Origin of the sequence: Bacteroides sp. AN502(2024), from assembly GCF_041227145.1 — a bacterium.
Classification (GTDB): Bacteria; Bacteroidota; Bacteroidia; order Bacteroidales; family Bacteroidaceae; genus Bacteroides.
Genome location: NZ_JBGFSP010000003.1, coordinates 2306860 through 2422202 on the forward strand (window position 1 = coordinate 2306860; position 115343 = coordinate 2422202).

At 40.8% G+C, this 115343-nt stretch carries 106 protein-coding genes, 8 tRNA genes and 5 pseudogenes (2 of these 119 only partly in view); 83 read left to right on the forward strand and 36 right to left on the reverse strand.

Features of this window, described 5'->3' with window-relative positions; genetic code table 11:
• Window positions 1-461, forward strand: the 3' portion of a protein-coding gene (locus AB9N12_RS08735) for a ComF family protein (protein WP_369891463.1). Its footprint begins 247 nt before the window's first position; the window shows 461 of its 708 coding nt (coding positions 248-708); its start codon lies beyond the left edge, outside the window; the stop codon is at window positions 459-461.
• Window positions 462-1831: 1370 nt separating this feature from the next.
• Here the strand turns inward: AB9N12_RS08735 and AB9N12_RS08740 are convergent.
• Window positions 1832-1915, reverse strand: a tRNA-Leu gene (locus tag AB9N12_RS08740).
• A 185-nt stretch (window positions 1916-2100) separates the two neighbouring features.
• Between AB9N12_RS08740 and AB9N12_RS08745 the strand changes: the two genes are divergently transcribed.
• Together AB9N12_RS08745 and AB9N12_RS08750 are read left to right on the forward strand one after the other, a co-directional pair.
• Window positions 2101-3252, forward strand: a complete 1152-nt coding sequence (locus tag AB9N12_RS08745; protein WP_369888970.1) for an IS4 family transposase — start codon at window positions 2101-2103, stop codon at window positions 3250-3252.
• Between the two features lie 172 nt (window positions 3253-3424).
• A complete protein-coding gene (locus AB9N12_RS08750) occupies window positions 3425-4507 on the forward strand; it encodes a mannose-1-phosphate guanylyltransferase (RefSeq protein ID WP_369891465.1) in 1083 nt (360 codons plus the stop codon).
• A 158-nt stretch (window positions 4508-4665) separates the two neighbouring features.
• Here the strand turns inward: AB9N12_RS08750 and AB9N12_RS08755 are convergent, their stop codons facing one another.
• Both AB9N12_RS08755 and rpsO read right to left on the reverse strand, forming a co-directional pair.
• The gene (locus tag AB9N12_RS08755) at window positions 4666-5241 is read right to left on the reverse strand and encodes a helix-turn-helix domain-containing protein (protein WP_369891466.1); all 576 of its coding nucleotides are present in this window, start codon (window positions 5239-5241) and stop codon (window positions 4666-4668) included.
• 188 nt (window positions 5242-5429) lie between these two features.
• Entirely contained in the window at window positions 5430-5699 is a 270-nt protein-coding gene (rpsO, locus tag AB9N12_RS08760) for a 30S ribosomal protein S15 (RefSeq protein ID WP_004296393.1), read from the reverse strand.
• Between the two features lie 155 nt (window positions 5700-5854).
• Between rpsO and typA the strand changes: the two genes are divergently transcribed.
• Window positions 5855-7654: a translational GTPase TypA gene (typA, locus tag AB9N12_RS08765; RefSeq protein WP_369891469.1), complete on the forward strand. Its 1800-nt coding sequence runs from the start codon at window positions 5855-5857 to the stop codon at window positions 7652-7654.
• 311 nt (window positions 7655-7965) lie between these two features.
• Here typA and AB9N12_RS08770 read toward each other — a convergent pair whose 3' ends face one another.
• The 6 genes and pseudogenes from AB9N12_RS08770 to pckA all read right to left on the reverse strand — a co-directional run bounded on the left by AB9N12_RS08770 (window position 7966) and on the right by pckA (window position 19997).
• Window positions 7966-9993, reverse strand: a complete 2028-nt coding sequence (locus AB9N12_RS08770) for a RagB/SusD family nutrient uptake outer membrane protein (RefSeq protein ID WP_369891471.1) — start codon at window positions 9991-9993, stop codon at window positions 7966-7968.
• Window positions 9994-10007: 14 nt separating this feature from the next.
• The gene (locus tag AB9N12_RS08775; RefSeq protein ID WP_369891473.1) at window positions 10008-13268 is read right to left on the reverse strand and encodes a SusC/RagA family TonB-linked outer membrane protein; all 3261 of its coding nucleotides are present in this window, start codon (window positions 13266-13268) and stop codon (window positions 10008-10010) included.
• Between the two features lie 1051 nt (window positions 13269-14319).
• Window positions 14320-14601: pseudogene (locus tag AB9N12_RS08780) on the reverse strand (IS982 family transposase); the annotation flags it as partial.
• A 286-nt stretch (window positions 14602-14887) separates the two neighbouring features.
• Entirely contained in the window at window positions 14888-17374 is a 2487-nt protein-coding gene (locus AB9N12_RS08785; RefSeq protein WP_369891475.1) for a glycoside hydrolase N-terminal domain-containing protein, read from the reverse strand.
• Window positions 17375-17687: 313 nt separating this feature from the next.
• A pseudogene (locus tag AB9N12_RS08790) lies at window positions 17688-18238 on the reverse strand (hypothetical protein).
• A 151-nt stretch (window positions 18239-18389) separates the two neighbouring features.
• Entirely contained in the window at window positions 18390-19997 is a 1608-nt protein-coding gene (gene pckA, locus AB9N12_RS08795; protein ID WP_369891477.1) for a phosphoenolpyruvate carboxykinase (ATP), read from the reverse strand.
• 279 nt (window positions 19998-20276) lie between these two features.
• Here pckA and upp point away from each other — a divergent pair, with 279 nt between their 5' ends.
• The gene (upp, locus tag AB9N12_RS08800) at window positions 20277-20930 is read left to right on the forward strand and encodes a uracil phosphoribosyltransferase (protein ID WP_369891479.1); all 654 of its coding nucleotides are present in this window, start codon (window positions 20277-20279) and stop codon (window positions 20928-20930) included.
• A gap of 131 nt (window positions 20931-21061) precedes the next feature.
• Here upp and AB9N12_RS08805 read toward each other — a convergent pair whose 3' ends face one another.
• The 4 genes from AB9N12_RS08805 to AB9N12_RS08820 all read right to left on the reverse strand — a co-directional run bounded on the left by AB9N12_RS08805 (window position 21062) and on the right by AB9N12_RS08820 (window position 28009).
• Window positions 21062-23584, reverse strand: coding sequence for a YfhO family protein (locus AB9N12_RS08805; RefSeq protein WP_369891481.1), 2523 nt, complete (start codon window positions 23582-23584; stop codon window positions 21062-21064).
• 150 nt (window positions 23585-23734) lie between these two features.
• Window positions 23735-25153, reverse strand: a complete 1419-nt coding sequence (gene ahcY / locus AB9N12_RS08810; RefSeq protein WP_369891483.1) for an adenosylhomocysteinase — start codon at window positions 25151-25153, stop codon at window positions 23735-23737.
• A gap of 131 nt (window positions 25154-25284) precedes the next feature.
• On the reverse strand, window positions 25285-26973 hold the full coding sequence (locus tag AB9N12_RS08815; protein WP_369891485.1) for a S41 family peptidase: 1689 nt from the start codon (window positions 26971-26973) through the stop codon (window positions 25285-25287).
• Between the two features lie 46 nt (window positions 26974-27019).
• Window positions 27020-28009: an adenosine kinase gene (locus AB9N12_RS08820; RefSeq protein WP_369891486.1), complete on the reverse strand. Its 990-nt coding sequence runs from the start codon at window positions 28007-28009 to the stop codon at window positions 27020-27022.
• A 77-nt stretch (window positions 28010-28086) separates the two neighbouring features.
• Between AB9N12_RS08820 and AB9N12_RS08825 the strand changes: the two genes are divergently transcribed.
• Both AB9N12_RS08825 and AB9N12_RS08830 read left to right on the forward strand, forming a co-directional pair.
• Window positions 28087-28160 (forward strand) — tRNA-Asn (locus tag AB9N12_RS08825).
• A gap of 28 nt (window positions 28161-28188) precedes the next feature.
• Window positions 28189-28262: transfer RNA gene (locus tag AB9N12_RS08830), tRNA-Asn, on the forward strand.
• A 118-nt stretch (window positions 28263-28380) separates the two neighbouring features.
• On the opposite strand, the gene AB9N12_RS08835 is transcribed toward AB9N12_RS08830, so the two are convergent.
• From AB9N12_RS08835 to AB9N12_RS08910, 16 genes and pseudogenes are all read right to left on the reverse strand, one after another.
• Entirely contained in the window at window positions 28381-29364 is a 984-nt protein-coding gene (locus AB9N12_RS08835; protein ID WP_369891488.1) for a transposase, read from the reverse strand.
• A complete protein-coding gene (locus AB9N12_RS08840; RefSeq protein ID WP_369888972.1) occupies window positions 29330-29716 on the reverse strand; it encodes a hypothetical protein in 387 nt (128 codons plus the stop codon). The genes AB9N12_RS08835 and AB9N12_RS08840 overlap by 35 nt, the downstream gene beginning before the upstream one ends.
• A gap of 53 nt (window positions 29717-29769) precedes the next feature.
• Window positions 29770-30837, reverse strand: a complete 1068-nt coding sequence (locus tag AB9N12_RS08845; protein ID WP_369891490.1) for a recombinase family protein — start codon at window positions 30835-30837, stop codon at window positions 29770-29772.
• Between the two features lie 143 nt (window positions 30838-30980).
• Window positions 30981-32339 (reverse strand): hypothetical protein, encoded by a 1359-nt coding sequence (locus AB9N12_RS08850; RefSeq protein WP_369891492.1) that lies wholly within the window; start codon window positions 32337-32339, stop codon window positions 30981-30983.
• A 214-nt stretch (window positions 32340-32553) separates the two neighbouring features.
• The gene (locus AB9N12_RS08855; RefSeq protein ID WP_369891494.1) at window positions 32554-33051 is read right to left on the reverse strand and encodes a hypothetical protein; all 498 of its coding nucleotides are present in this window, start codon (window positions 33049-33051) and stop codon (window positions 32554-32556) included.
• A 308-nt stretch (window positions 33052-33359) separates the two neighbouring features.
• Window positions 33360-34442 (reverse strand): efflux RND transporter periplasmic adaptor subunit, encoded by a 1083-nt coding sequence (locus AB9N12_RS08860; RefSeq protein ID WP_369891495.1) that lies wholly within the window; start codon window positions 34440-34442, stop codon window positions 33360-33362.
• A gap of 2 nt (window positions 34443-34444) precedes the next feature.
• A complete protein-coding gene (locus AB9N12_RS08865) occupies window positions 34445-35695 on the reverse strand; it encodes an ABC transporter permease (RefSeq protein WP_369891497.1) in 1251 nt (416 codons plus the stop codon).
• A complete protein-coding gene (locus tag AB9N12_RS08870; protein ID WP_369891499.1) occupies window positions 35695-36201 on the reverse strand; it encodes a hypothetical protein in 507 nt (168 codons plus the stop codon). Before AB9N12_RS08870 ends, AB9N12_RS08865 begins: the two co-directional genes overlap by 1 nt.
• A 33-nt stretch (window positions 36202-36234) precedes the next feature.
• Complete coding sequence (locus AB9N12_RS08875) at window positions 36235-36687, reverse strand: hypothetical protein (RefSeq protein ID WP_369891501.1); 453 nt, start codon at window positions 36685-36687, stop codon at window positions 36235-36237.
• A 116-nt stretch (window positions 36688-36803) separates the two neighbouring features.
• Window positions 36804-37115 carry a stage II sporulation protein M gene (locus tag AB9N12_RS08880; RefSeq protein ID WP_369892847.1) on the reverse strand — a complete coding sequence of 104 codons (312 nt, stop codon included), beginning with the start codon at window positions 37113-37115 and terminating at the stop codon, window positions 36804-36806.
• Between the two features lie 316 nt (window positions 37116-37431).
• On the reverse strand, window positions 37432-37713 hold the full coding sequence (locus tag AB9N12_RS08885; RefSeq protein WP_369891503.1) for a hypothetical protein: 282 nt from the start codon (window positions 37711-37713) through the stop codon (window positions 37432-37434).
• A gap of 56 nt (window positions 37714-37769) precedes the next feature.
• On the reverse strand, window positions 37770-38105 hold the full coding sequence (locus AB9N12_RS08890) for a hypothetical protein (protein WP_369891505.1): 336 nt from the start codon (window positions 38103-38105) through the stop codon (window positions 37770-37772).
• 12 nt (window positions 38106-38117) lie between these two features.
• Complete coding sequence (locus AB9N12_RS08895; protein ID WP_369891507.1) at window positions 38118-38816, reverse strand: tetratricopeptide repeat protein; 699 nt, start codon at window positions 38814-38816, stop codon at window positions 38118-38120.
• The gene (locus AB9N12_RS08900) at window positions 38813-40039 is read right to left on the reverse strand and encodes an O-antigen ligase family protein (RefSeq protein WP_369891509.1); all 1227 of its coding nucleotides are present in this window, start codon (window positions 40037-40039) and stop codon (window positions 38813-38815) included. The genes AB9N12_RS08895 and AB9N12_RS08900 overlap by 4 nt, the downstream gene beginning before the upstream one ends.
• Before the next feature lie 77 nt (window positions 40040-40116).
• Window positions 40117-41280: pseudogene (locus AB9N12_RS08905) on the reverse strand (IS4 family transposase).
• A gap of 625 nt (window positions 41281-41905) precedes the next feature.
• A pseudogene (locus AB9N12_RS08910) lies at window positions 41906-42624 on the reverse strand (hypothetical protein).
• 443 nt (window positions 42625-43067) lie between these two features.
• Between AB9N12_RS08910 and AB9N12_RS08915 the strand changes: the two are divergent.
• The 11 genes from AB9N12_RS08915 (at window position 43068) to AB9N12_RS08965 (ending at window position 55138) form a co-directional block, all read left to right on the forward strand.
• A complete protein-coding gene (locus tag AB9N12_RS08915) occupies window positions 43068-43445 on the forward strand; it encodes a hypothetical protein (RefSeq protein ID WP_369889012.1) in 378 nt (125 codons plus the stop codon).
• Between the two features lie 35 nt (window positions 43446-43480).
• Window positions 43481-44323, forward strand: coding sequence for an IS3 family transposase (locus AB9N12_RS08920; protein WP_369889013.1), 843 nt, complete (start codon window positions 43481-43483; stop codon window positions 44321-44323).
• A gap of 1166 nt (window positions 44324-45489) precedes the next feature.
• Window positions 45490-46173: an energy transducer TonB gene (locus tag AB9N12_RS08925; RefSeq protein WP_369891511.1), complete on the forward strand. Its 684-nt coding sequence runs from the start codon at window positions 45490-45492 to the stop codon at window positions 46171-46173.
• Between the two features lie 167 nt (window positions 46174-46340).
• A complete protein-coding gene (locus tag AB9N12_RS08930) occupies window positions 46341-47492 on the forward strand; it encodes an IS4 family transposase (RefSeq protein WP_369888970.1) in 1152 nt (383 codons plus the stop codon).
• A 129-nt stretch (window positions 47493-47621) separates the two neighbouring features.
• Window positions 47622-48245: a hypothetical protein gene (locus AB9N12_RS08935; RefSeq protein WP_369891513.1), complete on the forward strand. Its 624-nt coding sequence runs from the start codon at window positions 47622-47624 to the stop codon at window positions 48243-48245.
• A gap of 45 nt (window positions 48246-48290) precedes the next feature.
• Window positions 48291-48854 (forward strand): cob(I)yrinic acid a,c-diamide adenosyltransferase, encoded by a 564-nt coding sequence (locus tag AB9N12_RS08940; RefSeq protein ID WP_369891515.1) that lies wholly within the window; start codon window positions 48291-48293, stop codon window positions 48852-48854.
• 73 nt (window positions 48855-48927) lie between these two features.
• On the forward strand, window positions 48928-49149 hold the full coding sequence (locus AB9N12_RS08945; RefSeq protein WP_002558131.1) for a DUF2795 domain-containing protein: 222 nt from the start codon (window positions 48928-48930) through the stop codon (window positions 49147-49149).
• A 216-nt stretch (window positions 49150-49365) separates the two neighbouring features.
• On the forward strand, window positions 49366-49941 hold the full coding sequence (locus tag AB9N12_RS08950) for a porin family protein (RefSeq protein ID WP_369891517.1): 576 nt from the start codon (window positions 49366-49368) through the stop codon (window positions 49939-49941).
• A 192-nt stretch (window positions 49942-50133) separates the two neighbouring features.
• Window positions 50134-52590 (forward strand): primosomal protein N', encoded by a 2457-nt coding sequence (gene priA / locus AB9N12_RS08955; protein ID WP_369891519.1) that lies wholly within the window; start codon window positions 50134-50136, stop codon window positions 52588-52590.
• 52 nt (window positions 52591-52642) lie between these two features.
• Window positions 52643-54439, forward strand: a complete 1797-nt coding sequence (locus AB9N12_RS08960; RefSeq protein ID WP_369891521.1) for a glycoside hydrolase domain-containing protein — start codon at window positions 52643-52645, stop codon at window positions 54437-54439.
• Window positions 54440-54667: 228 nt separating this feature from the next.
• Window positions 54668-55138 carry a low molecular weight protein-tyrosine-phosphatase gene (locus AB9N12_RS08965; RefSeq protein WP_369891523.1) on the forward strand — a complete coding sequence of 157 codons (471 nt, stop codon included), beginning with the start codon at window positions 54668-54670 and terminating at the stop codon, window positions 55136-55138.
• Here the strand turns inward: AB9N12_RS08965 and AB9N12_RS08970 are convergent.
• The gene (locus AB9N12_RS08970; RefSeq protein ID WP_369891525.1) at window positions 55113-57185 is read right to left on the reverse strand and encodes an HD family phosphohydrolase; all 2073 of its coding nucleotides are present in this window, start codon (window positions 57183-57185) and stop codon (window positions 55113-55115) included. The two genes, AB9N12_RS08965 and AB9N12_RS08970, sit on opposite strands and share 26 nt — an antisense overlap.
• 94 nt (window positions 57186-57279) lie before the next feature.
• On the opposite strand from AB9N12_RS08970, the gene gltX reads away from it, so the two are divergent.
• Both gltX and AB9N12_RS08980 read left to right on the forward strand, forming a co-directional pair.
• A complete protein-coding gene (gltX, locus tag AB9N12_RS08975) occupies window positions 57280-58797 on the forward strand; it encodes a glutamate--tRNA ligase (RefSeq protein ID WP_369891527.1) in 1518 nt (505 codons plus the stop codon).
• 12 nt (window positions 58798-58809) lie between these two features.
• Entirely contained in the window at window positions 58810-60033 is a 1224-nt protein-coding gene (locus AB9N12_RS08980) for a 3-deoxy-D-manno-octulosonic acid transferase (RefSeq protein WP_369891529.1), read from the forward strand.
• 359 nt (window positions 60034-60392) lie between these two features.
• Here the strand turns inward: AB9N12_RS08980 and AB9N12_RS08985 are convergent, their stop codons facing one another.
• Window positions 60393-60923, reverse strand: coding sequence for a gamma carbonic anhydrase family protein (locus tag AB9N12_RS08985; protein ID WP_369891531.1), 531 nt, complete (start codon window positions 60921-60923; stop codon window positions 60393-60395).
• Window positions 60924-60979: 56 nt separating this feature from the next.
• Window positions 60980-62761 (reverse strand): aminopeptidase P family protein, encoded by a 1782-nt coding sequence (locus AB9N12_RS08990; RefSeq protein ID WP_369891533.1) that lies wholly within the window; start codon window positions 62759-62761, stop codon window positions 60980-60982.
• A 184-nt stretch (window positions 62762-62945) separates the two neighbouring features.
• On the opposite strand from AB9N12_RS08990, the gene rpsU reads away from it, so the two are divergent.
• From rpsU to AB9N12_RS09255, 53 genes and pseudogenes are all read left to right on the forward strand, one after another.
• Window positions 62946-63137, forward strand: a complete 192-nt coding sequence (rpsU, locus tag AB9N12_RS08995; RefSeq protein WP_018667902.1) for a 30S ribosomal protein S21 — start codon at window positions 62946-62948, stop codon at window positions 63135-63137.
• 73 nt (window positions 63138-63210) lie between these two features.
• Window positions 63211-64092: a tyrosine recombinase XerC gene (gene xerC / locus AB9N12_RS09000; protein WP_369891536.1), complete on the forward strand. Its 882-nt coding sequence runs from the start codon at window positions 63211-63213 to the stop codon at window positions 64090-64092.
• 15 nt (window positions 64093-64107) lie between these two features.
• A complete protein-coding gene (gene hpf, locus AB9N12_RS09005; RefSeq protein WP_369891538.1) occupies window positions 64108-64407 on the forward strand; it encodes a ribosome hibernation-promoting factor, HPF/YfiA family in 300 nt (99 codons plus the stop codon).
• 95 nt (window positions 64408-64502) lie between these two features.
• Window positions 64503-64576: transfer RNA gene (locus AB9N12_RS09010), tRNA-Thr, on the forward strand.
• An 85-nt stretch (window positions 64577-64661) separates the two neighbouring features.
• Window positions 64662-64744, forward strand: a tRNA-Tyr gene (locus AB9N12_RS09015).
• Between the two features lie 28 nt (window positions 64745-64772).
• A tRNA-Gly gene (locus AB9N12_RS09020) sits at window positions 64773-64845 on the forward strand.
• Window positions 64846-64853: 8 nt separating this feature from the next.
• Window positions 64854-64925: transfer RNA gene (locus AB9N12_RS09025), tRNA-Thr, on the forward strand.
• A 51-nt stretch (window positions 64926-64976) separates the two neighbouring features.
• Window positions 64977-66161 carry an elongation factor Tu gene (gene tuf / locus AB9N12_RS09030; RefSeq protein ID WP_369891540.1) on the forward strand — a complete coding sequence of 395 codons (1185 nt, stop codon included), beginning with the start codon at window positions 64977-64979 and terminating at the stop codon, window positions 66159-66161.
• Window positions 66162-66214: 53 nt separating this feature from the next.
• Window positions 66215-66287, forward strand: a tRNA-Trp gene (locus AB9N12_RS09035).
• Between the two features lie 14 nt (window positions 66288-66301).
• Window positions 66302-66493, forward strand: a complete 192-nt coding sequence (secE, locus tag AB9N12_RS09040) for a preprotein translocase subunit SecE (protein ID WP_004296363.1) — start codon at window positions 66302-66304, stop codon at window positions 66491-66493.
• Window positions 66494-66508: 15 nt separating this feature from the next.
• On the forward strand, window positions 66509-67051 hold the full coding sequence (gene nusG, locus AB9N12_RS09045; RefSeq protein WP_369891542.1) for a transcription termination/antitermination protein NusG: 543 nt from the start codon (window positions 66509-66511) through the stop codon (window positions 67049-67051).
• Between the two features lie 60 nt (window positions 67052-67111).
• On the forward strand, window positions 67112-67555 hold the full coding sequence (gene rplK / locus AB9N12_RS09050; RefSeq protein ID WP_004307548.1) for a 50S ribosomal protein L11: 444 nt from the start codon (window positions 67112-67114) through the stop codon (window positions 67553-67555).
• Window positions 67556-67570: 15 nt separating this feature from the next.
• Entirely contained in the window at window positions 67571-68269 is a 699-nt protein-coding gene (gene rplA, locus AB9N12_RS09055) for a 50S ribosomal protein L1 (protein ID WP_369891544.1), read from the forward strand.
• A 15-nt stretch (window positions 68270-68284) separates the two neighbouring features.
• A complete protein-coding gene (rplJ, locus tag AB9N12_RS09060) occupies window positions 68285-68806 on the forward strand; it encodes a 50S ribosomal protein L10 (protein ID WP_369891546.1) in 522 nt (173 codons plus the stop codon).
• A 91-nt stretch (window positions 68807-68897) separates the two neighbouring features.
• Window positions 68898-69272 (forward strand): 50S ribosomal protein L7/L12, encoded by a 375-nt coding sequence (gene rplL / locus AB9N12_RS09065; protein ID WP_004296358.1) that lies wholly within the window; start codon window positions 68898-68900, stop codon window positions 69270-69272.
• Window positions 69273-69376: 104 nt separating this feature from the next.
• Window positions 69377-73190: pseudogene (gene rpoB, locus AB9N12_RS09070) on the forward strand (DNA-directed RNA polymerase subunit beta).
• A gap of 104 nt (window positions 73191-73294) precedes the next feature.
• Window positions 73295-77578 carry a DNA-directed RNA polymerase subunit beta' gene (rpoC, locus tag AB9N12_RS09075; protein ID WP_369891548.1) on the forward strand — a complete coding sequence of 1428 codons (4284 nt, stop codon included), beginning with the start codon at window positions 73295-73297 and terminating at the stop codon, window positions 77576-77578.
• A gap of 144 nt (window positions 77579-77722) precedes the next feature.
• Window positions 77723-78031 (forward strand): DUF3467 domain-containing protein, encoded by a 309-nt coding sequence (locus AB9N12_RS09080; RefSeq protein ID WP_369891550.1) that lies wholly within the window; start codon window positions 77723-77725, stop codon window positions 78029-78031.
• A 136-nt stretch (window positions 78032-78167) separates the two neighbouring features.
• Window positions 78168-78578, forward strand: coding sequence for a 30S ribosomal protein S12 (rpsL, locus tag AB9N12_RS09085; protein ID WP_002558078.1), 411 nt, complete (start codon window positions 78168-78170; stop codon window positions 78576-78578).
• A gap of 143 nt (window positions 78579-78721) precedes the next feature.
• Complete coding sequence (rpsG, locus tag AB9N12_RS09090) at window positions 78722-79198, forward strand: 30S ribosomal protein S7 (protein WP_369891552.1); 477 nt, start codon at window positions 78722-78724, stop codon at window positions 79196-79198.
• Between the two features lie 45 nt (window positions 79199-79243).
• On the forward strand, window positions 79244-81361 hold the full coding sequence (gene fusA / locus AB9N12_RS09095) for an elongation factor G (protein WP_369891554.1): 2118 nt from the start codon (window positions 79244-79246) through the stop codon (window positions 81359-81361).
• Window positions 81362-81441: 80 nt separating this feature from the next.
• The gene (gene rpsJ / locus AB9N12_RS09100) at window positions 81442-81747 is read left to right on the forward strand and encodes a 30S ribosomal protein S10 (RefSeq protein WP_002558075.1); all 306 of its coding nucleotides are present in this window, start codon (window positions 81442-81444) and stop codon (window positions 81745-81747) included.
• An 18-nt stretch (window positions 81748-81765) separates the two neighbouring features.
• Window positions 81766-82383 (forward strand): 50S ribosomal protein L3, encoded by a 618-nt coding sequence (gene rplC, locus AB9N12_RS09105; RefSeq protein WP_369891556.1) that lies wholly within the window; start codon window positions 81766-81768, stop codon window positions 82381-82383.
• On the forward strand, window positions 82383-83009 hold the full coding sequence (rplD, locus tag AB9N12_RS09110; RefSeq protein WP_369891558.1) for a 50S ribosomal protein L4: 627 nt from the start codon (window positions 82383-82385) through the stop codon (window positions 83007-83009). Before rplC ends, rplD begins: the two co-directional genes overlap by 1 nt.
• Window positions 83010-83025: 16 nt before the next feature.
• On the forward strand, window positions 83026-83316 hold the full coding sequence (gene rplW, locus AB9N12_RS09115) for a 50S ribosomal protein L23 (protein WP_004296347.1): 291 nt from the start codon (window positions 83026-83028) through the stop codon (window positions 83314-83316).
• Between the two features lie 5 nt (window positions 83317-83321).
• Entirely contained in the window at window positions 83322-84146 is an 825-nt protein-coding gene (gene rplB / locus AB9N12_RS09120; protein ID WP_117936385.1) for a 50S ribosomal protein L2, read from the forward strand.
• A gap of 20 nt (window positions 84147-84166) precedes the next feature.
• The gene (rpsS, locus tag AB9N12_RS09125; protein ID WP_249053856.1) at window positions 84167-84436 is read left to right on the forward strand and encodes a 30S ribosomal protein S19; all 270 of its coding nucleotides are present in this window, start codon (window positions 84167-84169) and stop codon (window positions 84434-84436) included.
• Between the two features lie 36 nt (window positions 84437-84472).
• The gene (gene rplV, locus AB9N12_RS09130; protein ID WP_004296344.1) at window positions 84473-84883 is read left to right on the forward strand and encodes a 50S ribosomal protein L22; all 411 of its coding nucleotides are present in this window, start codon (window positions 84473-84475) and stop codon (window positions 84881-84883) included.
• Between the two features lie 5 nt (window positions 84884-84888).
• On the forward strand, window positions 84889-85620 hold the full coding sequence (gene rpsC, locus AB9N12_RS09135) for a 30S ribosomal protein S3 (protein WP_004296343.1): 732 nt from the start codon (window positions 84889-84891) through the stop codon (window positions 85618-85620).
• 23 nt (window positions 85621-85643) lie between these two features.
• The gene (rplP, locus tag AB9N12_RS09140; RefSeq protein WP_004291234.1) at window positions 85644-86078 is read left to right on the forward strand and encodes a 50S ribosomal protein L16; all 435 of its coding nucleotides are present in this window, start codon (window positions 85644-85646) and stop codon (window positions 86076-86078) included.
• 5 nt (window positions 86079-86083) lie between these two features.
• Entirely contained in the window at window positions 86084-86281 is a 198-nt protein-coding gene (rpmC, locus tag AB9N12_RS09145) for a 50S ribosomal protein L29 (protein ID WP_004296342.1), read from the forward strand.
• Window positions 86278-86547, forward strand: a complete 270-nt coding sequence (rpsQ, locus tag AB9N12_RS09150) for a 30S ribosomal protein S17 (protein ID WP_004296341.1) — start codon at window positions 86278-86280, stop codon at window positions 86545-86547. Before rpmC ends, rpsQ begins: the two co-directional genes overlap by 4 nt.
• 2 nt (window positions 86548-86549) lie before the next feature.
• Window positions 86550-86915: a 50S ribosomal protein L14 gene (rplN, locus tag AB9N12_RS09155; protein ID WP_004296340.1), complete on the forward strand. Its 366-nt coding sequence runs from the start codon at window positions 86550-86552 to the stop codon at window positions 86913-86915.
• Window positions 86916-86934: 19 nt separating this feature from the next.
• On the forward strand, window positions 86935-87255 hold the full coding sequence (rplX, locus tag AB9N12_RS09160) for a 50S ribosomal protein L24 (RefSeq protein ID WP_004296339.1): 321 nt from the start codon (window positions 86935-86937) through the stop codon (window positions 87253-87255).
• A complete protein-coding gene (rplE, locus tag AB9N12_RS09165) occupies window positions 87255-87812 on the forward strand; it encodes a 50S ribosomal protein L5 (RefSeq protein WP_369891563.1) in 558 nt (185 codons plus the stop codon). Before rplX ends, rplE begins: the two co-directional genes overlap by 1 nt.
• 5 nt (window positions 87813-87817) lie before the next feature.
• Window positions 87818-88117 carry a 30S ribosomal protein S14 gene (rpsN, locus tag AB9N12_RS09170; RefSeq protein WP_004310885.1) on the forward strand — a complete coding sequence of 100 codons (300 nt, stop codon included), beginning with the start codon at window positions 87818-87820 and terminating at the stop codon, window positions 88115-88117.
• Window positions 88118-88169: 52 nt separating this feature from the next.
• Window positions 88170-88565, forward strand: coding sequence for a 30S ribosomal protein S8 (gene rpsH, locus AB9N12_RS09175; RefSeq protein ID WP_294627867.1), 396 nt, complete (start codon window positions 88170-88172; stop codon window positions 88563-88565).
• A gap of 15 nt (window positions 88566-88580) precedes the next feature.
• The gene (gene rplF / locus AB9N12_RS09180; protein ID WP_369891565.1) at window positions 88581-89150 is read left to right on the forward strand and encodes a 50S ribosomal protein L6; all 570 of its coding nucleotides are present in this window, start codon (window positions 88581-88583) and stop codon (window positions 89148-89150) included.
• Between the two features lie 21 nt (window positions 89151-89171).
• A complete protein-coding gene (rplR, locus tag AB9N12_RS09185; RefSeq protein WP_369891567.1) occupies window positions 89172-89516 on the forward strand; it encodes a 50S ribosomal protein L18 in 345 nt (114 codons plus the stop codon).
• A 5-nt stretch (window positions 89517-89521) separates the two neighbouring features.
• Window positions 89522-90040: a 30S ribosomal protein S5 gene (gene rpsE, locus AB9N12_RS09190; protein ID WP_289765824.1), complete on the forward strand. Its 519-nt coding sequence runs from the start codon at window positions 89522-89524 to the stop codon at window positions 90038-90040.
• Between the two features lie 9 nt (window positions 90041-90049).
• On the forward strand, window positions 90050-90226 hold the full coding sequence (gene rpmD, locus AB9N12_RS09195) for a 50S ribosomal protein L30 (protein WP_004296332.1): 177 nt from the start codon (window positions 90050-90052) through the stop codon (window positions 90224-90226).
• Window positions 90227-90258: 32 nt separating this feature from the next.
• Complete coding sequence (rplO, locus tag AB9N12_RS09200) at window positions 90259-90705, forward strand: 50S ribosomal protein L15 (protein ID WP_369891570.1); 447 nt, start codon at window positions 90259-90261, stop codon at window positions 90703-90705.
• Between the two features lie 4 nt (window positions 90706-90709).
• Window positions 90710-92050 (forward strand): preprotein translocase subunit SecY, encoded by a 1341-nt coding sequence (gene secY, locus AB9N12_RS09205; protein ID WP_369891572.1) that lies wholly within the window; start codon window positions 90710-90712, stop codon window positions 92048-92050.
• A 15-nt stretch (window positions 92051-92065) separates the two neighbouring features.
• Window positions 92066-92863 carry a type I methionyl aminopeptidase gene (gene map / locus AB9N12_RS09210; RefSeq protein ID WP_369891574.1) on the forward strand — a complete coding sequence of 266 codons (798 nt, stop codon included), beginning with the start codon at window positions 92066-92068 and terminating at the stop codon, window positions 92861-92863.
• A 1-nt stretch (window position 92864) separates the two neighbouring features.
• A complete protein-coding gene (gene infA / locus AB9N12_RS09215; protein WP_002558052.1) occupies window positions 92865-93083 on the forward strand; it encodes a translation initiation factor IF-1 in 219 nt (72 codons plus the stop codon).
• Between the two features lie 8 nt (window positions 93084-93091).
• The gene (gene ykgO, locus AB9N12_RS09220; protein ID WP_002558051.1) at window positions 93092-93208 is read left to right on the forward strand and encodes a type B 50S ribosomal protein L36; all 117 of its coding nucleotides are present in this window, start codon (window positions 93092-93094) and stop codon (window positions 93206-93208) included.
• A 34-nt stretch (window positions 93209-93242) separates the two neighbouring features.
• Window positions 93243-93623, forward strand: a complete 381-nt coding sequence (gene rpsM, locus AB9N12_RS09225) for a 30S ribosomal protein S13 (protein ID WP_004296328.1) — start codon at window positions 93243-93245, stop codon at window positions 93621-93623.
• Between the two features lie 11 nt (window positions 93624-93634).
• Window positions 93635-94024 (forward strand): 30S ribosomal protein S11, encoded by a 390-nt coding sequence (gene rpsK / locus AB9N12_RS09230; protein WP_369891576.1) that lies wholly within the window; start codon window positions 93635-93637, stop codon window positions 94022-94024.
• Between the two features lie 116 nt (window positions 94025-94140).
• A complete protein-coding gene (rpsD, locus tag AB9N12_RS09235; protein WP_369891578.1) occupies window positions 94141-94746 on the forward strand; it encodes a 30S ribosomal protein S4 in 606 nt (201 codons plus the stop codon).
• A gap of 11 nt (window positions 94747-94757) precedes the next feature.
• Window positions 94758-95750, forward strand: coding sequence for a DNA-directed RNA polymerase subunit alpha (locus AB9N12_RS09240; RefSeq protein ID WP_369891580.1), 993 nt, complete (start codon window positions 94758-94760; stop codon window positions 95748-95750).
• 3 nt (window positions 95751-95753) lie between these two features.
• Window positions 95754-96257 carry a 50S ribosomal protein L17 gene (rplQ, locus tag AB9N12_RS09245; protein ID WP_369891582.1) on the forward strand — a complete coding sequence of 168 codons (504 nt, stop codon included), beginning with the start codon at window positions 95754-95756 and terminating at the stop codon, window positions 96255-96257.
• A gap of 322 nt (window positions 96258-96579) precedes the next feature.
• The gene (locus tag AB9N12_RS09250) at window positions 96580-96975 is read left to right on the forward strand and encodes a hypothetical protein (protein WP_369891584.1); all 396 of its coding nucleotides are present in this window, start codon (window positions 96580-96582) and stop codon (window positions 96973-96975) included.
• Window positions 96976-97088: 113 nt separating this feature from the next.
• Complete coding sequence (locus AB9N12_RS09255) at window positions 97089-97631, forward strand: hypothetical protein (protein WP_369891585.1); 543 nt, start codon at window positions 97089-97091, stop codon at window positions 97629-97631.
• A gap of 108 nt (window positions 97632-97739) precedes the next feature.
• Here AB9N12_RS09255 and AB9N12_RS09260 read toward each other — a convergent pair whose 3' ends face one another.
• From AB9N12_RS09260 to AB9N12_RS09275, 4 genes are all read right to left on the reverse strand, one after another.
• Window positions 97740-99305, reverse strand: a complete 1566-nt coding sequence (locus AB9N12_RS09260) for an IS66 family transposase (protein WP_369891586.1) — start codon at window positions 99303-99305, stop codon at window positions 97740-97742.
• Between the two features lie 78 nt (window positions 99306-99383).
• Window positions 99384-99752 (reverse strand): IS66 family insertion sequence element accessory protein TnpB, encoded by a 369-nt coding sequence (gene tnpB / locus AB9N12_RS09265; RefSeq protein ID WP_072542649.1) that lies wholly within the window; start codon window positions 99750-99752, stop codon window positions 99384-99386.
• Entirely contained in the window at window positions 99739-100116 is a 378-nt protein-coding gene (locus tag AB9N12_RS09270) for a hypothetical protein (protein WP_369891588.1), read from the reverse strand. Before AB9N12_RS09270 ends, tnpB begins: the two co-directional genes overlap by 14 nt.
• A 203-nt stretch (window positions 100117-100319) precedes the next feature.
• The gene (locus AB9N12_RS09275) at window positions 100320-102134 is read right to left on the reverse strand and encodes a hypothetical protein (protein WP_369891590.1); all 1815 of its coding nucleotides are present in this window, start codon (window positions 102132-102134) and stop codon (window positions 100320-100322) included.
• Window positions 102135-102411: 277 nt separating this feature from the next.
• Between AB9N12_RS09275 and AB9N12_RS09280 the strand changes: the two genes are divergently transcribed.
• The 10 genes from AB9N12_RS09280 to AB9N12_RS09325 all read left to right on the forward strand — a co-directional run.
• A complete protein-coding gene (locus AB9N12_RS09280; protein WP_369891592.1) occupies window positions 102412-103056 on the forward strand; it encodes a DUF6563 family protein in 645 nt (214 codons plus the stop codon).
• A gap of 287 nt (window positions 103057-103343) precedes the next feature.
• Window positions 103344-103994, forward strand: a complete 651-nt coding sequence (locus AB9N12_RS09285) for a TetR/AcrR family transcriptional regulator (RefSeq protein WP_369891593.1) — start codon at window positions 103344-103346, stop codon at window positions 103992-103994.
• Window positions 103995-104049: 55 nt separating this feature from the next.
• Window positions 104050-105396: a TolC family protein gene (locus tag AB9N12_RS09290; RefSeq protein WP_369891595.1), complete on the forward strand. Its 1347-nt coding sequence runs from the start codon at window positions 104050-104052 to the stop codon at window positions 105394-105396.
• 33 nt (window positions 105397-105429) lie between these two features.
• Window positions 105430-106446 (forward strand): efflux RND transporter periplasmic adaptor subunit, encoded by a 1017-nt coding sequence (locus tag AB9N12_RS09295; protein WP_369891596.1) that lies wholly within the window; start codon window positions 105430-105432, stop codon window positions 106444-106446.
• Between the two features lie 30 nt (window positions 106447-106476).
• Window positions 106477-109635, forward strand: a complete 3159-nt coding sequence (locus tag AB9N12_RS09300) for an efflux RND transporter permease subunit (protein ID WP_369891598.1) — start codon at window positions 106477-106479, stop codon at window positions 109633-109635.
• A gap of 21 nt (window positions 109636-109656) precedes the next feature.
• On the forward strand, window positions 109657-109950 hold the full coding sequence (locus AB9N12_RS09305) for a PG0541 family transporter-associated protein (protein WP_369891599.1): 294 nt from the start codon (window positions 109657-109659) through the stop codon (window positions 109948-109950).
• A 900-nt stretch (window positions 109951-110850) separates the two neighbouring features.
• Complete coding sequence (locus AB9N12_RS09310) at window positions 110851-112248, forward strand: SGNH/GDSL hydrolase family protein (RefSeq protein ID WP_369891601.1); 1398 nt, start codon at window positions 110851-110853, stop codon at window positions 112246-112248.
• Window positions 112235-113152: an SGNH/GDSL hydrolase family protein gene (locus AB9N12_RS09315; protein ID WP_369891603.1), complete on the forward strand. Its 918-nt coding sequence runs from the start codon at window positions 112235-112237 to the stop codon at window positions 113150-113152. Before AB9N12_RS09310 ends, AB9N12_RS09315 begins: the two co-directional genes overlap by 14 nt.
• Window positions 113139-114626 (forward strand): MBOAT family protein, encoded by a 1488-nt coding sequence (locus AB9N12_RS09320; protein WP_369892848.1) that lies wholly within the window; start codon window positions 113139-113141, stop codon window positions 114624-114626. The genes AB9N12_RS09315 and AB9N12_RS09320 overlap by 14 nt, the downstream gene beginning before the upstream one ends.
• A gap of 436 nt (window positions 114627-115062) precedes the next feature.
• Window positions 115063-115343 carry the start of an aldo/keto reductase gene (locus AB9N12_RS09325; RefSeq protein WP_369892849.1) on the forward strand. Its footprint extends 730 nt past the window's final position, so 281 of the gene's 1011 nt are visible here — the first part of the coding sequence; its start codon is at window positions 115063-115065; its stop codon lies off the right edge, out of view.

The following is a 115343-nucleotide window of genomic DNA, read 5'->3' on the forward strand; positions in this document are numbered from 1 at the left end:
TTCGGCTGATTCTTCATCGTTTGAAATATGGTGGACAGAAGGAAATCGGTGCAATTATGGGGCGGTATATGGCAGCAGAACTTTTATCTTCCCACTTTTTTCAAGGAATTGATGTCATAATCCCTATACCGCTTCACAAGAAAAAACTGCAAATTCGCGGTTATAATCAGAGCGAATGGATTGCCCGTGGAATCACTGCTGTAACAGGAATCCCCATAGATACAGAATCCATATTGCGTAAGAAAAATACGGAAACACAAACACACAAATCCATACTTGAACGTCGGGATAATGTGGAAGGTATCTTTGAACTTCAACGTCCCGGAGCACTTGTAGGGAAACACATACTGATCGTTGACGATGTATTGACCACCGGTTCTACTACGCTGGCATGTGCTTCTTGTCTGGTGAATGTGGAGGGAATACGGATTAGTATATTGACGTTGGCGACAGTGGAATAAATATGAAGGCAATGAATAAATAATATAGGAGGTTATTAATATGATTCATGATCCCAGAATTCCGGGATCAGTAGAAACTTAGTGGGTATACGTTATCAAGAGATGAAGTTATTTTGAATCGTGAACGTGAACAAGGCAGGCTACATACAATATTCCGTATTCGCAAAATTCTCTGACATCCGCAAGCAAATGTCAGAGAATTCAGTCAATGAGTACACGGCTCTCTCATACATAAAAACGAAAATCCTCTTTCATCCTATCACCATCTTTCTGAAACTCCCTATTCATCGTATTTACAGAGCGGTGATAGGTTGTCACTAACCTGTCACCTCATCTATCACCTATCACCGCCTATTTTCCTATTGTAAACAGTCATTTTAAAAATTTCACGCCTTGAAACAAAGTGTTTCAAGCAAATGAAACATCTTGAAACAAATCGTACTATTTTTCTACTGACCCCGAATTCCGATATAATGGCACAGTAGAAATTTAGTGGGGATAGAGCCAACTCTTCGCAATCCTGCAAAGAAAGAATTTTCTGTCCGCCATTCCATGTATAGTCCTAAACAATTTAATTCCGGCATTAATATAGACCTAATCATATATCTTATTGAATTTTCATACCATAATCTGCTTTCAGCCGTTTCAGTTTTACCCGCAAACGCTTTGCAGGAAGGAGATAGCGGCTGAAACCGGAACATATTGACCCTTGCAGGAAGGTATTGTAGGCAAGGGGTAGTGCTTTCAGCGCTTTCAGTTTTTTTCAGACTTGCCGGTAGAACTATCTATTGTGAGATGAAATGTAGGCTCTGTTTGGTTATAACAGAGGCTCTGTTACCATGAAATGCAGGCTTTGTTTTGCTATAATAGAGCCTCTGTTGGAAGTAAGTAAGGAGCCGGAGTTATACACATTCGCTTTCAGGAGTGCTTTCAGGCCCAAACGTCGATGAACAGGGACTTTGGTGAAGAACTGAAGGCTGAAGGCGATTTTTCTTTTTAATAGTTAGTGGGAGATTTGACTGTAATTAGTAGGAGAATTGCCTGTAACAAATACTACACTCAATGAAATAATGCAGGAGACTTGGGCAACTCAAGTACATGATTCGGATTGCTTCAGTACCGGATCGAACAATTCATATACATATTATTTTGTGCCTTACCGTATGGAAACGAACTATTTGGGGGATAGGCTACCTTGAAGCACATTACTCAAATTTTTAAACTCTTCTCCGATTTTTCAGATTAAGACAAAATTTATCCCACTATTTTTCTTACAACAAGGTGCTTGAGCTTATCTATGAGCAGACCAATGAGCTACGAGGCGGCAAGGCACAAAAAAGGGAGAAGATAACTCCTCTCCCCCGTTTCAGTACCCAGACCCGGGGTCGAACCGGGATGGAAGTGAATCCACTGGTGTTTGAGACCAGCGCGTCTACCGATTCCGCCATCTGGGCGCATACTTGATTTCTCAATTGCGGTGCAAATATACGACATTATTTTGATTCCACAATAGTTCGGCAAAAAAAAGGGGAAAAAAATCAATATTGTCCTAAATAAATTGGGGGGAACAAATAAAAAGGAAGTAGAACTAAGGTAAAATGACTACCTTAGTAGCAAGCTACCAACTCATCTACTTCCTATGGCAAATATAACACTTTTCGCACAGGTAATATCACATCTCCCGAAAGAAAATATCAGGAAAATCATAAAATCTTCGGGGTCAGACAAGCATTGCAAGGGCTACAATACATGGAGTCAGTTTGTTAGCATGATTTTCAGCCAATTCTCAGGATGTGATTCAGTCAGAGATATCTCAAACGGGCTGAAATCAGCCACCGGCAACCTCAATCATTTGGGAATCAACCGTGCACCATCCAAGTCAACGGTAGCATATCAGAACGCCAACCGAGACAGTTCGGTTTTTCGCGGCATATTCTACTCGTTGTTTCAGTATTTCGGACAGCAAGCCCTATGGCAACGAAGAAAGTTCCGTTTCAAGATGCCGATAAAACTGCTCGACTCCACATTGGTGTCATTGACTCTGTCAATATATGACTGGGCACATTACACTACCACCAAGGGGGCGGTCAAGATGCACACGCTATTGGACTATGACAGTCTTTTGCCGGAGTTCGTGAATATCACCGATGGCAAAACCACCGACAACAAAGCTGCTTTTGATATTGAGTTACATCCGTATAGTATTGTAGTAGCCGACCGAGGCTACTGTGACTACTCATTGCTGAATAATTGGGACAGCAGCAACGTGTTCTTTGTAGTGCGTCATAAAGACAATATCCGGTACAAAGCCATAGAGGAGTTGCCTTTGCCTGAAAAACACGCTCAGAATGTACTTATTGACGAAATAATCGAGTTCGAACTCTCGGCGGCCAAATCCAAATATCCCAAACGTTTACGTCGCATCGCAGTATGGAACGATGAACACGGTTTTGAAATTGAGTTACTCACAAACAACTTCACATTGGCAGCATCAAGCATAGCGGCTCTGTACAAGGCTCGGTGGAACATAGAAATCTTCTTTCGCAACCTCAAGCAACTGCTACGCATCAAGAGCTTTATCGGCACATCCCGCAATGCCGTAGAGACCCAAATATGGACTGCTATGACTACAATGCTGATTCTGACATGGCTAAAGCACATCGCAAGATACAAATGGGCATTGGCTAACCTTGTGGTCACGCTCCGGCTGAACACATTTACCAAAATCGACCTCCAAAAATGGCTTGATCAACCATTTACACCACCTCCCGAAACCATCGAAAACGATTAGGGGGGATTGATTTTGAACTCTCGAGGCTATACTTAACAGTATAGTCAGTTAGCTCATGCTCAAAATTTATTTAGGACAATATTGGAAAAAAATAATAAAACATACCTTAAACACTTCTCTATTCAGAGAATAAACCGTACATTAGCAAAAACTTTAAAACAGAGTCACTATCATGACAAATCAGGATAATTATTGCGTGATTATGAGTGGCGGTATTGGAAGCCGCTTTTGGCCGTTTAGCCGCAAAACATTGCCCAAACAATTCTTAGATTTCTTTGGAACGGGTCGTTCACTTTTACAGCAGACTTTCGACCGGTTCCAAAAGATTATCCCCACAGGAAACATTTTCATCGTCACCAATACAATATATGCAGACTTGGTGAAGGAACAATTGCCTGAAGTAAATGAAAGCCAAATCCTGCTGGAACCTGCTAGACGGAACACCGCTCCATGTATAGCATGGGCTTCTTACCACATCCGAGCACTGAATCCAAATGCCAATATCGTAGTCGCACCTTCAGACCATTTAATTTTAAAAGAGGATGAGTTTCTTGCCGCTATCGAAAAAGGACTTGATTTTGTTTCACGCTCTGAAAAGCTATTAACATTAGGCATTAAACCCAATCGTCCGGAAACTGGATATGGATATATACAAATAGACGAACCCGCAGGAGACAACTTCTACAAAGTAAAAACATTCACCGAAAAACCGGAACAGGAATTAGCCAAAGTGTTTGTAGAAAGCGGAGAATTTTACTGGAATTCCGGTCTATTTATGTGGAATGTAAATACAATCATCAAAGCGAATGAAGACTTATTGCCTGAATTAGCCTCCAAACTAGCACCGGGAAAAAACATTTATGCCACCGATAAAGAGAAAGCATTTATTCAAGAGAATTTCCCTGCATGTCCAAATGTGTCCATCGATTTCGGTATTATGGAAAAAGCGGATAACGTATATGTATCATTAGGAGATTTCGGTTGGTCTGACCTTGGGACTTGGGGATCACTTTATGATTTATCGGAAAGAGACCCGGAAGGTAACGTTACCCTGAAATGTCATTCACTCATTTATAACAGCAAAGATAATATGGTAGTACTTCCAAAAGGAAAACTGGCCGTAATCGATGGACTGGAAGGATTTCTAATAGCAGAATCGGATAACGTTCTTTTAATTTGCCGCAAAGATGAAGAACATGCCATCCGTAAATATGTGAATGACGCCCAAATACAACTGGGTGATGATTTTATTTAGCAGCGTGTGAAAAACGGTAGTTCCCGATGTATATTGCATATTTATCACATCGGGACAATCTACCTTACTTTTGAATTATATTCCTTATCGGGAGTCTCTCCAGCCCAGTGCTCGGGTCACTGCCCCCACGTACGATCAAATGTTCCCGACTTATTTCATTAAATCGGCGTGTAAATTACTGCCAATATTTTTGCAGCCTGTCCCTCATAAGCATGTACATGATGAGGGACAATGGAATCATAATAAATACTATCACCTTCTTCCAGTAAATAGACATTCTTACCGTAGCTGATTTCCATAATTCCCTCCATAACCATGATAAATTCCTCCCCTTCATGAGAAGAAAGCACGAAGTCAGTATCTTCCGTTGGCATCACATCAATAATAAACGGCTCCATGTGGCGATCTGCTTTTGACTTGGACAACGAATGATATTCCATGTGTTTGCGAGAGCGAATTGCATTATTGGAAAAACTAATCGCGTCTTTAGCCTCTTTCTTACGACATACCACCGGCCCGACTTCATCCTGATCATCAAGGAAAGTACCCAGACGTACCCCCAACACACGTGCAATTTTAATCAGTGGCGCAAGAGAAGGTATATCAATGTTATTCTCAATACGCTCAACCTGTTCGATAGCCAAACCCGAACGTTGCGCCAACTCTTCTATGGTTATTGATTTATCTTCGCGAAGGGCTTTAATTTTTTCGCCAACAATCTTACTTGTATCCATTTTGAAAGAATTTTAGTGATCAAAGGTGACAAATCATAATAATTAAAATACAAAAATAGTAAAATCTTTAGATAAACACAATTATAGCCAAAGAAAATACGACTATCGGGAAGAAAAAGAAAAAAACAAAAAAGCCGCTCCTCTTCTTATCATGAGGAACGGCTCTTAATCTTTTTGCGACAAGTAGATTACTTACGCAAACCGAGCTCTTTAACAATAGCGCGATATCTTTCGATATCTCTTGCCTTCAGGTAATCGAGCAAGCGACGACGCTTACCTACCAACATTGTTAACGCTCTTTCAGTACTATAATCTTTTCTGTTGAGCTTCATATGCTCAGTCAGGTGAGAAATACGGTAGGAAAACAAAGCCACCTGAGCCTCAGCTGAGCCGGTGTCAGTGTTAGACTTTCCGTACTTTCCAAAGATTTCTTGCTTTTTAGCAGCGTCTAAATACATAATTCTTAGAATTTTAATTGATAATTTATTCTTTTGAGCGTGCAAAGATAGACATTATCTTTATATCACACAACGATTTACAAGAAAAAATTGCTACCATTGCATATATTTCTAATCCTATTTTCGTACCTTTGCGGCCAAATAATAGGTATTATATGCAAAATATTCGAAATATTGCAATCATTGCCCATGTTGACCATGGGAAAACAACGCTGGTTGACAAGATGTTATTGGCTGGAAATTTATTCCGCAGCAACCAAAATAGTGGTGAACTTATTCTGGATAACAACGATTTGGAACGTGAACGTGGTATAACGATTCTCTCCAAAAACGTATCCATCAATTACAACGGTACAAAAATTAATATTATTGATACTCCGGGACACAGTGACTTCGGTGGTGAGGTAGAGCGTGTATTGAATATGGCCGACGGCTGTATTCTGCTGGTGGACGCCTTTGAAGGTCCGATGCCCCAAACTCGTTTCGTGTTACAAAAAGCACTGGAGATAGGTTTGAAACCTATCGTGGTAGTTAATAAGGTAGATAAACCTAACTGCCGTCCGGAAGAAGTTTACGAAATGGTCTTTGATTTGATGTTCAGCCTGAACGCAACAGAAGAGCAACTGGACTTTCCCGTGATCTACGGTTCCGCCAAAAACAATTGGATGAGCACTGACTGGAAGCAACAGACTGACAGCATTACTCCGTTACTGGACTGTATCATCGAAAACATTCCGGCACCGCAACAGTTGGAGGGTACTCCCCAGCTGTTGATCACTTCTCTAGATTATTCTTCTTATACCGGTCGTATCGCTGTAGGTCGTGTACATCGCGGTACATTAAAAGAAGGTATGAATATAACGCTCGCGAAACGTAACGGTGATATGTTCAAGAGCAAAATCAAAGAACTCCATGTTTTCGAAGGTTTAGGCCGCGTGAAAACAAACGAAGTTTCTTCCGGTGACATCTGCGCACTAGTAGGTATCGACGGATTCGAAATTGGAGATACAGTTTGTGATTTTGAAAATCCGGAAGCATTGCCGCCAATCGCTATTGATGAGCCGACCATGAGTATGTTGTTTACCATCAATGATTCTCCTTTCTTCGGAAAGGACGGTAAGTTTGTGACTTCACGACACATCCATGACCGCTTGATGAAAGAACTCGATAAGAATCTGGCTCTTCGCGTGAAGAAGAGTGAAGAAGACGGTAAATGGATTGTTTCCGGCCGTGGTGTACTCCACCTTTCCGTATTAATCGAAACAATGCGTCGCGAGGGGTACGAATTGCAGGTAGGTCAGCCGCAGGTTATCTTCAAAGAAATCGACGAAGTGAAATGCGAGCCGATTGAAGAGTTGACCATCAATGTACCGGAAGAATATTCCAGCAAGATTATTGATATGGTCACCCGTCGTAAAGGTGAGATGGTGAAGATGGAAAATACGGGCGAACGCATCAACCTTGAGTTCAACATGCCTTCACGCGGTATCATCGGTTTGCGTACGAATGTACTGACAGCTTCTGCCGGTGAAGCCATTATGGCGCACCGTTTCAAAGAATATCAGCCGTACAAAGGAGAAATCGAACGCCGTACCAACGGTTCTATGATTGCTATGGAAAGCGGAACAGCTTTCGCTTATGCCATCGACAAATTACAGGATCGTGGTAAATTCTTTATTTTCCCGCAAGACGAAGTTTATGCAGGACAAGTAGTAGGCGAACACTCTCATGACAACGATCTGGTTATCAACGTAACTAAATCGAAGAAATTGACGAATATGCGTGCTTCCGGTTCAGATGAAAAAGCACGTCTGATTCCGCCCATTCAGTTCTCACTTGAAGAAGCACTGGAATATATTAAGGAAGACGAATATGTAGAAGTTACTCCCAAAGCAATGCGTATACGTAAAGTGATTTTGGATGAAATCGAACGTAAACGTGCAAACAAGAACTGATATTTGCGGATATCTATATAACGAGAGAGGGTGTGCCATAATGCCTAAATATAAAGATTTACCCCTGTCACAGATAGCTATAGCAGGGGTAAATTCCTCAAAAAGGGAATTTTGACACACCCTCTTTTCTGTCTATATATGTTTTTCCTGTATACTACTATATTATTTAAAAGAGGGTGTCCAAAAAGGTACCCTCTTCCCAATTTACCTCTTTCAAATTTGTGTAACTGCTATAAATCTCTTACCACAACAACTTTATTGTATACTAAAAATCAATACTTTTTTATATTTTAGTTCCTATTGAAAAACTATTATTCGATAGCAGGTTCGCTTGTTTTGCTTGGCCAATATGGATTTTGGTAAAGCACAGAACTGTCGACTGAACGGTCCGGAGACAGAAGCTCCATTTGCCGTATCGGCACTGGATACAAGTAGTATGCCTTAGCGAATGTGTAACCGTCAAATGCAGCGTTATTTGCTTTTACGATTGAGTACGGACGTACATACTTACCCAATTCTTTGGCTGACATATTGGCCGTTGAGCTACCGTCTGATACAATTTTGTATTTGGGATCGCCTTTGTCATTCTTCATTGCCACATAGTCATCATAAGCCTCATCCCAAAAATTGAATCCTTCCGGAATATATTTGGTTGTGAGCAACTGATCCATGGCTCTCCAACGCATCAGGTCGTCCCAACGCATACCTTCACCGATGAATTCGCAACGACGTTCGCGGCGGATATTGAATAAAGTTTCGTTTATCAATGTAGAACCGGAGTATTTAGCCCAGTCTACTTCCTTGCTCATATCCGTATTGTGGATGGTCTTTTCGTAATCTGTGTCCACTCCGCCACGTTTGCGGATAGCGGTCCAGTATTGGGCTGCCTTTCCATCGATCTTACCGTTTCTCAGGTAATATGCTTCCAGATAGTTAAGGTAAGCCTCCACACCACGATAGATGATGCATCCTGTGGTCGACTGGTCGGAACCGGAAATGATCTGGTCTTTCTTATAAGTCAGGCACTTACGGATGCGATATCCTGTCAAGTCTCTGACTTCCTGCAATTCAAAGAGGGCAGGTTCGCCGAACTCGGGCATAACGCCGTCACCATCGGCTCTCGGGGCTTGCTTGTCTTTCTCACCGAATAAGAAAAGTTGCAGGCGCTGGTCACGTCCCTCCTTTTCTTTCTGAATTCTGCTGTCACCTTTAAACCCGCTGTTGCTGGCATACCAAGGCAATCCGTTCTCCATCAGGAAAGTCTGTACATAACTCCTCAACATTCCATTGTTTCCACCTGAATAAATATAGTTGGGAGCACCGTGGCTAATGTTGATACTTCCCGAACGAAGATAGTCTTTCCAGAAAAGAACTTCGGAATAACCACTCATATCTTCGGCAGAAAACATTTCAAAGTAAGGATTCCAACCGGAATATTCGCTGTCGCTGGGCGGATTGAATACTCCTGTGTTTTCAGTCAGTGTGATAGCGTCCGCTACTTGTGAAGCTGCATCCATACACTGGTCGAGGAAGAAGTTGATTTCAGCCGCTACATCAAGTGAGAAATTCGGATGTACTCTCTTTCCCGGCCATGTTTCGTCACCCGGCACGCGGCCTGTCCCCTGATGATATTTCTCAAATGTGGCTTCGTATAATGCCACACGTGATTTGAGCAGCAATGCACATTGCTTATTCAGGCGATTATTGTTCATGAAGCCTTGGTTCTTCATTGCTCCGATGGCTTTGTCGAGATCTTCGAGAATGAAGCGGGCCACTTTATTGCGTGGCTGACGTACACTCTTTTCAATCAGTATCGCTTCATCATCCGGAAGCACCTCGGTAATGATAGGATAATCCCCGTATTTACGTAGCTGGTTGTAATATATCAAGGCACGCATGAAATACATTTCACCGATGTAGTGTTTGATTTCATCTTCTGCCCCCGAAATCTTTCCAGCTTCGTATTTAGGCAGCACCTGTTCGAAAAAGTAGTTGCAATAACGGGCCAGTGACAATCCGTTGGACCAGTTGTTATTATTTGAAGGAACTTTCCAGATTCCTTTTTCATAGTAAGTAGAGTTATAGCCACCCACTACCATGTTGTCTGTACCGCCATCATTGTTTACCGTACCGGCATTCCATCCGCCATGTGTTGAGAACATAGAGTTGTATTTTGAAATGGTATATGCCGCCAGGTGGTCTACAGTCTGGAAATACTCTTGCGGGGTGACCTGATCCAGCGGCTCTCTGTCCAAAAAGTCGTTGCACGAAGTCAGAGCTATGGATACTCCCGCTACGAGGCTAGCCTGCGCCACGATATATTTCATTTTAATTTTCATAATCTTGGTGTTTTTTAGAAGTTAACATTTAAACCGACTGAAATGACTCTCTGCAACGGATACAGTTTACCGTTATTCGCATCATATGTACTTCCGATTGCTTCCGGGTCGAAGATGCCTGTGATATCAGAGAAAGTAAGCAGGTTGTCTCCGGATACATAGACACGTACAGACGACATACCTGCTTTTTCTGTCCATGTTTTAGGCAAAGTATAGCCTATCTGGATATTTTTCAGACGACAATAAGCTGCGTTTTGCAAATAACGGCTCTGTACATTCGTATTCTTACCACCGTTTCTTGCTACACGTGGGTAGTAAGCGTTGGTGTTTGCTCCCAAAGGATCACCTTCCGGACGCCAGAAATCCCAATGTTCCTTGAAACCGGTAGCCTGCCATTGTCCAAGACCGGTTGACCCCCAGAAGTACGGACCCTGCAGCCAATAGTCACGTTTGCCGATACCCTGGAAGAATGCACGGAAGTCGATTCCTTTCCAGCTTGCATCAATAGTCAGACCGTAGTTAAAGCGCGGTGTACTGTTCCCCAGAATAACGCGGTCACCTGTATCTCCCAGCTTATTGCTTCCTGTGCTGATCTTGCCATCACCATTGAGGTCGGCGTACATAATGTCACCTGCTCCCCATTTATTACCCAAGGCCGATTGGTCTACTTTTGCCAGATGAGCGTCCATTTCTTCCTGGCTTTGTGCGATACCGATTGTTTTGTATCCCCAGATATTATTGAGTTTCTGACCTTTGTAATAAGTACCGATGTTGTAGTCTTCATTCGGATATTTCAGAATTTTCTGCTGAGAATCAGACAGAACGAATTTCACGCCATAAGAAAAATCCCGGATACGGTCTCTCCAACCCAGTTCAAGTTCAAAGCCGTAGGATTTCATATCCGCATTATTGATCTTTGGCACTCCGGTACCCAGAGATGCAGCCAATTCAGGGGCCGGCCCGATCATATCGTAAGTATAACGAACGAAGTAGTCGAACGAACCGGTCAAGCGGTTGTTAAATAATCCCCAGTCCAAACCGACATCCCATGTTTCGATGGTTTCCCATGTTTTCTTCATGCTGACAATGCCCGGATTGTTGGCATAGTTAGGTAATCCTCCGTTCAGCAACCAGCCATAGTTGGAGCCTGTCGGCATAGTCTGATAGAAAGGATACCATGCGTCTTTGGTATCTGTATTACCTAATTGTCCCCAAGAGGCGCGGAGTTTCAATGTACCGATGCTACATTTTTCGGCGATTCTTTCAAAGAATGGTTCTTGTGCAACGTTCCATCCGGCAGAGAACGAAGGGAAGAATCCCCAGCGTTTGTCACCTATAAAACGTGACGAACCGTCGTAACGTCCGTTAGCTTCCACCATGTATCGGTCTTTATAATTGTAGTTGATACGTCCGAAGAAACCGGCTACGGCATTGTGGGCATATCCTCCCCATGCTTTCGGATCTTCAGTGGCTGTGCTGATGGTAGGCACTGAACTTGAAATCAGTGTACTCTTTTGAGCCTGGACAGAACGGGTTTTATAAAGCTCACTGTTGAAACCGGCCATAACTTTGAAGTAGTGTCCGCTGTCAAACTGTTTAAAGTAATCCGAGTAGATGTTGGTCGTATAGTAATTTTCTTTATATGAATACTCGTTTACCTGAGAGAGGCCGAGTGCGCCTCCGTTCCATGAAATCAGGTACGGTTCGTTATCTGCGTTGTATGCATATACCGGCAATACATCCCAGTGTTCGTTCGTGTTCATTGTGCGTAAACTACCTTCCACGTTGATTCTCCAGTTTTTGATGGGCTCGAAAATGAACTGTAGCTGTTGAGTGTTCAGATCTTTCTGATTGATCTGTTTTCCACCGTTTTCCAACTGTTCGATTTCCATGCCTTCTAGCGGATGTCCGTTCGGGTCGTAAGCCGGGTTGGTCGGCCAGCGACGGGCGATGTTGTGAAAGAAGAGACCTGTCAGGTATGACGGGCGGTCAAAGTCTTCGCGTGTCCATTTGGTTGAGTAAGTGACAGTGAACCAATCAGCAATCTGGCTTGTGATTTTACCGTTCATCGTATAACGTTGGAAATTATCGCTGCCATGGCGAAGCAGACCGTTCTGGTCAAGGAAGCTTCCGCTGATGGTATACTGCGTTTTCTCCGAACCTCCACTGATGCTCAGGCTGTGCTCTTGTGACGGAACCCAGTCATTATAGAACTCTTTGAACCAGTCGGTGTTGGCATTAGCACCGCCATAAGCCTGCCATTTACGGGTTCGTTCGTCCATGGTCGTTGTTTCTTTCCGGGTTCCGGCTTGATAGGCAAGAATACGGTCGAGTGCTTCTTGGCTGAATGGACCTGAGTCACCGGCATTTTCAGCTGCACGATTAAAGTAGAGTGCGAATTGATAGGAGTCCATCATTTCCGGAACACAAAGCGCATCGGAGAAACGTACGTTACCGTTATAGCTAACTTTTGTTTTGCCGCTCTTACCACTCTTCGTTGCAACGAGGATTACACCGAATGCGGCACGGGCACCATAGATAGAAGCAGAAGCTGCATCCTTCAGTACGGATACGTTTTCTATGTCGTTCGGATTAACCGAGTTCAGGTCACCTTCGATGCCATCGATCAAAATAAGAGGAGAAGATCCGGAGCCGTCGCCAATAGTACCGGCACCACGGATATTGATACTCATTGAGCTATCCAGCGCACCGCCGGAGTTGCCCACCGAGAGGTTCAGACCCGGCACTACACCCTGTAATGCCTGTGATACATTTTGCACCGGACGGGCTTCGAGTACTTCAGAGTTTACCATACCGACAGCACCGGTTACGTTCACCTTCTTTTGTGAACCATAGCCCACGATAACAACTTCATCCAGTACTTCGGTGTCTTCTTTCATCGTAATGTGGAGAGTTGCGCCTTCAGCTTTGACTGTAACGGTTTGATAGCCAATGTAGGAGATCTCGAGCGTAGCGCCTTTAGGTGCATCGATAGAGAATTTTCCCTCCATATCAGTGATGGTACCCATAGTGTCATTGTCTTTCACTTTGACGGATACACCAATCATGGCTTCTCCGTTCTGGTCCAGTACCGTACCTGTTGTTTTCACTTTCTGCTGCTGTACGGAGGTGATTTCGTGTTTTTCGTAAGTATCGGCTGCCGCTTGCTGAGGTGTAGCACACCATAGCATGATAGAAGCTGCGATTGCCATTTTCAGGCAAATTGTTTCTCGAAACCGGATTAGGTTCGGAAACAGGTTAATTTTTTCTGCCATACGCTAAATTGTTCGGTTAAATATTAATTTGATTGTTTGTTTTGAGATTCCGGATTTATTCTATTTCCGGAATAAGGTTTGTAAAAGATTTGTTTCTCTACTTCATAAGCATAATTATTGGAGGTTAATGTATGTATGTCATTCTTTTCTTACTTCTTTCTGAACCATGCTGATTTGTTTTGTTAATTTGTTTATTAAAAAGTAATTAAGTCCTAACAGTACTTGGCAAGATGTTGAATGACTCCTTGAAAAAAAACATATTTCTGTTGCTTTATGCAAAAAAAATACATACTTTTGTCCCATCATAGTATTACATAATGAAATAAACGGCAAATATTCATAGAAATATGAAACAGTTCATGGGTGATATGCCATAGGTTTCTTTCTTTAATAAAAGACTATGAAAATAGTTACTAAGTTCTGTTAGAACTTATCCCATTTTTATTCCATTCATAATGCATGGTGAGCATTATTTAATATTAATAATGAGAACCTCTTTCCCGAGAAAAATTTTCTCTCTTTTTGTTTTGAGACTTTACATTAAGATTTTGTCTTTTCATTCCGGCTTTCTATCCGGTTCTGTCTAATAGTATTTAACGTAAGTTTGATATAAAATCAGGAAATGAAAAGTTACCCGTCATTGATAAAATTCATATCAATGGCGGGTTGCATCACACATTGCCACATACGCATAAGTAAATCGGTTCTCCGGATTTATTCAATCCGGTTTCCTTTGATTGCCTAATCGGATTCACCGCTTTGCCTATTCCGACTTCGTATGACTATAGTTTCCCTTGCGCATGACTATAGTCTCCCTTGCGTATAACTATAGTCATACGCAAAGTATACTATAGTTATACGAAATAAAATTGCCTAACGGACAGCATCCTGGCAGGCTATTGTCCCAATTAGAGATGCATGTGGAAATCATCTTCTATAGAACTGTCTCAACGGGCCCTCATCATGCAATTCTCAATCAGAGAGGCTCCATTGCCATGGCTCATAATTATAGAAAGTCTTGTGAATGAGTATGCGTTGGTTACGCCATACCCTTCTCCAACTCCACGAAACGGTTGTAGGAGACAAGTTTAGGGGACAGGTGGGGCAGATGTTTACTCACATACTCCTTGTAATAATGATTGAAGCATCTGAAACCGCCGGAATGAAACAAGATAAGAATAACCATGATTTCCGTATCACTCAACCGGTTAGCCTTATTACGATGCTTATGATTCTTCTCCGCAACCATATATTTTGCCTGTTGCAATGCAAATTCTTTGCAGAAATCATCTGCCATACAATAAACATCTGTGACTTTATCCTCTGAGAACATAGTGGTAATCGTTTAAATGTTATTTTGGGGACACTATAAATTGAATACTTTTATTGCTATGTTCTTATTATTCAATTTTAATCTGTTATATCGAACTCACGTTATTTATATTTAGGAATGTTGGAGTCAAGAAATACCAACATGTTAAATTGGATACTTTTTGAATTTTACAATAAAGATAGTAGAAAATTAGTAGTAAGATCCGGATGACGGTAAGATTAGGTTTGGCTATCTCTATATGATGAATATACTTCTCCGGATAGAGCGAACTCCGTGTAATAAAGCATTATTTGATGATCAGTCGGTCTGCATCTAAAGCCAATTTATAAACTTTTCCTTTACTTGTTTTGAAAGAGAGAGTTTTATCTCCGTATCTCACCATACAAGGTTCACCTGCTTTCGAGAAGATGGTTGCTTCTGCAAGCTGTCCGTTTTTCCATGACAAGTCCACCTCAAAGTTTCCTTTGGCGCAGAGACCACTGACAGAACCATCTTTCCATGCATCCGGCAAAGCCGGTAATAATTGAATACCCCCCATGTGACTTTGGAGGAGCATTTCGGTGATTCCTGCTGTTCCACCTAAGTTTCCGTCAATCTGGAAAGGCGGATGTGTATCCCACAAATTATCCATGGTTCCGTTCTTCAATAAATTGCCGAATAAAGTATAAGCGTGATTACCATCCTGCAAACGTGCCCACAGATTCAACTTCCAACCCATACTCCAACCGGTAGCCCCATCACCACGATGCACCAATACTACTTTAGCAGCTTTCGCCAGTTCGGGAGTAGTGACCGGAGAAACAGTATGTCCCGGATGCAGGCCAAACAAATGATTCACATGACGATGTTCATCTTTCGGATCATCCATATCCACCGACCATTCCATCAACTGTCCATAACGACCTATTTGATAGGGAACGAGATTAGCAAGCACATGCTCCCATTGCTTACGTGCTTTCCTATCTACACCCAATACTTTGCTTGCTTCAATCGCACCCATCAGAATTTCACGCACTACAGCATGCACAAAAGTAGCTCCCTGATCAATAGGGCCATGTTCGGGCGAAGTGGACGGAGCCGCCGTATAAGTTCCATCCGGTTTATGCCACAGGTAATCAACTGCAAAATCAGCACTACTCTTAATCAGTTCATAACCAGTTTCTTTCAGAAAATTCAAATCTCTTGTATAGTCGTAATACTCCCATATATGAGTAGCCAGCCAAGGACCTGCCATCGGATTGAAATTCCAAGACATATCCTGACTTTCCAACGGAGTGGTAAAACCGAAAATATTGCCGGAAATAGATGCCGTCCATCCTCTTGCCCCGAAATAAGCTTGCGCAGTCCTCTCGCCCGGCTTCACGAGCGTACGGATAAAGTCAATCAACGGAAGCACACACTCATTCAAGTTGGTAGAACAAGCCGGCCAATAATTCATCTGGATATTGATATTATTATGATAATCTACACGCCACGGCCCGTCAACATTATTGTGCCAGATTCCCTGCAGATTAGCAGGCATATTGCCCGGACGGGAACTGGCAATCAGAAGATAACGCCCAAATTGATAATACAACTCTTCCAAATAATAATCCGGCTGTCCTTTCCGATAATTTTTCAACCGTTGAGAAGTAGGCAGGTTCGCTCCTTTCACCGCTGGATTCAGCTTCAAATGGACCCGGTTGAACAGAGTAGCATAATCATTATAGTGCTGATTGAATAAAGCAGTATATCCCTGTACCATTGCATTACTTATCCACTGCCTGGTGGTTTCTTCGGGGTTGACACCTATATAAGTTTTCGGATCTTTGAAATCCGGATCAAAGTTAATCTTATAATCAGTATCCGCTGTGATATAAAATACAACCTCGTCCGCATCCTTCACCGTTAACCTTCCATCTGTATTAGAAAGTATTCCTCCTTTTGTTTCTGCCTGGATACGAACAACATATTTCATTCCATTGTTATCCAAAGAAGCTGTGTAAACCAGTCCTTTATTCCCATCAGAAACCATACTACCGGTAGACAGGGGGTTAGGCGCATAGCTGAAAACCAAATTTTGTTTTCCTGATTGATTCGCGCTGAAACGTATCACCATTACATTGGCAGGATAAGAGATAAAAAAGTTACGTTGGTAAGTCACACGATCCTTTTTGAATTGCACGACTGCCATAGCGGAATCCAAAGAGAGAATACGCTTATAATCGCTCATCCCTATTAAATTCAGTCCGGTTTCCACATAAAATTCCCCCATTGTAGTAAAACTGCCGAAACGGAAAGGATTTTCTCCGTCAGCTTCATACGATACTTCACTATTGAAGTTCTGTCGAGTCAGCATTTCAGCCTTTTTCTGATCTCCTTCTGTAAATGCTTTGCGTATTTCACCTAAAAGATGAGCCGATTGTTTATTGACATTCCAGTAATAGTCCGCACCTTTCGCAGTGTTCGGACCACCGCGCCAAAGCGTTTTTTCATTGAAAGTGATACGTTCGGCCTCTACCGATCCCATAATATTTGCACCGAGGCTACCGTTACCAATAGGCAATGACTGTGACTCCCAACTAGTATCCGGATTATGTCCGCTTCCTGCTGTTATCAGTTTATTTTCACCTTGCCACAAATCCGGTCTTCCGCCATACCAAGCAGCATATCCCCGCAAAGTATTTGGTGTATCAAACCAAATAGAGAGTCCTTGAGTATAATCTGTTGCTCCCGCATAAAGCGTGGAAGTAAAGAATAAGGAACTGATAAGAAGGGAATAAAAATTCTTCATGGTCATCACGTCGTTATTTAAGATTATTAGTTTTATAGTCCGCACAAAAGTAATCAAAATATGTTTCTATTAAAAAATAAAGTACCGTCTTATATTTTCAAAAACATTCCATGTTTATACATCATTCGTTATATCAGAAATACAATCAAATAGTTGTCAAAGCTAAACTACACTGCATAGTAGTTTCCCATATACTGTTCAACCCATAACTGACAGATGCAATCAGATATCCGGTCGCTATAGTTTGCAAGGCAAGGTATCGGAATAGCATTAGTATAATTAGAAATCCTAATAAAGATACAACAAATTGAAGCTATATCAAACCCGACAGTATTTTTTTCACGACCCAATACCCGACTCTGGCTTCTGAAATCCCCGACAGCAACCGATGAGGACAGACAAACGAATCATCAATAATTTCTGCTTCCATATAATAAAAGCAACAGGAAGAATCCTTTTCAAAGGCTTTCGCATATTCCAGAATATGTGTCGATATCAAAAAATGACAATGAGAGAAGCCTTTCAATAATTCATTGACAGCAACGGAAGCCTCGAACGCATCTTTAGCATTCGTCTCGCGAAACATCTCATCCAATACCACCAAACAGTGTTTTCCGGTTAAAGCTGTTTGCAGCTCTTCTTCATTCAAAAGAAGTTCGGGCAAAGCATCCCATGCAATAGCCTCCTGTCTTTTATGGATTGTCTCCAAATCACTTAGTGGATAATAATCCAGTTCAACATCAGGGCTCTTCCTTCTTTTGTCTCCGTTTGGGAAAACAAAGAGAAAAGAAATTGCTCATTACTAGCAGTCTCTGTAATGCTTAGATCCGCATAGGTCTGTTTGTCAGTAGCTAGATATACCATAACTGCCTTTAAAGGTTAGTACTCCTGTTTTGGCAAATATAGGGAAAAGTTTTAAACAGGCAGCATTTATTCCCATAAAAAGGCATAGGCATAAACAAAAAAAGGCGATTCGAAAATCGAACCGCCTTCCATATTATATCTGATTCTCCAATTAGAGTTTCGGACCAGCAGCAACCAAAGCTTTACCAGCTTCATTACCAGTAAATTTAGCGAAGTTCTTGATGAAACGTCCAGCCAAATCTTTTGCTTTTTCTTCCCATTTGCAAGCACATTCATAAGTGTCGCGCGGATCAAGGATCTTCGGATCAACACCCGGAAGTTCTGTAGGAACAACAAAATCGAAGAAAGGAATTACCTTAGTAGGAGCTTTGTCAATCGAACCATCAAGGATAGCATCGATGATGCCACGAGTATCTTTGATAGAGATACGTTTACCTGAACCATTCCATCCAGTATTAACCAAGTATGCTTTAGCACCAGTCATCTCCATCTTCTTAACCAATTCTTCTGCATATTTAGTCGGGTGCAATGACAAGAAAGCAGCACCAAAGCAAGCAGAGAATGTCGGAGTCGGTTCAGTGATACCACGTTCTGTACCAGCTAATTTAGCTGTAAATCCTGACAAGAAGTAGTATTGAGCCTGTTCCGGATTCAGGATAGATACCGGAGGCAATACACCGAATGCATCAGCAGACAAGAAGATCACTTGTTTTGCGTGAGGACCTTTAGAAATCGGTTTAACGATGTTTTCGATATGATAAATAGGATAAGAAACACGAGTGTTTTCAGTCACACTCTTATCAGTGAAATCAATCTTACCGTTAGCATCAACAGTTACGTTTTCAAGTAAAGCGTCACGTTTGATAGCATTGTAGATATCCGGTTCACTTTCCTTATCCAGATTGATAACCTTAGCGTAACAACCACCTTCGTAGTTGAATACACCTTCATTATCCCATCCATGTTCGTCATCACCGATCAATTTACGTTTCGGGTCAGTAGACAAAGTAGTCTTACCTGTACCAGACAATCCGAAGAAGATAGCAGAGCTAGTTCCTTCCATATCAGTGTTAGCAGAGCAGTGCATAGAAGCAATACCACGAAGCGGGTTCATGTAGTTCATGATAGAGAACATACCTTTCTTCATTTCACCACCGTACCAAGTATTCAGGATTACTTGTTCTTTAGTCTTCAGGTTGAATACTGTAGCAGTTTCAGAGTTCAAGCCCAGTTCCTTGTAGTTGTCAACTTTTGCCTTAGAAGCGTTGAAACATACGAAATCAGGTTCTCCGTAGTTAGCAAGTTCCTCAGCAGTCGGGCGGATGAACATGTTAGTTACGAAGTGAGCCTGCCAAGCTACTTCCATGATGAAACGTACTTTCATACAAGTAGCTTTGTTAGCACCGCAGAAAGTATCAACAACGAACAAACGTTTGCCGGAAAGTTGTTTTACAGCTTTCGCTTTCAAGTCAGCCCAAGCTTCTTCAGTACATGGTTTGTTATCGTTTTTGTATTCTTCGGAAGTCCACCATACAGAATCAGCAGAAGCTTCATTCTTAACGAAGAATTTATCTTTAGGAGAACGACCGGTATAGATACCTGTCATCACGTTCACAGCGCCTAATTCAGTTACTTGACCTTTTTCAAAGCCTTCCAGACCCGGTTTCGTTTCTTCAGCGAACAAAACATCATAAGACGGATTGTGCAAAATCTCAGTCACACCTGTGATGCCGTACTTGCTTAAATCTAAATTTGCCATTTTCTTTGAATTAATTAAAATTGGTATTTTGTTTTCTATCTCTTTTTACCTTGACATGGGGAACTTTGGATACCCCTTGTAAATCCGGCAACAAAAGTAATACTTTCTTTGGAAAGGAAGAAGGTATTGAAGAAATTTTTCCTTAATTGAAACTCTTTTATAAATTCCTAACAATATCTGCAAACTGAATATTGCAATTTGAAAGATTATCGTTTACTTTGCAAATCGGTATGCTGACAATACTGTAAAAATGAGATTAAATTTTGATTAAAATATAATATGAAAGTAATTGATTTTGGCCAAACTAATTCGATTCTAAACCAGTACATATCGGAAATTAGAAATGTAGAAGTTCAGAACGACCGCCTGCGTTTCCGCCGTAACATTGAACGGATCGGAGAAATTATGGCTTATGAGATGAGTAAAGAGTTTAAATACTCGGTAAAGAATATCCAGACGCCACTGGGGATTGCTCCAGTAAGTACGCCGGACAACCATATAGTAATCAGTACTATTCTGCGTGCGGGCCTGCCTTTCCACCAAGGTTTCCTCAGTTATTTCGACGGGGCGGAAAATGCATTTGTTTCTGCTTATCGCAAATATAAGGACACGCTAAAATTCGATATACATATAGAATATATCGCTTCTCCCCGCATTGATGACAAGACACTGATTATCACTGATCCTATGTTGGCAACAGGAGGCAGTATGGAACTTAGCTATCAGGCAATGCTGACCAAAGGACACCCAGCCGAAATCCATGTTGCTTCTATCATTGCCAGTCAAAAAGCTATCGATCATATAAAGAAAGTGTTTCCTGAAGACAAGACAACGATCTGGTGTGCAGCCATCGATCCTGAACTCAACGAACATTCTTACATTGTTCCGGGACTGGGTGACGCAGGAGACCTTGCCTATGGTGAAAAAGAATAATCCACCGATGAAACAATTTGTTTCAAGGCGGAAAACAAGTAGGTTCACTACAGGAAACAAGCAGTTTCAAGGCTTGAGACAAAGTGTTTCCCGCCTTGAAACTGCCTCTTCATCCTGCAGCAAATTTAACATTAAGCTGCCGGAAACTTCTTCACTATCTTACTTCGTTGCGTCCATACAAAAAGCATAACCCCGATTAACAATAAAGCCAATGCTGCATAAGCAATACTTTCCGTAACGCGTATGCTTTGTGGATCAAACCACATCTCGATGGTATGTTCCCCTGACGGTACATTTATCGCACGCAAGATATAGTCTGCACGGGCAATATCTACCGGCTGACCGTCAATAGTTGCCTGCCATCCCGGATAATATATTTCGGAGAAAACAACAACTCCATCTTTAGAAGTGGAAGCTTTATAAACCAGACGGTTCGGTTCGTAACTGGTTAACTGGATGGTTGATAGGGAATCTTTATATCCTTCTATCACACCTTTTAACTGTTCTTTAAACTTCACATCCACTACGGCTGTTTCCGTTGGAAGAATATCATTCAAAGCATCAATTTCTTCATTTGCATTATTTACATACTGCACCTTATCAACAAACCACGCATTACCGTATGCATAAGGATTTACAACAGGAACAGCCTGTCCTTGCTCTCCGGCAGGGAAAATGAAGTATTTTGTATTCAGCATATTCAGTACACGGAATTTAGAAGCATCTACACTGTCCATCTGTCCACCGGCAGTAGCCACAGCCTGATAGGTTTCCTGCATTTCGGACACGATATGATGATCGATCATTTCCTGATAGCGACGGAGCTTCGCTGCATGATAACCACCGACACTCTTATGCCAGTATGCCGTATTATTTTCATTAAACGTATTACCGGGAAAGCCAATAAAGTTTAACACTCGATAATTTAAAGTAGTATCCTGAAGAATCATCTCATCCGCCTGTGTTTTAACAAACGCTTCTACCTGTTTAGATTTCGGCACAAACTGTTCGTCATTCAAATAGCGTTTATTGATATTCCACATATCTACAAGACACAAAAGCGCAATGCCGGCCAGCGTGAAGGAAGCTCTCAACTTTTGCTGCTGATACAAGAACAAAAGCAGGCATCCGATCAGTATAATCAAAAAACTACGCCAAGCATCCGAAGCAATAATAGCTTCACGCATTTCAGTCAAGTTTGCCACAAACGGAGTCAAATGTTCGGCAGGAAGTGCTTGTTTCAAAGCAGCCATCTCCTGTGTCGTAATAAAACTGGAGAAGAAAGTGGCCGGAGCAACAGCTAAAATCAACGCAACACCGCCAGTCAGTACCAAAGTGACAATCACCCCTCCGCGGTTCTCTTTCAACTTCAGAGTATCCGGCTTGCTCAATATCTCTTTCAAGGTAAAAACCGCCAACAAAGGAATGGTAAATTCAGCAATCACCAAGATAGAAGATACGGCACGGAATTTATTGTACATCGGGACGTAATCAATAAAGAAGTCCGTCAGCCCCATAAAATTCTTTCCCCATGAAAGCAGAATCGAGAAAATAGTAGCTCCCAGCAATGCCCATTTGAGAGGACCTTTCACAATGAAACACCCCAATATGAACAGGAACATCACAAATGCTCCGACATATACCGGACCGGCTGTCCACGGCTGCTCACCGAAATATTGCGGCAACTGTGCATAAATACCGCTATACATTGGGTTGGCCTTTGCCATGGCAACTTCACTCTGCGACATAGTAGACCCTGATCCTCCCCCCTTTACATTCGGAACCAGTAATGACAAAGTCTCACCGATACCATAACTCCAGTTGGTTATATAATCACGGTCCAATCCGCTACTTGTCTGATTGGCCGCAGCTCCCTCTTGCTTCAATTCGCTCTTGCCACGCATCGTCTCTTTGCTATATTCATAAGTATGATACAGATTGGAGATGTTGATGCAGACTCCTATCACGGCAGCTAGTGCCAAAACTCCGCTGGCCTTGAAGAAATGGGGCAGTTCTTTCTTTTTATAAGCATCTTCAAAGTACGCTCCCACGAAGAACAGGATCACAAACATGAAATAATAGCTCATCTGAATGTGATTCGACTGAATCTGAAGGGCGATAAACAGCGCTGTAATAATTCCGCCCAACAAGTATTTCTTCCGGTAAGCCAAAACGACACCCGCAATCGTAGGTGGAATATAAGCCAACGTCACAAATTTCCAAATATGCCCTGCCGGTATCAGAATAAAAAAATAGGAAGAAAATGCCCATATCACTCCACCCAATCCTGCCAGCCAGGCCGATATACCAAAGGCCCGCAAGAGGATATAAAATCCCAGCATCATGATAAAAGTCAGCACTACATAATCCGGGAGAAAGAAGCGATAAACCTTTTCCAGCACTTTCATAGACGTTGTCGAGTCGTAACTCGGAGACATCTGATAGGTAGGCATACCTCCAAAAATCGAATTCGTCCAACGAGTGCGTTCTCCGGTACGTTCAAGATACTCTTTCGACTCTTGTCCCGCACCAACTCCGGCAGCCGTGTCATGCTGAAACAAGATACGACCTTCGATATCAGCCGGAAAGAAATAAGCAAAAGAAAGAATGATAAAAACCAGAATGGCAATTAAGTCGGGAAGAAACTTTTTCATTTACGATTGGACGATTTACTATTTACAATTGAAGTTTGAATATAAAAATAGATACGATTAGACAACTTCCCATTTACATTGATAACGGAGAAATATCGATCACCCACTTTTATCAATCGTCAATGATAAATCGTCTAATCGTAAATCTTATTAGTATCTATAATGTTCTGCCTTATAAGGCCCATCCACTGACACACCGATATAAGCGGCCTGTTCGGGAGTTAGCTTAGTCAATTTCACACCGATCTTTTCAAGATGCAGGCGAGCCACCTCTTCGTCCAGATGCTTCGGCAGGCGATATACATTGATATCATATTTCTTGTTGAACAGCTCTATCTGTGCCAATGTCTGATTGGTAAATGAATTACTCATCACGAATGACGGGTGTCCTGTTGCACATCCCAGATTCACCAGACGACCGTCGGCAAGCAGAATGATACTGTGTCCATCTGGGAAATAATAACGGTCTACCTGTGGTTTGATGTTCACACATTTGATTTCCGGATAATGTTTCAAAGCATCTACCTGAATTTCATTATCGAAGTGACCGATGTTGCAAACGATAGCCTGATCTTTCATCTTCTCCATGTGGTCGATACGGATAATATCGATATTACCTGTCGTAGTCACAAAGATATTGCCTTCCGTACAAGCCTCATCCATCGTCACAACTTCAAAACCTTCCATGGCAGCCTGCAATGCACAGATAGGGTCCACTTCCGTCACAAGTACTCGTGCTCCGTAAGAACGCATGGAGTGAGAACAGCCTTTACCCACATCACCATAACCGCATACCACTACTACTTTTCCGGCAATCATCACATCCGTTGCACGCTTGATTCCATCGGCCAACGATTCGCGACAGCCATACAGGTTGTCAAACTTGGATTTCGTTACCGAGTCATTCACATTAAATGCCGGAAACAACAGTTTGCCTTCTTCCTGCATCTGATACAAACGGTGCACGCCTGTCGTAGTCTCTTCAGATACACCACACACCTCTTTCGCTACACGATGCCAGCGAGTGCTGTCTGCTGCCAACACTTTTTTCAAGATAGCATTCAGTTCTATTTCATCCTCGGCGTGTACTTCCTTATCCAATACAGCAGCATTATTTTCCGCATCATAGCCCACGTGGATCATCATTGTCGCGTCACCGCCGTCATCTACAATCACATTCGGTCCCTTACCACCGTCAAAGTTCAATGCCTGCAGTGTGCACCACCAATAATCGGCAAGCGTTTCGCCTTTCCATGCAAACACCGGTACACCTGCAGCAGCTATGGCGGCGGCGGCATGATCCTGCGTTGAATATATATTACAAGAGCACCAACGTACTTCAGCCCCTAAAGCCACTAACGTTTTAATCAACACTGCCGTTTGAATGGTCATGTGTAACGACCCCATAATACGGGCACCTTTTAACGGTTTGGATTCTCCATACTTTTCGCGAAGAGCCATCAGCCCGGGCATTTCTTTTTCTGCCAAATCGATTTCCTTGCGTCCGAAATCAGCAAGTGTAATATCTGCCACCTTATAAGGCAGAGTAGAGAATAATTCTGTAGACATATTATAAATCATTTATATATAATGAACACAAAGATAGAATATTCAGATTAGTAGAGCAAAAGCTATCCGTTTTTTTATACCCGGACACGCCACTTACATGACCGTTTACCTTTGAATATAGATATATTCACTTATTTTTTAACAACCGGAGCACTCAGCATTTCTTTATATTTCACCGGATCATTCAGAATTTTCATTGCTTCCTTCAAACCTTCATCATCCTTCAACTGCTGGATGATATTACCACGTTGGTAATAGTAACGCTTGATAATTTCAGTAGCAATCATCTTCTTTATATCAGATGAAAAATAATCCAAGTCGCGGTCAAGATCATGGTTTAACTTCTTCTCAAGTGCTTTGAACTCCTCTGAAGCATCATCCATATACCCTTCAAACTCGGCAGCTTCTTTCAACGTTTTCAGAATTTTCTCGCTTTGCTGGTCATACTTAAAGTCCGCTTTCTTCACCAACGCTTTAAAATCATTATAATCGGTATCTGTCACCTCAAACTTCTCCGGAGCGACGATGGTAGGATGCTTCAAACAATATTGCGTTGCATAATCAAAAATCAGATTATCACGTACCAGATAGAAGAGGATGTTCGGTAATTTCTCTTGTTTGATAAGAATATCCGGCATTATGCCACCTCCGTCGCGGACTTCACGTCCGGAAGCTGTATGAAATACCTTAGTTAAACTATCAGGAATAGTGCCTACACTTCCATCCTCATTGCGATGCTTGTAATCAATAGCCTGCACACAACGTCCACTCGGAATATAATATTTAGAAGTAGTCACTTTCATGGTTCCACCATAAGGTAAAGAACGTGGAACCTGCACCAACCCTTTGCCAAAAGTACGGTTACCAACGATAACGGCACGGTCGAGATCCTGCAAAGAACCAGATAAGATTTCAGAAGCAGAAGCCGTTCCGCTATTTACCAGTACTGCAATCGGAATATCCAAATCCAACGGTTCACGCAACGTTTTATAAGTGTTACTGGCCTGTTTGATTTTTCCTTTGGTCGTCACAATCACTTTTCCACGCGGCAGAAAATAATTCGCAATTTCTACTGCTTCATCCAGCAATCCGCCGCCATTACTACGAAGGTCTATCACCAACGAAGTAGCGCCCTGTTTCTTCAAATCCAGAAATGCTTTCTTAAACTCTTTGGAAGGGTTGCCGGAAAAAGTGCTAAGGCTGATGTAACCTACCTTATTATCCAATACGCCAGTATAAGGAATTGCCGGATTCTGAATAGACTCACGCACAATCGTGAATTCCATCGGTGTACGTCCGCCTTTCTCATTCGGCCGCTCAATCTTTAACTTAAAACTGGTACCTGCCTGTCCGCGTAACATCTGACTGACTTCCGCGTTATCCTTACCGGCAAGATCCTGTCCGTCAATCTCCATCAGGATATCTCCCGCTTTCAGACCGGCTTTTGCAGCAGGTGTTCCCTCGAAAGGTTCAGAAATCATCGAACGCTTTAGTTTCGTATTATAAGCAATGTAAGAACCTATACCACCGAATGATCCTTTAATCATCTGTTCCAACTCACTCTGATCTTCTTCCGGATAATATTCCGTATAAGGGTCCAAGGTGTAAAGCATATTATCGATTCCTTCCCGAATCGTTTTATTCGGATCGATGGTATCTACATAAAACAGATCCAGTTCTTTCACAATCGCATTAAATATATCCAGATTCTTTGCTATCTGAAAATGACGGTCGTCTCCGCTCTTGAAACTAAAGAAGACAACTGTAGCTATCACTGCTACTGCAACAATAATGCTCTTCCTGTTCAGCAATTTTTTCATACCTCTTTTTTATCTAAATGAGTCGTAAAAGTAGCTTAATCCTTTGTTATTCTGCCAGAATCCTGTTAATATTTAACTTAATTTCATTCCAGCGTTCTTGTGGAATCGTTGTTCCGATTACCTGAATAACATTTCCCGAGAGAATAGAACCTATTTTTGCACATTTATCTAACGAATATCCACAGGTCAATCCATATAAGAATCCGGAAGCAAAATAGTCACCCGCACCAGTAGTATCCAGCACTTTCTGAACCGGAATGGCCGAAACCTTTATTTCTTCTGTTCCCTTGCGGATATAAGAACCTCTTGCTCCGACTTTTACAATAGCAATACTGCATTTCTTAGCAATCACTTCCAAAGCTTCCTCCGGCCCCTTACCGGTAAAGGCTTTTGCTTCTTCTTCGTTCGCAAAGACAATGTCGACATATTTGTTTATTAGTAAAGAGAAGAACTCCAGATCATTGGCCACAATATTATAACTAGCCATATCAAGACAAATCTGCAAACCTGCTTCTTTAGCCAGTTCAATGGCATGAAGAATCATTTCATGATCCTGAACAAGGTACCCCTCTATAAATAGGTACGCGTAGTCTTTAAACATATCCAGCGTTAAATCTTCCGCTCTCAAAGAAGCAGCTGCTCCTAGATAAGTTCCGAAAGTACGCTCTCCATCCGGTGAAATAAAAGTAGATGCCACACCGGAAGGCAGTCGATCCGAAATCAATAATTTGTCTTCAATTTTATTATTCTGCAGATTTTCACGAAAAAAATCTCCGTAATGATCGTTTCCTACTTTTCCTATAAACCCAGTTGCGGCTCCCAAACAAGCCAGTCCAAGTATGGCATTTCCCGCCGACCCACCTGTTGCCAAATGGGTTTTCATCTGTGAGAATTTTGCGTTAATCTGCTGTAACTTAGCATCATCGATAAGTTGCATGCTTCCTTTGAGTAAACCCATTTCATTCAAGAGAGCATCATCCTTTAGGGTTGCAAGTACGTCTACCAAGGCGTTGCCTAATCCTATTATTCTGTCCATTACTAATATTTTTTTTGCAAAGATATTGCATATTTCAAAAAAAGCTAGTACTTTTGCATCGCAATTGAGAAAAACATTCTTCCTTAGCTCAGTCGGTTAGAGCATCTGACTGTTAATCAGAGGGTCCTTGGTTCAAGTCCAAGAGGAAGAGCAAAGTTGAAAATCTTGATTGCAAACATTCTTCCTTAGCTCAGTCGGTTAGAGCATCTGACTGTTAATCAGAGGGTCCTTGGTTCAAGTCCAAGAGGAAGAGCAGAAAAAGAGGTAAATCAGAAGGTTTATCTCTTTTTTATTTTTCTGATCCAATGTTCTTCAGATTATATCGGGTCACCGGTAAAGTCTTGTGGGGTCATCGATAAAATCCTGTGGTTTTATGCATAAATTTTAGTTAGTCTATACAAGAAAAAGGGTATGTCTATAACCCCTCTAAGTTGTGCTCTGAACAGTTTAACTTTCGCATTAAATGATTCTGCAGCAGCATTTGATGCCCTATTAATATAGAAGTTTAGTATCTGCTCACTTCTGTCATATAATGTAGCAGCTATTGTGTTAAACGAGTCAAATCCAGATTGTTCTACTTCTTGATACCACTTCGCTAAATTGGTTCTTGCTCCTGCCTTTATCGATCGTTTATTAAAAATCATTCTTAAAGAATGACTAAGTGAATATGCCCGTTTAATATCCGGATATTCTCTGAATAAGACTGTAGCTCTGAGCTTCTGTGCCTCAGTCCATTTTTCAGCAGATTTGAAAAGCAGATACCGGCTCCTTGCCAATAATTCCTTGCGTGTATCACCATTCTCAAAGGTAAAAGGGGTATATTTCTTTTTCAGACCTTTAGCTTCCTGCCTGACATCAGTCTCTTCTTGTATAGCTTCCCAACGGTGTCCGATTCTAATTTCCTGTACAGCATCACACGCCAGCTTTTGAATATGGAAGCGATCTATCACACGGATAGCCGAGGTGAAACATCTGCGAACGATCTTGCGCATACTTTCTGACAAATCAAGAGTGACCTCCCGCACCATCCGAAGTGCTTCTTCAGGGATTTGTTCTAGCACAGCTATGACATCGTCAGCCTTGGTACCCTTGACAATAGCCACGATAGCACCTTTACCACCGTGTGCCTCTCTGTTGATGATTATAGTATATAACTCACCATTAGAAAGGGAAGTTTCATCAATACTCAAGTACGGTCCCAGGTTCTCGGAAAACAGCAGCCAGTTTGCGGCATGGGACAGTTGATCCCACATGCGGTAGTCACTTAGATACTCTTTATATTGCCGCTCAAACTGATCACCGTCAATATGATAATAACGTTCAAGAGAGCGGGCCGTAATCGGGTATTTCTCCAAGCAATCCTTTTAAAAAAGACGCGAATTCTTTTGAATGTCGCGTTCCCTGAGCGGTAAGCTCAAAAGTGTTACAGATGATAGAACCAGTTTCCTTGTCGAGCCATTTACGACGCCGTACACATAAGCTTACCTTACGGTCACGGATAGGAAAATCACGAATATAAACCGGAGGAAGAAAACCTTTGGACTCTAAAGAGTGAACCCTAGAGGACAAGGGAGGAAGATTTTGCTCATCTAAATGAATGGTTAACATTTCAGCGGTGTTCTCTATTTTAACAATATCAAAACACTCCAACAGGTCAGCTGGGAGTATGAAGCGAGCAAGAACTAAAAGAGTATCGTAACTAGTCATAAGAGTTTTTTGAAGGCAAAGATAAGAATTGGAGAGAAGAAGACCACATGATTTTACCGGTGAACCATTATATCGGTTCTATATGATTTTCCGTCAAATTCGATTTTCCCATCAAAGATAGAACCAATTAGCTTCATCTTTACCTCTATGGGTGCATCTTTAATGTACTTATCTAAGTTGTTTATCAGGGAGATAGCATAGTCAAGTTTGGGTTCTATGTTGCCACGGTTCCCTGTCTCAAGCAATGATATACGAGTTTCAAGTTCCAGAGCTTCCTTTTCGTATCGTTCAAGAATTCTTGCATATCGGTCAGCGTGAGATGTGTCTGTTATCAGCATATCTTCGGCATTTACTATCTGCTTGCGTTTATCAACTAATTGCTTCTGCAAAGCTGATATTTTAGACTTGATTTCTTGTTTTGCACCACCTTGCACATCAAGCAATACGGCCTCATAGAGACGTAGCACGGCCTCATTAGGCTTCAAACAGCCCACATATCGGGCAAAAGTTTCATTGGCTTCCTCCGCTCTAACTCTGATATGCTTCGCATCTTCGCAACAGTTATAATAAGTGTAATAGCTGCCATTTCTCCTTGACCTTGAACCAGTGAAAGCATGTCCGCATTTGGGGCAGACAATGTATTTTCGCAGAAATAGGTCGGGATTGATAGCCTTCTCCAATTTAGGTTTGGATTTCTTTTTACCATCAAGAACATCTTGCACCTTGTAAAACACTTCCTCAGATACCAATGCCTCATGCTGACCTTGTACCAATTCTTCGGGTTCGTCTTTATACGCTGGCACTCGGATTTTACCCATATAAAATAGATTGCGAAGCATATCTAAAAATGTGCTTTCGGGTATATGAGGACAGTATTTCTTCCGTGCGTAGTTGGCACTGATTACACCTTTGGATAGTTCAATAAATGCTGTACGTATCGGTTTTGCAGCTTCTTCATTGACTACAATGTAGCAACGATGTTTCGATTCACGAATATTCTTATATCCCCTCGGTGCTTTGTTTGACCATCTTCCACTCTTTAATGTACCTCTGATACCGTTTTTGGTCGCCTTTGAACGTGCAATGTTATCACTTTGTGCAATACCTATGTACGCACCCAAAAGGACAGACCATGAGGAGGATTCAAAATTTAATTCTTCCTCAATCGCGTTAGGCTCTACCCCCAAGTATAATAGCTCTTTTACTGCATCAGTGGCATCTGGAACCCAGAAAGGGATGGATTATTTTTGTATAATTTTATAAATCACCACCATATCTGTTCGTTATTCATATAAGTAAAAATGCGTTCTTCAACTCCTTTTATCCGGTTATGCAGCCATAAAAGGCTATTGTCTGGAACACTGTCATATTGCAGACGTAAGCAGTCCGCTTTTTTGCGTCCCAAAGAAACCCACCGGTTTTCCCAATAAAACAGTTCGTACTCTTCTCCTGGGATAACATCATTCCCGTCTGTCCGCGGAGAATATATGATTCGGTCAATTTCAACCTTTTTCCCGAAATCTATTCCTACATAAGCGTTACGGACTTCACCGGCATAGAAAGTGTCAATATTCCCGTCGCATATTTTTGCGAGTTCTTCCGGAGACTTGTTTTTATCTGAGGCAAAAGGTGTTCCGGACAGTTTTCCTTCGGGCGAATAGCATTGCAGTTCACTGATGTTTACCCAAGATTGGTCAGGTGCCTTATATCGGATATAACGGCAGGTAGTAGGAGCGTGTAAGTTGACTTCTGCCATGGCGTGCTTGGGAGGTTCTTTGATTGTATAGATCCTTTTTGGAGTCGGGAAGTCAGCCTGGTTCGATATTTCAAAACAGCCGCCTGTCATTCTTGCGGCATAAACTGAGATATGCCCGTATTTAGGGTATTTGCGATATAAAGAAATGCTCCGGAGGGCGGAATGATCGGGAGCCAACACATGTACATCTCCATTCTCTTTTAGAATAAAAGGTGTCGCGAAAGGAGCCATCACGCCGTTTCGCACGGATGCCGGAAGATAAACGATGCCCTTACCTTCATTTTGATATCCGGCGATCTTGTTGTCGCCGAACGGGATTCCCCGCGCTACGTTTCCGAAAGTTATTGTCTTTTTATTCTCAGTTGCGGAAACGGCTACAGGTGTCCAATCTTTATTATTAAATATACATAAGAACAGTACGTCACCTTTCATGTTGGGATCCGAACCGGATAAGGTAATATTTGATACAGGCATCGGGTATTCTCCCGTGACGTCTTTCCAAAGGGGATCTAAGTAACCAATGTCGCCCTTATTGCTTGAATATTTGGTTCTGTAGATTTTAGGAATCTTATACGAGATGCTGTTGTGTCCCTCTCCGTTAAATCCGACATCCACAAACTTCCCGTCTTTGTTCATCACCACGTTCCACGCATGTCCGCTGCTCCTGTTTGCCCATGCGGGTACCACATCGATGGTAGAAGGAATGCCAATGGCTCTGAGTGACAAGGTCAGATATGCGGTCAAGTGGTCACAACTTCCCCAATGTAACTGATCTAACTCACTGAAAGTCGGGAAAAAAGGGTATTTACTCATTCCGGCGTTATAGTAAATGCCGGATACCTGCACAATTGCTTTTGTCAATTCCAAAGGGGCGCTGATTGAATCCAACAGGTAAGAGAATTTTTGATAAGCCTGTCCCCTCCAATCACTCAGTGATTCGTTTCCAATACGATAGGGTAAAATATATTCGCAGAAATCATCGAAAGAGCACTCCGTAAATTTTTTGAGGGTGTGTCAAAATTCCCTTTTTGAAGAAATGCCCCCTGCTATAGCTATCTGTGGCAGGGGTAAATCTTTATATTCAGGCATTATGACACACCCTCGTAAATTTTTTAGTGCGATGCCAGACTTTGATCGCTTCTTCTACATTGTTGATCAGGAAGTTGCCAGTTATAACTTCGATGTCTCTTACTATTTTGGGGCGCGGAGGGTCAATACATGTTTTATATACGGAATCCAATGCCATCCCTAACCGAGACTTGCTGGGATCCCACGCTTCTTTTTCTTTAATGTGATTATTTAAGATAATGGAATGAAAAGGATCTTGTTCATTGGCTGGAATGAGGCTGTACTTATCTGCCATATTCCCAACCAAAAAGAATATGGATCTGATCTTCAAAGAGTCTTTCTGAGAAATGAAATAGTCTAATGCCTTTTCTAATTCAGGCCTATTACCTTTTGCTTGCTTCAATACATTGTCTATTTGGGATGAATATTTTTCATACTTTGGATTTTGACAACAAGTCATAACCAAAAGTAGAATTGATTCAACTATACAAAAGAAAATTTTGTTATTCATTTACTTCTTAGTTTTAATTACAATATTTAAATGTTTCATTCACATTTAAAGGGAAGCACGCAATTTTATCACAAAAAGAACGCCTACGAATGTTCAAGACATAGATCTTTTCATCATTTTGTAGTAAATCTCTTGAGTGGAATTACTAGATATTGCTTCTTCCCAAAGAAACCGTCTATCAACCTGAAAAGTAGTTGATAGACGGTTTACTTTGTAAACTTCCCTTTTGTATGAAAATATATCAAAATGCTCTGTATTATACCTGAGTAGTTATATACAATGTATATAGTACAAATCCTTTATGTGTGTTATTCATTAATTTCATAATTGGTAATAATATGTTCATCGGTACTAACACCCTCAATTATTTCAGTGTTAGTACCGTCAGATATACCTATTATAACACCTTTCTTCTTTCCTATTTTTCCTGACTTATCTAAAGTGTAAAGATATACGGAATCATTCTGGTATGAAAGATATTTTTCTTCTATGGAATAAACCCCTTTACGCTTATTGAGCACGATCTCTGCTGTTACAGAATAGCCGGAACGTAGCATAGGGATGTCCGGAGTGATGAAAAATTCAGCCTCCATCATGTATTTCATTATCCCGTTTTCAGGATTTCCTTTCGATGAAATTTTGCTTATAAAAGCCTTGACACTTAAGTCTGGATAAGCGTTGAAAGAAAGTTCTACAGAATCATTAAGAGAGATGTTTTTCAAATATTGCTCAGGAACTAAAGCTCTAAATTTAAAAAGTTTTATTTCTGCAACAACAGCTATCGTTGTTCCCGGATTATAATTATTTCGTTCGATAACAGACGCACCAACTTCTATTGGGATGTCTATAATTGTTCCCGAAGTACTCGCTGTGACAATGTTGGAAATGTTTTTAGAAGCGATGCGTCCTTCCTGCAAAAGCTCTAGTTGGTTTTTGGCTGAATACAGATTTTCTTTTGCATTCAAAAAAATCTTGGTTGCTATATCCATGTCGGATTCTGAAATTAATTTATTCTCATAAATTGTTTTCATCCGTTTGTATTCTTGCTCTTGAGCATCAAATTCTATTTGAGCCATATTTATACTACTTTCCAATCGTTCTATGTCAGCCGTATTGGGAATCAATTTAATTCTGGCTATCGGGGTACCTTCACGGACACAATTCCCGATTTGTGCGGTTATCTCTTCCAAAATACCTGATATTTGAGATTTGACTTCTATTTCTCTTGCTGGATAAATATTGCCGGGGATAAATATGGATTCCCTTATATCCCTTTGCTGCAAGTTTACTGTGGAATAGTCGTTTCTCAGATTCTTTTTGAAAGAACTGTAAACAATAAATCCCAATGCTAATGAAAAGGTTATTAATAAACTTATTTTGAATGTTTTCATTTTTATCCTCTGTTTTCATAACGGATGGCATCTGCTGGTTCGATTGATGATGCCTTGATTGCTGGGAATAAACCAGCTATTATACCTGATAAAACAAGAATTGACAGAGCAGCTAAGGCTGTCTGCATATTCAACTCTGTCTTATGCATAAGTATATTTTCATGCATTGAGAGCAACCAGTCAATGAATAACAAGATACTTTTCCCTATTATAAGTCCTACGATACCAGATATGACCGTAATTAGTACGGATTCGAGCAATATTAGCCTAATAATAGAATGCGGTGTAGCTCCGACAGCCAATCTGATGCCGATTTCATTCGTCCTTTCTTTAACTACAGTATACATAATATTACTAACACCAACCATGCCACTTGTTAAAAAACAGACTCCTATAAACCATATAAAGCCTTGAAGCCAATTAAAAAATGATTCAAAAGTAGAAGTCTGCTTTTCCAAATTAGCTATATAAACAGCTTGCTCGTCTTTTACCTTGAAACGGAAATAATGCGCCATGTAATTTCGCAAATTATTCTCAAATTTACTGGCATTGGCATTTTGTTTCAAATACAAGGAGAATGATGTAAACTGATTATCTGAAGCAACATTTCTTAAAAAACAAGAAACTGGAATATAGATAGAGTTGATTTCCGATGCGCTGAATATATTATCATTCTTTAAAATCCCAACTATCTTGTAAAGCATTCCTGATATATTGATATATTTTTCTAAAGCTTCCTTCTCTCCAAATAAAATGGATTTGACGTTTTCCCCCACAATTGCGACAGGCCGTGTTTGCTGAATATCCGCCTTGGTTAATATTCTACCGGAATCACCTACTTCCAAAATACGGATATGCATATAATCTGCGTTAATACCAGTGACTCTAAATACTCCATCTCTTGCATTATTCCGTACGGGAATAGAAGTGGATATTTCTGGTGAAATGGCATCGATTTCTGTGTATTTAAGACGTAAAGTCTTAATAAAATCTTCACTGAAGGTAATCCTACGTCCTTCTTTGAAGCTTTCATACTTTTGAGAAGTTGTCCCGGCATATACATATAAGCTTTTTTGGGCAAATGATTGAAACAGTCCCATTATTCCGGCTTGGAAACCAGAACCGACTCCAAGTAGAATAGCAAGTAATAATATACCCCATGCAATGCCAAATCCAGACAAGAAGCTGCGTCTTTGATTATGCTTGATTGAATAATAAGTTTCTTGCAATAATTCAATTTCATTCCCGAACATTAATTCTGCTTCTTATAAAAAGGATGGGTAAAATCAGAGTCTATATCCACAGAAGTGCAACTCTTATAGTTCATATATCCATACGGAACAGTGAATATCATGCATGCACCTATGACAATCAGAATCACCTGAAAAGGAGGCATTTCATTCTTTATCAAATGAGAAAGGAATAATATTGCAATAATAAGACCTAAGCGCATTGAGCTTATGAAACCATTTATGCAAATAAACTTCCATTTGCTTACTTTCCGGAACAGTCGGTATTCCCAGCTATTAATATTGATGTAATGAGTTTGAGGTTTCTTCGCAAATAATCGCCATAAATAGAAAATTAAACACGTGCCAAAAAAAACAAAGCCACCTATAAGATTGCTATCTGACACTTTTCTTGCCCCTGATAATATATCAAACAAAATCAAAGTTAAGAAAGCCGTAGAAATAACAATTCCAAAGATTGTTTCTGGTAATTTATAGCAATAAGCCTTCTTTAAAATTATCTTTTTCATATTTGTATAGTTTAAAAAATATTGAATTATTTATTATAATATAGTTATAAAATCTCGATGAGTAAATGCAAATACAGTTATTAAAAATAGTATGACTATTATGGTATCTACAATATTTCGCTTCTTACTTTTTATATATAGTAGTAAATTGAATCCAATTGACGCACAAATAAATGTAATAAAATCGATTATATAAGATAAGTAAAATAGATTGTTTTCTTGGAATATACTGGTGACATCATCGGCTGAACTAATAGTATAGGGATCCCCGCTTTTTAATGTTAATATCACAACAACTGATTTTGCAAATTCGTTCAAAGCATAAATTGTAATAAATACCTTAGTTGACGTAATGTAAGCAGCCTTTTCTGGAGCATTTTTCAACAATGCAAGAATAAAATAACATCCACTCAAAAGGGCTACTATAAAAACCATAGCCAATATTTCCGAGATCACAAGATTTATATAGCTACTCAATCTTGCCATAGATAGAACATCATGATCTACATGGGTCAATAACGATTCGACTCTGAAGATTCCACAAATAAACGTGAATACAAAATAGCATAATAGGATTCTACACCCCGATTTGATAAGTTCTTTCATATAAAATTTGAAATTAAAAGTGTCTCAATGATACCTGCAATTAATAACAATACCGATGCATACAACAGTAACCTTTTATGAATATTTATCACGCATATATCATCTTTGAATAAATTAATATAGAACGAAATCCCTTGTAAGCCTACCATACCAAAACAGATAAATGCAGAGACTTCAAAAATTCCATGATAAACAAAATATTGTAATATCGAATCTGAAAATTGATAAGACTTAAGTAAGCTGCCCACTATCATACCATTCCAAAACAGCGCTGCTATAACACTAATCCCCCCCCCCCCGTGAAGAATCCCACTATTGAGATCAAAACAGCCACTATAAAATTGCGAAAGAAAATCTCATAAAAAACAGTCATTTTAAAAGTCAATATTGAAGCTGGAGTATCTGTAATTCGCGGAAAAATCATCACTGTATCTGATAGATAATATGCCAAACTGAATCCGCTTATGATTACAATAAAACAGATAAAAAAAGCATATGTATATTCAAGTTTATACATGATTTTGAATATTTAAAATTATCTAATAAAAACGGGTAGACAGTTTTACCCTTGTTACAGGAATTGTAACAAGGGTAATGTGTAGAGAGCTTCTAGCTAATCTTGGTTCATGCTGCACCAACAACACTACCAACAGCATTACCTGCCCATACTCCAAAGACAGTCCCCGCTGGACCGGCTAAAGAGCCAATAGCACCTCCAATCCAAGAACCTGCAACTCCACCAACTGCTGCTCCGGCTTGTCCTGCAACATAACCTCCAGCGATGCCACCAACAGTACCACCATATTCAGCAGCAACATTTCCTCCATACCATCCCGCTACCTTCACATTTTTCTGCGAATGAGAACCAAAGGAATAAATTCCTCCCATAACGGTCACGCTAATCATTAAACCTAAAATTTTTCTTTTCATAATAAGAATTAAAAAGATTCTGTCCTACTCTATTATTGGCTTTTCGGTAACGCCATTTTATCCTTATCCCAAATAGTGTGTGCTTTTTCTATTTGTGGTTGAATGTATTTCTCTATATCTGGACAGATTTCGGTTCTGCCAAGAGAAGCCGTTTTGTATATCCCCATATTCATATCATACCTAGAGGATGCCCGATATTTTAAAAGATATAATATTGAAGAATGATATACTTGTTTTTTATTGTCAGACCTTTCCATTTTTGATTGATGTAAGAGCGCAAACATATCATAAGGATCTAATAAAACAGCTTTTTCAAAATACATTTTTGCTGTTATTGAGTCTTTGTTTAACAAAGCAATCTGTCCCAAATATAAATATGGTCAATTAAGATTAGGAAGCAAGCAAATAGATCTTTTGAGGATGCTATCTGCAATTAAGATATTACCCTTAACTTCCAATATTTTGCCTAAATGAGCAAGTTGAATCGGATCTTCTGGAAGATTGGAATATAGTAAATTTCTATAAGACTGATCTAATATATTAGTAGTAAGCAAACTATCTCTTTGCTTCAATTCTGAATAGAAACTACTATCTAATATAGATGGATCACAGGAGATCGCTTCTGCATATAGACTTTTCGCTTTTTCTATATTTCCATAATTTTCATAAAATAGTCCAAGATAAACTAAAAACAGAGCGTTATATTCTTCCATAGCCTTTGCTCTTTCTATAAATTCTAAAGATTTGTTATTATCCTTCTGTAGTTGATATAATAGTCCTAAATTAAAACAAAAACCAGCGTCATTAGAATTGAGAACATAAGCTTTCTGAAATTGAACAAGCGCACTATCTATAGCATTTATCCTTACGTATAGCAATCCTAAGTTAGCATAATACAGGGGATTTATAGCGTTTACTTTTATGGCTTGATGCAGTGTTTGAATAGCCTTGTATGTGTTTGTCATATTGCATGCCAACTTATTTCGATTGTCTGCCCAAGCAATCGCTATAGTACTCAAAGTAATTATCAGAAATCCCGTCCAATTACAATATTGTAATATTTTTAAAAAGATCTTCATGCTAAAACTATTTTTGTATTTATAGGTGAAAATCTAATAAAAAATATGATCAATAGCCCCATGGTTAGAACGATTTGATTTTCTAATAACGAAGAAAAAAAGAATTCTTTCACACACAATGCAACTAATCCTGCACTAAATACAATACAATCCCAATGCCCAGTTTTCATCTTTCTGTAAGATGCAATAAAAACGTAAGCTAATAAATAGCTGTACATCGCAACTCCTATTAAGCCTTTTTCAACAAGGACCTGTAAATATGAATTAGTGCAACGAGGATTGAACTGTTTTTTATTTTTTCCTCTGGTATTATAAGAAGCAAAGGCATAATTTCCAGCTCCTACGCCAACAATAGGATGCTGTTGAAATAGATATAATGATTCTTCCCATTTAGAAATCCGCCCTTCTATACTTCTTTTTTGAGAAATAGTTTTTGTCATCTCCAATGTTGTTATCAATGATTGTTTGATAGGGATACAAAATGTAAATGAAATGACCAAAACTGTCAAGATCTGAATGGAAAGCTTTTTTACGTATTCTCGTTTCCATAAAAATGTAAATATAAACAAGCATAAAAAGAAAGACAGGACTGATAATATAGCTCCCCTTGATAACGTAATTAGAATAGCATATAGGATAAAAGAACTTATACCTATTAATATAAGTTTTACCTTGTTAGCGTACGTGTAAAGTAATGAAAAAGGAAATGGTAAGAAACATATAAAAATAGCTGCCCAATCATTAGCTATTATGCCTAATGGAGTATAAAAGTGCTTTAAATAAGATAAATCCTCAATATTTACTTGAGAAAATCTCAAGTAATGAAACCCAAAAGAAAGAATTGTCACTAATGCAAAAACAAAAGCAATTATATTAATAAATATTTTTATATAATCTAATTGTCGTTGGTTGGTCACTGTAGATTTGATCAGTCTATATAAAAGTATTAAATTGATAATAACAAATACCGATTTTATAGTATTTAGCAAGAAAATCGAATAAAAACAAAGTATAATTTCCAATGTACATGCTAACTCCACCCTATAATTTATTGTTGCCTGATTAATCGGTTTCAGTTTAGTGTTTTTTATTTCATTATTAAGGAGATATTCAATGATAAACCACATTACAAACATCCATAATAGGTATTCTATATGTGTAAAACATATAAGAATACTAATACAAATAATTGTTGAATCAATATATGGCTTTAATGTATTCATTTAATGATATTTTTAACACCTATCAACTTTATTTATAATAAAGTTGACATTAGCGTCCCATAAAAATTAGGGACTGGTTAATTGTTTAATAAATTAGGCTCATTAAAGCCGAAATGATCTTTGTCATATTGAATTTTAGTTTTGTCGAAGAGGTCTTTCAAGTGAGTCTTGTCAGTAAGTGAAATGCTTAAAGTCTGCAAGACTTCGTATGTACTTCTCTCTAATTTCATATCGTACTTGACGATTGTAACTAGTAGATAAGTACAGATAGCAACATAGATTTGTATTCTTACAGCATTTTCAGTAGTACCCCAAAATTTCTTTATTTTGAGATGCTGCTTCAGCCATTTGAAAAACAGTTCTATCTGCCATCGATTCTTTTAAAGTTCGGTAACCAACGATGAGGATATATGCGTGGCATTCGTAAGAAAAACGAATTCTCGCTCTTGTTCCTCATCAAAGAAACGTACCAATCGTAGTTGTTTGGGATAGTCCTTGGTTGCTTTGTACTCCGTAAACTCAATAATGCAGTCGGAGAGTACATTTTTAGGTAATCGACGTTTCCACTTAATAATTTTGTATTGCACGTTCTTCTTTGCTCGAACCACGAAATATGCACCTATTTGATGTATGCTGAATAGTTGTGTAAACTTGTTGTAAGCACGGTCAAATATATAGTAAGAGCCTGTTTCGTAAGAGACTTCGCTCATTGCCTTGGAGTCATGTGTTGATGCTGTAGTTATATGAAAGAAAGTCGGAATTTGTGTTTCCACATCATACAAGGCATGTACCTTGAGATCTCCTTTTTTCTTTCTGAACTTCGCCCACCGGAAGACTGCTAAACACAAGTCTATGGTGGTAGAGTCAAAGGCATACACATTGCCGTCGAGTTTGAAAACATCAATACCGCACTTTTTCTGCACCTCGCTTACAAGATAGAAAGCAAATTCCTCAAATATGCGGTAGTCTCTATCTTGGTTGGCGCGTGCGAGAGACGATTTTGATATATTCTTGCCCATACCCCAATGGTAACATTTGGAGTGATGTGCTTCGAGTGCAACAATCAAATCACGCAGACTTTCGCAGTTGGAAAGTTGTCCGAACATCATTACTAGGAACTGATTCCAACAAGTCAAGTGTTTGACATATTTGTCACCGTTGTACTTGGCAACGATACGGTTAAACTTACTTCGATTAAGAAATGTCACTAACTGAGCAAAAACGTATTTGTCTTGAAACATGTGCAATCAAATAAAATGAATGCAAAGTTACATTTTCAAGTCCGTTCGCTCGAAAAATATCTATAACTAACTATAATTCAATAATTTCAAAGAACAATTTCAAATTTTAATGGGACAGTAGTGTAAAGTTGATATAAATATGTATTTAATGTTTTTTTATTTGTTCAATAGATGTACTATAGCTAAGAGTTGTTTTGATTATTGAATTTTACGGAGATTTGCCATTTAACGTGCATATGCATGCGTGCATATGCAAAAACAAATCTACAAAATATTTTTCTTCATTATTGTTTTCAGATTTTACATCAGTTCAATATGAAAGATTGCAAATATATTCTATTTTTTTATAAATAGTATAATTCATCCGTTTTTTAACGCACATTAACTGCTCTCGTCATAAAGTGCAATTACTCAGGTATATTTCCCTCAAAATCAAAATTGTATCAAAATATTCATATTTGTTGAAATGTGTCAGATAACTTTTGTTCGTTCCTTTTCCTTCAAATTTCGCAAAGTAGTACTTTTGCATTCAATATACCTCAAAGTTGTATAGCCAAATCATTTGGAGTGTATCGACATACTGTCAGTGCTTTTATTAGGAATAATAATATAACTAATGTTGTATTTATTTCTTTCTATTTACATCCCATTTAAAAGTATAAATATAATCGCCTATAGGAATGTTTACAATCAAAATTTTACCTTTTTTCCTTTTGATATTCATATAACCAATAATAGCTTCATTGGGATAAATAGTTGTGGTTTTTAAATATCCTTGTTCGCGTATAGTTCGATCATTATCCATCATTTGTCCTAATGTAAGCATTTGATTGGTAGATGCTACATTTGCTTGGTATGCTGCATTAGCATCATAATGATTGGTTATGGTAGTGTAAGCATAACCATTAGGAGAATAAGACGTAGAATAGGATGTTGAATATCCTGCTGTTCCTGCATTAATACCAGCGGAGATTCCATACAATGCCATAGCCCATGCTTGTGAGCGTTTTATCTTTTTTGATATTCCTCATTTGTATATACTTCCAGTTTTAAAGTATCATCTTTTTTTGTTAGTAGATTAGAGTGTACGCTGTCTGGTTGGAATATAATAGGTGTTTCACTTAAATTCTTGATGAAAATATCCAAGTGATAGTATTTTCCATAATCGTCTTTTTCCTCAAAACATGAAAGCCCTACAACAAAATCATTTTTGTTTAAATAGGCCCAAAATTTCCCATCATTATATTCTGTCAGGATAGAATCGTTTTGAGGATATATAAATGTTTGTGCTTTACATATGGTTGAAAGTAATAAAAATATTACCACACATATATTCTGTTTCATATCAACTAACTATTTTAATTAGACACCTCCAGCTACCACAAGGATTTTATAATATCACGAAGCGTGGAACTGTAATGCCACGTCTTGAATGAAGGTCCTGAGAAAACCTAATGAGCAGATGTAACAATAGCAGCCCACGCTGTAGCGTGAGAACCACTATGCTATCTTTGCTCATTTATGAAAGTTTCTCAGGTTTTCATTCGCAAGATAAGCATAACGCTTCTTTTTTTCTAATATGTCTTGGATAAGGTTGTCTTAATCCGATTGCAAAGGTATAAAAATAGTCTGATATTATGCTGTGTATGGGTAGATTATAATCTGAACTCTTTATTTTTCTTTTGCTCTTGGGTACTCTCACGTAAACTTTTGGCGTATTTTTTTCGAATCATGTCTTATACGGATTTAGGTTGACACCTTTTTAGAGACATAAAAAAAGAAAAATTATGTCTAAATTATCTCGTAAGATTTATTCTGAGACTTTCAAATTGGAAGTTCTCCGTGATTACTTCAGTAGCGGTTTGTCAATGTTTGCTACTGCCAAGAAATGGGGTTTACCCAACCATACTTATATTCTGCGTTGGCAAAAGTGTTATGCAATTGATTCGGATTCCTTATCTTTGTCCCCCGAACTTCTGTCAGATCTTCAAATGAAAAAGAATCCAAAATCAAAATCTAAAGAAGAACTTCTTGAAGCGGAAAATTTGCGTCTGAGAAAGGCTTTGGAACTTGAAAAACTTCGTTCCCATGCCTTTGAAAGACTGATTGAACTCACAGAAAGAGAAGAAGGGATTTCCATCTTAAAAAAAGATGGTGCCAAATAGTCACCGGCCTTCGTGAAGAGTTTCCTCACATCAGTGTGAAAACCCTTTGCGGACTGTTTGGCATGTCTTCCCAGGCCTATTACAAAAAGAAAAAAAATCTTTTGTCGCGTCATCAGATCAGAACAGCCATCTTGGATGCCGTCTTCTTCTACCGCTCAAAGGCTCCGGGCATCGGTGGTTTGAAATTATACCATGAGCTCCGCTCCCTTTATGGAAGCGAGATAACCGGAGGGCGGGATGCCTTCCTTCATCTGCTGCGTTCGGAACGCCTTATGCTGCCCCCGAAGAAACCCAGGCATACGACGGACTCCCACCATCTTTACAAGAAGTATCCGAATCTGATCAAGGGGGTAACGGCACAATACCCGAACCATATCTGGGTATGTGACATCACTTACATCTGGATTGAAGGTGGCGTATGCTACCTCCATCTTGTAACGGACATGTACTCACATGCCGTTTTAGGATGGGTGCTCTCTCCCAGTTTGCATGCCGAATATACGCTACAGGCACTGGAACAGGCCATCAATGAGGCTGGAGGTGGCAATCTTTGCGGCACAATCCACCATTCCGACCGGGGGGTACAGTATGCCTGCGATGCCTATATCGACACACTGGTCACTCATCATATACGTGTGAGCATGACTGAAGATTACAACCCGACGGACAATGCGGTAGCAGAAAGGATGAATGGCATCCTGAAAACGGAATGGATATACGGCATGTCGCTGTTCAGGGATAAAGAGATGGCACGGGAGCAGATTACGCGAATGATTGACTTCTATAATAATGGACGACCGCATATGAGCATAGGTATGAAAAAACCCATGGACGTATATCATGGAGAGGTGCCGGGAAAATCATTGTGGAAAAAATAAGGTTCCATATGATAAATAAATACTATATTTGCGATACCGAGAACCCGGGACATGACGGTTTAAGCCATTGTCTCACAAAAGCCAATAGGGTGTCGAACCCTATTGACTTTTACCGAGAGCCCGAGCACACTCAGATTTGTCCATTGTTTTTACGTATGACAACTATCTTAGGAGCAAAGGGAAGAAACTAACAACTGTTTTAGTTATGAATAACAGAATGTGACAACTTATTTAGTAACTAGCCTCTAAAAGTGACAACCATTTCTAGTATAAGTCAATCACCTGGTTTCCCGTAAATGAAACACTTGTTCCCCCGTAAGGAAACACTTGTTCCTCCATAAGGAAACACCTGTTTCCCCATGAGGAAACAAGAATTATTCCTTATTAATGTATTGTTTACTAGATGCTTTTTCAAAAAACAGGTGGTGATAGGTGACAGATACGGGTGATAGGTTAACAACAACCTATCACCGCTCTGTAAATACGATGAACAAAGAGTTTCAGGGTGATGGTGATAGGTTGAAAGAGGAATTGACGAAATCAATAGGGAGAGGAGCGGTAATAACACTCGTTGGCGCATCAAACTGCTTTGTAGTATAGCCCATTCAACTCGCGGATGTCGAAATTACCCTGCTGCAAACTCGGAATGAATGTAGTGATGGAGATGTCTCCCTTCACCTGTGAACATCCTATTTATCGGTTGTTTAGAAGAAAGGTGAAGAGGATAGATAAAATTTATGTCTGTAGAAGAATGAAGAGGTTAACTCTCAAAAGCATAGCTTTAGCCAATCTAAAGCAATGCTTTTCATTCTCTAAAGCTATGCTTTAGGCTGGTAAAATAACCCGTGTATGTGAAATCATTATGAGCACCTATGCCAGCTGTTGATGATATTCTGCTTCATAAACGACATACGGAAAAGAATAGTCGTAAGGCCGGTGGGCGTCTGGGAAAAGCTTGACTATCACAGATTACCGATATTTATTCATAAAATTTATCCAAAAGAAGAGAAAAGAATGAAATAAACAAGAGTCGTTGTAACAACCTATCCATAAAAAGACTATATTTATTGCAGCAAGAGAGCACTTTAAGTAATGCTTAAAAGGAGAAATGAAAAGTAGTATATATACTATATATTTTCTATTATTAATTACTTAAACACATTTTTATGGAAGCCAAGAAATCAAAAAAGGCTGCAATTGAGAATCAACGGGGTTCTTGGTTGTTGATGGGTTTGGTTGTTGCGCTAGCCTTCATGTTCGTTTCGTTCGAATGGACACAACATGATGTCAGAGTTGCGGCACTATCATCAGATGATGAATCCATCTTTGTGACAGAGCTAGTTCCAATCACATTCCCTGAAGAGAAACTGGAACCGCCTCCTCCTCCCGAAACTAAGGTAACAGAATTGTTCCAAATAGTGGAAAACGATATAGAGGTGACGGATAACGTTTCGATAGTGTCAGAGGATATGAATGCGGTTCATGACGTTATTTGGATACCACCGGTGGTGGAAACAGAAACGGTAGATGAAGACGTTATTCACGTAAGTGTTGAAGTCATGCCGGAGTTTCCCGGAGGTATAGCTGCTTTAATGAAATATTTAAGTAGTAATATCAAATATCCGACGATTTCGCAGGAAACAGGTTCGCAAGGAAAAGTCATTGTTCAGTTTGTGGTAGACAAAGATGGAACAATTTCTAATCCTGAAGTTGTGCGAGGGGTTGATCCTTATTTGGATAAAGAGGCTATCCGCGTGATAAGTTCTATGCCGAAGTGGACTCCTGGAGCGCAAAATGGTAAGAAAGTTCGAGTGAAATATACTGTACCGGTGTCATTCAGACTACAGTAGTAACTTGGAATAAATGGGTATGAGGGTCGGTTCTTGATGAGAACCGACCCTTTTTCAATAAAAAAATCAATATTGTCCTAAATAAATTGGGGGGAACAAATAAAAAGGAAGTAGAACTAAGGTAAAATGACTACCTTAGTAGCAAGCTACCAACTCATCTACTTCCTATGGCAAATATAACACTTTTCGCACAGGTAATATCACATCTCCCGAAAGAAAATATCAGGAAAATCATAAAATCTTCGGGGTCAGACAAGCATTGCAAGGGCTACAATACATGGAGTCAGTTTGTTAGCATGATTTTCAGCCAATTCTCAGGATGTGATTCAGTCAGAGATATCTCAAACGGGCTGAAATCAGCCACCGGCAACCTCAATCATTTGGGAATCAACCGTGCACCATCCAAGTCAACGGTAGCATATCAGAACGCCAACCGAGACAGTTCGGTTTTTCGCGGCATATTCTACTCGTTGTTTCAGTATTTCGGACAGCAAGCCCTATGGCAACGAAGAAAGTTCCGTTTCAAGATGCCGATAAAACTGCTCGACTCCACATTGGTGTCATTGACTCTGTCAATATATGACTGGGCACATTACACTACCACCAAGGGGGCGGTCAAGATGCACACGCTATTGGACTATGACAGTCTTTTGCCGGAGTTCGTGAATATCACCGATGGCAAAACCACCGACAACAAAGCTGCTTTTGATATTGAGTTACATCCGTATAGTATTGTAGTAGCCGACCGAGGCTACTGTGACTACTCATTGCTGAATAATTGGGACAGCAGCAACGTGTTCTTTGTAGTGCGTCATAAAGACAATATCCGGTACAAAGCCATAGAGGAGTTGCCTTTGCCTGAAAAACACGCTCAGAATGTACTTATTGACGAAATAATCGAGTTCGAACTCTCGGCGGCCAAATCCAAATATCCCAAACGTTTACGTCGCATCGCAGTATGGAACGATGAACACGGTTTTGAAATTGAGTTACTCACAAACAACTTCACATTGGCAGCATCAAGCATAGCGGCTCTGTACAAGGCTCGGTGGAACATAGAAATCTTCTTTCGCAACCTCAAGCAACTGCTACGCATCAAGAGCTTTATCGGCACATCCCGCAATGCCGTAGAGACCCAAATATGGACTGCTATGACTACAATGCTGATTCTGACATGGCTAAAGCACATCGCAAGATACAAATGGGCATTGGCTAACCTTGTGGTCACGCTCCGGCTGAACACATTTACCAAAATCGACCTCCAAAAATGGCTTGATCAACCATTTACACCACCTCCCGAAACCATCGAAAACGATTAGGGGGGATTGATTTTGAACTCTCGAGGCTATACTTAACAGTATAGTCAGTTAGCTCATGCTCAAAATTTATTTAGGACAATATTGTAAAAAAATATATCTTTGTCGGGAGAAAAAATAAATGATTGTTCTATGGATCTTCTACTCTGTATAAAAAGACCTTTTATCTGGCTTTCCCGCTTTCGTTATCGTCGCGGGTATGGCGTACATTCCCCTTTTGCTTTCACTCTGATCACTGATGTGATTTATGAGAAGACGCCTTATTATGCTTATTCTTCCTTGAAAAAGGAGCAGCAAAAGATGGTAAGAGAGCGTGGATGGATTAAAGGTTCTCAAAAGGTAAACCGTTTTCTGTTTCGGTTGGTAAACAGAGTACAGCCTGATACGATCATCGAGGTGGGGCGTCCTTCTTCGACAGCTCTTTACCTGCAGTCGGCTAAACCGTCGGCTTCCTACCTTTTTGCTTCCGACTCGTCGGAGCTGTTTTTGGATACGGACACTTCAGTCGACTTTCTGTATCTGAATGATTACAGGAATCCCGACTTGCTGGAAGAAGTCTTCCGGGTCTGCGCACATCGCACTACTCCTAAAAGTGTGTTTGTTGTCCACGGAATCTGCTATTCCAAAGCAATGAAGGCACTTTGGAAAAAGTTGCAGACTGATGAAAAGGTAGGTGTCACCTTTGATCTCTATGACGTCGGTTTACTCTTTTTTGATAAAACGAAGATAAAGCAGCAGTATATTATCAATTTCTAAAAAAAACTTTGTAAGTTTATCTTATAGATTTGTAAAACGAAGATTATGAAACAGAGCCTTGTATATACAAAGACCGGAGATAAAGGAACCACCAGCCTTGTCGGTGGAAGCCGCGTCCCGAAGACCCATATCCGTTTGGAAGCTTATGGAACTGTAGATGAATTAAATTCTTGTCTAGGATGGTTGAACACCTATCTGCAGGATGAATCAGACCGTGATTTCATCTTAAAAATTCAGCATAAGCTATTTGCCATCGGCTCACATCTGGCCACTGATCAGGAGAAAACACAACTGAAACCTGCCAGCATCATAACTTCCGAAAACGTGGAGAATATGGAGCGGGAGATTGATAAGCTGGACGAACGACTTCCGGAGCTTTGTGCTTTTATTATTCCCGGTGGAAGTCGTGGAGCAGCCGTTTGCCATGTTTGCCGTACTATTTGCCGGAGAGCTGAAAGACGTATTCTGGCCTTGTCCGAAACTTGTACAATTTCTCCCGAGGTATTAGCATTTGTCAATAGATTATCAGATTATCTGTTTGTATTATCTCGGAAAATTAATTTTGATGAACAAAATAATGAAATATTTTGGGATAATAGTTGGAAATGATAGATTTTATTATACTTTTGCCGAAAAATAGAAAACGAGACAAATTTAGTATTCATTTTTAATACTCAAGATTATGTATTGGACATTGGAACTTGCATCAAAACTTGAAGATGCTCCCTGGCCGGCAACCAAGGATGAATTGATTGATTATGCCATGCGTTCGGGTGCTCCTCTTGAAGTTATTGAGAATCTCCAAGAGATGGAAGATGAGGGCGAAATCTATGAGAGTATCGAAGATATTTGGCCGGATTATCCTAGTAAGGAGGATTTTTTCTTTAACGAGGAAGAGTATTGATTTAAGAAGACCGAACATATAAAAATACCCGATAACTGTTATCAGAAGCTATCGGGTATTTTTTTCCAATATCCATAAATGGTAAAAAGAGGAATATAAAAGTATGAGATCAGGATTGGGTGAACAATAGCAATCTTGAGCGAACAAAAAGTTAATAATTTGTGCTTATTTAATCTAAATATATATCTTTGCCACGAATTATAAACACGTAATTTTATGAAAAAGATTTTTGGTGCTTTAATGATTGCTGTATGTATAGCTATGGCAATGCCTGCTCAGGCGCAGATACACTTTGGTGTAAAAGGAGGTTTGAACTTGTCAAAGGCGAGTTCCTCTAATGTGAGCGATAACTTTAAGAAGGATAATTTCACCGGTTTCTTTATCGGTCCGATGGCCGAGTTTAATATTCCAATCGTAGGGTTGGGAGTAGATGCCTCTTTGCTTTTTGCTCAACGGGGTATAAAAGTTTCAGAAGGGAATGGTCATATTACTATTAAACAAAATGGTATCGATATTCCTGTGAACCTGAAATATACCATTGGGTTGGGAAGTCTGGCAGGCATTTATCTGGCTGCTGGTCCTGATTTTTATTTCGATTTTGAAAAGAAATCGGGAATTGATAAGAAGAAATCAGAAGTAGGTATCAATGTGGGTGCGGGTGTGAAACTGCTGAACCATTTGCAGGTGGGCGCTAATTACAATATCCCATTGGGCGATACTGCTGATATTGAAGGAACAAATGCTTCTTATAAGACTAAGACTTGGCAAGTATCTGTGGCCTATATTTTTTAAGTAGCCTATTGCTTTACGTAGTATATGAAAAGAGTTTTCGATAACCGGAAACTCTTTTTCTTGTTTGAGATAATCTTGTTGCACTCTCGAATATATCTCCTTCTATTTTCGTATGAAGGAGAGTTTTCTTTTTAAGTGTTCTCCCTTCCTTCTTTTAATTCCCCGTTTTTTTATTGTATTTTTGTAGCTGCAATGAAAAAGTATGTGGATGTCATATTACCGCTTCCGCTTCCGAAGAGTTTTACTTACTCTTTGCCGGATGACTGTGCGGAAGATGTGAAGATTGGTTGCCGTGTGGTAGTCCCTTTTGGACGGAAGAAGTTTTATACGGCTATCGTTCTTAACGTTCATTATTGTGCTCCAACAGAGTACGAAGTGAAAGATATATCTGCATTACTGGATGCTTCTCCCATTTTATTGCCGAATCAGTTCAAATTCTGGGAATGGATAGCCGATTACTACCTCTGTACGCAGGGCGATGTATATAAAGCAGCCTTGCCTTCGGGACTGAAACTTGAAAGTGAAACGATTGTAGAATATAATCCCGACTTCGAAGCAGACGCGCCATTGCCGGAACGTGAACAGCGCATTTTGGATTTGCTGGCTGCCGATTCGCAGCAGTGCGTCACTAAATTGGAGAAAGACAGCGGCATCAAAAATATCCTTGCTGTCATCAAGTCTTTGCTTGATAAAGAAGCGATTTTTGTAAAGGAGGAATTGAGGCGTACTTATAAACCGAAAACAGAGGCACGGGTCAGGCTTACGGGTGCAGCGGATGAAAAACGGCTCCATATTCTGTTTGATATTTTGTCTCGTGCTCCAAAGCAGTTGGCTTTACTCATGAAATATGTGGAGTATTCCGGTATCTTAGGAGCGGGAATTCCGAAAGAAGTCTCCAAGAAAGAACTGTTGCAGCGGGCTAATGTAGCTCCTTCTGTCTTGAATGGACTGGTAGATAAGAAGATCTTTGAAATATACTACCATGAAGTCGGACGGTTGGATAAACAGGAGAAGGAGATTGTTGGATTAAATCCATTGAATGAGTTTCAGCAGCGTGCATTTAATGAAGTCGTGCAGTCTTTCCAGAAGAAAAACGTCTGTCTGCTTCATGGAGTAACGTCCAGCGGTAAGACTGAAATTTATATTCATTTGATAGAAAAAGTGATTCGTCAAGGAAAACAGGTATTATACTTATTGCCGGAAATTGCATTGACCACTCAAATTACGGAGCGTTTGCAACGGGTCTTTGGTGCTCGTCTGGGTATCTATCATTCTAAATTCCCCGATGCTGAACGAGTTGAAATATGGCGGAAGCAACTGGGAGAGAACGGGTATGATATTATTCTGGGTGTTCGTTCTTCTATTTTCCTGCCTTTTCGGAATCTGGGATTGGTGATTGTGGACGAAGAGCACGAAAATACGTATAAGCAACAAGATCCCGCTCCCCGCTATCATGCACGTAGCGCGGCTATTGTACTGGCTGCCATGTATGGAGCTAAGACCCTGTTGGGTACGGCTACTCCCTCTATCGAATCGTGGCAGAATGCAAGGGAGGGGAAATATGGTTTCGTACAACTGAAAGAACGATATAAAGAAATCCAGTTGCCGGAGATTATTCCGGTGGATATTAAGGAACTGCATCGCAAAAAGCGAATGGTCGGACAATTTTCACCGCTTCTGATACAATATATGAAAGAGGCTTTGGAACAGAAAGAACAAGTGATTCTTTTTCAAAACCGTCGTGGGTTTGCCCCGATGGTGGAGTGTCGTACCTGCGGCTGGGTGCCCAAGTGTAAGAATTGTGACGTAAGTCTGACTTATCATAAAGGTATTAATCAATTAACCTGTCACTATTGCGGTTATACCTATCAACTGCCGAAATCTTGTCCTGCCTGTGAGGGTACAGAACTGGTGAACCGTGGTTTCGGTACGGAGAAGATTGAAGATGATATCAAAATTCTTTTTCCGGAAGCTGCCGTAGCCCGGATGGACCTGGATACCACACGTACCCGCTCTGCCTATGAGAAGATTATTGCAGACTTCGAGCAGGGAAAGACGGACATATTGATCGGTACGCAAATGGTTTCAAAAGGATTGGATTTCGATCATGTCAGTATAGTAGGCATATTGAATGCCGATACCATGTTGAATTATCCCGATTTCCGTTCCTATGAACGTGCGTTTCAATTGATGGGACAAGTAGCTGGACGTGCCGGACGTAAGAACAAACGCGGACGGGTAGTATTGCAAACCAGGAGCATCGATCATCCTATCATTCATCAGGTCATTGCCAATGATTATGAGGAGATGGTAGGCGGACAATTGGCGGAACGCCAGATGTTCCATTATCCTCCCTATTATCGGATGGTATATGTTTATTTGAAAAATCATAATGAAACATTGTTGGATCAGATGGCGGCAGTGATGGCGGATAAGTTGCGGGCAGTATTTGGCAATCGGGTATTAGGACCGGACAAACCTCCTGTTGCCCGCATCCAAACTTTGTTTATCAAAAAGATTGTCGTAAAGATTGAGCAGAATGCCCAGATGGGGCGTGCCCGGGAATTGCTGTTACGTATTCAACGAGAGATTTTGGCAGATGAGCGCTATAAATCTTTGATTGTTTATTATGATGTAGATCCTATGTGATTTAATAATTTTCCCCCTATATAATAACCTTTATTAATTTAATTAACTAGCCATGAAACGACTTACTATTTTTTCTCTGACTTATCTTTTTAGCATGGGTGCAGTTTTTGCTCAGCAAGGAGTCACTCAATGCGGTGTTCCGACAGGACAACCGAAGTTCCCTTTACTGACTTATCAGGAGTTACCTGATCCTACTGTATCTTCTGATAAAGAGTGGGCAGCGGTGACTTCCACTCAAGTTTCTTGGGGTACAACGGATGTCCGATATACAAAACATCAACTTCCGCAGTTGAAAAAACAACAGACTGTTTCCCTGAAAGGCTGGCGTGGCGAACGTGTGAACGCGCAGGCTGTTGTATGGACAGGCATAGAACTGAAAGACTTGAATTTCAGCTTTGGTGATTTCAAGGACAAAAAGGGAAATATTCTTCCGAAAGATGCATTTACAGGTGGTTTTGTCCGTTATGTGATGACGGATGAATTGAACAAAGATGGGAGAGGTGCGTGCGGATACCGGAAATCTGTGGATTATGATTCATTATTGGTGGCCGACCCTATTGATGCCAATCTGAAAACGATGGTTTTGCCTGCCCGTACTGTTCAACCTGTTTGGGTACAGTGTTGGATTCCTCAATCGGTTACTCCCGGAACTTACAAAGGGGAATTATTAATCAATGACGGTTCACGTTTGTTGCAACGTCTGAATTTGGAAATTACCGTTTCTTCCCGTGAACTTCCTCAACCTTCGGAATGGGCTTACCACTTGGATTTATGGCAAAGTCCCTATGCAGTGGCACGCTATTATCAAGTTCCTTTATGGAGTCAGGAGCATTTCGACGCCATGCGCCCTTTAATGAAAATGTTGGCAAATGCCGGACAAAAGATTATCACGGCTACTTTGACGTACAAACCTTGGAATGGTCAGACAGAAGACTATTTTGATACAATGGTTACTTGGATAAAACGGGCGGATGGAACATGGTTTTTTGATTATACCATTTTCGACCGTTGGGTGGAATTTATGATGAGTGTAGGTATTGATAAACAGATCAGTTGTTATTCAATGGTTCCTTGGAAGTTGTCATTTCAATATTACGATCAGGCAACCAACTCTTTGCAATTTGTGAAAACTGCACCGGGGGAAGCGGCTTATGAAGAAATGTGGGGAGCGATGCTTGCTTCTTTCTCCAAGCATCTGAAAGAAAAAGGATGGTTTGATATTTGTACCATTGCGATGGACGAACGTCCGATGGAAGTGATGCAGAAGACTTTGAAAGTGATTCGTAAAGCTGATCCGAATTTTAAAGTTTCATTGGCTGGAAACTATCATGCGGAGATTGAACCGGAGCTGTATGATTACTGTATTGTCATCGGACAGGATTTTCCGGAAGAGGTGCGCCTTCGTCGTATTGCCGAGAATAAACGTACTAATTACTATACTTGCTGTACGGAAGCCCATCCTAATACGTTTACTTTCTCAGAACCTGCAGAAGCAGCCTGGATAAGTTATTATTCATCTAAAAAACAACTGGATGGTTATTTGCGTTGGGCATATAACAGCTGGCCGTTGGAACCGCTGCTCGATTCCCGTTTTCGTAGCTGGGCAGGCGGAGATACTTATCTTGTATATCCGGGAGCTCGTAGTTGTATCCGTTTCGAACGTTTGATTGAAGGGATACAGGCGCATGAAAAGATTAATATTCTTCGTCAGGAATTTGAGAAAGAAGGAAATAAGGCCGGATTAAAGAAAATTGAAAAAATGCTTGCTCCGTTCAACTTGGGAAGTATGCCGGAAATTCCGGCTGCAGTCACCGTGAACCGGGCTAATCAGATACTAAATACATTTTAAGTGATTGTTTGTTAAATGGGAATCTATAAGTTCACCACAGAGGACACAGAGTTCTTTTTTCTCTCTCTTTCCGCAAGTAAAATGGAACGATAAATACGATATAAATACGTGAGACTTTGTGTTACTCTATAGTGAAGAAGAATAGTAAACCTCTTTGTCCTCCGTGTCCTCTGTGGTGAACTTATAAATTATCATTTAGTTTATTTTGAATCTGTTAAAAGTGAAATTATGAGGAAGATACTCTTTGTTTGTTTGGGAAATATCTGCCGTAGCTCTACAGCAGAAGGAATAATGCTTCATTTAATAGAAAAAGCGGGACTGGAAAAAGATTTTGTGATAGATTCTGCCGGAATCCTTTCTTATCATCAAGGTGAATTGCCAGATAGCCGGATGCGTGCTCACGCAGCCCGTCGTGGTTATCAATTGGTGCACCGTTCGCGCCCCGTCCGTACGGAAGATTTCTATCATTTTGATCTGATAATTGGTATGGACGACCGGAACATCGATGATTTAAAAGATAAAGCGCCCTCTCCCGAAGAATGGAAGAAGATTCATCGCATGACGGAGTATTGTACCCGTATTCCTGCGGATCATGTCCCTGATCCCTATTATGGAGGGACCGAGGGCTTTGAATATGTACTGGATGTTCTTGAAGATGCTTGCGCAGGTTTGCTTACTTCTTTAATTCAGGATAACTGATGCGGGTATGATAAGCAATCTTTAGTTTTTCTTTGAACACAGTTTTCACAGTTGCTATGTCCTTGAAAGTGATAGGACATTCCTTAAAATAACCTTCAGTGATCAGGGAATTGATAATCTTGTTGACCAGGTTGCTAATTGTTTCTTCTGTATATTCAGGAAGACTGCGGGATGCGGCTTCGACGGCATCCGCCATCATCAGGATAGCCTGCTCTTTGGTGAATGGATTCGGACCGGGATAGGTGAACAATTCTTCATTTGGCTCTTCGTCCGGATGTTCGTTCTTCCAGGAAATATAGAAATATTTTGTTTTTCCCCGTCCATGGTGAGTGCTGATAAAGTCCTTGATGACTTTGGGCAGATTGTGTTTATCAGCTAGCTTCAATCCGTCCGTCACATGATTGATGACAACCTGCGCACTTTGTTCGTAATTCAGGTTCTTATGCGGGTTTATACCTCCCGACTGATTTTCTGTGAAGAAAGCAGGGTTTTCCATCTTGCCAATATCATGATATAAGGCTCCTGTACGTACTAACTGGCTTTTGGCACCAATACGGATGGCTGCTTCCGCAGCAAGATTGGCCACTTGCATGGAGTGTTGGAATGTGCCAGGAACCGTTTCGGACATTTGTCGCAAAAGGTCATTATTAATATTCGATAGTTCTACCAGTGTTACATTGGATGTAAATCCAAAAGTCTTTTCCAATAAAAAGAGTAGAGGATAGGTGAATAATAACAAGATCCCATTGATGATAAAGTAAGTGTACATTCGTATGTTTAACTTTGAAAAGTCGGTGGAAAGACCATTCTCTGTCATCAATTCAAAGGCGAAGTAAATGGCTGCATAAGTTAGTATGACCAATAAGGCTGTCCGGAAAAGTTGAGATCTTTGCGATAGTTCTCTTAGACTGAATATTGCCACCAACCCTGCCGCCAATTGTGTCAGAATGAATTCATGGGGAAAGCGTAGGGATATGGAGCATATCAATATAGTAATGACATGTGTCAGAAAAGCTGTTCTTGAATCAAGAAAGACGCGGATGATAATGGGTAACATCGCGTACGGGATGATATACACATTAAATAGATTATGCGTTACCATGAAAGCGGTTATGATACTGTAAAACACAATCAATGTGAATAGTAATGACAGACTACCCTTTCGTTGATAGTAATCTTTCCTGAAGAGGTCTAGATAAAGCATGAAACAAAGCATCAGCATTCCTACAAACAGAATCTGCCCGGCGAGAATCAGACGGCTCTGTCCCATAGACTCGTTCCGTTTGATGGATTCTTTGCGTAATGACTCTAGGATATTATAGGTATGCGGGCTGATAATTTCTCCTCGGTCAATAATTTTTTGTCCACTGACCACTAATCCGTTGGCCCAGGAATAATTATTCAGGATCTCTTCTTTGGCAGCCTGGGTACGTTCCTCGTCAAAGGTAAGGTTGGGAGTAATGTAGTCGTTCAGTGAACATTGCCTTAAAATTTCTCGGTTGAAATGGGTGGAGTCTGCTGATAATAAGTACTCATAGGCTTTTTTTACCGTGTAAATATTTTCGGTAGCTTGTGGATTAGCCAGTTTATCATTAATCACCATGACAGATGAAGTACTGTCTTTCTGGAGTTGTTGTATATTCTCGGTAGATACGATACCTGCCTGATAGATTTCTTTTAAAATGCGCTCGATGTACCGTAAATAATCGATGGAAGGGAGGAGCCCTTTCAGATTCGTGTGGTAATTCTCTTTCAGCTTGGCAATTGCGTCTATCTCTATATTTTTATCCAGTTGATAATAAGGTTGGAAGAAAGCCATCAGGCTATCCTGTTCTCTTTTTACTACTGCATCCTCTTTATAAATAGGGAAGTCGAAAGTGGCTATCAACTGCCCGTATTTCCAGGGTTTGTTGATATCGAACTGGTAATTGAATTTTCCGTCACGTGGCAGAAAATAGACAATCAGTGTCACAGTGCACACAAATAACAGTGATTTATATAGTAAATCTCTTCCTGAAAAACTCTTTTTCTTCTTCAAATGTTCCATATCCACTGAATTTTTTGCGAAAAGTACAAAAAAAAACAATAGTGTGGAAAAAAAAGGTTAATTTTGCTGCGATTTACCTATACTAACCCAAATTATGGCAGAAAGAAAAGTAAGAGTTCGTTTTGCTCCAAGTCCTACGGGAGCATTGCACATCGGTGGTGTGCGTACAGCTTTGTATAATTATCTATTTGCACGTCAACACGACGGAGACCTGATATTTCGTATTGAAGATACTGACTCTCACCGGTTTGTTCCGGGAGCGGAAGAGTATATACTCGAATCTTTCAAGTGGTTGGGTATCCACTTTGATGAAGGGGTGAGCTTCGGTGGCGAGCATGGACCGTATCGTCAGTCCGAACGCCGCGAAATATATAAAAAATACGTGCAGGTTTTGCTGGAAAATGGAAAGGCATACATCGCTTTTGATACTCCGGAAGAACTGGATGCTAAACGCGCGGAAATTGCTAACTTCCAATATGACGCATCTACCCGTGGCATGATGCGCAATTCACTGACTATGCCTAAAGAAGAAGTGGATGCACTGATTGCTGAAGGCAAACAATATGTAGTCCGTTTCAAGATAGAACCGAATGAAGATATATGTGTGAATGACCTGATTCGTGGTGAAGTGATTATCAATTCATCTATTCTTGATGATAAGGTGCTTTATAAATCGGCAGATGAACTGCCTACTTACCACCTGGCAAATATCGTAGACGATCATTTGATGGAAGTGTCTCACGTGATTCGCGGTGAAGAGTGGTTGCCTTCCGCACCCTTGCATGTACTGTTGTATCGTGCTTTCGGTTGGGAAGATACGATGCCGGAATTTGCTCATTTGCCTTTGTTGTTGAAACCGGAAGGTAATGGAAAATTAAGCAAACGTGACGGTGACCGTCTCGGATTCCCTGTATTTCCTTTGGAATGGAACGATCCGAAAACCGGAGAAATCTCTTCAGGTTATCGCGAATCCGGTTATTTGCCCGAAGCGGTGATTAATTTCCTGGCTTTATTGGGATGGAATCCGGGTAATGATCAGGAGGTGATGTCGATGGATGAATTGATAAAATTGTTTGATCTTCACCGTTGCAGCAAGTCGGGAGCTAAGTTTGACTATAAAAAAGGTATATGGTTCAACCATCAATATATACAGCAGAAACCTAACGAAGAAATTGCGGAACTGTTCTTGCCTTTCTTGAAAGAACAAGGTGTAGAGGCTTCTTTCGAAAAGGTAGTGACTGTAGTTGGTATGATGAAAGACCGGGTAAGTTTCATTAAAGAACTGTGGGATGTATGTAGCTTCTTCTTTGTGGCTCCTACTGAATATGACGAAAAGACGGTGAAGAAACGCTGGAAAGAGGATTCTGCAAAATGTATGACCGAATTGGCGGAGGTGATTGCCGGTATTGAAGATTTTAGTATTGAAGGACAGGAAAAAGTCGTTATGGACTGGATTGCAAAGAAAGGTTACCATACGGGTAATATCATGAATGCCTTCCGTCTGACATTGGTGGGGGAAGGAAAAGGTCCGCACATGTTCGATATTTCCTGGGTATTGGGCAAAGAGGAGACGATAGCTCGTATGAAACGAGCGGTAGAGGTTTTGAAGTAATCGAACAGTACTATGCTTTACGACCTGGCAATAGTCATTTATGACTTTATCGTCCATTTGGCTGCTCCGTTTAGCCGCAAGCCCCGGAAGATGATGAAAGGGCATTGGGTGGTGTATGAACTCTTACGCCAACAAGTGGAAAAAAGGGAACGGTATATTTGGTTTCACGCTGCTTCACTGGGGGAGTTTGAACAAGGACGCCCTCTGATAGAAATGATTCGTGAGAAATATCCTGCTTATAAGATCTTACTGACATTTTTCTCTCCTTCCGGTTATGAAGTGCGCAAGCATTACCGGGGGGCGGATATTGTCTGCTACCTGCCGTTTGATAAGTCGAGGAATGTGAAGAAGTTCTTGGATATTGCAAATCCTTGCATGGCGTTCTTTATCAAATATGAGTTTTGGAAAAATTATTTGGATGAACTTCACAAGCGTCGTATTCCGGTATATAGTGTGGCGTCTATCTTCCGTCGCGAACAAATATTCTTTAAATGGTACGGTGGGACTTATCGCAATGTATTGAAGAATTTCGATCATCTGTTTGTTCAGAATGAGGCATCCAAACGTTATTTGTCAAAAATCGGCATCAGTCGTGTGACAGTGGTGGGGGATACCCGTTTTGATCGGGTGCTGCAAATCTGTGAAGAGGCCAAAGAGCTTCTGTTGGTGGAGAAATTCAAAGGAAACAAATCTTTTACTTTCGTTGCCGGAAGCTCATGGGGACCAGATGAGGATTTATTTCTCGAATATTTCAATCATCATCCGGAAATGAAATTGATTATTGCTCCGCATGTGATCGATGAGAATCACTTGGTTGAGATCATCGGTAAACTGAAACGTCCGTATGTGCGCTATACCCGTGCCGACGAAAGAAATGTATTGAAAGCGGATTGTCTTATTATAGACTGCTTCGGTTTGTTATCCTCTATTTATCGTTATGGTGAAATAGCTTATATTGGCGGCGGTTTCGGAGTAGGCATCCACAATACATTGGAAGCGGCTGTATATGGCATTCCGGTGATTTTCGGACCGAAGTATCAGAAATTCATGGAGGCTGTTCAACTGCTTGAAGCAAAAGGGGCCTATTCTATCAAAGACTATGATGAGCTGAAAACTTTATTGGATCGTTTCCTGACAGATGAGGTGTTTTTGCGGGAAACCGGAACGAATGCCGGTTATTATGTGACTAGCAATGCTGGTGCGACGGAGAAGATTATGCACATGATTAACTTCTGATAATTGTATTCATATCCTACGCAGCTCTGGGCTAAAACCGGTTCGTTCCCACACGGTTTTGCACAAAATATTCTCTCTCATATAATATAAAAAGTGTGAAACATCTGCCATCTGCAACAAAATTGAGAAAATAGATTAATTAGCAATTAGTTATAGTGTTGCAGATAGTTGCAGATAATGGTATCTGCAACACAAACAGCTACGCATAAACCTCCGTTTCCATACGTGGAAACCCCAGTATCCATAAGAGGAAACTTTCGTTTCCTTACTTTGGAATTAGCGTTTCCTGCCTGGAAACGGGAGTTCCCACGCGGGAAACTGTGAATCGGAAGTAGGATAGCATGTGAAGTAAAAATTGTCTATAATGTCTCTTCAGCTTCTTTATACCATTGCGAATACATTAGATAATTGTGAGCGATTTTCTGGTTCAACTCTTTGGCTTGTTCCGGGTCTACTTTTTTAATAAATTTGGCGGGTACTCCGCCCCAAATACTTCCAGGTTCAATCACCGTATTACTTAAGACCAAAGATCCAGCGGCAACGATAGCTCCTTCTCCAATTATGGCATGGTCTAATATCGTTGACCCCATTCCGACTAGTGCATAATCTTTAATAGTCGCTCCATGGATGGTCACATTGTGTCCTACAGAAACATGATCTCCAATTTCAATAATTGATTTCTGATATAATGTATGCAGTACGCTTCCGTCTTGGATATTGACTCCATTGCCAATTCGTATGGAATTGACATCACCTCGCAAAACGGTGCTAAACCAAATGCTACAATCATTTCCTATTTTTACATCTCCTATGATAGTTGCGTTATCTGCGAGAAAACAGTTTTCGCTGATTTCGGGAGTGAATCCTCGTACTGATTTGATTAAAGCCATAAGATATATCTGTTTTAGTAATGTTTTTAATTGAATGTTATGCTATATTATTGTTTTTATATAGGAGCAGTAGCTTCCTGCAGCCAAACTTTTTCTTCTTTGTTAAGCGATGGTGATAGCTTTTCGTAAACTGTCTGGTGATAATTATTTAGCCACTCTGTTTCCTCTGCTGTCAACATATCTTTGATGATTCCCTTTTTGCAGATAGGGCATAAAGTGATAGTCTCAAATTTAAGATATTCTCCAAACATCCCCTCTCCATCTTTGCAGACTAACATCAGATTCTCTGTACGTATCCCGTGACTGCCTTCCTTATAAACACCTGGTTCATTGGAGGTAATCATACCGGGCTGGAGAATTACAGGATTCTCATTCATGCGAATACTTTGCGGTCCTTCGTGCACACTCAAAAAATGCCCGACACCGTGCCCTGTGCCATGGAGAAAGTTCATTCTGTGATTCCAAATAGGCATACGCGCCAGTACATCGAGTTGCGCTCCACGGGTTCCGGTTGGGAATTTGGCCATGGCCAATGCGATGTGTCCCTTTAATATTAAGGTATAATCCATTTTCTCCTCTTCCGTCAGTTCACCTAATGCGATAGTACGAGTGATATCAGTGGTCCCATCCAAATATTGGGCTCCTGAATCTAAGAGTAGAAACCCTTTAGGTTGAAGAGGTGCATCGCTTTCCGGAGTTGCTGAATAATGCACGATTGCCCCATGCTCTTTATATCCTGCAATGGTATCGAAACTTTCTCCCATGTAGAGAGGCTGCGCTGCTCTGAACTCATGCAATTTTTTATCTATACTTAATTCCGTTTCTTTTCCAGTGCATACAGATTCTTCCAGCCACTTAAGGAATTTGACAAGTGCCACTCCATCCCGTTGCATGGCAGCATGTATGCCGGCTATTTCCTGCTCATTACGAATGGCTTTCAATAATGTGACGGGAGACTCGCCACGAATAATGGAACATTTCGGATTGATGGCCGAGTAAATCGCATAATTCGTTTTTCGTGGATCAATAAGGATATTTTCACCGGGGAAAGAGTTCAGGAATGTCTCTACCTCCTCATATTTTTGTATTCCTATTTGTTGTTTCTTCAGATAGGTCTTGACCTCCGACGTCACTTTTTCCGGTGAAATGAAGTAAGTTACCTGATCCTGTGTAATTAAAAGGTAGCTCACTATGACTGGATTGCAATGTATATCGTTTCCTCGTAGATTGAGAGTCCATGCTATTTCGTCCAGTGCAGATATGAATAAAGCATAGATACCTTTCTTTTTCAACTCCGTACGGATGGTGGATATTTTTTCTTCGCAGCTTTTTCCTGCATATTTGATATCATAGATAAAGGCTGGAGAATCAGGTATGGAGGGCCGGTCTTTCCAGATGTTTTTTAATGGATCTCCAACTATATCTACCTGTAACTGATGTGCTGCTAGTTCTTCTTTTATCTGTTCGACCTGTTGTACGGAGAACATTTTCCCATCGATACTTACAGATTCTCCGGTTTTTAAGTACTGACAGAGAAACTCTGTTATGCTTGGAGTTTCCGGCAACATTTCTTTGTAGAGTGTGATACCGCTGCCTTCCAGTTCTTTCGCTGCCTGAAGAAAGTAACGTGAGTCGGTCCATAATCCCGCTTTGTCCATCAGGATGACCACTGTTCCTGCAGAACCTGTAAAACCAGAAATCCATTCGCGTGACATCCAGTGGGCGGCTACATATTCACTAAGATGGGGGTCAGTACTAGGGATAATGAATGCTTTAATGTGATTGGCATGGAATGTCATGCGTAGTGCATGTATTCGTTCTTTTATGTTCTGTTTCATAAATTATATTATTATAGACATGTAAGTGTTCAAAGGTACTAACTTTCTGCATTTAATGACTTGTTTATGAATAGTTTTTGAGAAATTTTTGCCGAAAGTTTTGTGGATAAAGAAAGTATGTGTAATTTTGCGACGCAATTCAACTGCGGAATTTTTTTAATCATAACATATTAATAGTAACAAAATGATTGTAGTACCTGTAAAAGAAGGCGAAAACATTGAAAAAGCGCTGAAAAAGTTCAAAAGAAAATTCGAGAAAACTGGCATCGTAAAAGAATTGAGAAGTAGACAGCAGTTTGATAAACCGTCTGTAATTAAAAGACTTAAGAAAGAACGCGCAGTTTACGTACAACAACTTCAGCAAGTAGAAGATTAATAATTCGTAAATTCCTTTGATTTATTGAATTCTTTTCATACATTCGTTGCACGATTTTAGATGTAGCGATATTATGTTGATAGAATCTTTTCTTGATTATCTCCAGTATGAGCGGAACTATTCTGAGAAAACCGTTCTTGCATACGGTGAAGATATAAAGCAACTGCAGGAGTTTGCTCAGGAAGAGTATGGAAAATTTAATCCGTTAGAGGTCGAGGCTGAACTGATTCGTGACTGGATTGTTTCATTGATGGATAAAGGGTATACCTCAACTTCTGTAAATCGTAAGCTAAGTTCACTCCGGACGTATTACAAGTATCTTATAAGACAGGGAGAAACGGTTGTAGATCCATTGTGTAAAATAAAAGGACCTAAAAACAAAAAAGCGTTGCCTGTGTTCTTAAAAGAGAACGAAATGAATCGGTTATTGGATGATATGGATTTTGGCGAAGGATTTAAAGGTTGTCGGGATCGGTTGGTTATTGAAATGTTTTATGTTACAGGCATGAGGCTTTCAGAATTGATAGGTTTGGATGATAAGGATGTGGATTTTTCGGCTTCTCTTCTGAAAGTAACCGGGAAAAGAAATAAGCAACGGCTGATACCGTTTGGTGATGAGCTACGGGAGTTGATGCTTGAATATATTAATGTAAGAAACGAAACGATTCGGGAAAGGCCAGAAGCTTTCTTTGTTAGAGAGAATGGTGAACGGCTTTATAAGAGTCTAGTCTATAATTTAGTGAAACGAAACCTGTCAAAGGTGGCGACGCTGAAAAAAAAGAGTCCTCACGTATTGAGGCATACTTTTGCTACCACAATGCTGAATAATGAAGCAGAGTTGGGCGCGGTAAAAGAACTTTTGGGTCACGAGAGTATTACGACGACCGAGATCTATACGCATGCCACATTTGAAGAACTTAAAAAAGTGTATAAACAAGCTCATCCAAGAGCTTAAAAAAAGGAGGTAAGTATGGATGTTAGAATTCAATCAATTCACTTTGATGCGTCAGAGCAATTACAGGCATTTATTCAGAAGAAAGTGGCCAAGTTGGAAAAATATTACGAAGATATAAAGAAAGTAGAGGTGTCATTGAAGGTAGTAAAACCAGAAGTTGCTGAAAATAAAGAAGCTGGCATTAAAGTATTGATCCCCAATGGGGAGTTTTATGCAAGCAAAGTATGCGATACATTTGAAGAGGCAATTGATTTAGATGTGGAAGCGCTCGGAAAACAACTGGTTAAATACAAGGAAAAGCAACGTAATAAATAAAAAATCCCAAATATTTTGCGGGAAAGAAATAAATAACTAAATTTGCAGCCGTTTCGCTCACGTTAGAACGTGACGGTTGCATTTTTTAGTAACTTGCCTCTTTAGCTCAGTTGGCCAGAGCACGTGATTTGTAATCTCGGGGTCGTTGGTTCGAATCCGACAAGAGGCTCGAAAAGAAATATAAGAACAAGATAGAGCGTTTGTCTTAGCGTATTGTTTTGAAAAATAGTTCTTTTATTTCTTGATTTTGAAAAGGGCAAATACCAGAGTGGCCAAATGGGGCAGACTGTAAATCTGCTGGCTTACGCCTTCGGTGGTTCGAATCCATCTTTGCCCACAATCAGAGTGATAACTCTGGCAAGAATGCGGAAGTAGCTCAGTTGATAGAGCATTAGCCTTCCAAGCTGAGGGTCGCGGGTTTGAGTCCCGTCTTCCGCTCTTTTCTTGCTGTTATAGCTCAGTGGTAGAGCACTTCCTTGGTAAGGAAGAGGTCCCGGGTTCAAATCCCGGTAACAGCTCATAAAGGATGTAAATGCTGATTATTAATCAAATAAATAACAAGTAAAGCTATGGCTAAAGAGAAATTTGAACGTACCAAACCGCACGTAAACATTGGTACAATCGGTCACGTAGACCACGGTAAGACAACGTTGACAGCTGCTATCACTACTGTGTTGGCAAAGAAAGGTCTTTCAGAATTGCGTTCTTTTGATTCTATCGACAACGCTCCTGAAGAAAAAGAAAGAGGTATCACTATCAATACTTCTCACGTTGAATATCAAACAGCTAACCGTCACTATGCGCACGTAGACTGTCCGGGTCACGCTGACTACGTAAAGAACATGGTAACTGGTGCTGCTCAGATGGATGGTGCTATCATCGTTTGTGCTGCAACTGATGGTCCGATGCCGCAGACTCGTGAACACATCTTGTTGGCTCGTCAGGTAAACGTACCTCGTCTGGTTGTATTCTTGAATAAATGCGATATGGTAGACGACGAAGAAATGTTGGAACTTGTTGAAATGGAAATGAGAGAACTTCTTTCATTCTATGATTTCGATGGTGACAATACTCCTATCATCCGTGGTTCTGCTCTTGGCGCATTGAACGGTGTTGAAAAATGGGAAAATAAAGTTATGGAACTGATGGATGCAGTTGATAACTGGATTCCGCTGCCTCCGCGTGATGTTGATAAACCATTCTTGATGCCAGTTGAAGATGTGTTCTCTATCACAGGTCGTGGTACTGTAGCAACAGGTCGTATCGAAACTGGTGTTATCCATGTTGGTGATGAAGTTGAAATCCTTGGTCTGGGTGAAGATAAGAAGTCTGTTGTAACTGGCGTTGAAATGTTCCGTAAACTGTTGGATCAAGGTGAAGCTGGTGATAACGTAGGTTTGTTGCTTCGTGGTATTGATAAGAACGAAATCAAACGTGGTATGGTTCTTTGTAAGCCAGGTCAGATTAAGCCGCACTCTAAATTCAAGGCTGAGGTTTATATCTTGAAGAAAGAGGAAGGTGGACGTCACACTCCGTTCCACAATAAATATCGTCCTCAGTTCTACTTGCGTACTATGGACTGTACAGGTGAAATCACTTTGCCGGAAGGAACAGAAATGGTAATGCCTGGTGACAACGTAACTATTACAGTTGAGTTGATCTATCCTGTAGCATTGAACTCAGGTCTTCGTTTTGCTATCCGCGAAGGTGGGCGTACAGTAGGTGCTGGTCAGATTACTGAAATTATCGACTAATACACAATAAATAATCAGTTCTCGGTTTTTATCGGGAACTGATTATGTTACACACGGGAGTAGCTCAGTTGGTAGAGCACCGGTCTCCAAAACCGGGTGTCGGGAGTTCGAGCCTCTCCTCCCGTGCTAATATTATTGAAATGAAAAAGGTTATAGCTTATATTAAAGAATCTTACGACGAACTTGTACATAAAGTATCGTGGCCTACGTATTCTGAACTTGCTAACAGTGCAGTAGTTGTTTTATATGCTTCCCTGCTTATTGCATTGGTAGTATGGGGTATGGATGTCTGTTTCCAGAATTTCATGGAAAAAATCGTTTATCCACATTAAAAATAGGAATTGAAAATGGCTGAGATTGAAAAAAAATGGTACGTTTTGCGTGCTATTAGTGGAAAAGAAGCTAAGGTAAAGGAATATATTGAAGCTGATCTGAAGAACAGCGACCTTGGTGAATATGTATCTCAGGTATTGATTCCTACTGAAAAAGTTTACCAGGTTCGCAATGGTAAAAAAATTGTGAAAGAAAGGAGTTATCTTCCTGGTTATGTTTTGGTGGAGGCTGCCTTGGTTGGTGAGGTCGCTCATCATCTACGCAATACTCCGAATGTGATAGGCTTTTTAGGTGGTTCCGAAAAACCGGTGCCGCTCAGACAATCAGAAGTGAATCGTATACTTGGTACAGTGGACGAACTGCAGGAAACGGGTGAAGAACTCAATATTCCGTACGTGGTGGGTGAAACTGTAAAAGTTACTTTTGGACCTTTCAGCGGATTCAGTGGTATCATTGAAGAAGTGAATAGTGAAAAAAAGAAACTGAAGGTTATGGTAAAGATATTCGGGCGCAAAACTCCGCTTGAATTGGGCTTTATGCAAGTGGAAAAGGAATAACACGGAATTGTTACACTGTTGTTGTTCTTCGTTTAATGTTTATATATAAATCAATAAAAAATGGCTAAAGAAGTTGCTGGACTAATCAAGTTACAGATTAAAGGAGGCGCTGCAAATCCATCACCTCCCGTTGGACCTGCTTTGGGTTCTAAGGGTATCAATATCATGGAATTTTGCAAGCAATTCAATGCCAGAACCCAAGACAAAGCAGGTAAAATTCTGCCTGTTATCATTACTTACTACGCAGATAAGTCTTTCGATTTTGTAATCAAGACTCCTCCCGTTGCTATTCAATTACTTGAAGTAGCTAAGGTAAAGAGTGGTTCTGCTGAGCCTAACCGTAAGAAAGTTGCCGAGCTTACTTGGGAACAGATTCGTACGATTGCTCAGGATAAAATGGTTGACTTGAACTGTTTTACTGTGGAAGCTGCCATGAGAATGGTTGCAGGTACAGCTAGAAGTATGGGTATCGCTGTAAAAGGGGAGTTCCCGGTTAATAACTAATAAACTTCAATTGTAATGGGTAAACTGACAAAAAATCAAAAGTTAGCTGCAGAAAAAATTGAAGCAGGGAAGGCATACTCACTGAAAGAAGCTGCATCTTTGGTAAAAGAAATCACTTTTTCCAAGTTTGATGCTTCACTGGATATTGATGTACGTTTAGGGGTTGACCCACGTAAAGCTAACCAGATGGTGAGAGGTGTTGTTTCACTTCCTCATGGTACTGGTAAAGAGGTACGTGTGTTGGTACTCTGTACACCGGATGCTGAAGCTGCTGCAAAAGAAGCTGGTGCTGATTATGTTGGTCTTGACGAATATATTGAAAAGATCAAAGGTGGATGGACTGATATTGATGTAATCATTACTATGCCATCTATTATGGGTAAAATTGGTGCACTCGGTCGTGTACTCGGTCCTCGTGGATTGATGCCGAACCCTAAGAGTGGTACTGTAACTATGGATGTTGCTAAGGCTGTAAAAGAAGTAAAACAAGGTAAAATTGACTTTAAGGTTGATAAGAGCGGTATTGTTCATACTTCTATCGGTAAGGTGTCATTTAGCTCTGATCAGATTCGCGATAATGCGAAAGAGTTTATCTCCACTCTGAACAAACTGAAACCGACCGCAGCAAAGGGTACATATATTAAGAGTATTTATCTTTCTAGTACAATGAGTGCGGGTATTAAGATCGACCCGAAATCAGTGGATGAAATCTAATAAAACAGAGAAATAATGAGAAAGGAAGATAAAAGTACGATTATAGAGCAAATTGCTGCTACAGTAAAGGAATATGGTCACTTCTACTTGGTAGATGTTACAGCTATGGATGCTGCTGCTACCAGCGCATTGCGAAGAGATTGCTTTAAATCAGATATCAAATTGATGGTGGTTAAAAACACTCTGTTTCACAAGGCACTCGAAAGTTTGGAAGGAGACTTTTCACCTCTTTACAGTTCTTTGAAAGGTACTACTGCTGTTATGTTTAGCAATACAGCAAACGTTCCTGCTAAGCTGATCAAAGACAAAGCAAAAGACGGTATTCCCGGACTGAAAGCGGCATATGCAGAAGAAAGCTTCTATATTGGTGCTGACCAATTGGATGCTCTCGTTTCAATCAAGAGTAAAAATGAAGTTATTGCCGATATCGTTGCCTTGTTGCAATCTCCGGCCAAGAATGTTATTTCTGCTCTTCAATCAGGTGGTAACACCTTGCACGGAGTTCTCAAGACTCTTGGTGAACGTCCCGAAGCGTAAAATAGAAGAAGGTGTCATTACTTTTGGGGAATATCCCCGAATTATTTTCAAAAATCAACAAAGTATTTAAACAATTAAAATCATACAAAAAATGGCAGATTTGAAAGCTTTTGCAGAACAATTAGTTAACTTGACAGTAAAAGAAGTTAATGAACTTGCAACTATCCTTAAAGAAGAATACGGTATTGAACCTGCTGCTGCAGCTGTAGCTGTTGCTGCTGGTCCTGCAGCTGGTGCTGCTGCCGCAGAAGAAAAGACTTCTTTCGATGTAGTATTGAAGAGCGCTGGTGCAGCTAAACTTCAGGTAGTTAAGGCCGTTAAGGAAGCTTGTGGTCTTGGTTTGAAAGAAGCTAAAGACTTGGTAGACGGTGCTCCTAGCACAGTTAAAGAAGGTTTGGCTAAAGACGAAGCAGAATCATTGAAGAAAACATTGGAAGAAGCTGGAGCTGAAGTTGAACTTAAATAACATTGGCCTGGTAATCAGGTAATTCGGTTAGGAATCCTTCACAAGAGGATTCTTAACCTTTTTGTGTATATATTTCAAATTAAGTTCTCCAAATTCATTAATAGATGTCTTCAAATACTGTAAATCAAAGAGTTAATTTTGCTTCGACTAAGAATCCGCTCGAATATCCGGATTTTCTGGAAGTACAATTGAAGTCATTCCAAGACTTTCTACAATTAGATACCCCACCTGAAAAGCGTAAGAATGAGGGATTGTATAAAGTATTTGCCGAAAACTTCCCTATTGCCGATACTAGAAACAATTTTGTTCTTGAGTTTCTGGACTATTATATTGATCCGCCGCGCTATACCATTGATGATTGTATAGAGCGTGGGCTTACTTATAGTGTTCCTTTAAAAGCAAAACTTAAGCTTTACTGTACGGACCCCGATCACGAGGATTTTGATACAGTGATTCAGGACGTATTCCTCGGTCCGATTCCTTATATGACTGATAAGGCAACTTTCGTCATAAACGGTGCCGAACGCGTAGTTGTGTCACAGCTTCACCGTTCTCCGGGTGTGTTCTTCGGTCAGAGTGTGCATGCCAATGGTACGAAACTTTATTCGGCTCGTATTATTCCGTTTAAAGGTTCGTGGATTGAGTTTGCTACTGACATCAATAATGTGATGTACGCATACATCGACCGAAAGAAGAAATTGCCGGTAACTACTCTGTTGCGTGCGATTGGCTTCGAGAATGACAAGGATATTCTTGAGATTTTCAACCTTGCAGAAGATGTGAAGGTGAATAAGACAAATCTGAAGAAAGTGTTAGGCCGTAAATTGGCTGCGCGTGTCTTGAAAACTTGGATTGAAGATTTCGTTGATGAAGATACCGGTGAAGTGGTTTCTATTGAGCGTAACGAAGTTATTATCGATCGTGAAACTGTACTGGAAGAGGAGCATATTGATGAAATTTTGGAATCGGGAGTTCAGAACATCCTTTTACATAAAGATGAACCGAACCAGTCTGATTTCTCTATTATATATAATACGCTGCAGAAGGACCCGAGTAACTCGGAAAAAGAAGCAGTGTTGTATATTTACCGTCAGTTGCGTAATGCTGATCCGGCTGATGACGCAAGTGCAAGGGAGGTTATTAACAACTTGTTCTTCTCTGAAAAACGATATGACCTTGGTGATGTAGGTCGTTATAGAATCAACAAAAAGTTGAATCTGACGACTGATATGGACGTGCGTGTCCTCACAAAGGAAGATATCATTGAAATCATCAAATATCTGATTGAGTTGATTAACTCTAAAGCAGATGTGGATGATATTGACCACTTGAGCAACCGTCGTGTGCGTACTGTAGGTGAACAGCTCTCTAATCAGTTTGCTGTTGGTCTGGCTCGTATGTCTCGTACGATTCGTGAACGTATGAATGTTCGCGATAATGAAGTGTTTACTCCGATCGATTTGATTAACGCGAAGACAATCTCTTCAGTAATCAACTCATTCTTCGGAACAAACGCATTGTCACAGTTTATGGACCAGACAAATCCCTTGGCAGAAATTACGCATAAGCGTCGTATGTCTGCCCTTGGGCCTGGTGGTCTTTCCCGTGAACGTGCCGGATTTGAGGTTCGTGATGTTCACTACACACACTATGGTCGTCTTTGTCCGATTGAGACTCCTGAAGGTCCGAACATTGGTTTGATTTCTTCATTGTGTGTATTTGCTAAGATTAATGATCTTGGATTCATTGAAACTCCGTACCGTAAGGTGGAAAATGGGAAAGTAGATCTTTCTGATAATGGTTTGGTTTATCTGACTGCTGAAGAAGAGGAAGGAAAGGTTATCGCACAGGGAAATGCTCCGTTGAATGATGACGGTACATTTGTGCGTAATAAAGTTAAATCTCGTCAGGATGCTGACTTCCCGGTTGTTGAACCGACGGAGGTTGATCTAATGGACGTTTCTCCTCAGCAAATTGCATCTATCGCTGCTTCATTGATTCCTTTTCTGGAACATGATGATGCTAACCGTGCATTGATGGGGTCAAACATGATGCGCCAAGCGGTTCCTTTGTTGAGAAGTGAAGCACCGATTGTAGGTACAGGTATTGAACGTCAGTTGGTAAGGGACTCTCGTACTCAGATTACTGCAGAAGGGGATGGGGTTGTTGACTACGTTGATGCTACCACTATCCGTATTCTGTATGACCGTACAGAGGACGAAGAGTTTGTAAGTTTTGAACCAGCTTTGAAAGAATATAGAATACCTAAGTTCCGTAAGACTAACCAGAACATGACAATTGACCTGCGTCCGATTTGTGACAGAGGCCAGCGTGTGAAGAAGGGAGATATCTTGACAGAAGGCTATTCTACAGAAAAGGGGGAATTGGCATTGGGCAAGAACCTGTTGGTGGCTTACATGCCTTGGAAAGGTTACAACTATGAGGATGCTATCGTATTGAACGAACGTGTGGTACGCGAAGACTTGTTGACTTCGGTTCACGTAGAGGAATATTCTTTGGAAGTTCGTGAAACAAAACGTGGTATGGAAGAGTTGACTTCTGATATCCCGAATGTAAGTGAAGAAGCTACGAAAGATCTGGATGAAAATGGTATCGTGAGAATCGGTGCTCGTATTGAGCCTGGTGATATTATGATCGGTAAGATTACACCGAAGGGGGAATCCGATACCTTCTCCGGAAGAAAAATTGCTTCGTGCTATCTTTGGTGATAAGGCGGGTGATGTGAAAGATGCTTCCTTGAAAGCTTCCCCTTCTTTGAAGGGTGTTGTGATTGATAAGAAACTTTTCTCACGTGTGATTAAGAACCGTAGCTCTAAATTAGCCGATAAGGCATTGTTGCCTAAGATCGATGATGAATTTGAGTCTAAGGCGGCTGATTTGAAACAGATCTTGGTTAAGAAACTGATGATTTTGACTGAAGGCAAGGTTTCTCAAGGCGTGAAGGATTATCTGGGTGCGGAAGTAATTGCGAAAGGTGCTAAGTTCAGTGCTTCTGATTTTGATTCACTCGACTTTACTTCTATTCAATTGAGCAATTGGACTAGTGATGAGCATATTAATGGTATGATTCGTGATCTGATCATGAATTTCATTAAGAAATACAAAGAGCTGGATGCAGAATTGAAGCGTAAGAAGTTTGCTATTACAATTGGTGATGAACTTCCAGCTGGTATTATTCAGATGGCAAAAGTATATATTGCTAAGAAGCGTAAGATTGGCGTGGGTGATAAGATGGCAGGCCGCCACGGCAACAAGGGTATTGTATCCCGTGTTGTTCGTCAGGAAGATATGCCGTTTTTGTCAGATGGTACTCCAGTTGACATCGTATTGAATCCGTTGGGTGTGCCTTCTCGTATGAATATTGGTCAGATTTTCGAAGCTGTGTTAGGACGTGCCGGAAAAACATTGGGTGTGAAATTTGCAACTCCTATTTTCGACGGTGCTACAATGGAAGATCTGGATCAGTGGACAGATAAGGCAGGATTGCCTCGCTACTGTAAAACTTATCTTTATGATGGTGGTACAGGTGAGCAATTTGATCAGGCAGCTACTGTGGGTGTGACTTACATGTTGAAGTTGGGGCACATGGTTGAAGACAAGATGCACGCTCGTTCTATCGGTCCGTACTCATTGATTACTCAGCAACCTCTTGGTGGTAAAGCACAGTTTGGTGGTCAGCGTTTCGGAGAAATGGAGGTCTGGGCACTCGAAGGTTTTGGTGCTGCTCATATCCTGCAGGAAATTCTTACTATCAAGTCTGATGACGTGGTAGGACGTTCGAAAGCTTATGAAGCAATTGTGAAAGGTGAACCGATGCCGCAACCTGGTATTCCGGAATCCTTGAACGTATTGTTGCACGAGTTGAGAGGATTAGGTTTGAGTATCAACCTAGAATAAAATAATAAAAAATACGTGATGTCAATGAGCCGATGACGGTCTGTTGACATCCGTGTCTTTTCAATTTCCAATGATTCAATTATCAAATCTCAATTATATAGAGTATGGCTTTTAGAAAAGAAAATAAGACGAAAAGTAATTTCTCGAAGATCTCAATTGGTCTGGCTTCTCCGGAAGAAATCCTTGAGAACTCGAGTGGTGAAGTTTTGAAGCCTGAAACCATTAATTACCGTACGTACAAGCCCGAACGTGATGGTTTGTTCTGCGAGCGCATCTTTGGTCCTATCAAGGATTATGAATGTCATTGCGGTAAATATAAGCGTATCCGTTATAAAGGTATCGTCTGCGACCGTTGTGGTGTGGAAGTTACTGAAAAGAAAGTACGCCGTGAACGTATGGGACATATTCAGTTGGTTGTGCCGGTGGCTCACATCTGGTATTTCCGTTCGCTCCCTAATAAAATCGGTTATTTGCTCGGACTGCCGACAAAGAAACTGGATTCGATTATATATTACGAACGTTATGTTGTTATTCAGCCGGGTGTAAAAGCTGAAGATGGTGTAGCTGAATATGATTTACTTTCTGAAGAAGAATATCTGGATATTTTGGATACGCTTCCAAAAGATAATCAATATCTCGAAGATAATGATCCGAACAAATTTGTTGCGAAGATGGGGGCTGAGGCAATCTATGATTTGCTGGCTCGTTTGGATTTGGATGCTTTGTCTTACGAGTTGCGTCACCGTGCAGGTAACGATGCTTCACAGCAACGTAAGAATGAAGCTTTGAAACGTCTTCAGGTAGTAGAATCGTTCCGTGCATCGCGTGGACGCAACAAACCGGAATGGATGATTGTGCGTATCGTACCGGTTATTCCGCCCGAACTTCGTCCATTGGTTCCGTTGGATGGTGGTCGTTTTGCTACCTCTGACTTGAATGACCTTTATCGTCGTGTGATTATCCGTAATAACCGTCTGAAACGGCTGATTGAAATCAAGGCTCCGGAAGTGATTTTGCGTAATGAAAAGCGCATGCTTCAGGAATCTGTCGATTCTTTGTTCGACAACTCACGTAAGTCAAGTGCTGTGAAGACAGACGCTAATCGCCCGTTGAAGTCATTGTCTGATAGCTTGAAAGGTAAGCAAGGACGTTTCCGCCAGAACCTGCTGGGTAAACGTGTTGACTACTCTGCTCGTTCGGTAATCGTTGTGGGCCCGGAATTGAAGATGGGTGAATGCGGTATTCCTAAATTGATGGCTGCCGAATTGTACAAGCCGTTTATTATTCGTAAGCTCATCGAACGTGGTATTGTTAAGACTGTGAAGTCTGCTAAGAAGATTGTTGACCGTAAGGAACCGGTGATTTGGGATATTTTGGAACATGTAATGAAAGGGCATCCAGTACTGTTGAACCGTGCTCCGACATTGCACCGTTTGGGTATTCAGGCTTTCCAGCCTAAGATGATCGAAGGTAAGGCTATCCAATTGCACCCGTTGGCATGTACGGCATTCAACGCTGACTTTGACGGTGACCAGATGGCTGTCCATTTGCCTTTGAGTAATGAAGCTATTTTGGAAGCACAAATGTTGATGCTTCAATCACATAATATTTTGAACCCGGCAAATGGTGCGCCTATTACTGTGCCAGCACAGGATATGGTTCTTGGTTTGTACTATATAACCAAGTTGCGCGCCGGTGCAAAAGGTGAAGGGTTAACATTCTACGGACCGGAAGAGGCGTTGATCGCTTACAATGAAGGTAAGGTAGATATTCATGCTCCGGTAAAAGTGATCGTAAAAGACGTTGATGAAAATGGTAACATTGTAGATGTAATGCGTGAAACTTCGGTAGGACGTGTGATTGTTAATGAAATCGTTCCGCCTGAAGCAGGCTATATCAATACAATTATCTCTAAGAAATCTCTTCGTGATATTATTAGTAATGTAATTAAGGTTTGTGGTGTAGCTAAGGCTGCCGACTTCCTGGACGGAATCAAGAATTTAGGTTATCAGATGGCGTTCAAGGGTGGGTTGTCATTCAACTTGGGCGATATCATTATTCCGAAAGAAAAAGAAGCTCTGGTACAGAAAGGTTACGATGAAGTTGAACAAGTCGTAAACAACTATAACATGGGTTTCATTACTAACAATGAACGTTACAATCAGGTGATCGACATTTGGACACATGTAAACTCCGAGTTGTCGAATATCCTGATGAAAACAATTTCTTCGGATGATCAGGGGTTCAACTCTGTATATATGATGCTTGACTCAGGTGCCCGTGGTTCTAAAGAACAGATTCGTCAGTTGTCAGGTATGCGTGGTTTGATGGCAAAACCACAGAAAGCAGGTGCTGAAGGTGGTCAGATTATCGAGAATCCGATTTTGTCAAACTTTAAAGAAGGCCTTTCGGTGTTGGAGTACTTTATCTCTACCCACGGTGCTCGTAAAGGTTTGGCGGATACTGCTTTGAAGACTGCTGATGCTGGTTATCTGACTCGTCGTCTGGTGGATGTATCACACGATGTGATTATTACAGAAGAAGACTGCGGTACACTTCGTGGATTGGTTTGTACGGACCTTAAGAACAACGATGAAGTTATTGCTACTCTGTATGAACGTATCTTAGGTCGTGTCTCTGTCCATGATATTATTCATCCTACTACAGGCGAATTGCTTGTTGCTGGTGGTGAAGAAATCACAGAAGAAATTGCCAAGAAGATTCAAGAATCTCCGATTGAGAGCGTTGAAATTCGTTCGGTATTGACTTGTGAGGCTAAGAAGGGTGTTTGTGCTAAATGTTACGGCCGTAACTTGGCAACGAGCCGCATGGTTCAGAAGGGTGAAGCTGTCGGTGTAATCGCTGCTCAGTCTATTGGTGAGCCGGGTACGCAGTTGACATTGCGTACATTCCATGCCGGTGGTACTGCTGCGAACATTGCAGCCAATGCAAGTATCGTTGCTAAGAATAATGCACGTCTTGAGTTTGAAGAGTTGCGCACGGTAGATATCGTTGATGAGATGGGGGAATCTGCAAAAGTAGTAGTAGGCCGTTTGGCTGAAGTACGCTTTGTAGATGTGAACACAGGCATTGTTCTTTCTACTCATAACGTTCCTTATGGTTCAACACTGTATGTAGGTGATGGTGACTTGGTTGAGAAGGGCAAGCTGATTGCCAAGTGGGACCCGTTCAATGCTGTTATTATCACAGAAGCAACTGGTAAGATCGAATTTGAGGGCGTAATTGAAAACGTTACTTATAAGGTTGAATCGGATGAAGCAACAGGTCTCCGCGAAATTATTATTATTGAATCTAAGGATAAAACCAAAGTTCCTACAGCTCATATTTTGACAGAGGACGGTGATTTAATCCGTACTTATAACTTGCCGGTAGGTGGTCACGTAATCATTGAGAACGGTCAGAAGGTAAGAGCGGGTGAAGTAATCGTGAAGATTCCGCGTGCCGTAGGTAAGGCGGGTGATATCACGGGTGGTCTTCCTCGTGTTACTGAATTGTTTGAAGCCCGTAACCCGTCAAATCCAGCTGTCGTTTCTGAAATTGACGGTGAGGTGACAATGGGTAAGATCAAACGTGGTAACCGCGAGATCATTGTGACTTCCAAGACTGGTGAGGTTAAGAAATACTTGGTTGCATTGTCTAAGCAGATTTTGGTGCAGGAAAATGACTATGTGCGTGCTGGTACTCCGTTGTCTGATGGTGCAATTACTCCGGCAGATATTTTGGCAATCAAAGGTCCTACGGCTGTACAGGAATATATTGTGAATGAAGTTCAGGATGTATACCGTTTGCAGGGTGTGAAGATTAACGATAAGCACTTTGAGATTATTGTTCGTCAGATGATGCGTAAGGTACAGATCGAAGAACCGGGAGATACTCGCTTCTTGGAACAACAAGTTGTTGATAAGTTGGAATTTATGGAAGAGAATGATCGTATTTGGGGTAAAAAAGTTGTAGTGAATGCTGGTGATTCTCAGAACCTGCAACCAGGGCAGATTGTTACTGCCCGTAAATTGCGTGATGAGAACAGTATGTTGAAACGCCGTGACTTGAAGCCTGTTGAGGTTCGTGACGCTGTTGCTGCTACCTCTACTCAGATCCTTCAGGGTATTACCCGTGCTGCTTTGCAGACTTCAAGCTTCATGTCGGCTGCTTCTTTCCAGGAAACAACTAAAGTTTTGAATGAGGCTGCTATCAACGGTAAAATCGATAAGCTGGAAGGTATGAAGGAAAATGTGATTTGTGGTCACTTGATTCCTGCCGGTACAGGTCAGCGTGAATTCGAGAAACTTATTGTTGGATCAAAAGAAGAATATGATCGTATCTTGGCTAACAAGAAAACAGTACTTGACTACAACGAAGTAGAATAAGTACAATTCAATTGATTATACAGGAAGGAGCGATTGCAAAATTGGGCAATTGCTCCTTTTTTAGTTCTTTTTTATTCATGTGTATTACCATTAGTCTCAGGAAAAATGTGTTATTTTGCAGGATAACTTTTTAATCATATAGATATGGAAGAACAAAATAGCAATGGACAATTACAGATTGAATTGAGAGACGAGGTCGCACAGGGGACTTATGCAAATCTTGCTATTATAACTCATTCAAGTTCTGAGTTTATCCTTGACTTCGTACGCGTAATGCCGGGTATACCGAAGGCTGGTGTGCAATCTCGTATTATTGTAGCTCCGGAACATGCAAAACGTCTACTACGGGCATTAGAAGATAATATAGCAAAGTATGAACGTGTATTCGGACCGATTCGTACTTCAGATGAACCTCCTATTCCTCCTTTGACGGGTGTAAAAGGAGAAGCGTAAGGATAATATAAAAACATCAAAAAAGAAAAAAAAGTTGTAGTGCATTGAATATTCAAATATTATTCGTATTTTTGCAGCCCCAAATGTATAGTTGCGAAATTAATATAACAATAATATAAATCAAAAAACAATTAAAATGCCTACAATTCAGCAATTAGTAAGAAAAGGACGCGAAGTGCTGGTGGAGAAAAGTAAATCTCCAGCCTTGGATTCATGTCCTCAAAGACGTGGCGTTTGTGTAAGAGTATATACTACTACTCCGAAGAAGCCGAACTCTGCAATGCGTAAAGTAGCTCGTGTACGTTTGACTAACCAAAAAGAGGTGAACTCATACATTCCGGGAGAAGGACACAACTTGCAGGAACACTCAATCGTTTTGGTACGTGGCGGTCGTGTAAAAGACCTTCCGGGTGTACGTTACCACATCGTTCGCGGTACGCTTGATACAGCAGGTGTTGCTGGCCGTACTCAAAGACGTTCTAAGTATGGTGCTAAGCGTCCGAAACCGGGACAAGCTGCTGCACCCGCTAAAGGTAAGAAGAAATAAGGATTAAGACCTAATTAAAATTAAAGTAATAACTTACGTTTTAGTTTGTTGGAAATGCTAAAGGTTGAGTAAATTCTCCGGAGGGAGAGTTGAAGAAGTCAAGAAGTAGACAACCAAGAACAAAAACATTATTTTTCAAACAAATGAGAAAAACAAAACCCAAAAAACGCGTAATCCTTCCGGATCCCGTGTTCAATGACCAAAAGGTTTCTAAGTTCGTGAACCATTTGATGTATGATGGTAAGAAAAATACATCTTATGAAATCTTTTATGCCGCTTTGGAAACAGTGAAAGCGAAACTTCCTAATGAAGAAAAATCGGCTCTCGAAATCTGGAAAAAGGCTTTGGATAATGTGACTCCGCAAGTGGAAGTGAAATCTCGCCGTGTAGGTGGGGCTACCTTCCAAGTTCCTACTGAAATCCGTCCGGATCGTAAAGAATCAATTTCAATGAAGAACCTGATTCTTTTCGCTCGTAAAAGAGGTGGTAAATCGATGGCTGACAAGTTAGCTGCTGAAATTATGGATGCCTTCAATGAACAAGGTGGTGCATACAAGCGTAAAGAAGATATGCATAGAATGGCAGAAGCTAACCGTGCATTTGCTCATTTTAGATTCTAATACTGTAAGAAATTAAATATAAACTTAAAGTAAAGGAATTAGAAGATGGCTAAACATGATTTACATTTAACTCGTAATATCGGTATCATGGCTCACATCGATGCCGGAAAAACAACGACTTCTGAACGCATCTTGTTTTACACTGGATTGACTCACAAAATTGGTGAAGTTCATGATGGTGCTGCTACTATGGACTGGATGGAACAGGAGCAAGAACGTGGTATCACTATTACATCTGCTGCTACAACAACAAGGTGGAAATATGCTGGTGATACTTATAAAATTAACTTGATTGACACTCCGGGACATGTTGACTTTACTGCAGAGGTAGAACGTTCACTCCGTATTCTTGATGGAGCTGTAGCTGCTTACTGTGCTGTTGGTGGTGTGGAACCTCAATCAGAAACTGTATGGCGTCAGGCTGATAAATATAACGTTCCTCGTATTGCTTACGTTAATAAAATGGACCGTTCTGGTGCAGACTTTTTTGAAGTAGTTCGCCAGATGAAGGATGTTCTTGGAGCTAATCCATGTCCTATCGTTATTCCTATCGGTGCTGAAGAATCTTTCAAAGGTCTTGTAGATCTTATCAAAATGAAAGCTATTTATTGGCATGATGAGACAATGGGGGCTGATTATACTATAGCAGAAATTCCTGCAGATCTTGTTGATGAAGCTAATGAATGGAGAGATAAGATGCTTGAAAAGGTAGCTGAATTTGATGATGCTTTGATGGAGAAATATTTCGATGATCCTTCTACTATTACTGAAGAAGAGGTGTTGAGAGCTCTCCGTAATGCAACGGTTCAGATGGCTGTAGTGCCTATGCTTTGTGGATCTTCTTTCAAGAATAAGGGTGTTCAGACATTGCTTGACTATGTTTGTGCTTTCTTGCCTTCTCCACTGGATACTGAAAATGTAATCGGAACTAACCCGAATACAGGTGCAGAAGAAGACCGTAAGCCGAGTGATGATGAAAAGACTGCTGCTTTGGCGTTTAAGATCGCTACCGACCCATATGTAGGTCGTTTGACTTTCTTCCGTGTATATTCAGGTAAGATTGAAGCTGGTTCATATATCTACAACTCTCGTTCAGGTAAGAAAGAGCGTGTTTCTCGTCTATTTCAGATGCACTCAAATAAACAGAACCCAGTTGAAGTAATTAGTGCTGGTGATATTGGTGCAGGCGTTGGTTTTAAAGATATTCGCACGGGTGATACTCTTTGTGATGAAACAGCTCCGATTGTTCTCGAGTCTATGGACTTCCCGGAACCGGTAATTGGTATTGCTGTTGAGCCCAAAACCCAGAAAGATATGGATAAGCTTTCTAATGGTTTGGCTAAATTGGCAGAGGAAGACCCGACGTTCACAGTGAAAACTGACGAACAGACTGGTCAGACTGTAATCTCCGGTATGGGTGAGCTTCATTTGGATATTATTATTGACCGTTTGAAACGTGAGTTCAAGGTAGAATGTAATCAAGGTAAACCGCAGGTTAACTATAAAGAGGCTATCACTAAGACGGTAGATCTGCGTGAAGTTTACAAGAAGCAGTCTGGTGGTCGTGGAAAATTTGCCGATATTATTGTTAAGATCGGTCCGGTTGATGAAGATTTCAAGGAAGGCGGTTTACAGTTTATTGATGAAGTGAAGGGAGGTAATATTCCCAAGGAATTCATCCCGTCGGTTCAGAAGGGGTTCATAACTGCTATGAAGAATGGTGTGTTGGCTGGTTATCCGTTGGACTCACTGAAAGTAACATTAGTTGACGGTTCTTTCCATCCAGTTGACTCTGACCAGTTGTCTTTTGAAATTTGTGCTATTCAGGCATATAAAAATGCTTGCGCTAAGGCTGGCCCGGTATTGATGGAACCTATCATGAAACTGGAAGTTGTGACTCCGGAAGAAAATATGGGTGATGTAATCGGTGACTTAAATAAACGTCGTGGACAGGTGGAAGGTATGGAGTCCAGCCGTTCTGGTGCCCGTATTGTAAAAGCTATGGTTCCGCTGGCGGAAATGTTTGGTTATGTAACCGCATTGCGTACTATTACGTCTGGTCGTGCGACTTCGTCTATGACTTACTCTCACCACGCTCAAGTTTCTACTTCTATTGCTAAGGCGGTATTGGAAGAAGTAAAGGGACGTGTTGATTTGCTCTAAAATATTGAAGGTAGCAGGCTAGCGAATGACTCTTAGCCTGCTGCTTTATCATATTATAAATATCTTAATTTAAAAATATAATGAGTCAGAAAATTAGAATTAAATTGAAATCTTACGACCACAACTTGGTTGATAAATCAGCCGAAAAGATTGTAAGAACAGTAAAGGCTACGGGGGCGATCGTTAGCGGTCCGATTCCTCTGCCTACGCACAAGCGTATTTTTACCGTTAACCGTTCGACTTTCGTAAACAAAAAGTCTCGTGAGCAATTTGAACTCTCTTCTTACAAGAGATTAATCGACATTTATAGCTCTACAGCTAAGACAGTAGATGCGCTGATGAAGTTGGAATTGCCAAGTGGTGTGGAAGTAGAAATTAAAGTTTGATAATTAAAAATTAGTGAAATGCCAGGATTATTAGGAAAAAAAATCGGAATGACATCCGTTTTCAGTGCTGATGGTAAAAATGTACCATGCACTGTTATCGAAGCAGGTCCTTGTGTTGTTACTCAAGTTAAAACTGTAGAAAAAGATGGCTATGCAGCTGTTCAGTTGGGTTTTCAGGACAAAAAGGAAAAACATACAACTAAACCGCTGATGGGGCATTTTAAAAAAGCAGGAGTGACACCAAAGAGACACTTGGCTGAGTTCAAAGAATTTGAGACAGAGTTGAATCTGGGTGATACAGTTACCGTAGAAATGTTTAACGATGCTAGCTTTGTTGATGTTGTTGGAACTTCTAAGGGTAAAGGTTTCCAGGGTGTAGTAAAAAGACATGGTTTTGGTGGTGTGGGTCAGTCTACTCACGGACAGCATAACCGCGCTCGTAAACCGGGTTCTATCGGTGCTTGTTCTTACCCTGCAAAAGTATTCAAAGGAATGCGCATGGGTGGACAACTTGGTGGTGACAGGGTCACTGTACAAAATTTGCAGGTATTAAAAGTAATCGCGGATCATAACCTTCTTTTGATTAAAGGTTCTATCCCGGGTTGCAAAGGTTCAATCGTATTAATTGAGAAATAATGGAAGTTAACGTATATAACATTAAAGGTGAAGACACTGGGAGAAAGGTTACGTTAAACGAATCTATCTTCGGAATTGAGCCCAACGACCACGCTATTTATTTGGACGTAAAGCAATTTATGGCCAATCAGCGTCAGGGTACTCATAAGTCAAAAGAAAGAAGTGAAATCAGTGGTTCAACTCGTAAGATCGGTCGCCAGAAAGGTGGCGGCGGAGCACGTCGTGGTGATATGAATTCACCGGTTCTTGTAGGGGGAGGGCGCGTTTTCGGTCCGAAGCCAAGAGACTACTTCTTTAAGTTGAATAAAAAAGTTAAGACATTGGCTCGTAAGTCAGCTTTGTCTTATAAAGCTCAAAACGATGCAATCATTGTCGTTGAGGATTTCACATTTGGAGCTCCTAAGACAAAAGATTTTGTTGAAGTGATAAAAAATCTTAAAGTTTCTGACAGAAAGTTGTTTATGGTTTTGCCGGAAGCAGATAAAAACGTATATTTGTCAGCTCGTAACATTGAGGGTGCTAATGTGCAGACTATCTCGGGATTAAATACTTACAGAGTATTGAATGCTGGGGTGGTTGTGTTTACTGAAAACTCTTTGAAGGCTATTGACAATATCTTAATTTAAAAAGGAGGCTTAAATAATGGGAATTATTATTAAACCGTTGGTAACAGAAAAAATGACTGCAATCACAGATAAGCTGAATCGTTTCGGCTTTGTTGTGCGTCCTGAAGCTAACAAACTGGAAATTAAGAAGGAAATTGAAGCTCTTTATAATGTTACAGTAGTTGATGTGAATACTGTGAAGTATGCTGGCAAAAATAAGAGCCGTTATACCAAAGCAGGTATTATCAATGGTCGTACGAATGCTTTCAAAAAAGCAATCGTGACATTGAAAGAAGGAGATACTATTGATTTTTATAGCAATATTTAATAAAAATGGCAGTACGTAAATTTAAGCCCACAACACCGGGGCAAAGACATAAAATTATTGGTACTTTCGAAGAAATTACTGCATCAGTACCAGAAAAGTCTCTTGTATATGGTAAGAAATCATCTGGAGGTCGTAACAACGAAGGGAAGATGACTATGCGCTACATTGGTGGTGGTCATAGAAAGGTGATTAGAATTGTTGATTTCAAGAGAAATAAGGACGGTGTTCCAGCAGTAGTTAAAACAATTGAATACGATCCGAATCGCTCGGCTCGTATTGCTTTGTTATTTTACGCTGATGGAGAAAAAAGATATATTATTGCTCCCAATGGATTGCAAGTTGGTGCGACTCTGATGTCAGGTGAAACAGCAGCGCCAGAGATTGGTAATGCTCTTCCTCTTCAAAACATTCCGGTGGGTACTGTAATTCACAATATCGAATTACGTCCGGGACAGGGTGCTGCTCTGGTTCGTTCAGCTGGTAACTTTGCTCAGTTGACTTCTCGTGAGGGTAAGTATTGTGTAATTAAGTTGCCTTCAGGTGAAGTTAGACAGATTCTTAGCACTTGTAAAGCTACTGTCGGTAGTGTAGGTAACTCTGATCATGGATTGGAAAGTTCAGGTAAAGCTGGACGTTCTCGTTGGCAGGGACGTCGTCCACGTAACCGTGGTGTTGTAATGAACCCGGTTGATCACCCGATGGGGGGTGGTGAAGGACGCGCTTCCGGAGGTCATCCAAGATCACGTAAGGGATTGTACGCTAAGGGACTTAAGACTAGAGCTCCTAAGAAACAGTCGTCTAAGTACATTATTGAGAGAAGAAAAAAGTAATCTGATTAATTGAGTAAATTATGAGTCGTTCATTAAAAAAAGGTCCATATATTAACGTTAAGCTTGAAAAGAAAATTCTTGCCATGAATGAATCTGGTAAGAAAGTTGTAGTAAAGACTTGGGCCAGAGCTTCAATGATTTCGCCTGATTTTGTAGGGCATACAGTTGCAGTTCACAATGGAAATAAATTTATTCCTGTTTATGTTACCGAGAATATGGTAGGACACAAGTTGGGCGAATTTGCTCCAACTCGTACATTCAGAGGACACGCTGGTAACAAGAAAAAATAACAGGATTTATTTGAAATAATAAAGTAATAAATAATAATGGGAGCAAGAAAAAAAATATCGGCTGAAAAGAGAAAAGAAGCCCTTAAGACCATGTATTTTGCAAAATTGCAAAATGTTCCTACTTCTCCGCGCAAGATGCGTCTGGTTGCAGACATGATCCGCGGTATGGAAGTGAACAGAGCACTTGGTGTTTTGAAATTTTCTTCAAAAGAAGCTGCTGCAAGAGTGGAAAAATTGCTTCGCTCTGCAATTGCTAACTGGGAACAGAAAAACGAACGTAAAGCGGAAAGTGGCGAGTTGTTCGTAACACAGATTTTTGTTGATGGTGGAGCTACACTCAAAAGAATGAGACCGGCACCACAGGGTAGAGGTTATAGAATTCGCAAACGTTCAAATCACGTAACATTGTTCGTTGGTGCTAAAAGTAATAACGAAGATCAAAATTAAGGTAGATGGGACAAAAAGTTAATCCAATAAGCAACCGTTTAGGAATTATCAGAGGATGGGATTCTAACTGGTATGGTGGAAATGATTACGGTGATTCTTTGCTGGAAGATAGCAAGATCCGTAAATATCTTAATGCTAGACTTGCAAAAGCAAGTGTATCAAGAATCGTAATTGAACGTACGCTGAAGCTCGTTACTATTACTGTTTGCACCGCTCGTCCGGGTATTATTATCGGTAAAGGTGGTCAGGAAGTTGATAAGTTAAAAGAGGAGTTGAAGAAGGTTACCGACAAAGATATTCAAATCAATATCTTTGAAGTGAAGAGACCGGAACTGGATGCTGTGATTGTTGCTAATAACATCGCTCGTCAGGTTGAAGGTAAAATTGCCTATCGCCGTGCCATCAAGATGGCTATCGCAAACACAATGCGTATGGGGGCTGAAGGTATCAAGATCCAGATTTCAGGACGTTTGAATGGAGCTGAAATGGCTCGTTCTGAAATGTATAAAGAAGGAAGAACTCCGTTGCACACTTTCAGGGCTGATATTGACTACTGTCATGCAGAAGCATTGACTAAAGTGGGTCTTTTAGGTATCAAAGTTTGGATTTGTAGAGGTGAAGTGTTTGGTAAGAAAGAATTGGCTCCGAACTTTACGCAAAGCAAAGAAAGTGGTCGTGGAAACAACAGTGGAAACAACGGCGGAAAGAACTTCAAAAGAAAGAAAAATAATCGCTAAACGAATTTGAATTTTAGGAAACTATGTTACAACCGAAAAAGACAAAATTCAGAAGACAACAGAAAGGTCGTCAGAAAGGTAATGCTCAGAGAGGCAACCAGTTGGCCTTTGGTTCTTTTGGCATAAAGGCTTTGGAGACTAAGTGGATTACAGGCCGTCAGATCGAAGCTGCTCGTATTGCAGTAACAAGATACATGCAACGTCAAGGACAGATCTGGATCCGTATATTCCCGGATAAGCCGATTACTAGAAAACCTGCCGATGTACGTATGGGTAAAGGTAAAGGTGCTCCAGAGGGATTTGTGGCTCCTGTTACTCCAGGTAGAATCATTATTGAAGCTGAAGGAGTATCTTACGAAATCGCGAAAGAAGCATTGCGCTTAGCTGCTCAAAAGCTTCCTATTACAACGAAGTTTGTCGTAAGACGTGATTATGATATTCAAAATCAAAATGCGTAAGTGTTATGAAAATTGCAGAAATTAAAGAAATGACTACTAATGATTTAGTAGAAAGAGTAGAGGCGGAAACAGCTAATTATAACCAAATGGTTATTAATCATTCTATTTCTCCTTTGGAAAATCCTGCTCAAATCAAACAATTACGCAGGACTATTGCGCGTATGAAAACAGAATTGCGCGAAAGAGAACTTAACAATAAATGATCAGCTTGATGGAAGCAAGAAATTTAAGAAAAGAAAGAACAGGGGTTGTGTTGAGCAATAAGATGGATAAGACCATCACAGTTGCTGCTAAGTTTAAGGAAAAACACCCTATATATGGTAAGTTTGTTAGTAAAACGAAGAAGTACCATGCTCACGATGAAAAGAATGAATGCAATATCGGTGATACTGTAAGCATTATGGAAACTCGTCCTTTGAGCAAGACTAAAAGATGGAGATTAGTAGAAATAATTGAAAGAGCTAAGTAATTATGATACAAGTAGAATCCAGACTTACAGTATGTGATAACAGTGGAGCGAAAGAGGCGTTGTGTATCCGCGTTTTGGGTGGTACAGGTCGTCGTTATGCTTCAGTGGGGGATGTCATTGTAGTTTCAGTGAAGAGTGTTATCCCTTCTAGTGATGTTAAAAAAGGTGCAGTATCAAAGGCTTTGATTGTACGTACAAAGAAAGAAATCCGTCGCCCTGATGGTTCTTATATACGTTTTGATGATAATGCTTGCGTGTTGTTGAATAATGCGGGTGAAATTAGAGGTAGTCGTATTTTCGGTCCTGTAGCAAGAGAACTTCGTGCTACAAACATGAAAGTTGTGTCACTTGCGCCTGAGGTACTTTAATTTGTAAAAGATTTAAGTAATGAGTAAATTACATATTAAAAAAGGCGACACAGTTTACGTAAATGCTGGTGAAGATAAGGGCAAAACTGGTCGTGTATTGAAGGTTCTTGTTAAAGAAGGACGTGCGTTTGTAGAAGGTATCAATATGGTATCTAAAAGCACAAAACCGAATGCTAAGAATCCTCAAGGTGGTATCGTGAAGCAGGAAGCTTCTATCCACATTTCAAACTTGAACCCGGTTGATCCAAAAACTGGTAAAGCAACGCGTATTGGGAGAAAAAAGAGTTCAGAAGGAACTTTAGTGCGTTATTCTAAAAAATCAGGAGAGGAGATTAAGTAATGAGTAATACTGCTAGTCTTAAGAAAGAATATGCAGAGCGTATAGCACCTGCATTGAAATCACAGTTCCAGTATTCTTCTACAATGCAGATACCCGTACTTAAGAAGATTGTTATCAATCAGGGGTTAGGTATGGCTGTTGCTGATAAGAAGATTATAGAAGTTGCAATCAATGAAATGACAGCTATTACAGGTCAGAAGGCTGTAGCTACCATTTCACGTAAAGATATCGCTAATTTTAAGTTACGTAAAAAAATGCCGATTGGTGTTATGGTAACTTTACGCCGTGAAAGAATGTACGAATTCCTTGAAAAATTGGTTCGTGTAGCTCTTCCTCGTATTCGTGACTTCAAAGGTATCGAAAGTAAATTTGATGGTAAAGGTAACTATACCCTTGGTATTCAGGAACAAATTATTTTCCCTGAAATAAATATCGATAGTATTACAAGAATTTTAGGAATGAATATTACCTTTGTGACCTCTGCGAAAACAGATGAAGAAGGGTATGCTTTGTTGAAGGAATTCGGTTTACCTTTTAAAAACGCTAAAAAAGACTAATAGATATGGCAAAGGAATCAATGAAAGCACGTGAAGTAAAGCGTGCTAAATTAGTAGCCAAATACGCCGAGAAAAGGGCTGCTTTGAAGCAGATTGTAAGAACAGGTGATCCTGCTGATGCTTTCGAAGCTGCACAGAAGTTGCAAGAGTTGCCTAAGAATTCTAATCCGATTCGCATGCACAATCGTTGCAAACTGACGGGTCGTCCTAAAGGTTACATTCGTCAATTCGGAATTTCGAGAATTCAGTTCCGTGAGATGGCATCTAATGGACTGATACCAGGCGTAAAAAAAGCAAGCTGGTAATTATTGTTTAAATATTGTCAGGGTAGTCCTGATTAATTTAATTTTATTTTATATGACTGATCCAATAGCAGATTATTTGACGAGGTTGCGGAACGCGATTAGTGCAAAACACAGAGTGGTTGAAGTTCCTGCTTCGAATTTGAAAAAAGAAATCACTAAGATTCTTTTTGAAAAAGGCTACATTCTTAACTATAAGTTTGTAGAAGATGGTCCTCAAGGCACAATTAAAGTGGCCTTGAAATATGATTCCGTTAACAAGGTTAACGCAATCAAAAAGTTAGAAAGAATATCTTCTCCGGGTATGCGTAAGTATACCGGATACAAAGATATGCCGCGTGTTATTAATGGGTTGGGTATTGCTATAATATCTACTTCCAAAGGTGTGATGACTAACAAAGAGGCTGCAGAACTGAAGATCGGTGGTGAAGTCTTGTGTTATGTATATTAATTAGGAGGAATTAGAATGTCAAGAATAGGAAAATTGCCCATTAGTATCCCTGCTGGAGTGACAGTCACTCTGAAGGATAATGTGGTTACCGTAAAGGGACCCAAAGGCGAAATGAGCCAATATGTGAATCCGGCTATCAATGTTGCTATTGAAGACGGACACGTAACTTTTACAGAAAACGATAAAGAAATGCTTGATAACCCGAAGCAAAAACATGCTTTCCACGGTTTGTATCGTTCTTTAGTTCACAACATGGTTGTGGGTGTATCTGAAGGATATAAGAAAGAACTGGAGCTTGTCGGTGTAGGTTATCGTGCTTCTAACCAAGGAAACATCATTGAGCTGGCTTTAGGTTATACACACAATATTTTCATTCAATTGCCTGCAGAGGTAAAAGTTGAAACTAAGTCTGAAAGAAATAAGAATCCTCTTATTATACTGGAATCTTGTGACAAACAATTGCTTGGTCAAGTTTGCTCTAAAATACGTTCTTTCCGTAAGCCTGAACCATACAAGGGTAAAGGTATTAAGTTTGTTGGCGAAGTAATTCGTAGAAAGTCTGGTAAATCAGCCGGTGCTAAGTAATTCATATAAAATTAGATTATTATGACAACAAAAATAGAAAGACGAGTTAAGATTAAATATAGAGTACGCAACAGAATTTCGGGTACTACTGAACGTCCGCGTATGAGTGTATTTAGAAGTAACAAGCAAATTTATGTCCAGATTATTGATGATCTTTCTGGTAAGACACTGGCTGCTGCTTCTTCTTTAGGTTTGACTGAGAAGGTCGCTAAAAAAGAACAAGCTGCTAAAGTGGGTGAAATGATTGCTAAAAAGGCGCAAGAAGCAGGTATAACTACTGTTGTTTTCGACCGTAATGGTTACTTGTATCATGGGAGAGTAAAAGAAGTAGCTGATGCTGCTCGTAACGGTGGACTTAAATTTTAATCATTATGGCAGGAGTTAATAATAGAGTTAAGATTACTAACGATATAGAACTGAAAGATAGATTGGTTGCTATTAATCGTGTTACTAAAGTTACCAAAGGTGGTAGAACTTTTAGTTTTTCTGCAATCGTTGTTGTAGGTAACGAAGAAGGTATCATTGGTTGGGGACTTGGTAAAGCTGGTGAAGTAACAGCTGCTATCGCTAAAGGTGTTGAATCAGCTAAAAAGAATTTGGTTAGAGTGCCTATTTTGAAAGGTACTGTTCCCCACGAACAATCAGCTAAATTTGGTGGTGCTGAAGTATTCATTAAACCCGCATCTCACGGTACTGGTGTTGTAGCGGGTGGTGCTATGCGTGCTGTATTGGAAAGTGTTGGTGTTACTGACGTTTTGGCTAAATCTAAAGGTTCTTCAAATCCGCACAATCTTGTTAAAGCTACAATTGAAGCTTTGAGTGAAATGCGTGATGCAAGAATGGTTGCGCAGAACAGAGGTATTAGTGTTGAAAAAGTATTTAGAGGATAAGGAGGAGATATGTCAACTATAAAGATTAAACAAGTTAAAAGTAGAATTGGTGCTCCAGCTGATCAGAAAAGAACTCTTGATGCACTGGGACTTCGTAAACTGAACCGTGTGGTTGAACACGAAAGTACTCCTTCAATTCTTGGGATGGTAGATAAAGTAAAACACTTGGTTGCCATTGTTAAGTAATTATTTGTTGAATAATAAAACGAAATTACAATATGAACTTAAGTAATTTAAAACCTGCAGAGGGATCTACTAAGACAAGAAAAAGAATTGGACGTGGAACTGGTTCTGGCTTAGGCGGTACTTCTACAAGAGGTCATAAGGGAGCTAAATCAAGATCTGGATACTCTAAGAAGATCGGTTTTGAAGGTGGTCAAATGCCTCTTCAACGTCGAGTTCCTAAATTTGGTTTCAAGAATATCAATCGTGTAGAATATAAAGCCATTAATCTGGATACTATCCAGAAACTTGCTGAAGCTAAGAACTTGGTGAAAGTTGGTGTGAATGACTTTATCGAAGCTGGATTTATATCTTCAAATCAGTTGGTAAAAGTATTGGGTAACGGAACTCTGACCAACAAGCTGGAGGTAGAAGCTCATGCATTCTCCAAGACTGCGACTGCTGCTATTGAGGCTGTTGGTGGAACTGTAGTAAAACTCTGATTCAATGAGAAAAGCTATTGAAACATTAAAGAATATATGGAAAATTGAGGATCTGAAACAGCGGATCCTCATTACCATATTGTTTGTGGCAATTTACCGTTTTGGATCATATGTCGTATTACCGGGTATCAATCCGGCGATGCTGGCAAAATTGCACGAACAAACAAGTGAAGGCCTTTTAGCCTTGTTAAATATGTTCTCTGGAGGAGCATTTTCTAATGCCTCTATTTTTGCATTAGGAATCATGCCTTATATCTCTGCATCTATCGTAATCCAGTTATTGGGAATCGCTGTGCCGTATTTCCAGAAGCTGCAGCGCGAAGGTGAGAGCGGCAGAAGAAAAATGAATCAATATACTCGTTACTTGACGATTGCTATATTGTTAGTTCAGGCCCCTTCTTATTTGCTCAATCTTAAAATGCAGGCTGGTCCTTCCTTAAATGCTTCATTAGATTGGACTCTGTTTATGGTTACCTCTACCATTATTCTGGCAGCAGGTAGTATGTTTATTTTGTGGCTTGGTGAAAGAATTACTGATAAAGGTATTGGTAACGGTATTTCATTTATTATCTTGATTGGTATTATCGCTCGTTTCCCTGATGCTTTGTTGCAAGAAGTTGTATCTAGAGTAGCAAATAAGAGTGGTGGATTGATCATGTTTATAATTGAGATCGTATTCTTATTATTAGTGATTGGTGCTGCTATCCTTTTGGTGCAAGGTACAAGAAAGATTCCTGTACAGTATGCAAAAAGGATTGTTGGTAACAAGCAATATGGTGGCGCTAGACAGTATATTCCTTTGAAAGTGAATGCTGCCGGTGTTATGCCTATCATCTTTGCTCAGGCAATCATGTTTATTCCAATTACATTTATAGGTTTTTCAAATGTAAATGATGCAGGTGGTTTCTTGCATGCGTTTACAGATCATACAAGTTTCTGGTATAATTTTGTCTTTGCGGTAATGATTATATTATTTACATATTTCTATACTGCAATTACAATTAATCCGACTCAGATGGCTGAGGATATGAAGAGAAATAATGGTTTCATCCCTGGTATTAAACCGGGAAAGAAAACAGCGGAGTATATTGATGATATAATGTCTCGTATCACTTTGCCGGGTTCTTTCTTTTTGGCTTTAGTTGCTATTATGCCTGCTTTTGCTGGTATATTCGGGGTGCAAGCAGGGTTTGCTCAATTCTTCGGCGGTACATCTTTGTTAATCCTTGTAGGTGTTGTTCTTGATACACTGCAACAGGTTGAAAGTCATTTGTTGATGAGACACTATGACGGTCTGTTGAAATCTGGTCGTATTAAAGGACGCACTGGTGTAGCGGCATATTAATTCTTTAAACTAGAAATGATATTTCTTAAGACAGAAGATGAAATAGAATTGCTCCGTCAGAGTAACCTGCTTGTTGGTAAAACTCTTGCAGAGGTTGCTAAATTGGTGAAGCCTGGTGTAACTACACGTGAGTTGGATAAAGTCGCTGAAGAGTTCATTAGGGATCATGGGGCAACTCCGACTTTCAAGGGGTTTCCGAATCAATATGGAGAACCATTTCCTGCGTCTCTCTGTACTTCTGTCAATGAGCAGGTGGTACACGGAATTCCAGGGGATATTGTACTGAAAGATGGCGATATCGTATCAGTGGATTGCGGAACTTACATGAATGGTTTTTGTGGTGATTCTGCTTATACTTTCTGTGTAGGAGAGGTGGATGAAGAGATTCGTAACTTGTTGAAGGTAACTAAAGAAGCGTTATATATTGGCATTCAGAATGCAGTGCAAGGCAAAAGAATAGGAGACATCGGGTATGCTATTCAGCAATATTGTGAGTCTCACTCTTATGGTGTAGTGCGTGAGTTTGTTGGTCATGGCATTGGTAAAGAGATGCACGAAGATCCTCAGGTGCCTAATTATGGTAAAAGAGGATATGGATCTTTGATGAAAAGAGGTCTTTGCATAGCAATAGAGCCTATGATAACATTGGGAGATCGTCAAGTGATTATGGAACGTGACGGATGGACTGTGAGGACCAGAGATCGTAAATGTGCAGCACATTTTGAACATACGGTAGCTGTTGGAGCTGGTGAAGCCGATATTTTGTCTTCATTCAAATTCATAGAAGAAGTTTTAGGAGATAAAGCAATATAATATGGCAAAGCAATCTGCAATAGAACAAGATGGAGTTATAGTTGAAGCATTGTCAAATGCAATGTTTCGTGTTGAATTAGAAAACGGACATGAGATTACTGCACATATTTCAGGCAAGATGCGGATGCATTACATCAAGATCCTGCCTGGGGATAAAGTGAGAGTTGAAATGTCTCCTTACGACTTATCGAAAGGAAGAATTGTGTTTAGATATAAATAAAATAAGATATGAAAGTAAGAGCATCATTAAAAAAACGCACGCCAGAATGTAAGATCGTTAGACGTAATGGCCGTTTGTATGTTATAAACAAGAAAAATCCTAAGTATAAACAACGTCAAGGATAATTTTGTTATTTTTGCAAAAAAAATAATTAAGTATATGGCTATAAGAATAGTTGGTGTAGATTTACCTCAGAATAAAAGAGGTGAAATTGCGTTGACCTATGTATATGGAATAGGTCGCAGTAGTTCAGCAAAAATTTTAGATAAAGCTGGTGTAGATAAAGATCTGAAGGTTAAAGACTGGACAGATGATCAAGCTGCTAAGATTCGTGAGATTATCGGTGCAGAGTATAAAGTGGAAGGTGATCTTCGTTCTGAAATCCAATTGAACATTAAGCGATTAATGGATATTGGTTGCTATCGTGGTGTACGTCACCGTATTGGTCTGCCTGTAAGAGGTCAGAGCACAAAGAACAATGCACGTACTCGTAAAGGTAGAAAGAAAACCGTTGCTAATAAGAAAAAAGCTACTAAATAATAATTGTTGATATGGCAAAAAAAACAGTTGCAGCTAAAAAGAGAAATGTGAAAGTAGACGCTAATGGACAGTTGCATGTTCATTCATCTTTCAACAATATTATTGTTTCTCTTGCAAATAGTGAAGGGCAGATAATCTCTTGGTCATCTGCTGGTAAAATGGGATTTAGAGGTTCTAAAAAGAATACTCCTTATGCAGCTCAGATGGCTGCCCAGGATTGTGCAAAGACTGCATTCGATCTTGGCCTAAGAAAGGTAAAAGCATATGTGAAGGGTCCAGGTAACGGGCGTGAGTCCGCTATTAGAACTATCCACGGTGCTGGTATCGAAGTTACAGAAATTATTGACGTGACTCCGCTTCCACATAATGGTTGTCGTCCTCCAAAAAGACGTAGAGTTTAATTTACCTTTAACTTACAATGATCTTGATTTTGTTTTTGGATTACATTTAATTTCTCTCTGTAATCGCGGCTGCAACAAATTAAGTTCATGAATAAACAATTAAATATTTAAAAGAAATGGCTAGATATACTGGACCAAAATCGAGAATCGCCCGTAAATTCGGTGAAGGAATTTTTGGAGCTGACAAAGTTTTGTCAAAGAAGAACTATCCTCCCGGACAACATGGTAATTCAAGAAAAAGAAAAACTTCTGAATACGGTGTGCAACTTCGTGAAAAGCAAAAAGCTAAATACACCTATGGAGTTTTAGAAAAACAATTCCGCAATTTGTTTGAAAAAGCAGCTACTGCTAAAGGTATTACCGGTGAGGTACTCCTCCAATTGCTGGAAGGCCGTCTTGACAACGTAGTATTCCGTTTGGGTATTGCTCCTACACGTGCTGCTGCTCGTCAGTTGGTTAGTCACAAGCACATTACTGTAGATGGTGAAGTTGTAAATATCCCTTCATACGCAGTAAAACCAGGACAATTGATTGGTGTTCGTGAAAGATCTAAATCTTTGGGAGTAATTGCTAACTCTCTTGCAGGTTTCAATCACAGCAAGTATGCTTGGTTGGAATGGGACGAAGCTTCTAAGGTTGGTAAAATGTTGCACATACCTGAAAGAGCAGACATTCCTGAGAACATTAAAGAACATTTGATCGTTGAATTGTATTCTAAATAATAATTAATTTCATGGCGATATTAGCATTTCAAAAACCTGATAAAGTATTAATGTTGGAGGCGGACTCCAGATTCGGTAAATTCGAGTTCCGTCCGTTGGAACCGGGTTTTGGTATTACTGTAGGTAATGCATTACGCCGAATCCTTCTTTCTTCATTAGAGGGTTTTGCTATCACTACTATCAGAATTGATGGTGTGGAGCATGAATTTTCTAGTGTACCTGGAGTAAAAGAGGATGTTACCAACATTATCTTGAATCTGAAACAAGTGAGATTCAAGCAAGTAGTTGAAGAGTTCGAGAGCGAGAAAGTGAGCATCACTGTCGAGAATTCCAGTGAATTTAAAGCAGGTGACATAGGTAAGTATTTGACTGGATTTGAAGTGTTAAATCCGGAATTAGTTATTTGTCATTTAGATTCTAAGTCAACTATGCAGATTGATATTACAATTAATAAAGGCCGTGGTTATGTACCTGCTGATGAAAATCGTGAGTATTGTACGGATGTTAATGTAATTCCAATCGATTCTATTTATACACCGATACGGAATGTCAAGTATGCTGTAGAAAACTTCCGTGTAGAACAGAAGACTGACTACGAAAAGCTAATACTTGAAATTAGTACCGACGGTTCCATACATCCGAAAGAAGCGCTGAAAGAAGCTGCAAAAATTCTGATTTATCATTTCATGTTGTTCTCTGACGAGAAGATCACGCTTGAAAGTAATGATACTGATGGCAATGAAGAATTTGATGAAGAAGTATTGCATATGCGTCAGTTGTTGAAAACCAAACTTGTTGATATGGACTTGTCAGTTCGCGCCCTCAATTGTCTGAAGGCTGCTGACGTAGAAACTCTCGGTGATTTGGTACAATTCAACAAAACTGACCTGTTGAAATTCAGAAACTTCGGAAAGAAATCGCTTACCGAGCTTGATGATTTGCTGGAAAGTCTGAATCTGTCGTTTGGAACCGACATTTCTAAATATAAATTAGATAAAGAATAAAAAATGAGACATAATAAAAAATTCAATCATTTAGGTCGTACTGCTTCTCATAGAAGTGCTATGTTGTCTAACATGGCTTGCTCTTTGATCAAGCACAAAAGAATCACTACGACTGTTGCAAAGGCGAAAGCTTTGAAAAAGTTTGTTGAGCCTTTGATTACTAAATCTAAAGAAGATACGACGAACTCTCGTCGTGTTGTATTTAGTAACTTGCAAGATAAGTTTGCAGTTACAGAGTTGTTCAAAGAAATCTCTGTTAAGATTGCTGATCGTCCGGGTGGTTATACTCGTATTATCAAGACTGGTAACCGTTTGGGTGACAATGCAGAAATGTGCTTCATTGAGTTGGTTGACTACAATGAAAATATGGCTAAGGAAAAAGTTACTAAGAAAGCGACGCGTACTCGTCGTTCGAAGAAAACAGCTGAAGCTGCTCCTGCTGCTGTTGAAGCTCCTGCAACAGAAGCTCCTAAGGCTGAAGAATCCAAAGCTGAATCAGCTGAATAATTTTACAGTTATTCTTATAAATATGGGAAAGGCTGCCTTTAAGGTAGCCTTTCTTCTTTGTGTATGACGGGCATGTCATACATCTGTGGTGAAAGTCCGTAAGCATTCACTGAAATACACTTTTTAGACACTCTTTGAAAATAAATTCAACCACCGTGTGCCGAATGGTACGTACAATGGGGTGAGAGGAACGGAAAAAGTCGGTTAGAAAGCTTTCGTTTTCCGATCTACTCGATTCTGCCGTTTATTAATACTAAGATACATTAAAATATATCTTAATCGAACTTTTCATAAAGAGAATCTGTTATATTTGTAGATGAATATGACAAAATTTGTAAAGGTTATATTGTTGCTATTGCTGACAGTTGCTTTTCATAGCATAATAGGTTATGTTTCTACCCCGAAAGTGGTGGATAAACAAGATCATGTCATTACATATGCAATAGGACAACAGGGGGAAATCAGTGTACCGGGCCTTCCCGCTAAGCCTGTAGCTGAACTGAATAACTTGCCGAGCCATCAAATATCAGTGATACGCATTCAACGCGTGCTACTTGAAGAGTATTTCCTTTCTTTAAAAAATGTGCTACAATGTTGTGCAGATCGTGAAAATGCGCTTTCACAACACTGGGGACGGATTTATGATACAACAACTTCCTATTATTGCCAGCCATCAAGTGAATACTATGTATATGCTTTGAGGCGTATAATTATTTAATAGTCTATTTATTGGTATCGTTTATTTTGTGGTTACTGGTATCTTCTGTATTACTGGTGATTACATTGCTTTTTATCTTTATATTTTCATTAATAATTTAAACTTTAAATATTATGGCAACTACTCAAACGGTTGATGCTACTATATTCGCATCTTCACACCCCTATATCGCTAAACGTACAAGTGTCTCAGGAATTTTAATTTCCTCTGTAATGTTATTGGCCGGTATTATAGCTTTTGCATCCACTTTCGAATTAGATGATAAGTCCTCCACGATTAGTATGGCTTTAATGGTTTTGGGAACAGGTCTATTCCTTATGGGGATTTTCCGTCTTTTCTGGAAGTCAAAAGAAGTTATCTATTTGCCGACAAAAAGTGTGACTAAAGAGCATAGTCTATTTTTTGACTTGAAGTATATAGATGTTTTGACGAATCTTGTGAATTCGGGTTCATTCTCTGCTGGTTCGAATATAAAGAGCGAGGTTAGTGGTAATATACGTATGGATGTGATACTCTCTGCAGATAAAAAGTTTGCAGCTGTGCAGCTATCCCAATTTATACCTTATACGTATCAGCCAATAACATCTGTGAAATATTTCACAGATGAACAAGCTTCTGCGGTAGTAGCATTTCTGGCAAAAAGTAAAATGCAGTAAATATATGTCTACAAAACTGTTTGTAAGCATTCGGTAAACCACGTTGCAATTTTTGTGAAATTAGTTCCGAATCGGTGCTATTCGTAGTCGATTCGGAACTAATAGTATCTATTCGGAACAAGTTTGATTGGATTTTACCCAATTACGTGGTAGAAGTTCTTCCATATTCTTCTCATCCCTTTCATAATATGGAATTTTGCTCAGGACATCTTCCATCCAGATTCTGGGGTCTACTTCTGCTGATTTGCAGGTTGAAATCAGTGAGTATACGATGGCAGCCCTGTATGCTGATGCATCGTTTCCGCAGAACAGATAGTTCTTTCTTCCCAAAGCCAAAGGTCTTATGGCATTTTCTATACGGTTGTCATCAATTTCGATTCTTCCGTCGTTTACGTATCTGGAAAGTCTTGGAAGGAGCGTGTACGTATATTCGATGGCTTTACCCATACGGCTTTTAGGAAGCACTCTAAGATAGGTGTCCTGCAGCCACTTTTCAAATTCAAGTATCAGCGGATAGGCCTCACTGATACGTTTTTCCTTACGCTCTTCAGCTGTGAGCCCTGCATCATTGGCTTCAGATTCTATCTTGTACAACTTGCCGATGTAGTGTATTGCCTGTGTGGCCAGGGTCCTGTTCTCTTCCAGGGCATCCACGTACTTCCTTCTGACATGTGCCCAACAGCCGACCATAGTGATTCCTTTCACCTGCTCAAACTGTTCGTAAGCTGCATAGCCGTCACATTGCACAATGCCATGGTAACATCCCAGCAGTTCACGGGCTACAGTCCCCGAACGGCTGCCACGGTCATAATGGAACATGACGTCCCCCGTGATGCCGTCGCGTACGCACCACTCATACCCCTTTTTCGCCTTATGTTTCTCATTGTCCAGCACAGGAATGACACTCTCGTCCACTTGTATATACTCACTGGAGAGTATCTTCTGTTTGAGCAGGTTGTACAGCAACCTGAGTTTCTCCACCGCCATTTCATACCATCCGCACATGGTAGATTCGCTTATGCTGATTCCTGATTCGCGATACTGCTGTATCAGACGATAGAACGGGAGATGATACATGAACTTGCCGATGATAATGTCTGTCAGGACCGAGGCGCCTGCCATACATTTACTGACCGGAACAAGAGGTAGAGGGTGAATCAGGATCTGTCTTTCCTCGGGGTATTTCTCCATATCGGACTTACTTATCACTTTGTGACGGACAGTCTTCAGGATATACAATTTTGCCGGAACACGTTCCAGGCGTGAACTCTCTTCCTTTCCGATTTCAATGAAATCATCCTTAAGCCTGCCTTCCCCGTCTGTTGTCCCTTCGGGGTAAAGATCAACAACCTCTACCGCAAGAGAAGATGTATCCAAGGGCTTGCGGGCCGGCTTCTCCTTGACTTTTATGGTTCTGGTGATTTCTTCATCGCTTTTGCGGACTTCCTCCTCCATCCGGGATATTTCCATGGAGGACATTTCAGCTTTTGAGAACAGGAACAGTTGGTTGGGATCAAGCGGAAGATTCTTCTCGCTCATCCGGCCAAAGACTTTTTTCCGAAGCCAGTACAGCGACTGTTCCAGTGAGGAAACCCTGCTGATAAGCGCCGCTTTATCCTGACGGAGCTGCTCTAATTCTTCCAATAAGGCTTTTTCCTGTTCCTCTGTAAGCATCTGCATCTCATTTTTTCACAATGTAAATATACTAAAATCCAATGACATACAAAAGCAAACAGAGTAAAAAATCCGATACTATTTTCGAAGTTTCTGCAGGTTTTCAAGTCTCGTGCGACGGGAGTCACGGGCTTCCATGATACCCTCCACTATCATGACAAGTTCCCGCCATTCTATATTTGTACAGACCTCATTGTCGTTGGCAGAATCAGGTTTACCTAAGGTACCGGCTTCCAGAAGTTTGGAATATAACACCATGCCGCCAGGCTCCCAATGCAGGAGTTTTATACGGTCACGGGCACGGTTTATGAAGATATACACGTTGCCGTTACAGGGGTCCTGACCCATGGCGTCGGTGATGATACCGCTGAGGGTATGGAAGCTTTTGCGCATATCAGTTGGGCGGTTATACAACAGATAGCGCATACTGTCATTAAGGCTGAACATGGCTGCAGGCCCGGATGATTGAAAACAGTTCCTTTTCATTTAGCTCACCACAAATGCGTATGGCACTACCGGCCGGTGTACGTATTTCTATCTCTTTCAATCCGCTTGGCGTGGTCGGTGTACTTTTCTGTTTCCGTCCGGTTGTACCGGCAAATGAAGGAACCGGAACAAAAGATCCGCTATGCGGAAGCTCGATAAACTCACCTTGAGCCGTTTTACCAGATGATTGCTCGGCGGCATAACGGGATTTGCTGTCATAAAACCGCCATACAGGGATATTGAGTTCCTCTAATCTTGACTTATAAGTCACTTTGTGCTCTTTGCAGTAGTTCATTATTTCTACTACTTCTTCTCGTGTCACCATAACTTGGCTTTTTGGACGTAAAGTTAATGATGGAAGTTGGAGACGAAAATACGTGGTTTACCGAATGCTTACAACTGTTTAACCTTCTTTTTTCGATATATTAGGTAGCTTGAAACTTAAAATTCAGCGTGCTACTGATAAATGAGGCAGGTTTGGGATGGTAGTGCAATAGATAACTCTGGTTTTCATATAGAACAAGGGGATTAGTCGTTAATGACGGCAATCCCCATTTTTCTCATTAAGAAGCAGGCGTTCATATTTTGAGCAACCCCGTTTCTCATTTGATAGGAAAAGGTGAGCTCATTGTTTGTAATGTCAGCTTCGAAACAGTAGTTCCGGATATTATGTGGGAAGGAGTCAATTAAAGTTCCTAATAATAAATCGTGGGTAGCGATGATGCCATTGGTATTCATGTGTATAAACTGTTTGATAAGGGCAAAAGAGCCTTTTTGCTTATCCATGGAGTTTGTACCTTTCAATATTTCATCAAGTATAATGAAAAGCTCTTCTCCTGCTTCAAGCTTGTCTATAATTAATTTGAGTCGCTTGAGTTCAGCAAAGAAATAAGATTCGTTATTGGCTAAAGAGTCGCTGGTTCGAAGACTGGTGACAAGGCGAGCCGGATATATTTCCATCCGCTTTGCCCAAACGGGAGCCCCTATACACGCTAGTAGATAGTTTACTCCTACAGTGCGTAAATAAGTGCTTTTTCCCGCCATATTGGCTCCCGTGATAATAATAAAGAAAGGACGTTTTTCAATGTCTATTCCGTTGCGTACACACTTGTTGCGACTCATTAAGGGATGTCCCAAGTCTTCCGCCTGTAGATGGAAAGGTTGGACAGCAATGGTGGGATAGACATAATCTGGATGATTATATGCGAATGTGGCCAAGGAGCAATAGGCGTCAATTTCTCCGATAGTTTCTATCCAGCGTGGAAGGTCCGATGCATGGATTTCTTTCCATTTCTCGATTCGCATCACTTGACGCAGTTCCCAAAACATTAGTCCGTTGAGTATCGTGCTTATTAATAGATTGTTTCTCTGGTCGAGTGCGTTCATCAGTTTTGAAAGCTGGCGGACTGCTTGAGAAGCAGTTTGATTCTGACTGGTTAGTTCCTCTTTTAATTCCTGCAGTACATGACTGTGCATTTCTTTTTGTTCCGTGAGAAAGATCTGATCAGCGTATGTAGAAAAAATTTGCAGCTTTTCTCCGTAGGTCGTTTGCAATTTAGTGACTCCTTTGGAGAAAATAGTGCTGAATAATACAAAGCAAATAAACACTCCTCCTGCAATACTGACCGGGAGAATACCTAAAATAGCTAAACTTATACATAAAAAATTGATGGTCGTTACCGTTGCAGGGAGAATGCGTAGAAGCGTATGCTTCCGATAGTAGCTAGGGCATTTTACCCATTCCTTGATTTGGGTGGTATCAGCAGGTTTCCCTTTATAGAGTAATCCGAGTAAACGGAACCGTTGTCGATATTCTAAGTCTGTGGATAACTCATGGATAGCTTTCTGACGGTTTTCAATAGCTTCTTTGTTTTCCAGATGTGTATTGAACCAATTTGCGAGATGTTGTTTGCCAACAGGCGTTGCAGTACGGTTGATATATTGGAAAAGAGAATGTTCACCAAATATATCTAAATCGAGAGTGTAGAGATGAGACGGATTAACAAATTCTTTTCCATCATCAAAATCAGAGAAATCATGTTGCAGGGCACGTAGCTCTTGCTCGTTAATTTCTATTTTCTTTTTCATAAAGTCTTTTTGGTAGAACCAAAAATTATGGCGTTTTACTAACCAGATGAATAAGATAAAGGGCAGGATAGCGAAAACAGAGAGACATAGCCACCCGTTAGGCCAGAAGATAATAGGATTTGCTACAGCTACTACGAATAAGATCAGACGGAGGAAACTGATATAATAGATACGTTTCCGTGCTTTCTGTAACTCCAGTTCTGCTTTGTGAATGATTTGCTGATATGTAGTAATGATTTGTTCTTGCTTTTCCATGACAAATTTAATTCTTTTCCACACAAAGATAATATAATTCATAACGGTCGGGATAAGAGCTTGTTTCTGTTGAGATAGATTTACTGTTTATTAACGGAAGGTAGAAGGGAATAATTGGTTCATGCTATATCTTGCTTAGATAATACTTTTGCTGGGTGTAAGTAATATCCCGTTTTCACTCTTTTTTTTCAATATTTCTTTTCTCATTCTTGTATTTATCCGCTAAAATTTATAACTTTCCACTCGAAAAGGCGTTAAACAGGAATAGAGGATGCTTATGAAGAAAAGATGTATCTTATGTTTGTTGATGAGCGTGATTAGCTTTCCGTTAATTGCGCAGAATATTATTTATTCCAACTTGAAAGAGTTGTTGACTCAGCATGGCGACACCATAGCCGTGCTGCGTGTAGAGAAACGCTCTAGAAATCAAATTGTATTAACAGGAGGGGCTGATTACCGGATAACGGCCGGTAATGACGAGTCGATGTGCCGACGCTTGAAGAAGCGTTGCTTTGCTGTTCGTGATAAAAAAGGAGATTTATATTTGAATTGCCGTAAGTTGCGCTATAAAAAGTTACGTTTCGGAGCATGGTATGCTCCTGCCGTTCAGTTAGGTAAAAATATCTATTTTTGTGCAATGCCTTTAGGTTCGGTTATCGGAGGTAACTTTGTGGAGGAAGATGATGTGAAACTGGGAGGGAATATAGGCGATGCTCTTGCTGCTTCAAGTCTGGTTACGAAACGTGTCTGTTATGTACTGAATGGTGAAACTGGAAAAGTCGATTTTCTGGGAAAAGATAAAATGTTTCAATTATTGAAGAATGCTCCGGAATTGAAACAGGCATATTTGAAAGATGATAGCCAAGAGGCGAAATATACCTTTAAATACTTGTTGGAGTTGAGGAATAAACAAAAGAAATAACTTTGTCTATTTCTGCTGATATGGTAGCAGAAGTTAAACTGTAAACGTAATAATACCTTTCTGATAATAATACTGTCGTCTTTTTGTCTTTTATTCGGTATTTGTTTTAGATTTTCCATTAACACTTGTTTTCATTTTATTCTATTGAATGATAATAAATCCCAAATGGACTATAAATGGGAAGGAAACTTGATTCTTCGATTGAGTTTTCTATATATCTTTGTGCCGTTTTTCCTTTGGAAATGAATAGAAAACCAAATTTGCATTTTAATAAAATAGAAAAACGGATGATGACAGAGTATGGAAAGGATGCTTCCCAACGGGTGGAGTTAAGAGAACGGATCATAACGGCGGCAACAGAAGCTTTTACTTCAAAAGGCATCAAGAGTATTACGATGGATGACATCGCGGCAGCATTAGGAATTTCCAAACGTACACTCTACGAAGTCTTTTCGGATAAAGAATCATTGTTGAAAGAATGTATACTGAAGATACAGGCAGACAGGGATAAGTATTTGCAAAAAGTTTTTGAACAGTCGCACAATGTGCTGGAGGTGATACTTGCAGTCTTTCAGAAAAGTATAGAGGTGTTTCATCAGACGAACAAACGCTTTTTTGAAGATCTTAAGAAATATCCCAAAGTATATGAGATGATGAGGAATCGGCAGGACAGTGATTCGATGAAAACCATGTCCTTCTTCAAAACAGGAGTAGAGCAGGGTATCTTTCGTTCGGATGTGAATTTCTCCATCGTCAATTTGTTGGTACGTGAGCAATTTGACGTGCTTTTGAATACGGACATCTGCAACGAATATTCTTTCATTGAGGTGTACGAATCCATTATGTTTACTTATATACGCGGTATCTCTACCGAAAAAGGGGCCAAGGTGTTGGAAGACTTTATACAAGAATATCGAAAGAACTGCATAGGAGACTAGAACAAATATGAGGTTCTATTGACAAACTATTAAGATTAAATTAGAAATACAGTTTATGGACAAAATGAAAAGATTGACAAATCGGAAGATTCTTCTGGTGGCTGTGGCACTCTGTGCATTTGGTTTTGCAAGGGCGCAGGACACGCAGGTGGGGGAGAATATACTAACCTTAACTTTAGACAAAGCTTTGGAAATTGCATTGGATGAGAATCCGACAATGAAAGTGGCAACGGAAGAGATTGCCTTAAAGAAAGTTGCCGGCAAGGAAGCTTGGCAGAGCCTGTTACCGGAGGTTAGTATTGCCGGTGCCTTAGACCATACGGTTAAAGCGGCTGAAATGAAATTGAACGATATGTCGTTCAAGATGGGGAAGGACGGAACGAATACCGCCAATGCCGGCTTGAGTATTAGCCTGCCACTTTTTGTGCCGGGTGTTTACCGTGCGATGTCGATGACGAAGACGGATATTGAATTGGCTGTAGAGAAGGCTCGTGCTTCCAGACTGGATCTGGTGAATCAGGTAAGCAAGGCTTATTATCAGTTGATGCTTGCGCAGGATAGCTATGAAGTGCTTCAAGGCAGCTATAAACTGGCAGAAGATAATTACAATGTAGTGAATGCCAAGTATCAACAGGGAACTGTGAGCGAATATGACAAGATCAGTGCGGAAGTACAGATGCGCAGCATTAAGCCGAACCTGATTTCGGCCGCTAATGCGGTGACTTTGGCTAAGCTACAGTTGAAGGTCTTGATGGGCATCACTGCTGATGTGGAGATAAAGATTAATGATAATCTGACTAACTATGAAACAGTGATGTTTGCCAATCAGTTGAATGAGGAGAATGTGAATCTGGACAATAATACTACCATGAAGCAGTTGGACTTGAACATGAAGTTGCTTGAGAAGAATGTAAAATCGTTGAAGTCGAATTTTATACCGACTCTTTCCATGAGTTTCTCTTATCAATATCAGTCTTTATATAATCCGAACATCAATTTCTTCAATTACAATTGGAGCAACAGTTCGAGTCTGATGTTCAATCTTAGTATCCCTTTGTATAGGGCAAGCAACTTTACGAAAGTAAAATCTGCCCGTATTCAGATGCGCCAACTCGACTGGAACCGTATCGACACGGAAAGACAGCTGAATATGCAGATTGTCAGCTGCCGTAACAATATGGCTGCCAGTACAGAGCAGGTAGTCAGCAATAAAGAAAATATAATGCAGGCTAAGAAAGCGGTCGCGATTGCGGAAAAACGCTATGATGTAGGTAAAGGCACGGTGCTTGAACTTAATAGTTCTCAGGTGTCACTGACACAGGCCCAGCTCACTTATAATCAGTCAATATATGATTATCTGGTTGCTAAGGCAGACCTCGACCAGGTTTTGGGAAAAGAATAAAGATAGACAACTAAAAAATTACAACTAAGGAATATGAAAAAAAGTATCCGATTAGTAGCCCTGCTATTAACAGTGTTTATGGGCTCATGTACAGGTGGAAAAGACAAAGCTACTGTGGAACATGTGGATGAAAAACCCATCGTGAAACTGGCAGATGTAAAAGCTCGTCCCGTAGAGCAGATACAGGATTATACGGCAACTGTTGAAGCGGAAGTGAAAAACAATATCGCTCCTTCGTCTCCCGTGCGTATCGACCGTATCTTTGTAGAAGTGGGAGACCGTGTATCAAAGGGACAGAAATTGGTGCAGATGGATGCGGCCAACCTCGACCAGACAAAGTTGCAGCTGGACAACCAGGAAATAGAATTCAACCGTATTGACGAACTGTATAAAGTAGGCGGAGCTTCCAAATCCGAGTGGGATGCTTCCAAGATGCAGCTCGACGTGAAGCGGACTGCCTATAATAATTTGTTGGAAAACACCTTTCTGCTGAGTCCGATTAACGGTGTGATTACTGCACGTAACTATGACAATGGCGACATGTACAGCGGTGGAACACCGGTGTTGGTAGTAGAACAGATCACTCCGGTGAAACTTCTGATTAACGTATCCGAAACCTATTTCACCAAGGTAAAGAAAGGTGCGCCGGTAGATGTAAAGCTGGATGTATATGGTGATGAAGTGTTCAAGGGAACCATCAATTTGGTGTATCCTACGATAGATGCGGTTACCCGTACATTCCAAGTGGAAATCAAGCTGGACAACAGAGACCAGCGTGTACGTCCGGGAATGTTTGCCCGTGCAACGTTGAATTTCGGTACGGTCGACAACGTGGTTGTTCCTGACTTAGCTATCGTGAAGCAGGCAGGTTCCGGCGACCGTTATGTGTTCGTTTATAAAGATGGTAAAGTATCTTATAATAAAGTAGAGTTAGGTAGACGTATGGGCTCGGAATACGAACTGAGATCCGGTGTGCCTGATAATTCTCAGGTTGTAGTTGCCGGACAATCACGTTTGGTGAACGGTATGGAAGTAGAAGTTGAGAAATAAGTTTATAATGTGATATAAAACCTATTAAACATGAGTTTATACGAAGGTGCGGTTAAGAAACCGATTATGACCTCACTCTGCTTTCTGGCAGTGGTGATCTTTGGTCTTTTCTCTTTGTCCAAATTGCCTATCGACTTGTATCCGGACATTGATACAAATACGATTATGGTAATGACCGCTTATCCCGGCGCAAGTGCTTCGGATATAGAAAATAATGTAACCCGTCCGCTCGAAAACACCTTGAATTCGGTGAGTAACCTGAAACATATTACCTCCCGTTCTTCCGAGAATATGTCATTGATTACGTTGGAGTTCGAGTTTGGTAATGATATTGACGTCCTCACCAATGATGTGCGCGACAAACTCGACATGGTGAGTTCACAGCTCCCTGACGATGTCGAGAATCCGATTATCTTCAAGTTCAGTACGGACATGATTCCTATTGTGTTGCTTTCCGTACAAGCAAATGAGAGTCAGTCCGCTCTTTATAAAATATTGGACGACCGTGTGGTTAACCCGCTGGCACGTATTCCGGGAGTCGGAACAGTGTCTATCAGTGGTGCGCCGCAACGTGAGATTCAGGTATATTGCGACCCGAACAAACTGGAAGCTTACAACCTGACCATCGAGACAATCAGTGCCATTATCGGTGCCGAGAACAAGAATATCCCGGGCGGTAACTTCGACATCGGTAGCGAAACCTACTCACTGCGTGTGGAGGGAGAGTTTAAAGATTCCCGTCAGCTGGCAGACGTCGTGGTAGGTACGCACAACGGAGCCAATGTCTTCTTGCGCGATGTGGCCCGCATCGTCGATTCGGTGGAAGAGCGTGCGCAAGAAACCTATAACAACGGTGTGAAAGGTGCTATGATTGTGGTGCAGAAACAGTCGGGAGCCAATTCGGTGGAAATTTCCAAGAAAGTAGCAGAAGCCTTGCCGCGCTTGCAAAAGAATCTGCCGAGCGATGTGAAGATTGGTGTCATTGTCGACACTTCCGACAACATTCTCAATACCATCGACAGCTTGACGGAGACCGTCATGTACGCCCTTTTGTTTGTTATCATTGTCGTGTTCCTCTTCTTAGGACGCTGGCGTGCCACACTGATTATCTGTATTACCATTCCGCTTTCGCTGATTGCTTCGTTTATCTATTTGGCGATTAGTGGCAACACCATCAACATCATTTCACTGTCGTCTCTCTCTATCGCCATCGGTATGGTAGTAGACGACGCCATTGTGGTGCTTGAAAATGTCACGACCCACATCGAGCGTGGCTCCGATCCCAAACAGGCGGCTGTGCACGGTACGAATGAGGTGGCAATCTCTGTAGTGGCATCTACACTGACTATGATTGCCGTATTCTTCCCGCTCACCATGGTAAGCGGTATGTCCGGTGTGCTGTTCAAGCAGCTCGGATGGATGATGTGTGCCATTATGTTTATCTCCACCGTTTCTGCCTTGTCGCTCACCCCGATGCTTTGTTCGCAGTTGCTCCGGTTGCAGAAGAAGCAGTCGAAAGCCTTCAAGATATTCTTTACCCCGATTGAACGGGCGCTCGATAGTCTCGACAACTGGTATGCACGGATGCTCAACTGGGCGGTGCGCCATCGTTGGACGGTGCTCACTTGTTGTATTCTCTTCTTCGTACTCAGTCTGCTGTGTGCCAAGGCTATCGGTACCGAGTTTTTCCCCGCGCAAGACAATGCTCGTATCGCGGTGAAACTGGAGTTGCCCATCGGCACCCGCAAGGAGATTGCACAGGAACTGTCGGCTAAGCTGACCAACCAGTGGCTGACTAAATACAAAGGCATCATGAAGGTGTGCAACTATACCGTGGGACAAGCTGACTCGGACAACACTTGGGCGGCAATGCAAGACAATGGTTCGCACATCATCTCGTTCAACATCAGTCTCGTTGATCCGGGCGACCGCGACATCACGCTCGAAACCGTCTGCGAAGAGATGCGTGAAGACCTCAAAGCCTATCCTGAGTTTAGCAAGGCACAGGTCATTTTGGGTGGTAGCAGTAGCGGTATGTCTGCTCAGGCAAGTGCCGACTTTGAGGTGTATGGTTACGATATGGCGTTGACCGATAGCGTGGCAGCCCACTTGAAGCGTCAGTTGTTGGAGGTGAAGGGTGTCACCGAAGTGAATATCAGCCGAAGTGACTATCAGCCGGAATATCAGGTCGACTTCGACCGCGAGAAGCTGGCCATGCATGGTCTGAACCTCTCCACTGCCGGTAGCTATCTGCGTAACCGTATCAATGGTGCAGTGGCTTCCAAGTATCGTGAAGATGGCGATGAGTACGACATCAAGGTGCGCTATGCACCTGAGTTCCGTACCAGTTTGGAGAGCCTGGAAAACATCCTGATATACAATGCACAGGGGCAGTCGGTACGTGTGAAAGACGTCGGTACGGTGGTCGAACGTTTTGCACCGCCTACCATCGAGCGTAAAGACCGCGAACGTATCGTGACCGTTTCGGCCATAATCTCCGGTGCTCCGTTGGGCGATGTGGTGGCAGCAGGAAACAAGATTATCGACAAGATGGAGCTTCCGGGCGAAGTCACTATCCAGGTGGCAGGATCGTTCGAAGACCAGCAAGACTCGTTCCGCGACTTGGGTACGCTTGCAGTGCTCATCTTCGTCCTCGTGTTCATCGTGATGGCGGCACAGTTCGAATCGCTGACTTATCCGTTCATCCTGATTCTCTCCGTGTTCTTTGCCGTGAGCGGTATCTTGATGTCACTCTTCATCACCCATACCACGCTGAGTGTGATGAGTCTTTTGGGGGGTATCATGTTGATTGGTATTGTGGTGAAGAACGGTATTGTGCTCATCGATTACACCATCCTCTGCCGCGAACGCGGACTCTCCATCCTGAATGCGGTGGTGACAGCCGGTAAGAGTCGTCTGCGTCCGGTGCTGATGACTACTGCCACCACCATTCTCGGTATGATTCCGATGGCAGTGAGCACCGGTCAGGGAGCCGAGATGTGGAGTCCGATGGCGATTTCCGTAATCGGTGGTTTGACGGTGTCTACTCTTCTGACACTGATCTACGTGCCGGTGATGTACTGCATCTTCGGTGGAGTGGGAGTGAAGCGCCAACGTAGAAAGTTTCGCCAGACCCGCGAGCTGAATGAATACTTCCAGCTCCATAAGGACGAAATCATTAAGAAATAAATCAATTAAAGAACAAGGAGTATGAAATCTATATTAATCACTTTCGACCAAGCCTTTTATGAACGTATCATAGCGTTGCTCGACCGTCTCAACTGCCGCGGATTTACCTATATGGAACGCGTGCAGGGACGTGGATCGAAGACGGGCGAACCTCACTACGGCAGTCATGCCTGGCCCAGTATGTGCTCGGCCATCCTGACAGTGGTGGACGAAAGCAAAGTAGACCCGTTGCTGGATGCCTTGCACCGGATGGATAAAGAAACGGAACAACTTGGTTTGCGTGCCTTTGTCTGGAACATTGAGCGGAGCATTTAGTTGATTCCCGTCAGGTAGGAACAAGTAATGGGGGAAAATCTCAAGTACAGTGGAGATTTTCCCCCATTGTTTTTCATTTCTCAGGTCACGGTAGCCACTTTGACGGTAGCGTTTTGTCTTTTGCAACCATGATTACGGGATTGGGTTCTTCAGTCAGTTTTGCTGCAATACTTTTTAATTTACCTTTTTATTCACATTCACCTTTATTTCTGCTTCAATAAGTTTATAAGCTAAAAGATAGCCTCTTCATTCATCTTGCGTCACTGCCTATTATGCTGATGATTTGCAGAAACTGCCATCGTTCCAAGTAATTTCTTTGGGGCAGTAGAAAAATAGGGGGATACGTTATTAAGGGAACGAATGTTTCTCTGATAGAGTTAATCTCTTCATTCGTTCTTTCTACAGATACAGCAGAGTAATTTCGATATCCGCGAGTTGGATGGTGCAATGGCTACCGCAGAGCAGTTTGATGCACCAACGAGTGTTATTACCGCCTCTCTCCCTATTGTTTTCGTCAATTCCTCTTTCAACCTATCACCATCGTCCTGAAACTCTTTGTTCATCGTATTTACAGAGCGGTGATAGGTTGTCACTAACCTGTCACCTCATCTATCACCTATCACCGCCTATTTTTCTACAGTAACAGTCAGAAACAAAGTGTTCCACCGTATTGAAACAAAGTGTTCACCGTGTTGAAACAAAGTGTTCAGCGGCTTGAAACAAAGTGTTCACCGTGTTGAAACAAAGTGTTTCAAGCAATTGAAACATCTTGAAACAAAGGGTTGTTTGGATTATTGCAAACACTTTAATTTGTGAACCGTACAGTGATAATTTTTGTTTTTATTCTTCTATTCCGGCATTTTTTATCTAAGTTTGCAGGCATTTTCTACGATTGATAAAATGGAGATTATAAAGAACTATTTGAAATACTCGTTGTGGCTTGTGTTGATTGTGTTTGCAACTCTGTTGGGGCTGCATTGGCTTCCGCCCATCACCATGGACGGACACACGATGAGGTGTGTAGACCTTTTGAGCGACCTTCGTTACCCCGAATCGGAGACTGCCGCTGTTGATTCGGACAGTATCCCCTTGCCTCCTGTTGTAAAACCGGCTTTTGTAGATACTTGCCGTACGGGCATGACCTGCATTGAAGATTACAGCGATTCTACCCTCCGCGGAATGTCTCCTTTTTACGAAGCCCTCGACCGTCTCTCTTCCAAGAATTCCGGTTCCCGTGACAACTTGGTACGCATTGCCGTATTCGGAGACTCTTTTATCGAAGCGGATATCTTTACCGCCGACCTTCGCGAGATGCTTCAGAAACGTTTCGGTGGTTGTGGAGTCGGTTTTGTCACCATCACTTCCATGACAAACGGTTATCGGCCTACGGTGCGACACACGTTCGGTGGATGGTCCAGCCATGCGGTGACAGACAGTGTCTATTTCGATAAGAAGAAACAAGGCATTTCCGGGCACTATTTCGTTCCCCGTAATGGAGCTTATGTAGAACTGCGCGGACAAAATAAATACGCTTCCCTGCTCGATACTTGTCAGCATGCTTCCATCTTTTTTTATAATAGAGACTCCGTTCTTCTTTCTGCTTGTGTGAACAAAGGAGAAAATAAAAATTATTCATTAGCTCCTTCCGATGGATTGCAGCAAATTCAGGTAGATGGACGCATCGGTTCTGTCCGTTGGACCGTAGACCGTGCCGACTCTACGTTGTTTTATGGGTTGGCAATGGATGGAAAGGAAGGAATCATTCTCGATAATTTCTCGTTGCGTGGCAGCTCCGGTCTCTCTTTGCGAGGCATTCCTTCACAGATGTTGAAGCAGTTTAACCACCAACGTCCTTACGACTTGATTATTCTCGAATATGGTTTGAATGTAGCTACCCAACGGGGACGTAATTATGATAACTACCAGAAAGGATTGCTCACTGCTATCGAGCACCTGAAGGAATGTTTCCCACAAGCAGGATTCCTGTTGTTGAGCATTGCTGACCGCGATTATAAAGATGAAAACGGAGAGCTTCGTACGATGCCCGGTGTTAAGAATCTGATTCGTTATCAGCAAAACATCGCGGCCGAAAGCGGTATTGCTTTTTGGAATATGTTTGAAGCCATGGGTGGAGACGGGAGTATGGCAAAACTGGTTCACGCCAAACCCTCTATGGCAAACTACGATTATACGCATATAAACTTCCGTGGTGGTAAACATTTGGCGAGATTGCTTTATGAAACCATGATCTATGGTAAGGAACAATATGACAGGAGGCGTGCTTATGAGAGGGAGTAACCTGCTGTCCATCTTTGTTCTTATTTTCACCAGTATGCTGAGTGCCTCCTGTTTTCTTACAGAAGCCATCGCGCAAGATCGCATGCCTGTATGTCCTCCATTAGGAAAGGCTGCCAAGCTTGTCAAGCCCTTGCGGGAAATGAATTGGGCAAATGATACGATCGCTGTACAAATAGCCTTTCCTCCGGCTTTCCGAGAAACTGGTCGGAATGAGATTACTGGCAGTCTCGCTCTGCTGGCTCCCCTCTTGGGACATCTTCGCTTGGTGCGTGCCGGGCTCTCCGAAGATACAGTCTGCATTGTTCATATTGGCGACAGCCATATACGCGGACATATCTATCCCCAGACTACCGGTGCCCGTTTGAAAGAAACTTTCGGTGCTGTCTCTTATATAGATAAAGGCGTCAACGGAGCTACTTGCCTTACATTTACCCATCCGGACCGTATTGCCGAAATCGCTGCCTTGAAACCCGAATTATTGGTTCTCTCTTTCGGAACCAATGAAAGTCATAACCGGCGTTATAATATAAATGTGCATTACAATCAGATGGATGAACTGGTAAAGCTGTTGCGCGATACTCTTCCTGACGTACCTATTCTTCTGACTACCCCTCCCGGTTCCTATGAAAGTTTCCGGCAACGGAGGCGTAGACGCACATTTGCTGTTAATCCCCGCACAGTCATGGCGGCGGAAACCATCCGCCGTTATGCAAAAGACCATCATCTGATCGTGTGGGATATGTACGGTGTCGTCGGAGGGAAGCGTCGTGCTTGCGCCAACTGGACAGATGCCAAACTGATGCGTCCCGATCATGTACATTATTTACCTGAAGGGTATATCCTTCAAGGAAATTTATTATACCAAGCCTTCATAAAAGCATATAATGACTATGTTTCCGATTGATATAGATTTCAGTAGACTGAAAGAGGTACTTACCTATGATCCGCAAGTGCCGATGATATTCAGCAGTGGCATTTTCCTTTGGTTGTTCACTGCTTTCATGGTAGTGTATGTGTTGTTGCAGCATAAACATACTGCCCGTATTTTATTCGTCACTCTCTTTTCCTATTATTTTTATTATAAAAGTAGCGGTACTTATTTCTTCTTGCTCGCGATAGTGACTATTGCCGACTTCTTTCTTGCGCAACTGATGGAACGTACGCAGGGGCACTGGAAGCGTAAAGGATTAGTCACTTTGAGTTTGGGCATTAATCTGGGTCTTCTTGTCTATTTCAAATATACTAATTTCCTGGGTGGAGTGATCGCATCATTGACGGGAGGGGAGTTTACCGCTCTCGATATCTTCCTGCCTGTCGGCATCTCCTTTTTCACTTTTCAGTCATTGAGCTACACCATCGATGTCTACCGGAAAGAGATAAAACCACTGACCAACCTGCTGGATTATGCTTTTTATGTATCTTTCTTCCCCCAACTGGTTGCGGGACCTATCGTACGTGCCCGCGACTTTATCCCGCAAATTCGAAAACCTCTCTTTGTTTCGCAGGAGATGTTTGGTCGTGGAATCTTTTTGATCGTATCCGGTCTTTTCAAGAAAGCCATTATTTCCGATTACATCAGTATCAACTTTGTTGAACGTATTTTTGATAATCCTACTCTCTATTCCGGCGTGGAGAATCTGATGGGTGTGTATGGCTATGCTTTACAGATTTACTGCGACTTTTCCGGATATAGTGACATGGCTATCGGTATCGCTTTATTGTTGGGTTTTCATTTTAATCTCAATTTTAATTCTCCTTATAAGTCTGCTTCCATTACTGAGTTCTGGCATCGTTGGCACATCTCTTTGTCCAGCTGGCTACGGGATTATCTGTATATCTCTTTAGGAGGGAATCGGAAAGGTAAGTTCCGGCAATATCTGAATCTTATCATTACCATGTTTTTGGGGGGATTGTGGCATGGAGCCTCTTGGAATTTTGTACTGTGGGGTATCTTCCACGGTGTTGCTTTGGCATTGCATAAAATGTGGATGACCATTACCGGGCGCAAGAAAGGAGAACAAAGTCATGGTTGGCGGCGTGTGTTCGGAGTGATTATTACTTTTCATTTTGTTTGTTTCTGTTGGATTTTCTTCCGCAATGCCGATTTCCGGAATTCAATGGATATGCTGGGACAGATATTCACCACTTTTCGTCCGCAACTGTTCCCACAATTGTTGGAAGGATATTGGAAAGTATTTGCATTAATGTTGCTTGGCTTCCTGCTTCATTTTGCGCCCGATAGTTGGGAGAAAGCGGTATGCCGGGGCGTTATCCGTATGCCGTTTGTGGGAAAAGCGGTATTAATGGTAGCTTTGATTTACCTTGTTATCCAGATGAAGAGTTCGGAGATTCAGCCTTTTATTTATTTCCAGTTCTAAACTTTTTTTCCATATAGGTTAATCATTTGCTTCATTGCTGGGACTTTAGTTCCCGGATGCTGGGAACAAAAAAGTTCCACCTTTATGTTGAAACCAAGTGTCGCATTACGGGTGACCAACTGTCTTCTATACACTCTTCGTCCGGGTGATAGGTGACAGATACGGTGATAGGTTAACAACAACCTATCACCGCTCTGTAAATACGATGAATAAAGAGTTTCAGAACGATGGTGATAGGTTGAAAGAGGAATTGACGAAATCAATAGGGGAGAGAGTGGTAATAACCCTCGTTGGTGCATCAAACCGCTCTGCAGTAGTCATGGCACCATTCAACTTGCGGATGTCGAAATTGCAAAATGCCATTTTATTGATTAGTAGGGTGATATCTGGCATATTTTTTCTTTCTTTGCAAAAGAAAAAAGAAATCGTTAATTATATGGATAATTCATTCACTTATCAACCGTCAACCAACCGTTATGATCGTATGCAGTATAAATATTGCGGCAAGAGCGGCTTGCAGTTACCTCTTATTTCTCTGGGATTGTGGCACAACTTCGGTAGTGTGGACGATTTCACCGTGGCAACCGATATGATAAAGTATGCTTTTGACCACGGTATCACTCATTTCGATTTGGCAAATAACTACGGTCCTGCTCCCGGAAGTGCGGAAACCAACTTCGGACGAATTTTGAAAGAGAATTTCCAAGGCTATCGGGA

Bases quoted from the DNA above. Each gene is read 5' to 3' on its own strand.
- AB9N12_RS08745 (WP_369888970.1), top strand. From the start codon at position 2,101: ATGGCAAATATAACACTTTTCGCACAGGTAATATCACATCTCCCGAAA.
- AB9N12_RS08750 (WP_369891465.1), top strand. From the start codon at position 3,425: ATGACAAATCAGGATAATTATTGCGTGATTATGAGTGGCGGTATTGGA.
- AB9N12_RS08755 (WP_369891466.1), bottom strand. From the start codon at position 5,241: ATGGATACAAGTAAGATTGTTGGCGAAAAAATTAAAGCCCTTCGCGAA.
- rpsO (WP_004296393.1), bottom strand. From the start codon at position 5,699: ATGTATTTAGACGCTGCTAAAAAGCAAGAAATCTTTGGAAAGTACGGA.
- typA (WP_369891469.1), top strand. From the start codon at position 5,855: ATGCAAAATATTCGAAATATTGCAATCATTGCCCATGTTGACCATGGG.
- AB9N12_RS08770 (WP_369891471.1), bottom strand. From the start codon at position 9,993: ATGAAAATTAAAATGAAATATATCGTGGCGCAGGCTAGCCTCGTAGCG.
- AB9N12_RS08775 (WP_369891473.1), bottom strand. From the start codon at position 13,268: ATGGCAGAAAAAATTAACCTGTTTCCGAACCTAATCCGGTTTCGAGAA.
- AB9N12_RS08785 (WP_369891475.1), bottom strand. From the start codon at position 17,374: ATGAAGAATTTTTATTCCCTTCTTATCAGTTCCTTATTCTTTACTTCC.
- pckA (WP_369891477.1), bottom strand. From the start codon at position 19,997: ATGGCAAATTTAGATTTAAGCAAGTACGGCATCACAGGTGTGACTGAG.
- upp (WP_369891479.1), top strand. From the start codon at position 20,277: ATGAAAGTAATTGATTTTGGCCAAACTAATTCGATTCTAAACCAGTAC.
- AB9N12_RS08805 (WP_369891481.1), bottom strand. From the start codon at position 23,584: ATGAAAAAGTTTCTTCCCGACTTAATTGCCATTCTGGTTTTTATCATT.
- ahcY (WP_369891483.1), bottom strand. From the start codon at position 25,153: ATGTCTACAGAATTATTCTCTACTCTGCCTTATAAGGTGGCAGATATT.
- AB9N12_RS08815 (WP_369891485.1), bottom strand. From the start codon at position 26,973: ATGAAAAAATTGCTGAACAGGAAGAGCATTATTGTTGCAGTAGCAGTG.
- AB9N12_RS08820 (WP_369891486.1), bottom strand. From the start codon at position 28,009: ATGGACAGAATAATAGGATTAGGCAACGCCTTGGTAGACGTACTTGCA.
- AB9N12_RS08840 (WP_369888972.1), bottom strand. From the start codon at position 29,716: ATGACTAGTTACGATACTCTTTTAGTTCTTGCTCGCTTCATACTCCCA.
- AB9N12_RS08855 (WP_369891494.1), bottom strand. From the start codon at position 33,051: ATGAATAACAAAATTTTCTTTTGTATAGTTGAATCAATTCTACTTTTG.
- AB9N12_RS08860 (WP_369891495.1), bottom strand. From the start codon at position 34,442: ATGAAAACATTCAAAATAAGTTTATTAATAACCTTTTCATTAGCATTG.
- AB9N12_RS08865 (WP_369891497.1), bottom strand. From the start codon at position 35,695: ATGTTCGGGAATGAAATTGAATTATTGCAAGAAACTTATTATTCAATC.
- AB9N12_RS08870 (WP_369891499.1), bottom strand. From the start codon at position 36,201: ATGAAAAAGATAATTTTAAAGAAGGCTTATTGCTATAAATTACCAGAA.
- AB9N12_RS08875 (WP_369891501.1), bottom strand. From the start codon at position 36,687: ATGGCAAGATTGAGTAGCTATATAAATCTTGTGATCTCGGAAATATTG.
- AB9N12_RS08885 (WP_369891503.1), bottom strand. From the start codon at position 37,713: ATGATTAGCGTGACCGTTATGGGAGGAATTTATTCCTTTGGTTCTCAT.
- AB9N12_RS08895 (WP_369891507.1), bottom strand. From the start codon at position 38,816: ATGAAGATCTTTTTAAAAATATTACAATATTGTAATTGGACGGGATTT.
- AB9N12_RS08900 (WP_369891509.1), bottom strand. From the start codon at position 40,039: ATGAATACATTAAAGCCATATATTGATTCAACAATTATTTGTATTAGT.
- AB9N12_RS08915 (WP_369889012.1), top strand. From the start codon at position 43,068: ATGTCTAAATTATCTCGTAAGATTTATTCTGAGACTTTCAAATTGGAA.
- AB9N12_RS08925 (WP_369891511.1), top strand. From the start codon at position 45,490: ATGGAAGCCAAGAAATCAAAAAAGGCTGCAATTGAGAATCAACGGGGT.
- AB9N12_RS08930 (WP_369888970.1), top strand. From the start codon at position 46,341: ATGGCAAATATAACACTTTTCGCACAGGTAATATCACATCTCCCGAAA.
- AB9N12_RS08935 (WP_369891513.1), top strand. From the start codon at position 47,622: ATGGATCTTCTACTCTGTATAAAAAGACCTTTTATCTGGCTTTCCCGC.
- AB9N12_RS08940 (WP_369891515.1), top strand. From the start codon at position 48,291: ATGAAACAGAGCCTTGTATATACAAAGACCGGAGATAAAGGAACCACC.
- AB9N12_RS08945 (WP_002558131.1), top strand. From the start codon at position 48,928: ATGTATTGGACATTGGAACTTGCATCAAAACTTGAAGATGCTCCCTGG.
- AB9N12_RS08950 (WP_369891517.1), top strand. From the start codon at position 49,366: ATGAAAAAGATTTTTGGTGCTTTAATGATTGCTGTATGTATAGCTATG.
- priA (WP_369891519.1), top strand. From the start codon at position 50,134: ATGAAAAAGTATGTGGATGTCATATTACCGCTTCCGCTTCCGAAGAGT.
- AB9N12_RS08960 (WP_369891521.1), top strand. From the start codon at position 52,643: ATGAAACGACTTACTATTTTTTCTCTGACTTATCTTTTTAGCATGGGT.
- AB9N12_RS08965 (WP_369891523.1), top strand. From the start codon at position 54,668: ATGAGGAAGATACTCTTTGTTTGTTTGGGAAATATCTGCCGTAGCTCT.
- AB9N12_RS08970 (WP_369891525.1), bottom strand. From the start codon at position 57,185: ATGGAACATTTGAAGAAGAAAAAGAGTTTTTCAGGAAGAGATTTACTA.
- gltX (WP_369891527.1), top strand. From the start codon at position 57,280: ATGGCAGAAAGAAAAGTAAGAGTTCGTTTTGCTCCAAGTCCTACGGGA.
- AB9N12_RS08980 (WP_369891529.1), top strand. From the start codon at position 58,810: ATGCTTTACGACCTGGCAATAGTCATTTATGACTTTATCGTCCATTTG.
- AB9N12_RS08985 (WP_369891531.1), bottom strand. From the start codon at position 60,923: ATGGCTTTAATCAAATCAGTACGAGGATTCACTCCCGAAATCAGCGAA.
- AB9N12_RS08990 (WP_369891533.1), bottom strand. From the start codon at position 62,761: ATGAAACAGAACATAAAAGAACGAATACATGCACTACGCATGACATTC.
- rpsU (WP_018667902.1), top strand. From the start codon at position 62,946: ATGATTGTAGTACCTGTAAAAGAAGGCGAAAACATTGAAAAAGCGCTG.
- xerC (WP_369891536.1), top strand. From the start codon at position 63,211: ATGTTGATAGAATCTTTTCTTGATTATCTCCAGTATGAGCGGAACTAT.
- hpf (WP_369891538.1), top strand. From the start codon at position 64,108: ATGGATGTTAGAATTCAATCAATTCACTTTGATGCGTCAGAGCAATTA.
- tuf (WP_369891540.1), top strand. From the start codon at position 64,977: ATGGCTAAAGAGAAATTTGAACGTACCAAACCGCACGTAAACATTGGT.
- secE (WP_004296363.1), top strand. From the start codon at position 66,302: ATGAAAAAGGTTATAGCTTATATTAAAGAATCTTACGACGAACTTGTA.
- nusG (WP_369891542.1), top strand. From the start codon at position 66,509: ATGGCTGAGATTGAAAAAAAATGGTACGTTTTGCGTGCTATTAGTGGA.
- rplK (WP_004307548.1), top strand. From the start codon at position 67,112: ATGGCTAAAGAAGTTGCTGGACTAATCAAGTTACAGATTAAAGGAGGC.
- rplA (WP_369891544.1), top strand. From the start codon at position 67,571: ATGGGTAAACTGACAAAAAATCAAAAGTTAGCTGCAGAAAAAATTGAA.
- rplJ (WP_369891546.1), top strand. From the start codon at position 68,285: ATGAGAAAGGAAGATAAAAGTACGATTATAGAGCAAATTGCTGCTACA.
- rplL (WP_004296358.1), top strand. From the start codon at position 68,898: ATGGCAGATTTGAAAGCTTTTGCAGAACAATTAGTTAACTTGACAGTA.
- rpoC (WP_369891548.1), top strand. From the start codon at position 73,295: ATGGCTTTTAGAAAAGAAAATAAGACGAAAAGTAATTTCTCGAAGATC.
- AB9N12_RS09080 (WP_369891550.1), top strand. From the start codon at position 77,723: ATGGAAGAACAAAATAGCAATGGACAATTACAGATTGAATTGAGAGAC.
- rpsL (WP_002558078.1), top strand. From the start codon at position 78,168: ATGCCTACAATTCAGCAATTAGTAAGAAAAGGACGCGAAGTGCTGGTG.
- rpsG (WP_369891552.1), top strand. From the start codon at position 78,722: ATGAGAAAAACAAAACCCAAAAAACGCGTAATCCTTCCGGATCCCGTG.
- fusA (WP_369891554.1), top strand. From the start codon at position 79,244: ATGGCTAAACATGATTTACATTTAACTCGTAATATCGGTATCATGGCT.
- rpsJ (WP_002558075.1), top strand. From the start codon at position 81,442: ATGAGTCAGAAAATTAGAATTAAATTGAAATCTTACGACCACAACTTG.
- rplC (WP_369891556.1), top strand. From the start codon at position 81,766: ATGCCAGGATTATTAGGAAAAAAAATCGGAATGACATCCGTTTTCAGT.
- rplD (WP_369891558.1), top strand. From the start codon at position 82,383: ATGGAAGTTAACGTATATAACATTAAAGGTGAAGACACTGGGAGAAAG.
- rplW (WP_004296347.1), top strand. From the start codon at position 83,026: ATGGGAATTATTATTAAACCGTTGGTAACAGAAAAAATGACTGCAATC.
- rplB (WP_117936385.1), top strand. From the start codon at position 83,322: ATGGCAGTACGTAAATTTAAGCCCACAACACCGGGGCAAAGACATAAA.
- rpsS (WP_249053856.1), top strand. From the start codon at position 84,167: ATGAGTCGTTCATTAAAAAAAGGTCCATATATTAACGTTAAGCTTGAA.
- rplV (WP_004296344.1), top strand. From the start codon at position 84,473: ATGGGAGCAAGAAAAAAAATATCGGCTGAAAAGAGAAAAGAAGCCCTT.
- rpsC (WP_004296343.1), top strand. From the start codon at position 84,889: ATGGGACAAAAAGTTAATCCAATAAGCAACCGTTTAGGAATTATCAGA.
- rplP (WP_004291234.1), top strand. From the start codon at position 85,644: ATGTTACAACCGAAAAAGACAAAATTCAGAAGACAACAGAAAGGTCGT.
- rpmC (WP_004296342.1), top strand. From the start codon at position 86,084: ATGAAAATTGCAGAAATTAAAGAAATGACTACTAATGATTTAGTAGAA.
- rpsQ (WP_004296341.1), top strand. From the start codon at position 86,278: ATGATCAGCTTGATGGAAGCAAGAAATTTAAGAAAAGAAAGAACAGGG.
- rplN (WP_004296340.1), top strand. From the start codon at position 86,550: ATGATACAAGTAGAATCCAGACTTACAGTATGTGATAACAGTGGAGCG.
- rplX (WP_004296339.1), top strand. From the start codon at position 86,935: ATGAGTAAATTACATATTAAAAAAGGCGACACAGTTTACGTAAATGCT.
- rplE (WP_369891563.1), top strand. From the start codon at position 87,255: ATGAGTAATACTGCTAGTCTTAAGAAAGAATATGCAGAGCGTATAGCA.
- rpsN (WP_004310885.1), top strand. From the start codon at position 87,818: ATGGCAAAGGAATCAATGAAAGCACGTGAAGTAAAGCGTGCTAAATTA.
- rpsH (WP_294627867.1), top strand. From the start codon at position 88,170: ATGACTGATCCAATAGCAGATTATTTGACGAGGTTGCGGAACGCGATT.
- rplF (WP_369891565.1), top strand. From the start codon at position 88,581: ATGTCAAGAATAGGAAAATTGCCCATTAGTATCCCTGCTGGAGTGACA.
- rplR (WP_369891567.1), top strand. From the start codon at position 89,172: ATGACAACAAAAATAGAAAGACGAGTTAAGATTAAATATAGAGTACGC.
- rpsE (WP_289765824.1), top strand. From the start codon at position 89,522: ATGGCAGGAGTTAATAATAGAGTTAAGATTACTAACGATATAGAACTG.
- rpmD (WP_004296332.1), top strand. From the start codon at position 90,050: ATGTCAACTATAAAGATTAAACAAGTTAAAAGTAGAATTGGTGCTCCA.
- rplO (WP_369891570.1), top strand. From the start codon at position 90,259: ATGAACTTAAGTAATTTAAAACCTGCAGAGGGATCTACTAAGACAAGA.
- secY (WP_369891572.1), top strand. From the start codon at position 90,710: ATGAGAAAAGCTATTGAAACATTAAAGAATATATGGAAAATTGAGGAT.
- map (WP_369891574.1), top strand. From the start codon at position 92,066: ATGATATTTCTTAAGACAGAAGATGAAATAGAATTGCTCCGTCAGAGT.
- infA (WP_002558052.1), top strand. From the start codon at position 92,865: ATGGCAAAGCAATCTGCAATAGAACAAGATGGAGTTATAGTTGAAGCA.
- ykgO (WP_002558051.1), top strand. From the start codon at position 93,092: ATGAAAGTAAGAGCATCATTAAAAAAACGCACGCCAGAATGTAAGATC.
- rpsM (WP_004296328.1), top strand. From the start codon at position 93,243: ATGGCTATAAGAATAGTTGGTGTAGATTTACCTCAGAATAAAAGAGGT.
- rpsK (WP_369891576.1), top strand. From the start codon at position 93,635: ATGGCAAAAAAAACAGTTGCAGCTAAAAAGAGAAATGTGAAAGTAGAC.
- rpsD (WP_369891578.1), top strand. From the start codon at position 94,141: ATGGCTAGATATACTGGACCAAAATCGAGAATCGCCCGTAAATTCGGT.
- AB9N12_RS09240 (WP_369891580.1), top strand. From the start codon at position 94,758: ATGGCGATATTAGCATTTCAAAAACCTGATAAAGTATTAATGTTGGAG.
- rplQ (WP_369891582.1), top strand. From the start codon at position 95,754: ATGAGACATAATAAAAAATTCAATCATTTAGGTCGTACTGCTTCTCAT.
- AB9N12_RS09250 (WP_369891584.1), top strand. From the start codon at position 96,580: ATGACAAAATTTGTAAAGGTTATATTGTTGCTATTGCTGACAGTTGCT.
- AB9N12_RS09255 (WP_369891585.1), top strand. From the start codon at position 97,089: ATGGCAACTACTCAAACGGTTGATGCTACTATATTCGCATCTTCACAC.
- AB9N12_RS09260 (WP_369891586.1), bottom strand. From the start codon at position 99,305: ATGCTTACAGAGGAACAGGAAAAAGCCTTATTGGAAGAATTAGAGCAG.
- tnpB (WP_072542649.1), bottom strand. From the start codon at position 99,752: ATGTTCAGCCTTAATGACAGTATGCGCTATCTGTTGTATAACCGCCCA.
- AB9N12_RS09270 (WP_369891588.1), bottom strand. From the start codon at position 100,116: ATGGTGACACGAGAAGAAGTAGTAGAAATAATGAACTACTGCAAAGAG.
- AB9N12_RS09275 (WP_369891590.1), bottom strand. From the start codon at position 102,134: ATGGAAAAGCAAGAACAAATCATTACTACATATCAGCAAATCATTCAC.
- AB9N12_RS09280 (WP_369891592.1), top strand. From the start codon at position 102,412: ATGAAGAAAAGATGTATCTTATGTTTGTTGATGAGCGTGATTAGCTTT.
- AB9N12_RS09285 (WP_369891593.1), top strand. From the start codon at position 103,344: ATGATGACAGAGTATGGAAAGGATGCTTCCCAACGGGTGGAGTTAAGA.
- AB9N12_RS09290 (WP_369891595.1), top strand. From the start codon at position 104,050: ATGGACAAAATGAAAAGATTGACAAATCGGAAGATTCTTCTGGTGGCT.
- AB9N12_RS09295 (WP_369891596.1), top strand. From the start codon at position 105,430: ATGAAAAAAAGTATCCGATTAGTAGCCCTGCTATTAACAGTGTTTATG.
- AB9N12_RS09300 (WP_369891598.1), top strand. From the start codon at position 106,477: ATGAGTTTATACGAAGGTGCGGTTAAGAAACCGATTATGACCTCACTC.
- AB9N12_RS09305 (WP_369891599.1), top strand. From the start codon at position 109,657: ATGAAATCTATATTAATCACTTTCGACCAAGCCTTTTATGAACGTATC.
- AB9N12_RS09310 (WP_369891601.1), top strand. From the start codon at position 110,851: ATGGAGATTATAAAGAACTATTTGAAATACTCGTTGTGGCTTGTGTTG.
- AB9N12_RS09315 (WP_369891603.1), top strand. From the start codon at position 112,235: ATGAGAGGGAGTAACCTGCTGTCCATCTTTGTTCTTATTTTCACCAGT.
- AB9N12_RS09320 (WP_369892848.1), top strand. From the start codon at position 113,139: ATGTTTCCGATTGATATAGATTTCAGTAGACTGAAAGAGGTACTTACC.